This window comes from Actinomadura alba (assembly GCF_014323705.1).
Classification (GTDB): domain Bacteria; phylum Actinomycetota; class Actinomycetes; order Streptosporangiales; family Streptosporangiaceae; genus Actinomadura_C; species Actinomadura_C alba.
Window position 1 is genome coordinate 57484 of record NZ_JABVEC010000017.1, and the last position, 115343, is coordinate 172826.

A 115343-nucleotide genomic window follows, 5' to 3' on the forward strand; every position below is an offset into this window, starting at 1 on the left:
TTATCCACAGATCGCCTGAAGGGACTGATGTCACAGAACCGGCCGCGATTACCGTCCGGAATCGGATGCACACAGCCCCCCGAGGGAGGAGACTCCTCATGGCAACGACCGAAGACCGCGTGACGACCCTGGAGGGACGCATGAACGTGCTGGAGACCTGGGCCGGGCCCGGCCAGATCGAAGCGCTCGCCGCCGGGTTAACCGAGGTACGCGCCAATGTTCGCACCGTCATCAGAACCCAGGAGCGCCACACCCGCCAGCTCGCCGATCTCACCTCGGACGTCTCCGGGCTGAAGACCGACGTCGCCGAGCTCAAGACGGACATGGCCCAGGTCAAGGCCGACGTCGCCGAGCTGAAGGCCGACATGGCCCAGGTCAAGGCCGACGTCGCCGAACTGAAGGCCGACATGGCCCAGGTCAAGGCCGACGTCGCCGAGCTGAAGGCCGACATGGCCCAGGTCAAGGCCGATGTCGCCGACCTGACCACCACACTGAAGATGATCGTCGACCACCTCGGGATCACCGGGGCCCCGGTCGGCCAGACCGGGTAACCCGGTAAGCGGCCGCCGCCCGACCGGGAGGGCGGCGGCCGTCCCCGGCCTCAGGACCTCGCCGGGTCCACCTTGAAGATCTTGGCGAGGTCGTCGAGCACCGCGTCCGCGCCCTGCAGCCCGACGGCGGTCATCCACGTGAGGTCGTCGACCTCGTGCCGTTCGCCGTCGAGCCTGTCCCAGAGCGGGTTGGCCTCGAACTTGGCCTTGACCTCCGCCGAGGTGTTCTTCTCGTCCCGGTACGTCGCGACGAAGATGTGATCGGCGTCGAGATCGGCGATGCGCTCCTCACTGAGGTCGACGGCGATCTCCTCCGACGTGGGCTGGTCCTTGGGTCTGGGGAAACCGACGTCCGACAGGATGATCCCGGAGTAGGAGTTCGCCGTGTAGAGGCGCACGGTGGGCTCGTCGGTGAACCGGGCCACCGACACGGCCGGCAGCTCGCCGTCCTTCTCCTTGATTCCAGCACCGATCTTCTGGGCGCGGTCCTCGTACTCCTGGAGCCTCTGCTCGGCGAGCCGCTCCTTGCCGAGCGTCTTCCCGACGAGCCGCAGGTTGTCCTTCCACAGCGCGCCGGTGGTCTCGCTGAACACGGTGGGCGCGATCTGGGTGAGCTTGCCGTACAACGCCTCGTGCCGGACCTTGGCCGACAGGATGAGGTCGGGCTTGAGCGCCGCGACCTTCTCGAGGCTGGGCTCGGCCAGTGTGCCGACCGAGGTGGCCTCCTTCCCGTGCACCTTCGCCGCCTCGCCCAGATAGTCCGGGAGCTTCTCGTCGACCGACCGGTAGGTGGTGTAGCCCACCACGTCACCGTCCAGCGACAGGACGGCATCGACGAAGCTCTGGTCCAGGGCGACGATCCGCTTGGGTTCCTTGAGGATCTTCGTGCTGCCCATCGCGTGGGCGACGGTCCGCAGCGGCTTGTCCTCGCCGGCCGCCGCGTCCGAGCCGGAGCCGGAGCCGGAGCCGGAGCCGGAGCCACAGCCCACCAGGCCCATGACGGCCAGCGCGGCGACCGCGAACCCGGCGGCCGCCCGCCGCACTGAAGACGACGTCATCTAGCATTCCTCCGCAGTTAGGTAAAACTAACTTCAATTAGGTTAGGTATACCTAAGCACACGAATCGGTCAACACGGGCCCGAGGGGTGATCAATGGAAGAGGGCGGGACATGACGGCGGTGCCGCTCGGCGCACTGCGCCGGCACCGGCTGTTGATCCTCCTCGGGCTCGCGCTCCTGACGATGGGCGTGACCGTGGCGAGCATCTCGATCGGTGCGATGCGGATCCCGCTGCCCGGTGTCTGGAGCGCGCTCGTCCACCCGACCGGTACCGAGCAGGACGACGTGGTGCGCTCGCTGCGGCTGCCCCGGACCGCGTTCGGGCTGCTCGCCGGGACGGCGCTCGGGATGGCCGGGGCGCTCGTCCAGGGACACACCCGAAACCCGCTCGCCGATCCCGGCCTGCTGGGCGTCACCCAGGGTGCGGCGTTCGCCATGGTGCTCAGCATCTTCACGCTGGGCGTGACGGACCTGCGGGTGTACATCTGGTTCGGTTTCGCCGGGGCGCTGGTCGCGAGTGTGGCGGTCTTCACCCTCGGGTCGGTGGGCGGCGGCGGAGCCACTCCGATCACGCTCGCGCTCGCCGGGGCGGCCGTGAGCACGCTGCTGCACGGCCTGATCTCCGGCCTCGTCCTGCTCGACCAGCAGGCCCTGAACGTCTACCGGTTCTGGCAGGCGGGCGCCATCGCGGGCCGTGACGCGCGGCTGCTCCCGCAGGTGCTGCCGTTCGTACTGCTCGGCCTGTTCCTGGCGCTGGCCAACGCGCCCGGCCTCAACGTGCTGTCGCTGGGCGAGGACGTGGCCCGCTCACTGGGCCGGCGGGTGGGGCCGACCAGGGCGCTCGGCATCGCGTCGATCACCCTGCTGACCGGGTCGGCGGTGGCGGTCTGCGGTGCGCTGGCCTTCGTCGGCCTGATCGTCCCGCACGTCGCGCGGGCGTTGTCCGGTCCGGACCACCGGTGGCTGCTGCCGTACTCAGGTCTGCTGGGCGCGATCCTGCTGCTCGGCGCCGACATCGCCGGCCGCATCGTGGCCCGGCCCGGTGAACTGGAGGTGGGCATCATGCTGGCCCTGATCGGGGGTCCGTTCTTCATCGCGCTGGTGCGCCGCCGCAAGCCGGTGCGCCTGTGAGATCGCCCATACCGCGCACCGCGCCGGCCGGCTCCGTCCGTACGGGTGGCGTCTCGCTGACCGTACGGGTCGCACGCGTCTCGTTCCGGGTCCGGCCCCGCCCGATCACCGTGGCACTGGCCGGGCTCGGCCTGCTCGCGCTGCTGATGGCGCTCAGCGTGGGCCGCGGCGACTTCCCGATCGGGGTCGGCGACGTGTTCCGCACGCTGCTCGGCGGCGAGGAGAACCGGTTCGTCGTCATGGAGCTGCGGCTGCCCCGCGCTCTGACGGGTGCGCTGGTCGGCGCGGCGCTCGGCCTGTCGGGCGCGATCGCGCAGGCGGTCGCCCGCAATCCCCTGGCCAGCCCGGACGTCCTCGGCGTCACCTCGGGAGCGAGCGTGGCCGTGGTCCTGGTGATGATCACAGGCGGCGGGTACGGCGGGGTGAGCGGCCTGATCGCCACGCTCGGCGTGCCGTTCGCCGGGCTCGCCGGCGGCCTGGTCGCCGGCATCGGCGTCTATCTGCTGGCCTGGCGGCACGGGCTGGACGGCTACCGCCTCGTGCTCGTCGGCATCGGCGTGACGAGCATCGCCGCGAACGTGAAGTGGTGGCTGCTCACCATCGGGGACGTCGACCAGGCGTCCCGCGCCATGGTCTGGATCACCGGCAGCCTCAACGGGCGCGGCTGGGAGCACGTCCGCCCGGTGGCCCTCGCGCTGATGCTGCTGATCCCGCTGACCCTGCTCGGCGCCCACAAACTCGAGGCACTCCGGCTCGGTGACGACTCCGCGCGCGGACTCGGGCTGCGGGTCGACCTGGCCCGTTCCCTTCTCGTGCTCGCGGCCGTCGCGCTGGCCGCGGTGGCCACCGCCTCGGCGGGGCCGGTGGAGTTCGTCGCGCTGGCCGCCCCGCAGATCGCACTGCGGCTGTGCGGATCCACCCGGCCGCCGCTGGTCGGCTCCCTGGTGGTCGGCGCCGTTCTCACCGTCGGCGCGGATCTGATCGCCCGCACCGCCTTCGGCGGCGTGGAACTGCCGGTCGGCGTGGTCACGGCGGTCCTCGGCGCACCCTTCCTCATCTATCTGCTCGTCCGGTCCCGGCGGAAGGCGACCTAGTGGCTTCATTGACCGCGCGCGACCTGCGGCTCGGGTACGGCGACCGGATCGTCGTCGACGGGCTGTCCCTCGACCTCGGCGACGCCGGGGTCACGGCGATCATCGGGCCGAACGGCTGCGGCAAGTCGACGCTGCTGCGCGCCCTCGGACGGCTGCTCAAACCCCACGCAGGCCGGGTACTGCTGGACGGGGACGACATCGCGAAGGTGCCGACCCGCGAGGTGGCCAAGCGGCTGGCCATCCTGCCGCAGGCACCGCAGGCACCCGAGGGACTGACCGTCGCCGACCTCGTGACCCGTGGCCGTCACCCCCACCAGTCGTGGTACCGCCAGTGGTCGTCCTCCGACGAGGGCGCGGTGGCCGACGCGCTGGCCAAGACCGGGCTGCTCGAGCTGGCCGACCGGCCCCTCGACGAGCTGTCCGGCGGGCAGCGGCAGCGCGCCTGGATCTCCATGGCGCTCGCCCAGGACACCGGCCTGCTGCTGCTCGACGAGCCCACCACGTTCCTCGACCTGGCCCACCAGATCGAGGTGCTGGAGCTGATCCGCCGGCTGCATGCCGACCACGGCCGTACGGTCGTCATGGTGCTGCACGACCTCAACCTGGCGGCGCGCTACGCGGACCGGCTCGTCGCCATGCGCGACGGCCGGGTCGCCGCCTCAGGAGCACCCGCCGAGGTGCTCACCGTGGAACTGCTCGCCGAGGTGTTCGGCCTGGACGCCAAGATCATCACAGATCCGGTCTCGGGCGGCCCCCTGGTCGTCCCCCTCGGCGGCGCGCGGTCCGCGACGGCCCGGCCGCCGGACGGCTCCTAGCGCTCGGCCCGGTAGGCCTCCAGGCGGTCGGCGAGCTCGGCCGGGCGGGCGAGCATCGGCATGTGGCCGGTGGCGATCTCGTCGGGGATGATGCCCAGGCGTTCACGCACGACGCGGCGCATGAACTCGGCCGGGAAGAAGCGGTCGTCGCCGCAGAGCAGGAATCTCGTCGGCACATCGGGCCACGCCTTGAGCGGCCACGGCTTGACGAACGGCGTGCCGGACTGATCCCGCTCGGCCCGTGTCGCCTCGGCCACGAGGTCCGGCGGGACGTCGTGGTAGTAGACGTCTGACGGGTCGTCCGAAGCCGGACCGCCGTGTTCGGCCTGTTCGCGCTTCGCCTGCTCGTAGCCGGTGTTGGCCCACCAGTCACCCGGCGGCTCGCCCGGCGACGGGATCATCGCCTGCAACAGCACCAGCAGGTCGACCGGCATCCTGTCGCAGACCAGCGGACCGGTGAAACCGCCGAGCGAGTGGGCCACCAGGACGAGGTCGGTACGGTCGCCGATGGCGTCGACGACCGCGTCGGCGTACTCGGCCAGCCCGGCCGAGTCGTCCGCGCAGGGCAGATCCACCGCCACTACGTCATGGCCTCGCTCACGCAGCTCGGCGCTCAGGGGGCGCCAGTACTCCGGGCCGCTCGCGGCACCGGGAATCAGGACATATGTGGCCATCGTCAGACGACCTCCCTCTCACTCTCGTCCCTGTCACTGTCGCTTCCGGGACCGTCGTTTCCGTGACTTTCGTTCGGTGACCCGCCCCGGCCGCGCTGCTGGAACTCCTCGACGCCGACGCCTCCGGGCAGGCGGGTCTGGAAGTCGAGGACCCCCACCCAGGTCGGACGCACGGCGATGCGCGCCATCCTCGTGCCCGGGTGGTCGACCTCGGCGAGGTTGGCGGCACCCTGTTCGGGGCCGGCGTAACGATGCTGGGCCAGCGCGTACTCCGGCACGATCCCCTCCACATCGGTGACCGAGGCCCGGCCGCGGATGAGGAGCACCTCCGGCGGTGTGGTCGCCTTGTCGATGGTGATGGCGACATCGGGTTTGGCCCGCAGAGCGGCGATCTTACGTGCCCCCTCGAAGGTGGACAGGACGATCTCGGTGCCGGTCCAGTGGAACAACATCGGGAACACCCGTGGCGTGCCGTCCGCAGCGACGTACGCCACGCGCGCCAGCTCGGTCGAGGCGAGCAGACGGGTGGCCACGTCACTTTTCAGCAGGCCGATGTCACCTTGCCGCAGCGCCATCGGATCGCGGGGAACTTCAGTCTTCACCGGTCCACTCCTCATCATGAACTCCTAATGTAGGAGTGAGTACATCACATATGGGAGTCACCGGTGCGGGGATAAGAGTGATCGAATATGCTCTGGGCATGCCCGGCAGGCGAAGCTACAACGACCCGTGCGGCATCGCACGGGGCCTCAATCTGGTCGGTGAGCGCTGGGCCCTCCTGGTGGTGCGCGAGCTGCTGCTGGGCCCGAAGCGGTTCACCGACCTGCATCGCGGTCTGCCCACCGCGAGTCAGAACGTGCTGTCCCAGCGTCTGCGTGAACTGGAGCAGGACGGGGTGATACGGCGCCGCAAGCTCGGGCCGCCCGTCGGCACGTGGGTGTACGAGCTGACCGAGTGGGGTTACGACCTCGAACCCGTCCTGGCCCATCTCGGCCGGTGGGGCAGCCGTGCTCCGGTGACCTCCACCGCGGAGTCCAGCGCCGATTCGCTGATCCTGGCCATGAGGGATCTGTTCGTCTCGCACCTCGCCGAAGGCATGCGAGGGAGTTACGAGCTGCGGCTCGGCGACGACCGCTTCCGCGCCGAGGTCGCGGACGGCCGGATCGAGCTGATCCGCGGCAGCGCCGAGCGGCCCGACGCGGTGGTCGAGACCGACGTCGCCACGCTCTGGGGCCTGATCCTGGGTGAGCACCGGATCGACGACACACTGCGCTCAGGCCACGTCACGCTGGAGGGTGACCACCGAGCGGGGACGCGCTTCATCGACCTCTTCCGCGCGCCCCCAATGCACGGCCAGGCCGTGGACGATCCCGCGTGAGACGGTGACGGGTCGGAGCCTCGACTACGGGCGGCGGAACGGCGGGGACGGCCGGTCGGGGCTCTGGGAGATGACTACGGCGCTTAACTGCATGATCACGCCAGAGGTTTCCCCGCCGTGATCATGTAGTTGTTCGCGCTTTCGAGGCCCGACTTCGCGGGACTCGCTGGAGGCGCGCGTCGGCGCTCAGGCGGCTGTTGACGGTCCACACAGTGCCCGTCTCGACGCCGAGGGAGCGATCCGGGCCGCCAACGCCGTCCACAACAGGGCGGTCCGGGTCCCGCCGCCCGGCCGTCCCCGTTCCTGCGTCACCACATCAACGTCATCGGCAGGTACTCCTTCGCTCTCCCGACCTGCCTGGCCGCACCCGGGACCTGCGCGACCCCTCAACGTGTCCCGCGCCGCGCATCAGCACGACGGCTCGCGCCATGCCACTGACCGGGTGCGCATGGCGTGGTGCACTCGGGCGGCCGTGATCACGCGGCCGAGCTCCTCTGAAGTGTCCGCCTCGACCAGGCGTCCACCGACGAGAGCCCACCAGTTGCCGGTGGCGTGTCCCCACCACAGCGGTACGCCGGGGAATCGGCGCGTCAGTGCGCGCAGCTCGACAGCATGCTGGGACGCGGGGCGGGCATGACGTCCGGCCTGCATTCCGAGGTCCTCCCTGGTCCGTGTGCCATGTGGGCGACCAAGGCCTCGCGAACCGGCCGTACGCCGCCAGAGCCGAGATGGCGCGACGGTGCGGAACGCGGCCCGGGGGCCGGCCACGGTCTCCGCACCGTCGCGCCATCGTGGTGGGTCGTACGGCTCCGAGATCCTGCTCCGGCGGGAGCCGGGCCGTACGACATCGCCTGGGCCTTCCCCTGCCCGAGACGAAGCGGTGGGCACGCCGCCGCGCCGTGCCGGCGCGCCCACGTCGAGATGCCACATCACCCCCACGGCTCGCCGCCCCGGCCGCTGGGAGAGCCGGTCGGCAAACCGCACCGGCGCCGGTCCTGGTCGGCCTCGGCATCGGCGAGTCCGGCGGCTACGGCCTCGGGCGGCATGCCGTCGACCGTCTCGGCGAACAGGCCGTTGAGCCTGCCCCAGGAGTTCTGAGCGGGGAACTCCTCCCACACGACGGCGCCGCTCATGGGATCGAGCCGCCCGCGCGCCACGAGCGCCTCGTAGACGTAGCCGATCCTGGAGAAGCTCAACGTCACCCGATGAACCAGGCCCCGCGCCCCGTCGGAGGCGTCGCGTAAGCCGTCTGCGACGTACTTGCGAGCGCGTGCGCCGTCGTCGCTCACACCGGCCGCGCCCGTACCCGCGGAATTCTCGCCAGGCAGGGCGATGGTCCACGAGAAAAGAGTGGGCTGCGCGCAAGGTCGCCGTCCGTGCACCATTCCGCCCTTCCGGTACGCAGGTAGCGCTCGGCTCCTGGACCGTTGCCGACGGTTAGATGCTGGGGGCTCGACAGCCTCGGCGGTGACACAGTTTGTGTCACCGCATATGAGCTGGCCTCATACGGCTCGGGCCCACTCGGAGTAGCTGATCAATGCCTCCGACGGGCTGAGATGCAACCGCAGGAGAGTGATCAGGGCCTCTCGCACGTATGGGTGTTCACGAGTCTGCTGGGGTGCGATGTGCCGGGCGGTCTGCAAACAGCGGAAGGCCTCGTCTCGCTGTCCGAGCCACGACACGTGGGCGGTGTTCGCGAGCTCAGACTGAGACATACGACGGGCCGAGCGCGCAGCGGCGATTCGCCGACCGATCTGCTCATTTTGCCTGGATGACATATGCCGCTCCGGTATCGGTTACACCGAGCGTAACGACGGCCTCACTCTCGGGTGGGCGCATCAGAGGAAGCGGCGGCATTGGTCAGGAGATCAGGGAGTTCTGTCAGCGTGCCGATGCGCCAGTCGGCATCGCGCATCACGCGAGGATCGTCGAACCACAGGTGGCCCCAAGGACCTCGCCGGATCAATGCGGTCCGGAGTCCGGCAGCCTTGGCCGCGACGACGTCGTTGTCACGGTGGTCCCCCACATAAACGATCTCGTCCAGTTCACCCGGCGCCCATGCGCGGACCCTTGAGAAGAACTCGGCATCCGGCTTCGCGACGCCCCATTCCTCCGAGGTCGCCACATCGTCAAGGGGCAGGCCGAGCGCATGGAGCGATGTCGCGGCACGGGCGGTCTGATTGCCCGCCGCCCCCACCCAGACGCCACGTCCGCGCAGTTCGTTCAACGCATGCCGGACGTCAGGATAGAGATCTTCCTCGCCGAGTCGCTCGCCGTGGCCCGTCGCCTCTCGCGCGTGCCTTTCGGCGGCGATGTCCAGACCTGGTCTAACGAGGCGAAGAGCATCCGCGTTGTCCCGGCCCAGCGCGGTGACCGCGCCGACGAGTGCCGACATCGTGTGCGGTGGTACGCCGAGCCACTCCGCCCAGGCCCGCCATTCCCGCGTGTCGTCGACCAGGGTCTCGCCGATATCGAAGACGACCGCGCGGATCACCCGGCCACTCTATTTCCTACGGTCTGTCGCGACTGCCGCCGTGCTCGGGCGATCCGAGAGGGGCCATACGTACGGCAGGTCGTCGGGGACGCCGGGAAAGAGCGGTCCGTAGACGGCGAGGTCCTTACGCAGCAGGGCGGACTGGTGACTGCGGTGGAAGTCCGGGTCGCCGAGCCACGGCGGCAGGTCACCCGCCGCCGCGAGTTCGAGTTGGCCTCGGGCGACGGCGACGCCGGTGGTCACGGTCAGTTCGGCGCCCAGCTTGCCCGCGCAGGTGTCCCGGTGGCCGATGCCGCTCCACCGGTCGCAGACCTCCAGCCCATAGCGGACCAGCGCCTCGTCGTATCCTGCCCACATGCGCACGACCGGATGATGCCGCCAGCCGTACCCGGGCATCGTCAGCGCGCGCAGCACCTGAAGGACCTCGACCCGCTGCTTGCCCAGCCGCCGCGCGTCGAGTGCCTTCGCCGTGGCGGCGAAGTCCGCGTACGGCAGGAACGTCTGCATCGGCGGCACCCCCCGATCCGGCTCCGGCCGCGCGCACGGGATCACGGCGACCAGCCGTCACCGACTCCCCTACCCCGCGTCGGACCCGCGATCGCGGGCGATGAGCTGACGGGCGATGACGTTGCGCTGGATCTCGTTGGTGCCCTCGCCCACGATCATCAGCGGGGCGTCGCGGAAGTAGCGCTCAACGTCGAACTCGGTCGAGTAGCCGTAGCCGCCGTGGATGCGCAAGGCGTCCATCGCGACCTTCATGGCCGTCTCCGAGGCGAACAGCTTGGCCATGCCCGCCTCCATGTCGGCCCGCCGTCCCGACTGGAGCCGGTCGGCCGCGTCGAGGGTGAGCAACCGCGCCGCCCGCAGCGACGTCGCCATGTCGGCGAGGTAGTTCGAGATCGACTGATGCCGCCAGATCGGCACCCCGAAGCTCTCGCGCTGCTGGGCGTAGGCGAGCGCGTCGTCGAAGGCGGCCTGGCCGACCCCGAGCGCGCGGGCCGCGACCTGGATTCGGCCCACCTCCAGCCCGCGCATCATCTGCGCGAAGCCCGCGCCCTCGGCGCCGCCGAGCACGCCGGAGCGCGGCACCCGTACGGCGTCGAAGACGACCTCGCAGCTCTCCACGCCCTTGTAGCCGAGCTTGGGCAGGTCCTTGGAGACCTCGTGGCCCTCCTCGACCAGCAGCACCGAGACACCCTTGTGCGGGGGGTCGGCGGTGGGGTCGGTCTTGCACAGCAGGGCGATCAGCCCGGCGCGGCGGGCGTTGGAGATCCAGGTCTTCACGCCGTCGATGACGTAGGAGTCGCCGTCAGCGCGGGCGCGGGTGCGCATCGCCTGCAGGTCGGAACCGCCGCCCGGCTCGGTCAGCGCCATCGTGGCGCGCAACTCTCCGGTGGCCATCGCGGGCAGGTAGCGCCGCCGCTGCTCGTCGGTGCCGAACTCGCGGAGCAGGAACGCCACGACACTGTGCCCGCCCATCGCGCCCGCGAGGCTCATCCACCCCCGGGCCAGCTGCTCGGTGACGAGCGCGAAGCACGGCGCGGAGACGTCCGACCCGCCGTGCTCCTCCGGTACGAGCAGGCCGTACACCCCGAGCCGTTTCATCTGCCCGATCAGCGCCTCGGGGTAGGTGTCGGCGTGCTCGAGGTCGCGCACCACCGGCCTGACCTGTTCGTCGACGAACTCGGCGACGACGTCGACGATCGCCTGCTCCTCCGGCGCCAGCTCGAACACGTGCCCCCCATCGATCGTGGACGTCCGTGGACGCCGCTCAGTTCTGGACGACGGCGCCGCTGCCGAGCAGCTCGTCCACATCGGTGAAGCCGAGCTCGGTGAGCACCTCGCGGGTGTGCGCGCCGCTCGTCGCAGGCGGGCCGCCGATCGCCCCGGGCGTGCGCGAGAAGCGCGGCGCCGGTGCGGGCTGCGGCGTGCCGTCGGCGCCCGGTACGAACACCCCCCGCTCGGTGTTGTACGGGTGCTCGGTGGCCTCGCGCAGCGACAGTACGGGGGCCACACAGCCGTCGCCGGGCAGGAAGATCTCGGCCCACTCGTCCCGGGTCCTGGCCTTGAACGCGGTGGCGAACCGCTCGCGCAGCTCCGGCCAGCGGCCGGCCTCGTACTGCGCGGGCAGGTCCGGCTCGTCGGCGATGCCGAGCAGCCGGACGAACTCGGCGTAGAACTGCGGCTCTATCGCGCCCACCGCCATGTGCCGTCCGTCGGCGGTCTCGTACACGTCGTACCAGGGCGCCCCGGTGTCGAGCATGTTCACGCCGCGCCGGTCCTGCCAGGCGCCGGCGGCGAGGAAGGCGTGGATGAACGTGGACAGGTGGGAGGTGCCGTCGACGATCGCGGCGTCGACGACCTGCCCCCTGCCGCTGCTCTTGGCCTCCAGCAGCGCGGCGAGCACGCCCACGACGAGGTACATGCTGCCGCCGGCGAAGTCGCCGAGCAGGTTCATCGGCACCTGGGGCGGTCCGCCTGCGCGGCCGATGGCGTGGAGGGCACCCGTGACCGCGATGTAGCCGATGTCGTGCCCGGCGCTCTGGGCGAGGGGCCCCTGCTGCCCCCAGCCGGTCATCCGGCCGTAGACCAGCGCGGGGTTGCGGGCCAGGCAGTCGTCCGGCCCGAGGCCGAGCCGCTCGGTGACACCGGGGCGGAAGCCCTCGATGAGAGCGTCGGCCCGCTCGACCATCCGCAGCACGACGTCCCGGCCGCGGTCGTCCTTGAGGTCGACGGCCACAGAGCGCTTGCCCCGGTTGGTCAGGTCCTTGGCCGGATCCGGAAAGGCCGGGCGGCCGCCGGGCCGGTCCACCCGGATGACCTCGGCGCCGAGGTCGGCGAGCAGCATGGCGGCGAAGGGGGCCGGCCCGATGCCCGCCAGCTCGATGACGCGGACCCCGGACAGCGGCCCGGCCCCGCTGGACGCCTCGCCCATCAAGGATCCCTTCGTCGCATTCGTCGCATCGGCAGAATCTCATTCGGTTCCAGTTTGCACGATCACCATAAGTGTTCGCTGATCGACCCTCTCGAGACGATACGGGCACCGGCGCGACGGCGGTCAAGTGGCCGGCTCGACAAAGGCCCGCGACAGCGACCGCTGCGGGGTCGCCGCCACACCGAGCACTATTGAGCGATCGCTCAAACTTGTCTATGCTCCCGTTTTAAGCGATCGCTCAAGACGATGGGAGAGTGCCGCCGATGCCGAGGAAGCGTCGTGACCGGGGCATCTATGTCGAGACGCTGATCCGCACTGACCTCGCGGAGCTGTGGGACCGGACGCAGCTTCCCGCATCGCATCAGCGCTGGGATCTGCGGTTCCACGAGATCGTCTATGCGCCCTGCGCGGCCGACGGAGCGCAGCAGTTCCGCTACTCCGTCCGGCCGCTGCCCGGCCTCGTGATCGGCGGCTACGGCCGCACCATCGGTGAGCGTCACCGCCCGGACGGCACCCACACCTCCGCCCTCCGGTTCGGCTCGTCGCATCGGCTTGCGCTGATCGGTTCCGGCTCGGGTTACTGGCGTTACGTCCCCGGCAAGGCGGGGATCCGGTTCCTGACCGGCTACGACTACCAGCCCGGCTGGGGCCGTCTCGGCACGGCGGCCGATCTGTTCTTCCGTCCGCTCCTGGGCTGGGCCACGGCCTGGTCCTTCGACCGGCTCCGCCTCTGGCTGGAGACCGGCCGTACCCCTGAGCGGGCGCTCCGCCAGGCCGTCCTGGAACTGCTCGGCCGGATCGCCGTTCCCGGCGCGGCGCTGGTGTGTACCTCCCCTCCCAGCGTCACCGTGGCGGTCACCATCGCCGCGCTCCTGCTGCCCCCGCTGCCCGGCACCCCCGCGGCCCGCCGGTGCCTGCGCCGCCCACCCGGGGGCCGGGCGGCGCGGGCGCCGGCCACCCTCTCCCGATTGGAGTCCCCATGAACTCGATCTTCCAGCGCGCCCTTGGCCGCGACTTCGGCCGCCTCCACCCCGAGTTGCGGCGGCGCCTCGGCGTCGGCGTCGCAGGAGGACAGGCGTGCATCGGCAACGGCGTCATGGACCGCGTCTGGCACGGCGCCCCATTCACGCGCCCGTTTCTGGCCCTGGGCAGCCGCCGCAACATCCTCGTCCCCGAGACCGGCCGTGCAGTCCCCTTCGTCATCGAGAACTACCCCTATATCGACTCCCATGGCCGCGAGACGGTCACCTTCGTCCGCACGTTCCAGCTGCCGAGGCGGCCACGGCGCTTCGACGCCACGATGATCTACAATTCCGCTCGCGGCTGTGTGGTCGACTACCTGGGGACCCATCAGCACCTCGCGACCGACCTGTTGTTCGAGGTCGATGAGCGAGGTGGCCTCGTCATCCGCTCCGGTGAGTACCGGTTCCGCGAGGGGCCGCTCGCCTTCCGTGTGCCCGACCTCGTCACCGGGGCGGCCACCGTCCGCGAGTCCTTCGACGATGAGATCGGGCGGTTCCGGATCGACGTCCGCGTCGTCAACCACCGCTGCGGCCCGCTGTTCGGCTACCACGGCACCTTCACGACGCGATATGTCCCCGCGAGCGGCGTACCCACTACCGTGAAGCCGCGACGCGAACAGGCGCGCCGCTGAACGTCTGCGGAGGGACAGCGATGGCCGGCGACACCCGGGCCAAACTGCTCGAGGGAACCCTGGAGACGCTGCGGACGCAGGGCATCGCCGGAGCCTCGGCCCGCTCCATCGCCACGGCCGCAGGGGTGAACCAGGCGCTGGTCTTCTATCACTTCGGCAGCGTCGACGAACTGCTGGCGGCGGCGCTCCGGCACGGCGCCGAGGAGCGGGTCGCGCTCTACCGAGCGCGTTTCGGCTCCATCACCTCGCTACGTGAGCTGCTCGATCTCGGCCGATCGCTGCACACGGACGAGCGCGCGGCCGGCAACCTCACCGTGCTCGCCCAGATGCTGGCCGGCGGGCAGACCGACGCGCGGCTCGCCCCGGCCACCGCCGCCGGGCTCGGCCTGTGGATCGCGGAGATCGAAGCGGTACTCGACCGCGTCCTCCCCAGCACCCCGCTCGCCGGCTTCGTGGACGTCGGCGGACTCGCGCGGGCCGTCGCCGCTGCCTTTGTCGGCCTCGAACTCTACGAGGGTGTGGACCAGGACGGGGCGGCACGCGCGATGGACGCCCTGGAACAGCTCATCACCCTGGTATCGGTGCTCGAGGACATTGGGCCGGTGGCCCGCCGGACGATCAAAGGCCGCATCCGCAAGGCCACGAGGTCCGCCTAGGACGTTTTCTTCCCTGGCCGGGCGGTGAGGATCACGGGTTTCCCTGGCGGGTGCTCCGCACGGCTGCCCTTCATCACGAGGAGCCCGTCCTTGATCTTCGGCTTGCCGTCGGGTCCGACGGCGTGCGGGGTGAGTTCCCGGCTGGCCGCCGCCACGTAGTACCACCGCTTGTCGGAACGCCGCCAGGTACCGCTCACCGCCCCGTCGGGCTGGTGCCCGCAGTCGCCCGTCGCGTACTCCTTCGTACGTCCCGTCATGAGCGTGCCGTACGCGGTCGAACCGCCGTCCGGGAACGTGTAGCGGGTGCAGATCCAGTGACCGCGGGTGCCCCCGGGCAACTTTCCCGTCCAGAACTCCCAGGCCGTCGCCGACGCCGCGGGACGCGCGGGACGGGGAACGGCACAGGCCAGCCGCTCCCACAGCCGCACCCCCGGGGCGGCCGACCCGGCCGTGCCGGAGCGGGTCCGGTAAGCGATCTCGGTGAGGGCCGGTCCGCCGAGGTCCGCGACCGTCAGGGTGCCGCCCGGCTGCAGCAACCGCAGAAGCGGTCCGCGGCCGCAGGTGGCGTCGACCCGCACGGGCTCGGTCACCCCCTCGCGAACGGTCACCCGCTCGCTCGAGTCGGCGTGCGAGACGCGGGCGATCCACGGCGGAAGCAGATATCGGCCCGCCCCGAGCGCGAGGGGGCCGGCGGCGTCGCCGACCGAGGACACCTCGAGCACACCGTGAGCGTCGGTGTAGCGGCCGAGCCGGTCGCCGTCCCGGAGCAGCGCCACGTTCGTGCCACCCGCCCGTCCGGCGAACAGCAGCTGAGGATCGCGCCGGTCCCCCACCTGCCGCGTCCACGCGGCGAGCGCCCGGTCGACCAGTGCCGTGTCGCGCACCAGGTCGCCGCGCGCCGGCCACACCGCCAGGCCCCGGCTCCCCAGCGTCCAGTCGGCCGCACCGGCCGTCGTCACCCGCAGGCGGCGCGTCACGTCGGGCCGCGCCGGCGGGTCGGACCGAGTGATCATGAATCCGGTCACCAGGACGAGGGTCAGCGCGGTCGCGGCGGCGACCGGCAGACGGGACCGCCGGCGTACGGCCGGGCCGAGGATCGGGTCCAGGCTCGGCGGGGCCACGTCGGGCACCTCGTCGGCGGCCTCCAGCGCGGCGCGGGCGTCCCGTACCCCCGCCTCGACCAGCTGGTCGCGCACCGTGTGCCGGGGCAGCGACTCGACCCGCGTCAGCACATACGCGGCCCGGGCCGCCGGGTCCAGCCGCGCGAGCGCGACGGTGAGCGCGGGATCGGGCAGCCGGGCGGGAAGCGCGCGCAGCCACGGGCCCAGCATGAACCGCAGCCGCCACGAGGGCAGGATGGCGCGTCGCAGCACCCGGGTCCGCGCACGCGCGTAGGCCCGCCCGGGATTGCGGCCGGGCCGGCGCGGCAGGCTCTCGTCGACGATCCGCCGGGCGATCGCCAGCCGATAGATCCGCCTGCGCCGCCCGGGCAGCACCAGATACGCCAGCCGAACGAGCTCCCGGTAATGGCTGTCGACGTCTTCCGGCATGGCCGAACTCCTCTGCCCCACGGGTCTGCACCACGGATCTGCACACGGACTGCCTGCGCGCAGAGGCTAGGAAGCACCGGAGATCGCCCTCGCCGACTTGAACCAACCATTACGAGTCAGCGGCGGTCCGGCAGCGAAGCGCTGGACAGCCACGCCCGGATCGCCCCCGTATTACCCTGGATCCGCACGGGGCGCGGCAGGGAACCGTACAGGGCCGCCTTCCGTCCCACCCCCGAAGGCCCCGCCCGATCGAGAAGGACGACATGACCGAGGACGTCCCTGGTTACCGGGTGCTGAAGCGGGTCGGGGAGGGCGGATTCAGCGTCGTCTATCTCGCCTACCAGGAGCGACTGGACCGCCAGGTCGCGTTGAAGGTGCTGTCGGTCGATGCGATCGACCAGGCGTCGATGAACCGGTTCCAGCGGGAATGCAAGATCACCGGCCGGCTCACCGGCCACCCCAACGTCGTGACGGTCCTGGACAACGGCACGACCAGGTCCGGCCGCCCGTACATCGCGATGGAGTACTTCGAGCACGGCTCGCTCTCCGACCGGCTGGACCGGGAGGGGCCGCTGCCGGTCGCCGAGGTGCTGCGCATCGGGGTCAAGATGGCCGGCGCGCTCGCCGCGACCCATGAGACCGACGTCCTGCACCGCGACGTCAAACCGCAGAACATCCTGGTCTCGCGGTACGGCGAGCCTGCGCTGGCCGACTTCGGAGTGGCCCGGCTGGTCGACTCACTCGACTCCACGCACACCAACGCGTTCACGCCGCACCACGCCGCGCCCGAGATCCTCGAGGGCAGGGCGCCCGGGGTCGCCTCCGACATCTACTCGCTGGGCTCGAGCCTCTACCAGCTGCTCGCCGGGAAGCCCGCGTTCAAGGGGCCGCACGGCGAGGGCCTCGCCACGCTCATCGTGCGCATCCTCGGCGACCCACCCCCGCCCATCACCCGCGACGGCCTCCCGCAGCCGGTGTTCGACGTCATCGACACGGCCATGGCCAAGCTCCCGGAGAACCGGTTCCAGAGCGCGGTCGCCTTCGCCCAGCGGATCCAGCAGGTGCAGACCGAGCTCGGGCTGCCCGTCACCGAGCTGCCTTACGTCGGTGCACCCGCGGCGGCACCGGCCGCGACGCCCGCCGTCTCAGGCGTCCCCGCCGACGGGTTCTCGACGCCCACGCACGACCCGTGGATGCCCGCCCGGCCGGGGCACGAGGCCTTCGTCCCCTCCCCCGAGCCGGCCCGGCCACCGGCGGCCGCACCCGCGCCGACGCCCGCGGACGCCGACGCCACCGGGGCGACCTACCGGATCCCGGCCAACGGCACCCCGCACGGCACGACCGGACCCTCGTCCACGACGCCTCCGCCCCAGGCCCCCGCGGCCCAGGCGGCCGCACCCGTTCCGGCATCGGCGTGGGCGCCCGCCCCGCAGTACGGGTCCCATCCCGGCGGCGCCGACCTCTATCAGCAGATGCCCTCGGCGCCTCAGGCCCCGGCACAAAGTCACTCGCATGCCCTGTCACAGGCGCCCTCACCGGCACCCTCACCGGCCATGGCGCCGGTTCCGGCCCCGAGTCCCCCGGACGGGCCGAGCCGTGGCCTGTTGGTCGCTGGCGCGATCGCGCTCACCGGGGGCCTGGCCATCGGCGTCACCGGCATCGCGATCTACGCCGGAGGCTCCGGGGGAGATCCGCGGCCGACGTCCTCGACGGATTCGTCATCGTCCGCGCCCGTGAGCCCGCCCGACGGCGGAGGGCAGGTCCCGCCCCCGACGACCGCGCCGCGGCTCACCGCACAGCAGATCAGGGCGGCCGCCCCGCGCGGCCTGCAGATCGTGCCGGTCGGCAACTCGGCACGCCTCGCGTGGACCCTGCCGCCGAACGCCCGCAGGCTGCCCATCATCATCCAGCGGGCTCCGGCGGGGACACAGCCGGTGACCTCGGCGGGCACCGGTGCGATGACCGCCACCGTCACGGGACTGCAGGCGCGTACGCGCTACTGCTTCCGGGTCGGGGCGCTCCTGGTCCCCGGTACCCCGCCCACCATCGGGTGGTCGGCCTACCGCTGCGTCACGACCCGCTGAGAGTCCGGACCTCGAGCTCTACGCGCACTGCCAGAGGGGCAGCCCCGCGAACTCATACCAGGGGTCGCGTGGGGTGTCGACCAGGTAGCCGATCATGTAACCGCGCTTCCCGCCGTACTCGACATAGTCGTAGAGCGAGCCCGCCAAGCCCGGTACGCCGCGGTCGTAGTACTTGCCCATGATCTGGCAGTGCACGATCAGCGTCTTCCCGTTGTCGCGGACGGTACCGACGTCGCCGCTGTCCTTGTCCGGCCTGACGTACATGTAGGCGTCCGAATTGCCGTTCCTGACGGTGACGTACCGCTGAGCCGGGCCGACGAGGTTCGCGGAGGCCTGCGCCTGCCGTCCGGATCCGGCGCCGTTCGACGAGGTGACGGTGAAGGTGTACGTCCCGTTCTTTCCGATCTCGCCGAGTGTGACCGAGGCGCCGGTGAGCCCGCTTCGGCTGCCGGAGACCGGACCGGTCCACGCCACCTGGTAGCTGATGGGCGCACCGGCCCCGCCGGGCGGGGCCGCCCAGGTGACCTGCGCCCCGCCGGAGGTCGCGGTGGCGCCCACGTTGGTCGGCGCGCCGGGCGGAACACACGGCATCGCCGGGGCGCTCCGCCCGGACACCACCTCGGCGGTCCGCCGCGTGCTGTCCCGGTAGCGAACGGCCACGCGGAAGACGTACTCCGTTCCGCATCGGCCGCCCTGGACCTGGAAGCTCGGTGTACCGTTCGGCGCCACCTGGCGGGGCGTCACCGTCAGGCCGGCGGGGACGTCCTTGAGGACGTATCTGAGGGGGCGTCCGCCCGTCGACGGCTGGAACTCCACCGTCATGAAGCCGTCGCCGCCCGAGGTGCGGAGATTCGACGGCGCGGTCGGCGCCCCGGGGGGCGGCGGCGCCACCGGGGCACGCGGCAGGGGCGCCGCAGGGCCGTCACCGCCGCCGGGCCCTGCCACCCGGGTCGGCAGCGGCGAGCGCGGGCCACCGGGCGCCTTCGGCTCGTACTTGCTGATCCGCTTGACCGCGCCGCCGACGTTGAGCACGAGGGCCCGTTCGCCGTTGGGATCGTTGGCCCACAGGAGGCCGTTGGAGACGAACACCTCGAGCTCACCGGGGCGCCCGTTGACGGGGACCGGGGGCGGCCAGGAGTTCGTGGCGGAGTCGTAGACGGCCAGGGTTCCGGCGGTCTGGTCGGGAATGTAGATCTTCGACCCGAGGATCTGCGGCGGGCCGTACCGGTGGTCGGGCATCTGCAGCGACACGGTGGAGTGCCGCCCGCTGCCGGTGTCGAGCACCACCAGTGATCCGGTCCGCTTGGCCAGCAGCGGCACGAGTTGTCCCTCGGTCCGGGCCGGGAAGAGTACGCCGCCCCGCCCGGCTCCGCTGACCGTGGACGGCAGCGCCAGCGTGAGCCGGCGGCCCGAGGGCTCCAGCACCAGAGCGGTCGCGGCGGTGGAGTCGGTGATGACCGGCACGCCCGCGGCGATCGTGATCGCGAGGTCGTTCCCCGGCTTTCCGACCTTGACCGGCGCCGCGCGGGCACCCCCCTGGAAGGGCACCACCTCACCGGTGGCCGGTACGGGCACCCAGAGCGTTCCGCGCGCGTCGATGGCGGACTGGCCGAGCGGCGGGGTCAGCGTCGTCGCCGCCCCGGCGGGGGCGAGGCTGATCGGGTCGATCCGCTGCACGGTGCCCTTGGCCGGGTCGACCACGTACGCGACACCGGCCTCGGCGACGACCTGAAGCCCGGCCGCGGCGTACGTTCCGCTGCTCTTCACCACGCTGAGCTGGGCGGGATCGATGCGGCTGACCACGCCGGTCTGCTGGTCGACGATGAGGATGGTGCTGCCATCCTGAATGATCTTGATCTGGTGGCCGTGCATCATGGTCGGCATCTTGACCTTGCCGTCCACCTTGCCGGCCATGCCGTTGGCGTGCACGGCGAGGCCGTTGCGGTTCGAGCTGAGCCAGGCGCCGACGTCGGAGATCTGGTACTTGGCGCTGGCCATGCCGACGCCGAACACGACGGCGGCCACGCAGAGCGCGCCGACGAGCCCGACGGCCACCTGCGCGGTGAGCCGGTCCCTCCGGAACAGGGCAGCTACGACACCGGTCGCCCGCACAACCTCACCCCTCGACGTCTCCCCGACACCCCCGGCAGAGAAATGTCACCTTAGTGCGATAAAGCCCTTAAATCATGACGAATCGCGAGTCTCGGCATGGACACGCCGCCGAAGCGATCGCGGGTGCAGGCGCCGGCGCAGCCGGCGGGCCCGGCCGGCCCGCGCGGTGACCAGCCGCCCGACCTCGTCGGAGTGCAGCCACGCCGCCTCGGCCGACCGCTGGTCGGACGGTTCCCCGGCGAACCGCGCCCGGTCGACCAGGTCGGCCAGCGATCCGAGGTGCGCACGCGCGTCGTCGCCGACGCTGCGGCCGCCGAAGCGGGCGACCTCGTGCGCGGTCAGCGTCCGGACCGTGGTCAGGCCGACGTCGGCGAGGTGCTCGAGCGCCTGCTGCCATGCTCCCGCGATCCGCAGCGCGGGCGTCGCGGCGCGGCGGCGTCGTCGCCGGCGTACGACCGGTATGACGAGCACCGCGACCAGATAGGACGGCACCAGCACGACGGGTGACGCGGCCGCATAGACCCACCAGGGGCGCGACGCCTCCTCGGCGGCCTTCGCCGGTGCCCGCGGGGGCTCCGGTGGGCGGGTGGCCTTCCCGCCGCGGTTGCGGGACGCCGCGTTGCGCTTCGCCTGCTCGAGCTTCTGCAGGGTCTCGCCGGCCGCGACGTCGTCGTCCGCGCCGGACCGGCCCTGCCGCTTGGGCGTCGGGTCGAACGGCACCCAGCCGAGGCCCGCGAACCGGACCTCCGGCCACACGATGACGTCACCGGAGCGGACCTCCCGCAGGCCGTCGCCGGCCGTGCGGCCGGGCCGGAAGCCCACGACGACGCGCGTGGGCAGGCCGAGCGTCCGCGCCAGCACGGCGAAGGCCGTCGCGAAGTGCTCGGGGGTTCCGCGCCGGCTCTGCCCGAGGAAGAAATCGAGCTGACGGTAGTTGTGACCGGGCGAGACGGTCACGTCGTACCTCGCGTAGGTCCCCAGCCACTCCTCAAGCCATTGGGCCTGCTGCAACGGCCCGTCCGCGCCACGGGCGACCCGCTGGGCGAGGGCGCGGAACTCCGCGATCTGGGGCGGCGCCTTCTGCGCGCCGGGGCCGTCCGGCAGTTCCAGTGCCGCCCTGGCCTCGGCGTCGCCGGCCTGCCGCACCACCCCGGTGAAGTCCTTCTCGCTCCACTGCCGGACCGAGGAGGTGACGTGGTAGCTCTGCCCGGACCGCAGTGGCCGGGCGGCGGCGAGCGTGCCGTTGACCGGATCGACGACCACGCCGAGGCCCTCGACGCTGCGCGGCCGGTCCGCTGCCGGCACCCAGATGCCGGGCAGGTTCATGACGGTGACCCGCTGGCCGACGTCGCGCCGCTCGCCGTCCTCGCCGGCGGGAGGCACCCGGCTGCCGGTGGGCGCGAACCGCCCGTCCGACGTCCATGTCACGCCGTCGAACCGGTCGAGCACGGCCAGCCGCCAGTTCTGCGGCCGGTCCGCCCGCACGGTGAACAGGACCTCGTCCGGGCTGAGCAGCCAGCCCCCCACGCGGTCGAGGGGACTGACGCTGTCGCGCTGCTGAGGCGGCGGCGCCTGTACCTGGTCGCGCGGGTCGTACCGATCTCCGGAAACGGGGACGTACGGCCCGGCGAAGAGCACGAGGGCGCCCAGTGCGGCGGTCGCGGCCGCGCCCAGCGTGAGGCGGTGCGGCAGCCCGCCCGCGGAGCCCTCGGCACCCGACCGCACCAGCGCGAGCGCCACGATCAGCGCGGCGGCCGCCGCCACGAGCGGCGGATTCGATCCGGGGCCGCCGACGCCCATGGCCAGCGCGACCCCGAACGCCGCGAGCGCGGGAAGGCAGGGCGCCACGCGCAGCGAGGTGCGCAGCGCCGTCTCGGCCCCGGCGAGCGCGGCCAGCCAGACCAGCACGTGCATCAGGACGAGCAGTTCGGGCCGGGCGGGCGCAGGCAGCAGCGTGGTGAGGATCCCCTTCCACGAGTCGCGGAGCCCGATGCCGATCACTCGCGGCAGCGACCCGTCGGCGAGGTGCGCCCGGAAGAGCGTGAGCGACACCGCGCCGGCCCACGCGAGGACGGAGAGGACCAGAGAGATCCAGAGCGGCCATGGCCGGCCCGCCCTGGGCCCGGCCAGCAGCGCCGCAAGCACGGTGGGCACGACGGCGGCCACCGCGGCCACGGGGACGACGGCCGCCCACCCGAACACCCGGTGGAAGGCGAGTCCCGCGACGGCGGCCAGGCCCGCCGTGATCACCAGCGACAGGTGGCGCCGGACGAGTCCTCCAGGTGACCGCTCGGCGGCCGGTGCGGCGACGGGGGCCGTCGCGGGAACGGCGTCGGGAACGGCGGCGGGGGCGGGGGTGGTCACGAACCTCGCCTCGCCCGTTGCCAGGCCGCCTGGAGGTCGTCGAGGTCGGCGATGTCCATCAGGGTGACGCCGGGCAGAGAGGGCGCCGGCGCGTCGGGCCGTACGCGTACGCACACGACCCGGTCGAACCGGGCCCGCACCGCCGTGATCCGGCTCAGGTCCGCGCTCCCGGGCGTCAGCACGACCAGCGAGCCGCCGGCGCGGACCCGCCGGACGGCGTCCACGATGGTCCCGGGTCCCTCCGCGAGGGTCACCCGCGCCAGCCGGTCGAGCACGGCCTCGACGTCGTCGGGCCCGCCCCTCGTCTCGGCGACCGGCCCCGTCCCGGTCAGGACCCGCACCGGGAAGTTCGCGCGGCAGGCGCCGACCGCGACCGAGGCCGCCGCGTCGACGGCCAGCTCGAAGTCCTCCGGATCCCCGTAGGCGTCGCGCCTCGCCTCGATGACGACCGTGGTGGTCGGCAGGCTGGCGTCCACGAGCTGGCGCACCATGAGAGTGCCCGTGCGGGCGCTGGACTTCCAGTGAACGTGCCGCAGGTCGTCGCCCATGACGTACTCCCGCAGCGCGTGGAAGGTGACGGTGCCCGCGGGGGCCCGGTCGGTGGTCGGCCCCTCCAGGTGGTGCGCCCGGCCGGACGGCATCAGCGGCAGGGCGATGGTGCGGGGGTGGACGAGCAGGATCTGCGGCCGGCCGTACTCCCTGACCCGCCGGGACAGGCCCAGCGGATCGGCCCGGATCAGCCTCAGCGGGCCCACCGGGATCTCGCCGCGCCGGTCGGTCGGCAGCCGGTAGGTCACGGTGCGCCTGCCGCCGGACGGCAGCCGGGGAATGGAGACCTCGACCCTCGTCGCGCCCGCCGCGTCGGTCGCGAGCAGGCCGGCGCGGATGGCCCGGCCGGTGTTGGTGACCCGCAGCACCCCGGCCGCCGGCTCCCCGCGCGCGACCTTCAGCGGCGCGATCTCGCGGTCGACCTCCAGCGCCGGGCGCGGCACCGTCCACAGCACCGCGCCGGCGACCGCGGCGAGCCCGGCGACCGCCAGGGCCGCCGGCTCCGGGTAACCGAGCCACCAGCCGGCCGCGTACAGGAGGACCGAGGCGGCCGCGATCCCCCGGCCGAGCGGCGTCAGCATCGGCCGCTCCGGCGCCGGGACCGCGCGCCCACTCAGACCCCCGCGGCCTGCGGGACCGGGATGCCGGCGAGGACGTCCGCGACCACGTCGCCCGGCCCGCGCCCGCGCAGCTCGGCCTCCGGGGCAACGATCAGTCGGTGCGCGATGACCGGGGCGGCGAGCACCTTGATGTCCTCGGGCACCACGTACGCTCGGCCGGCGGCGGCCGCACGCACCCGTGCGGCGCGCAGCAGCGCCAGGCTGGCCCGCGGGCTCGCGCCGAGCCGCAGATCGGCGTGGCCCCGGGTGGCGGCGACCAGGCGGACGACGTAGTCGTAGATGGGCCCGGCCACGTGGACGCGGGCGGCGAACTGGATCATGCGCGCGACGTCGTCGCGGCTCGAGACCGGCGGCATCTTGTCGAGCGTCGCGCCGGTCGGCGCTCCCGCGAGCACGGCCACCTCGGACGCGTGGTCGGGATAGCCCATCGAGATGCGCATGAGGAACCGGTCGAGCTGTGCCTCGGGCAGCGGGTAGGTGCCGTCCATGTCGACCGGGTTCTGGGTCGCGATGACCATGAACGGCCGGGGCACTGGATGGCCGCGGCCGTCGACGGTGACTCTGCGCTCCTCCATGACCTCGAGCAGGGCCGACTGGGTCTTGGGCGAGCCGCGGTTGATCTCGTCGGCGACCACGATGTTGGCGAAGATCGGGCCGGGGTGGAATTCGAACGCGTTGCCGCCCTGGTTGAAGATCGAGACGCCTGTGACGTCGCTGGGCAGCAGGTCCGGGGTGAACTGGATGCGGTTCCACCGGGCCTCGACCGAGGCGGCGATGCTGCGGGCGAGGGTCGTCTTGCCCACGCCGGGCACGTCCTCGACGAGCAGGTGCCCCTCGCTGAACAGGCAGATCAGCGCCAGCTCGACCTTGTCCCTCTTGCCGCGGATGACCCGCTCGATGCTGGTGCCGAGGGCGTGGAACAGCTGCGCGAACCTCTTGGCCAGCGCGTCCGCGTCGGGCGCGGAATGATTCTCGGTCATGTGCGGCCCCCCGGCGCGCCGGACCGCCGTTCCCCGTTCAACCCCGTCACCCTCCAGCCGAACCGACCACGGCCGACGTAAATATGCGCATGAGCTACAGAAAATACCGACTTACGCTGACTTGCGATTGAGGAACCCTCAGACTTGGTGGTCGCCGGACGCGGTTCCCCCCGAGGTGCCACGGGGTCCGGATCACGTCCCGGTCCCGGGTGCCGAATGTACTGGCCGAATGTACTGAACGGACCGGCCGCGGATCGCGTCTTATTCCGCGACGGCCGACGGACCGGCCGTCGCATGGCACCCTGGTGATCCGAGCCGGCGTAACCCGAGGGCGGAAGTGGACACAGCGAACATCGGCGACCTGTGGGGTCGCGTGACAGGGACCCAGCCCGCCCCTCCCTGGTGGCTCGTGGTCGTCGCGGGCGTCCTCGCCCTCCTGGCGGTCGGTCATCCGCCCACCTGGCGGATCGCCAGGAACGTGGTCACGATCGCCCATGAGGGCGGCCACGCGCTGGTCGCCCTGATCTTCGGCCGCAAGCTGGACGGGATCCGGCTGCACTCCGACACCTCCGGGGTCACGGTCTCGCGCGGCAAGCCGAACGGGCCGGGGATGGTGTTCACCGCGATCGCCGGCTACACCACCCCGCCGCTGCTGGGGCTGGGGTTCGCGGTGCTGCTCAGCGCCGACCGCATCACCCTCATGCTGTGGGCCTCGCTTGCGCTGCTCGGCGCCATGCTCGTCATGATCCGCAACGCGTACGGCGTGTTCACGGTGGTCGGGACCGGAGCGGTCATCTTCGCGGTGTCGTGGCTCGGCGACGCCAACGTCCAGGCCGGTTTCGCCTACCTGGCGGCGTGGTTCCTCCTGCTCGCGGGCACCCGCCCCGTCATCGAGCTGCAGCGCATGCGCTCACGGCACCAGGCGCCCAGGTCCGACGCCGACCAGCTGGCCCACCTCACCGGGGTGCCCGGGCTGGCCTGGGTGGGCGTGTTCGCGCTGATCGCACTGGTGTCGCTCCTGGCCGGCGCCAGCCTGCTGTTCCCCGAGACGACGTCGCTGCCCCAGCTGTCCGACCTGCCCGGCATCTGAGAGTGCGCCGCCCCACCGGCCGGATCCGGTCAGGATCGTTCCCGAGGGCGGGCGCCCGGCGCACGATGGCGAGATGGCCGAGAAGAAGCTCGATCGCGGTAAGTACCACCGGAAGCGGCGGGCCAGGCTGCGCCGTCACCGCCGCCGCAGCCGCCCCACCGTCGGCACGGGCAAGGGCCGCTGACGAGGCTCCGGCGGGCTCCGGCGATGGCCGGAGAATGTCGGCGCGTCCCGATAGTTTCGGGTGTGTGAGCGAACGGTGGGGGCGCGATCAGGTGCTCGGGCTGGCTCCCGACGCCCCGTCGGTCAAGGCCTCAGGCACCCTGGCCAGACCGGCGCGATGGTCCGGTACGGGCTGTGACGAGGACGCCGTCTGGGGCACGTGCCAGGGCAGCGGAAAGAGCGCCTACCGCGCGAGCGTCGACCTGTCCGAGCCCGCCTTCCGCTGCTCGTGCCCGAGCCGCAAGTTCCCGTGCAAGCACGCCCTCGCGCTGCTGCTGCTGTGGAGCGACGGCCCGGTGCCCGAGGGCGCCCCGCCCGGCTGGGTGACCGAGTGGCTCACCGAGCGGCGGGCCCGGGCCGGGCGGCGCGTGGCGAGCGACACCGCGGCGGATGGCGCCAGGCCCGCCGGCACCCGGGATCCGAAGACCGCCGAGCGGCGGGAGCAGCGGGTCGCCGATGGCGTCGCCGAGCTCGACCAGTGGCTGCGCGACCAGGTCGCACACGGCCTGGCCCACGCCGAGCGGGCTCCTTACCACCTGTGGGACGACGTCGCCCGCCGGCTCGTCGACGCGCAGGCCGGCGCGCTCGCCGGCCAGGTGCGCCGGCTCGCGTCGATTCCGCGCCGTGGCGCCGACTGGCCGCAACGGCTGCTGGCGGAGTACGCGCTGCTGCGCCTGCTGACCACCGCCTTCCGCCGCAGGGCCGAGCTGCCCGGCCCGCTGGCCGCCACCGTGCGGGCGCGGATCGGCTTCACGCTGACCCACGAGGAGGTCCTCGCGGGCGAGCGCGTCCGCGACCTCTGGTACGTCGCGGGCTCCAGCGACGCCGAGCAGGACCGGCTCATCACCCGCCGGGTGCTGCTGCGCGGCCGCGATACCGGGCGGTCCGCCCTCGTCCTGTCCTTCGCCGCGCCCGGCCGAGCGCTCGACGCCTCGCTGGTGGTGGGCGACACCGTCGACGCCGAGCTCGCCTTCTACCCCGGCGCGCAGCCGCTGCGCGCGATCGTGGCCGCGCGGCACGCGCCTCCGGGGCGCCGGGCCCCCCGGGGCACGACGGTCGAGGAGCTGCTCCGCGAGCACGCCGCCGCGCTGAGCCGCGATCCGTGGCTGGACCGGTGGCCCGCCGTGCTGGCCGGGCTGCGGCTGGGCCGCGCCGGTGACGACGGCTGGCACGTGATCGACCCGGCCGGGCACGCGCTCCCGCTCCGTACGACCGATCCCTGGCGGCTGCTGGCGGTGTCCGGCGGCCGGCCGCTCACCGTGGCCGGCGAGTGGTCGGCGCGCGGGCTCGTGCCGTTGTCAGCCTGGCAGGAGGAGGACGGGCTGGTGATCCTGTGAACGCGTGGACCGAACACGTGTCCGCCGCGTTGCTCGGCACCCAGCGGCGGCCCCCTCCCTCGCTGCCCGAGGCCCCGGCGGGCACCGCCGACCCGGCCGGCCGGCTGCTCGACCAGGCCGCGCTGCTGACCGTGCGCCGGCGTGCCGGCCTGCTGCCCGGCACGGCCGAGCCGGTGGCCCCCGCCCCGGCAGAGACCGCTCCGGTCGTCCCGCCCGAGGCGGCCCGCCGGCTGGCGCAGATCCTCGCCGGTGAGCGGTTCCGGGTGCTGCCGGAGTGGCTGGAACGGGCGGCCGAGCGCGGCTACCGGGTGCCGCCGCGGCTGCTGCCCGACCTGCTGGAGAAGGGCCGCACCGACCGTGGGCTCCGCCCGCTCATCGCCCGCGCCGCGGGTCGGCGCGGCGTGTGGCTGGCCCTGCGCAACACCGACTGGGCCTACCTGGTCGCCGTGGGCGAAGACGACGCGGCCGCCGACCCGGGGGCATGGCAGACCGGCACCCGCGGCCGGCGCGTCGCGCACCTCGTGCGACTGCGGGCCACCGACCCCGCCGCCGCCCTGGCGACGCTGCGCGAGACCTGGGACAGGGAACCGGCACCCGATCGCACGGTCTTCCTGGCCACCTTCGAGCGTGGGCTGTCCGCGGCCGACGAGGAGTTCCTCGAGGCCGCCCTCGACGACCGCGGGCAGGACGTGCGGCGGATCGCCGCCGACCTGCTCGCCCGGCTGCCCGGCTCCGCGTACGGCCGGCGGATGACCGAGCGGGCGCGTGTCTGCCTGCGCGGCGAGCACCGGACCGTACGCCACCGGGCGCAGCGGTGGATCGTCGTCGAGCCGCCGGCCGGCCACGACGACGCGATGCAGCGCGACGGCATTCCCTTCCACGCCGCCGAGCGGATCGGCGACCGGGCCGGGTGGCTGCGCGAGGTCCTCGCCCGCACGCCACTGGCCACCTGGACCGAGTTGTTCGGGATGCGCCCGATGGAGGTCGTGTGCCTGCCCATCGCCGACGCCGTCGACCATGACGTGCACAGCGCCAAGGACGTTCACCTCGGCTGGGCGCGCGCGGCCGTCCGCCAGCGCGACGCCGGGTGGGCCCGGGCGCTCCTCAAGGGCGGCGTCGTCGTCGACGAGGTCGAGGCGCTGGCCGATCTGCTCGCCGTGCTGCCCGCCGGGGAGCGCGACGCCGCGGCCGCCGACCTCATCCGCTGGGTCGAGGGCCACGACGACCTCATTCGCACGCTCGACCGGATCCCCGGCCCGTGGACGGGAGAACTCGCCGACACCGTGGTGGCGACCCTGCTGACCGCCGCCCGCCGGCCCGACGCGGCCCGGTTCGTGAGCAGGCTGTGCCGGCTGGCCGACGAACGGCTGACACCGGGTGCCGTGTCTCGGCTCGACGAGATCACCCGTGACCACGCGAACTCCTGGCCGCTCACCGAGCTGACCGAGACCCTTCGCTTCCGCCACCACATGCTGGAGGAGTTGCGGTGACCCGAGGGTGCCGGGCGGCCGTCCTCACCCCGCGCCGCACCGCCCGCCTCCGCCCGTCCTCGTTCTAAGGAGCCTGCACCCCCATGACCGAAGCCGTGCTACGGCCGCACGCCGAGCAGCAGTACGCCGACGAGCTCGCCCTGCTCTCCGAGCACGACGAACGGCCGAGGCCGCCGGGCTGGCGGCTGTCGCCCTGGGCCGTCACGACCTATCTCCTCGGCGCGACGCTGCCCGACGGTTCGCGGATCAGCCCCAAGTACGTCGGGCCGCGCCGCCTCGTCGAGGTGGCCGTGGCCACCCTCGCCACCGACCGGGCGCTGCTGCTGCTCGGGGTGCCCGGCACCGCCAAGACCTGGGTCTCCGAGCACCTCGCGGCGGCGGTCAGCGGCGACTCCACGCTGCTGGTCCAGGGCACCGCTGGTACCTCCGAGGAGTCGGTCAGGTACGGCTGGAACTACGCGCGGCTGCTGGCCGAGGGGCCGTCCGAGCAGGCCCTCGTGCCGAGCCCGCTCATGCGCGCGATGCGGACCGGCGCCGTCGCCCGCATCGAGGAGCTCACCCGCATGCCGTCCGACGTGCAGGACACCCTCATCACGATCCTGTCGGAGAAGACCCTCCCGGTGCCCGAGCTCGGTACCGAGGTACAGGCGCGCAAGGGCTTCACGGTCATCGCGACCGCCAACGACAGGGACCGCGGCGTCAACGAGCTGTCCAGCGCGCTGCGCCGCCGCTTCAACACCGTGGTGCTCCCGCTGCCCGCGACCGCCGACGAGGAGGTCGACATCGTCGCGCGCCGGGTCCAGCAGATCGGCACGACCCTCGAGCTGCCCGACGCCACGGCCGGGCTCGACGAGATCCGCCGGGTCGTGACGATCTTCCGCGAGCTGCGGTCCGGCCGTACGGGCGACGGGCGTACCAAGCTGAAGTCGCCGAGCGGCACGCTCAGCACCGCCGAGGCCATCTCAGTGATCACCAACGGTCGTGCCCTCGCCACGCATTTCGGTGACGGCGTGCTGCGCGCCGCCGACGTCGCCGGGGGCATCGTCGGGGCGGTCGTGCAGGACCCGGTGTCCGACCGGGTGATCTGGCAGGAGTACCTCGAGACCGTGGTGCGGGAGCGCACCGAGTGGCGCGACTTCTACCGTGCGTGCCGCGAGGTCTCTTGACGTCCCCTCCCGCCTGAAGGCGGGAGATTCCAACCTCTCAGACAGGAGAAGCCAGTGGTTCGCGGTTCACGGCCCCGTCTGACGACTGGAGGGCTCCCCGCGCTGTCACGGCCCGCCCGGCCGCGAATCCGCTTGGTTATCGCGGAGTCACTCAAAGTAGCAGAAGGGAGGGAGCGGCGTTTGCTTTCCGGCCGGAGAACCGGAGTCTCCACGCCGCGATCTCGATGACCGTGGCCGTGGAGCCCGACGAGCGTGTGCGGATCTTCGGGATCCGGCATCACGGCCCGGGATCGGCACGGGCCCTCCGCAAGGCGCTGGAGGACTTCAAGCCCGAGGTCATCCTGATCGAGGGGCCACCGGAGGCGGACCCGATCGTCGCGCTCGCCGCCGACCCGGGCATGGTGCCGCCGGTGGCGCTGCTCGCCTATGTCTCCGCCGAGGGGGAGCACGGTGACCGGCGGGCGGCGTTCTGGCCGTTCGCCGAGTTCAGCCCGGAGTGGCAGGCGATCCGCCATGCCCTCGCCGCGGGGGTGCCCGTGCGCTTCTGCGATCTGCCCGCCGCCCACCAGCTCGCCGAGCCGCCGGACGATCATTCCGGCGGCGTTCCGGGCGCCGACCCGGGTCCGGCCGGCCCCGAGACCCCCGGGCGCGAGGACGCCGAGGCCTTGGAGCAGGTGCGGCTCGACCCGCTCGGCACGCTGGCCGAGGCGGCCGGCTACGACGACGCGGAGCGCTGGTGGGACGACGTCGTCGAGCATCGCGGCGACGGGCCGGCGCCGTTCGAGGCGATCGCCGAGGCCATGACCACGCTGCGAGAGCACGCGCCGCCCATGCCCGAGGGCCATGCCCTGCGCGAGGAGCGGCGCGAGGCGTACATGCGCAAGACGCTGCGCCGCGCGCTGAAGGACGGCTTCGAGCGCGTCGCGGTCGTCTGCGGGGCCTGGCACGTGCCCGCGATCGCCGCCGGTCTCGGCTCGGCGCGCGACCAGGGTGCCGTGACCGCGACCGGCGACGACCGGACGTTGCGCGGGCTGCCCAAGACCAGGGTGGCCCTCACCTGGGTGCCGTGGACGCACGGGCGGCTGGCCGGGCGCAGCGGCTACGGCGCGGGCGTGCGGTCACCTGGCTGGTATCACCATCTGTTCAGCGAGCCGGACCGGCCGATCGAACGCTGGCTGACCGAGGCGGCCCGGGTGCTCCGCGACGAGGACCTCCCGGTCTCGTCCGCGCACGTCATCGAGGCGGTACGGCTCGCGGACGCGCTCGCCGCCCTGCGCGGCAGGCCGCTGGCCGGGCTCGACGAGGTCACCGAGGCCACCCTCGCCGTCCTCTGCGAGGGCGCCGAACTGCCCGCACAGCTGATCCAGCGCCGCATGGTCGTCGGGGAGCGGCTCGGTGCCGTGCCCGACAGCACTCCGATGGTGCCGCTCCAGCACGACCTGCGGGCCGAGCAGCGGCGGCTGCGGCTGCGGCCGTCGGCGCTGGAGAAGGAGCACGACCTCGACCTGCGCAAGCCGACCGACCTCGACCGCAGCAGGCTGCTGCACCGGCTGCGGCTGCTGGAGGTGCCGTGGGGCGAGCCCGCCGAGTCGGGGCGCGGCAAGGGGACCTTCCGCGAGACGTGGACGCTGCTGTGGCGGCCGGTGTTCGACGTCGAGCTCATCGAGGCGAGCGCGTGGGGCACCACTGTGCGCGGCGCCGCCTCGGCGAAGGCGCGGTCCGCCGCGGCCGGTGCCGAGGCGCTGACCGACCTGACCTCGCTGGCCGAGCGGTGCCTGCTCGCCGATCTGGACGACGCGCTGCCGGACGTCATGCGCACCCTCGCCGACCGGGCCGCGGCCGACACCGCCGTCGCGCATCTCATGGCCGCGCTCCCCGCGCTGGTCCGCACGCTGCGCTACGGCGACGTGCGCGGCACCTCCACCGGGCCGCTGCGCACCGTGGTCGACGGGCTGGTGGTGCGCGTCTGCGTCGGGCTGCCGCCGGCCGCGTCCGGGATCGATGACGACGCCGCCCGCACACTGCTCGATCGCGTCGACGAGGTGCACGACGCGCTCGCCCTGCTCGACGACGCCGAGCACCTCGCGCGGTGGCGGGACACGCTCGCCGGCCTGATCGACCGGCCCGGCCTGCACGGGCTGATCGAGGGCCGGCTGACCCGCCTGCTGCTCGACGCCGGCCGGCTCGAGCGCGTGGCCGACCGGATGGCCCGCGCCGTGTCGGTCGGCGAGTCACCGGCCCGCGCGGCCGCCTGGATCGAGGGGTTCCTCGCGGGCGGCGGTCTCGTCCTGGTCCACGACGACGCGCTGCTGCGGCTGGTGGACGGCTGGATCGCGGGGCTGTCGCCGGAGTGGTTCACCGACGTGCTGCCGCTCCTGCGCCGGACCTTCGCGGAGTTCGAGGCCCCGGAGCGGCGCTCCATCGGCGAGCGCGTGCGCCACCTGGGCTCGGGTGACCGGGCCGGGCGCGCGCCCGAAGACCCCGGGGACGACGACTGGGCCGGCCTCGACGCCGCCCGCGTCGGCCCGGCCGGGCAGACCATCATGGAGATCCTCGGCTGGTCGCCCTCGTCCCCATGACGCGGCGGTGAGCGCGGACCACTCGAGATCACGACTGGAGTTGGGAGGGCCTGTGGACGCCGGCGAGAGGCTGAAGCGGTGGCGGCTGGTGCTCGGCGACGAGGCGGCCGACGGCACCGGCGTGGCCCTGGACGGTGCCGAGGCCGGGATGGACGCGGCCCTGGCGTCGCTCTACGGCTCCGGCCGGGGCGGTGGCCGGTCCGGCGGGGGGCGGAGCGGGGGCCTCGGCGCGTCGGCGCCCAAGGTGGCCCGCTGGCTCGGCGACATCCGCGCGTACTTCCCCTCGAGCGTCGTCCAGGTCATGCAGAAGGACGCCATCGACCGGCTGAACCTCACCCGGCTGCTGCTCGAACCGGAGATGCTCGAAGCTGTCGAGCCCGACGTCCATCTGGTCGGCACGCTGCTGTCGCTGAACCAGGTGATGCCCGAGCGGGCCAAGGAGTCGGCGCGCGCCGTCGTGCGCGCGGTGGTTCGGGAACTGGAGTCGCGGCTCGCGCAGCGCACCAGGTCGCTGATCAGCGGCGCCCTCGACAGGTCCGCGCGGGTGCAGCGGCCGCGGCGGCTCGCGGACGTCGACTGGGACCGGACGATCCGCCTCAACCTGCGGCACTACCTGCCCTCGCACGGCACCGTCGTGCCCGAGCGGCTGGTCGGGTACGGCCGTCGCCGGCAGGCGGTCCAGCGCGACGTCGTCCTCTGCATCGACCAGAGCGGCTCGATGGCGGCGTCGGTGGTCTACGCCGGGGTGTTCGGCGCCGTGCTGGCCTCGATGAGGTCGCTGCGCACGTCGCTGGTGGTCTTCGACACCTCGGTCGTCGATCTCACCGACCAGTTGCACGACCCGGTGGAGGTTCTGTTCGGTACCCAGCTGGGCGGCGGCACCGACATCAACCGGGCCATCGCCTACTGCCAGGGCGTCATCACCCGGCCCACCGAAACGATCTTTGTGTTGATCAGTGACCTCTACGAGGGCGGGGTCCGCACCGAGATGCTGAAACGGGTCGCGGCGATGACCGCAGCGGGCGTGCAGGTGCTGGCGCTGACCGCGCTCTCCGACGAGGGGGCGCCCGCCTACGACCACGAGAACGCCGCCGCGCTGGCCGCGCTGGGCGTGCCGGCATTCGCGTGCACGCCCGACGTGTTCCCCGACCTCATGGCCGCGGCGGTCGAGCGCCGCGACCTCACGGAGTGGGCGGAGCGCAATCAGCCGAGCGGGGACGGATAGATCGAATCGTCCTCCGGCTTCGACCTGGCGGACGACGCGGAAGTCGGCGCGCCCACCGGGCGCGCCCACCGGCCTGGCTGCCCTGCGGTTTCCCCCGCCGGGGCGTCGGGCACAGGGCTTCTCAGGGACGCGGATCCCGCCGTGCGGTCGCCCGCCGGCCGTCGATGCCCTAAATTTGCATGTATGAGCGTTGCTTCAGATAAGAAGCTGGACGAGTGCGCGGTCCGCGTCATCGACTCCGAGCGCGTCACGATGGTGGCGGGTGCCATGCCGAACGCCGAGGCGATCGAGGAACTCGCTCAGGTGTTCGGGCTGCTCGCCGACCCCGGCCGGCTCCGCGTGATCACGGCCCTGCTCGAGGGAGGTGAGATGTGCGTCTGCGACATCGCCGCGGCGTGCGGGCACACCGAGTCGGCGGTATCGCACGCGCTGCGCCTGCTGCGCGCCCACCGGGTCGTACGGGTCCGCCGGTCCGGCCGGATGGCCTACTACCGCCTGGACGACTCGCACGTTCGGATGCTCCTCGACCTCGCTCTCGTGCATCTGGGTCACAAGGGTGAGAGCGATGAGCCCCGACCCTGACCGTACGCACGGGCATGGGCACGGGCACGGGCACGCCGTGTCGGCGAACGCCGACCGCAGGTTCCTGTGGGCCGCGCTCTCGGTCCTGCTGGTCTTCATGGCCGGCGAGGTGGTCGTCGGGCTGGTGGCCCGTTCACTGGCGCTGATCTCCGACGCTGGGCACATGCTCACCGACGCCTTCTCGATCGGGCTGGCCCTGGTGGCGATGCGCGTGGCGGCGCGCCCGCCGATGGGCGGCTACACCTTCGGGCTGAAGCGAGCCGAGATCCTCTCGGCCCAGCTCAACGGGCTGACGCTGATCCTGCTGGCGGCCTACTTCATCTTCGAGGCCGTCCGGCGGCTGATCCAGCCGCCGGAGGTCGCCGGTCCCCTGGTGCTCGCGACGGCGCTCGTCGGGATCGCGATCAACGTGCTGGCCACCTGGCTGCTGAGCAGGGCCGATCGGGCGAACCTCAATGTGGAAGGGGCCTTCCAGCACGTCCTCAACGACCTCTACGCCTTCATCGCCACCGCGATCGCCGGCCTGGTGGTGTGGCAGACGGGGTTCGCCCGGGCCGACTCGATCGCCACGCTCGTGGTGGCCGGCCTGATGCTGAAGGCGGGTTACGGCCTGCTCCGCGACGCCGGGCGGATCCTGATGGAGGCCGCGCCCATGGGCATGGACCCGGGCGAGATCGGCGCCCGGATGGCCGCCCGGCCGTGCGTCGTGGAGGTGCACGATCTGCACGTGTGGGAGCTCACCTCCGGCTATGCCGCGATGTCGGCCCACGTACTGGTGGATCAGCGCGGCGACTGCCACGCCGTACGCCGGGATCTCGGCAGTGTGCTGCGCGACGCCTACGGGATCACGCACACGACGCTCGAGGTCGACCACGCGCCCGCGCAGCCCGCCGGCGACGCCCACCACTGCGAGGACGCGCACGGCCCACGCCACCGCTCCGAACCGGATGCCCCGCATCGGGGCGCGAGCGAGGATCAGGGCGGCGAGCGCACGGTTCCCGGAGCCTGAGCCGCTGCCGGGGCTGAGCCGCACTCGCCCGGCACGGGCCCGTCCCATCCCGGCCGCCCCTGTGCGGGACCATGGTACGAACAAGCGACGAATGGCACGGGGTCGGCGCCGCCCGCCGCCCGGAAGGGACAGACCACCCGACATGCGGAGCAAGCCGCAGCTCGAAGCCGCGATCAGGCACGGAGGACGAGCCGTCCTCATCGTCAACACGCGCTCACGCAGCGGCCGTCGCCACTTCGACGAGGCCCGCAGGCTGCTCGGCGAGGCGGGCCTGCGCTTCGCGGACGTGTTCCCGATCGCCGACCCGAGCCGCATGCCGGAGATCTTCCGGGAGGCGCTGGACTCCGACCCGGACCTGGTGATCGTCGGCGGCGGCGACGGCACCGTCAAGGAGGCCGTCAGCCATGTCGCGGAGCGCGACGTCGCGCTCGGGCTGCTGCCGCTCGGCACCACGAACAACTTCGCCCGCAGCCTGCGGCTGCCGCTGAACCTCGCCCGGGCGGTCGCGGTGCTGCGGGACGGAAAGGTCGCCGACGTCGATGTCGGCCGGGTGCGGTACGGCGCGGATCCGGCGGACTCGCCGGGCGACGTCTTCGCCAACATGATCAGCTTGGGGTTGTCGGTCGAGGTGGCCGGGCAGGTCCCGCACGGGCTCAAGCGGGTCGTCGGCCGGGCCGCCTACGCCCTCACCGCGCTGCGCCTGATGCCCGGGCACCGGCCGTTCGACGCGACGGTGCGGGTCGGCGACACCACGCGCCGGTTGACCACCCACCAGCTGAACGTCGCCAACGGCAGCCATCACGCCGGCCGTCCGATCGCCGCGGACGCCAGCGCCGACGACCGGCTGCTCGCCGTGTACCGGCTGGGCAACGGGGCCCGGCTGCGGCTCGCCGCCGAGACGGCGCGCCACGCGCTCATCGGGCACCGGCGCACCCTCGCCCAGACCGCGCTGCTCACCACCGACGACGTGTACCTCGAGACCGATCCGCCGCTGCCCGTCGACGTCGACGGCGAGGTCCGCGGCCGGACGCCCGTACGGGTCAGCCTGGTGCCGAACGCGCTGCGCGTGATGGTCGCCCAGAGCTTCCTGGACACCTGAGGCCGGGCGAGCCGGGCTGGACCGCGGCCTAACCGCCGCCGAACCAGCCCGGCACGTCGAGCTGGAACAGGTTGGACGGCGTCATCCTGCGCAGGTCCTCCTCCAGCGCGGTCAGCCGCTCGGCGCCCAGGGCGTCGGCCCAGCGCCCGCGCAGGTCGTCGAAGATGCGCGCCGACCGCTCCAGGCAGTCCGCGCCACGCGGTGTGAGCCGTACGACCTTGCGGCGCGCGTCGCGCGGGTCGGAGCCCCGGGCCAGGTAGCCGAGGCGCTCCAGGGCGTCGACCGTCTTGCCGGCGGCCTGCTTGGAGATGCCGAGCCGGCGGCCGAGTTCGGCTGCGGTCGTGCCGTGCGGGCCGATCGCCTGGAGGACGAACCCGTGCATCGGCCGCAGCCCGGCATGGCCCTGCCGGGCGAGCTCGGCGTGCAGGTCGTCGATCAGGACGCGGAAGCCGAGCAGGAGCCGCAGCGGCAGCTCGAAGCCCGGCGGCTCACTTGACACGATGGACAACCAGGTTCACTATTTCGACAACCATGTTGTCCATTGTAGGAGATCCGACGATGCCCGTCATCCGTACCGCCGAAGGTCGCAGTACCGAGACCCCCAACGCCGTGATGACCACCCTGGCCTCGCCCACGCTCGGAGGCACGGGGCAGTCCCTGTGGCGCGTCGACATGCGCCCCGGCGCGCAGGGCCCGCTGCACGTCTTCGACACCGAGCAGATCTGGTCGGTCGTCGGGGGCGCCGCGACCGTCGAACTCGACGGCGAGACGTTCGGCGTCGGGCCCGGCGACACGGTCGTGATGCCACCGGCGGTGCAGCGGCAGATCACCGCCGACCCGCTGGCCGGCTTCGCCGCCGTCGTGACCGCCGCCGGGAACGCGCGGGCCGGTCTTCCCGACGGCACCGACAGGGGCGTGCCCCCCTGGATCGCCTGACCCCGGCCCCCACCGGCTAGCGTGCGGGACATGGCTCGATCCGACGACGGCCGGCTGCCGCGCAAGCTGTACGAGAAGGAACTGCTCCGCCTGCAGGCCGAGCTGGTGAAGCTTCAGGAATGGGTGCGATCCGAGGGGGCCCGCGTCGTCGTGCTGTTCGAGGGCCGTGACGCGGCCGGCAAGGGCGGCACGATCAAGCGGATCACGGAGTACCTCAGCTCCCGTACGGTCCGCATCGCGGCGCTTCCGGTTCCGACGGAGCGGCAGCGGACGGAGTGGTACTTCCAGCGGTACGTCGAGCAGCTGCCCGCCGCCGGCGAGATCGTGCTGTTCGACCGCAGCTGGTACAACCGCGCGGGTGTGGAGCACGTGATGGGCTTCTGCACCAAGGAGGAGTACATGCGCTTCCTCCACCAGTGCCCCATCTTCGAGCGGCTCCTGGTGGAGGACGGCATCCTGCTGCGCAAGTACTGGCTCTCGGTGAGCGACGCCGAGCAGGAACGCCGGTTCCGGTCCCGGCTCGACGATCCGATGCGGCGGTGGAAGCTGTCGTCGATGGACCTCAAGTCGATCACCCACTGGGAGGACTACTCCCGCGCGAAGGACCAGATGTTCCTTTACACCGACACGCCTGAGGTGCCATGGTACGTCGTCGAGAGCGACGACAAGCGACGGGCGCGAATCAACACGATCGCCCACCTGCTGTCGACCATCCCGTACCAGAAGGTCGAGCGGGAGCCGCTCGAGATCCCGGCGCGACCTCCGTCGCGGGGGTACGAGCGCCCGCCCCGCGACATGCAGACCTACGTGCCCGACCACGCCGCCAAGCTGATGTCGGCGTGACCGAGTAGGCCGCCGTCGAACGGTTCAGTGCGGTTCAGAGCGGTTCAGCGAGGTCGGGACCCGCTGTCAGGCCGAGTACGCCGCCGGATCCTTGACGCTGCGGGTGAAGGTCCGCCAGGCGGCGGACCCGAAGCTCAGCACGGGGCCGTCCGGGTTCTTGGAGTCGCGTACGGCGACCCCGCCGGGCAGGCCCGCGATCTCGACGCAGTCGCCGCTGTCGCCGCCGCTGTGGCTGCTCTTGCGCCACCGGGCGGCCGAAAGATCCACCGTGTTCATGCGCTCTCCATCACCGCTGCGATCAGCTTCAGCGAGTCTCTTTCGGGCAGCGCCGCCGCCCGGATCAGATCGAAGCGTACTGCGAGCGCCGCGACCTCGTCCGCCTTTCTGATCAGGAGCCCGTGCCCTCCGGCGCCCTCGAGATAGGCCACGTCCGGGGCGCCGTCGAAGGACAGGATCGTGAACGAGCCCTCGAGGCCGGGATAGGAACCCGTGTCGCCCGGAATCACCTGGATCGTGATTTCGGGCCGCTCGGCGACGTCCATGAGCCGCTGGAGCTGGCCATGCATGATCGCTCGCTCGCCGATGCCGCGGCGGATGACCGTCTCATCGGTCAGCAGCCACAGCCGCGGCGGATCGTCCCGCTCCATGATCGCCTGGCGGTCCAGGCGCGAGGCGACCAGTTGATCCAGAGCGTCGAGCTTCTGCCCCGACCTCAGGACGTCCCGGGCGTACGCCTCCGTCTGCAGCAGCCCGGTGACCAACAGCGCCTCGAACTTGCGTACCGACGTCGCCTCGGCCTCGAGCCGGAGGAACGCCGGGAAGCCCGGCGGCAGCGCCAGGTGCCTGCCGGCGCGCCTGCTCTCCTCCCACATCCGGTGGAAGGTGCGCACGGGTGTCTTGAAATAAGTGTCGAGGTCGATCGAGAACGCCTCGGACGGCGACTTCTCCCCGCTCTCCACCTTGCCGATCCACTGGCCGGAGCAGCCGAGCGCATCGCCGAGCTGCGGTCGCGAGAGCCCCGCCGCTTCGCGGTGGGCGCGCAGCAGTGCGCCGAAGGCCCTGATGAGGGGATCGCGGGTGAGGTCGCCTGGCCCTTGCGGCATAGGGGGTCCCATGGTTCGTCACGTCCGGTGGTTTGCGTGGAAGCGGAACGGGGTGGGGCGCGGGTGTCACCGGCACGTCGCACAGCGTAACCGGAATGGGTGAGTGTGGGCGTGTCATTCCCCGGACACCTTGTGAGGCCTGTGATGGACACCCGCACTCCCCCTGAGGACCACGCTCTGGCCCGGCTCCGCGCCGATCATCCAGGGCATCGGATCTGGCGATCCGTCCGATCGGACGGCCTGCTCGGCGACTGGGTCGCGACACTCCATGATCCGGCGGCCGGGGTCGATGCGACGGTGATCTGCGACGGCCCCGAGGAACTGCGGGAGGCACTGGCCGTACAACGCACTCAGGCCGACCGGCTGAGACGGCCCCGATGAGGGCGAACGAGGTGGTCCGGGAGCGAGGGTGCCCATGGGAGGCCGTACGGGCGGCGGCCGTGTCGGGACTGCGGGAACGGTTCGGTGTGCCGGTGTGGTGGGGCGAGCACACCCGCATGTTCTGGGCGATGGTCACCGTCCAAGGCCGGCCGCGCCTCGTCGAGGCCATCACCCCGGAAGAGCTCGCCCGGGCCATCATGGGCGCCCGATCCTGGCCATGGCCGCCCGCCGAGCCGGTGACACCGCTTTGTCCGGATAAATAAGCATTCCGGAGCATCGCCGACAATTGCGCAATATGCATATCCCATCGGCCTGTGCAATCCAAAGAATGGGTTGTGAATCGCTCATGTGTTCGATAGATTTAATGAAGGCCGGCGAGCTTTGATCGGGGGTGCTCCAGATGACGATCCAGCAGGATCCCCCGTTGAGCTGGGAGGATCTTGCGGAGTTTCCTCCAGGCCCGCATCTGGCTTTCGCTCTCACCGGTGTGGATTTGGTGGGTTTGCCGGATGTGGAATTGGTCGCGGTGATGGTGGCCGCGCGGCGGCAGACGTCGTGGACGCAGTCGCTGGAGTTGGCGGCGGTGGCGGAGTTGTCACGACGCCGTCATGACCAGGAACGCGGCCTTGGCGCCCGCGGGATGGGCAACCTGCAGATCAATGACATCGTGGTCGATGAGGTCGCGTTGACGCTGACGCTCACCGGAACTGCGGCGGCGGGGTGGGTGTGCCGAGCAGCTGGCCGAGGACCTGCCCGCGACCGGGGCGGCGCTGGCGGCCGGGCGGATCGATCTGCCCCGCGCGCAGGTGATCGCCGACGCCCTACGAGGGGTGAAGCGGGCAGTGGCCACCAAGGTCGAGGCCGCCCTGTCCGGTGAGGCCCCGGAGCTGACGACCGGGAAGCTACGCCACCGCGTCAAAGCGCTGATCAAGGCGATCGATCCCAAGGCGTTCCAGGAACGACGACGCGCCGCGCGTGCTGAACGCCGGCTGGAGTTGTTCGACAACTCCACCGGCACGAGCGATCTGGCGCTGCGCAACATCACCACCGAAGACGCCCACGCCCTCAAAACCGACGGCGACCCCCGACCCATCGACCACATCCGCGCCGACATCACCGAGAACCTCCTGCGCGGAACCACCCTGCCCGACGCCATCCGCGAAGTCATCACCGGCGGCACGCACAACGCCGGCACCCCGGACGAGAAAGACCACGAAGCAGCCCACGTCGGCGGCGAGACCCCAGCCCATGAACCGGAACACACGGGCGGTGGCAGCACAGACCGCGAAGGCGCCCACGCCGGCGGCGACACCACAGAACACCAACCGGCCCACCATGGTGAAGGCCACGAACCCGCCCGCACAACTGGCACGACGAATCGTGAACCGGCCCACCATGGCGAAGACCGGGTACTGGGCCACACGGGCGACCGCACCACAGACCGTGAAGCCGCCCGCGAGGGCGGCGTAAGAGCGGACCTCGTGGCTGCGATGGATCGGCAGATCGCCCGGGCACTGGCCGGCCTCGCCGACGAGCACCTCACCACGATGCTGGCCCAAGCACGCCTCGACGGCAGGCTGGACGGACTCGCCCTGCTCACCGCCCAAGCAGCCCAGGCGATGGCCCAGGGCCTCAAAGAACTCCGCCACACGTGGTGCCAGAGCACCGGGGACAACACTCGCGAGCCCGCCAGTCGCGACACCGCCGACTCCGACGCCACCGGTCACGACACCGAGGTGCACGGGCACAACGGCTACCGGCCGCCCGCCGCCATGCGGCGGCTCATCAATCAGCGCCATCCCAGGTGTGTGTTCCCGACCTGCAACGCGCGCTCCAGCCGCTGCGACCTCGACCACACCCGCCCCTACCACAAAGGCGGAACGACCTGCCGCTGCAACCTCGCACCACTCTGTCGCCGACATCACAAACTTAAGCAACATCGCCGGTGGCGGCTCTTTCAGCTTTGGCCCGGGCTGCTCATCTGGATCACACCCACCGGAACCTGGCACATCATCACACCCAACCTGCGGGAATGAACGTGAATTCGCAGTGGCATATTCGGCCGAATGCCCAATGTCGAATCCCGAAGCCCCGCTAGGGGCACCCTGCCGGAGAGTTCTATGTATTAGAGCTTCGGGGACGGTGCCATCCGACTGGGCGAATTTGAGATTGTGTTGAACTGCGCAACATAATCCGTACGCGACGATGGGTGAACGCGATGCCTCTTGAGGGCGAGTACGAGCCGAGTCCGGCGCAGTGGGTGCGCGAACAGGTCGAGCTGTATGAGAGTTCGGGCGGCACGCAGGGGACGACGCTCTGGGACACGGGCCTGCCCGTCGTCATTCTCACGACGCGCGGCGTGAAGAGCGGCAAGATCCGCAAGATCCCACTGATGCGCGTGGAGCACGAGGGGCGGTACGCGGCCGTGGCCTCGAAGGGCGGCTTCCCGCGTCACCCGGTCTGGTACTTCAACGTCAAGTCCGACCCGAACGTGGAGCTCCAGGACGGGTCCGTACGCCAGGACATGACGGCCCGTGAGATCACCGGGGGCGAGAAGGCCGAGTGGTGGGAGCGCGCGGTCGCCGCGTATCCGCCGTACGCTGAATACCAGGAGAAAACCGACCGTGTGATCCCCGTCTTCGTGCTGGAGCCCGCGTCCGTGGCAGGGTCGGCGGACGCCCCACCATCGTCAACGAGGACCTGATCCGCGCAACCCGCGACATGCTGCGCAACCCGGCCAGTAGCGTGACCACCATCGCCAGATCCTCGGTGTCTCCGTGGGCCATCTTCCCGATCAGAGCGTGATCGAGTTCGTTCAGCGGAACCGTACGGCGGCGCCGTGTTCGGAAGTGCCTCCGGCTGGTGCGGGAACAAGGACCTAGACAATCGTCACGTCGGGCACTCTTGCGGGAGCGCGTCCGGGCCCGGATCGGCCGGTCGGTCAGGGGCGGCAGGAGATCTCGCCGTGCAGGATGGTGAACCAACCGTCCTCCGCCGCGCCCCAGGCACGCCACGCGTCGGAGAGGCGCTCAAGATCGTCCCGGGTGGCATGCCCCCCGCTCATCGCCCGCTCGGCGAAGGCGGATCGCACGACGCGTTCCGACCACGTCTCGCTCCACCAGGCACGGTCGTCGGGAGTCGAGAAGCACCAGACGGAACCAGTCGAGGTGATGTCCCGGAAACCGGCCTGCTGTGCCCAGGAGAGCAGGCGACGCCCCGCGTCGGGCTCGCCGCCGTTCGCCCGTGCGACGCGACGGTACAGCGACAGCCACTCGTCCAGACCCGGTGTGGCCGGGTACCAGGTCATGGCGGCGTAGTCGGCGTCACGCGCGGCCACGATCCCGTCCGCCGCGCAGACCCGCCGCATCTCCCGCAGTGCCCCGACCGGATCAGTGACGTGCTGCAGGACCTGATGGGCGTGGACGACGTCGAAGGTCTCATCGGGATAGGGCAGCGCGTGGACGTCCGCGACCGCGAATTCGACGTTGTCCAGCCCGCGCTCGGCCGCCAGTCGGCCGGCTTCCTCCAGCACGTCGGGAGCGGCGTCGACGGCGGTCACGACGCCGGGAGCCACGAGCGCCGCCAGATCCGCAGTGATCGTCGCCGGGCCGCAGCCGACGTCCAGCAACGAGACACCCGGCCGCAGCCGCTCGATCAGGTAGGCCGCCGAGTTCCCGGCGGTGCGCCATCGGTGCGACCGCAGCACCGACGCATGATGCCCGTGCGTGTAGACGGCGTTCTCTTCGGCCATGCGGGCTCCCTCCCGAGTACGGCTTGGGCCGGTGCCCGAACAATACTCGCTCATCTCATATAGCAAGAGATATGTCTTGCTATATGAGATCTCGGGCGTCGACGACGTTACCCGGTTGCGGCGGTGGCGGCGGACCGGCTGCCCGAGTTCGTCACCTGACCTTTATTCCGCGCCGACCATTTCGACGCCTCCGTCAACGAGCATTGCTCTCAGGCTGCGGCGATTCACCTGGACCGGCAATGGCAACCGGAGGTGCGTCAAGATGCGAACGGCGGCGAGGGCATGCATCGCCGGGTTGATGATGCTCCCGGTCATCGCGGGATGCTCGGAGCGGGACCCGACCGACGCGATCGACGACGAAGGCCGGAGGACCGTGGAAGACGTCATCGCGGAGATGCAGCGAGCGGGCTACGAGTTCTCCACGTCGGTGAACTTCGCCCGAGAGGTCGAGCAACGGCTCGAGATGCACCGGCCCGACACAGTGGATGTTCTCGAGACCGCCGGAGACCCGTTGAAGGACCGCGGCACCGTGACGGTGAGGATCTCGTTGACCGCGTCATACGGCCGCATGTTCGCCTCCACTCAGATAACCGCCGGCCGGTGTTACCGGTTCACGTTCGAGAGGTATCGCCACACCCTCGAATACCGCAAGGTCATCTGTTCCGGTGGGCCGGCGCTGGTGCTCCCGAAGCGCACGCCCGCTCCGGAGCTGCCGGACGACGCGGAGCGGAAGCTCGAAGCGGCCCTCGATCGGTTGCGGGGCGCCGATCGCCGCGACGCCGCGGCCGTGCGGGCGGCGGCCGAGCGCTCTGTCCGTGGCCCGGGCCTGATGCACGAGGTGGCCGTCGGGAACGGCTGGATCGGCGTGACCGTCAGCGCGGGACGTTACGAGTGCCTCATGGCCCGGGTGAGCGCGAAGGACGTCGAGGCCTGGCGCCCCCCGCGCGTGTATCTGCAAGAGGGCGAGATGGGCTGCTCCGTGGAGGCGGCGGCCGCCGGACTGGTCCAGCGGCCGCCGCACTGAACGGGCGCCTCGGGGGTGGTTCCGTCAGCCGGCCGCGGAACCCTGCGGGCCGAAGACGTCGGTCAATGACCGGATCAGCGCGTTCGCCTGCTGCGACAGCGTCTGCTGAGCGTTGTCGGAAATTTCGCTCGGGCGGTTCGTGGCGTCAAGGCGCTGCACGAAGATCCGCAGCTTCCGGACCGATTCGTCCACCCGCCCGTGCTCGAAGTGATGCTGGGCCTGCGCACTGGCGTTGCGAAGTTGCGCGTACGCCGGACCGCGAAGCTCGCCGGACGCGGCGTACCGTCCCATCGACTGGTCGATCGCCTCGAACGGCTCGGTCTTCGTACGTGCAAGGGACGCACGGGCCTTCCCGAGGAATTCCGAGATCTGGTCGTAGGGCGGCTCGGTCAGGCCCTTCGGATTGGTCGGCTCGTCCTTGGTCCAGAGCAGCTCCAGCGGGATGTAACCGCGGTAGGCACTGAGGCGCACGTCCGTGAAGAGCCGGTCCAGGTCCATGAGGACGTCGTTCTCGGCTCCGGCCGGCTTCTTCTTCACCTGGAAGTTGTTGCTGTACGGGAGCACCTTGGCGATGTCGCGGTACCAGTCGTAACCCAGGCCGGTGGTGCTGCGGAACGGGCGGAAGTATCCGGTGTCATCGATGATGCCGATGTTCGGGCTGTCGACCCAGCGCAGGATCTGGATCGTCTGGTCCGCGGTCGCGGTCATGTCGCCGTGGTTCTGCAGGCCGATCCGCACCCCGCGGGCGGCGCCGTAGTCGGCGAGTTCGCGCAGCGGCGGGACGATCCTGTTCCTCGCGATCGTCTCCCATCCCAGCTGGTCGATGTCGTTCGGCACGACGCCGGAGAAGACGCGCATGACGGGCGCGCCCATCTCGGCCGCGACATCGATCCAGAACTTCAGGCGTTCCACATCCAGCGCGCGCACGGCGTCGTCCGGGTCGGCGAAATCGTTCTGCGCCCCGGTGCCGCTGATCTCGAGCCCCAGCTCCCGGCACAGCTCCTTGATCTCCCGGGCGTACTGCATGATCTCGTCGCGCGGCTTGGTGGGCATCGTGTTGTTGTCATACCCCGGGATGTAGTACGCCGTGACGTCGACCGCGTCGAACCCGGCCTCCTTGGCGAATCGGATCGCCTGGAGCGTGTCGATGGGCGGTGCGCCCTTGCGGCCCTTCAACCACGCGTTCAGGTTGACGTTGAAGCTGTACAAGTTGAGGCTGACCTTGTAGTCGCCCTCGAAATACCGCGTTTCTGATTTCGCTGCGCTCACGGGAGCGGGCACCGTATCCGCGGTCGCGGTGCGAATGCCCGAGACCGCCACCAACGACGCCATCGCCGCGACCACCGCCAAGATCAAACGAAATCGCCGCTGTCTCATCCGGCACTCCTTGCTGCTTCGAGCCAGATCGCCGGTCGCCGTGCCGACCGCGCCGCTCTCGCGGCCCGTGTCACCGAGCCGCCAATATCGGTCGCGTCAGTCGTGTCACCGGGTTTCGATCCTTCGAGATCACCTGTTGCGCGCCGTCGTAGGCTAACCTCGGAAAACGCTTTCCACAAGGTCTGCTCAGATGTCCGCACTGCTCGTGTCCGCACTGCTCGGACATCCGGGCGACCCGCCGGTTCAGCCGCCGGCGAGCCGGACGAGCTTGACGAAGACCGTTCCGGGTCGGCGGTGAGGCTCGGCCACCTTCGTCGAGATCGCCGAGCCTCTCCGGCCGCCCTCCGGTCCGTGCTCAGCGGACGAACTCGGCGCGGACCCCCAGCAACCGCACCGGCCGCCGTTCGGTGAACCGGCCGAGGGCGGCGACGGCGGCCTGCTCGATCACGAAAGCCTCGGTGGCCGGTGCCGCGAGCGCGTGGCCATGAGTGCGGGTGATGAACGGCGCATAGCGCACCTTGACCACGACACGGCCGACCGGTCGCCCGTCGGCGGCGACGTCCTGCGCGACCCGCCGCGCCAAGAGCACCAGCTCTCGCCGTACCTCGTCCCAGTCCTCGAGGTCGAGCTGGAAGGTGGTCTCGCGGCTGCGCGAACGCGCGACGTACGGCGTGCCGACCACCGGCGAGTCGTCCTGGCCCCGCGCGAGCCGGACCAGCCACGGCCCTGTGGCGGGGCCGAGCCGGGTGGCGAGCTCGTGCGGGTCAGCGGCCGCGAGCTCGCGTACCGTGCCGATGCCCATTCCGGTGAGCCGCCTGGCGGTCTTGGGCCCGATGCCCCACAGCGCGTCGGTCGGCAGGTCGCCGAGTATCTCGAACCACGTCCGGCCGGTCAGCCGGAAGACTCCGGCGGGCTTGCCGAAGCCGGTCGCCAGCTTGGCCTGCAGCTTGTTGTGCCCGATGCCGACCGTGCAGTCGAGCTCGGTCGCTCCGCGCACGCGCGCCTGAATCCGGCGGGCCACCGCCTCGGGGTCGGGTGTGTCGACGCCGAGGAACGCCTCGTCCCAGCCGATCACCTCCACCACGGCGTCGAACTGCCGCAGCGTCGCCATCACCTCGGACGACGCCGCTTCGTAGGACTCCCGGTCGACGGGCAGGAACACCGCGTCGGGACATCGCCGCGCCGCCGTGCGCAAGGGGAGGCCGGAGTGCACGCCGAAGGCGCGGGCCTCGTAGGAGGCCGTGCTGACCACGCCGCGCTTGGAGGGATCGCCGTCACCGCCGACGACGACCGGCCGCCCGCGCAGCTCCGGGCGCCGGAGCACCTCGACCGCCGCGACGAACTGGTCGAGATCGACGTGCAGCACCCACCGGCTCACACTCCATTCTCGCCCCGCAGGCCCCCCGGCGACCGGATCAGCCGAGGGTGACGGGGCCGCTCGAACCCATGAGCACGGCGGTGAGCGACGGGTGCCGCGCGGCGCGTACGTCAAGGTCGGCTCCGAGCGCCTCCAGGCGCGCGCACAACGTGTCCGGGTCAGGATCTGCGGCCGTGAACGAGGCGAGAACGACGCCGGGAAGGCCCCGGTCACACGGGTGCGGCGTGCTCCCCCAGTCGATGAGAAAGGGGACGGGCCCGCCGCCGGTCGCCGTGAGCCGCCACCTCAGCAGCTCACCGTCCGCCGTGCGCCGTGACATCGGCTCGGCGTCGCCGGGGTCGTGACCCCTCGCACGCGAGCGCTCGACCCGATCCTCGATGTCCCGCGTCCGGACCGCCCACGTGACCAGCCGGGGCTCGATCAGGTCGTCGATGCCGAACCACCTCGGCCGGTCCGGGACGGGCTGATCGGGATCCGGCCCGATGATCTCCAGGTACCGTCGCCCGCCGAGCCCGAGCAGCCGGTTGCGGGTGCCGAGGCCCGGGTGCCGTCCGCCCTCGACCGGGCGCACGCCGGTCAGCCTCTCGACGTGGCGCACCGCCTCGTCGAGGTCGGGCGCCGCGTAGACCAGGTGGTCCAGCGACTCGTCGATGACGGACATGGGCCTCCCTCCGCTGATCAACCGCCGACGAGCTGGACGAGCTTGATGAAGACCAGCTCCGGGTCAGTGGTGAGGTCCACGACCTCGTCGAGGTCCTCTACCTGGCGGTCACCGGCGAGCAGAAAGAAGCCGTTGCTCAGGAAGGCCCGTTCGGCGATGTCGGCCTGGCGTTCCCAGTCGATCCGCCGGGCCTCGCGCATCCGATACCCGTTCAGCTCCGCCTCGGCGTCGTCGGGCCGGACAAGCCCGTTGAAGTGATGGGAAGGGCGCGCGTTGAACCGGGCGACCTCCTCCCGGACCCGCAGCCGGATCAGTTCGCGCACGGTCATGCTCTCGGGGAGATCGGGGATCTGGAACTCGTCGACGGGCCTGCCGGTCGCCGTCTCATCCCGGAAGGTCACTCTGGCCATCAGCCACCTCGCTTGATCTGCAACAGGATCGTCTCATCGGTGATCTCGGTGTCGTCGGCGAGCAGGAATGCCTTGCTGAGGATCAGGGCGAGGCGTTCGTCCTCGAACGGCAGGAAGACCTTGCCGGGGCTCGCGCCGCGGACCGGGACGATGCACAGGTAGGAGTCGTCCGGCTCCATCAGGATGTTCGCGCTGCCCAGATGGATCTTGTACGTGCGGAGCTCACCTCGGACGACCAGATGGCGGCCATCGATCGAGCACCTGTCCGCGATCTTCGTGCGGGGAATGATGCGCGCCAGGGCATCCCGCCGCACTTCAGCGCTCGCGGTGAGCTCGCCGAAGCTCTCTCTGCGCCAGTACGCGCGGAGGCGGTCCTCGCCGTGGTCGGCCCAGTCCGGATCGGCGGCGAGCGACGTGACTCCGACGAAGAGGTCGACGTCCCGCATCGCCTCGCTGAAGACGATGGCGGGTACGTCGGCGAGCGGCGCGTCCCGCCAGGTCCCGTCCTCCCGGCGGGCGAAGCGCACCTGGTCGGTGGCTGCCAGCTCGAGGTCCTCGGCCCAGTCGGCGTACTCGTGGTAGAAGCTCGCCCGCCACTCCCCCGCCGCGAGCGTCCGCTCCGCGTCGGCCTCACCGCCGCCGTCCCAGGGTCCCAGCATCGTGGTCGTCCAGCCGCGCCCTTTGAGCAGCGCGTACAGCCGCCGGTAATGCACAATGTGCGCCGCGAACCGGTTGGAATAGGACCGGGTCTCCAACTCCGCCGGCGTGAGGAGATAGATCTCCCGGAACGCCTGCTTGAACGGTTGCCGGATCCGCCGTTCGGTCAGCAGGTCCCGCCACGCCCGCACCTCACCGGGCTGAGCGCGGATGGGATGCCAGAGCCGGACCAGAGCGTCGTCTGCCGAACGAACCTGTCCGCCCGACGAGTCCTTGAGGACACTGCCGGCCTCGGCCGGGAGCACCGCCCGCCAGTCGCCGGGGGAGACCTCGATCTCCCAGATCAACCGGGAGACCATCGTCCCCGCGATCGGGTGCGCGGCCAGCTCGTCCCGCCACCGGCCGTACGGCTGGACGCCCTCGACGGTGAATCCTGCCTCCAGCGCCCGGCCGAGCGTGGTCAGGTGGGCGCGGACCCGCTTCACCAGGTCGCGCAGTTCCTTCACCGTTTCGCTGTGATCGCGCCGCACGGCCGAGGGCACTGAGCGCAGTGGCTTCCCACCCGGCCCGTGCCACGCGAGGTCGACCTCGTCGGTCACCGTGATGACGGCCTCATGGTCGCCCAGGGGCGTGCGCAGCATGCCGTCCCGATCGAAGCCGAGGTCGGGCAGCCGCAGCGCCACCTCGGTCCGGTCGGCCAGCGCGACCTCGATCTTCTTGAGCATCCGGTCGAGCTGCTTGGGCACCGCGGCGTGCCGGGCGATGCCGCGCACCGTGCGCAGCAGGGTCACCACCTCGGGGATGGGGAAGTCCTGCGCCGCGCGGGCGATCTCATACAGCAGCGCCTGCGAGGGCAGGGTCTTGGCCTTCGTGGGAGCGACCGCGATGCCGGGCAGCAGCCGCTCAAGCAGCTCCGGAAGCCACTTTTCGTCACGCAGCAGCACCACCCGGGCCGCGCGCCCCAGCACGTCCACCTCATCCCCGGTGAAGGCCTTGTCCGCCACGTACGGAATCTCGCCCGCCTGGATGGCGGCGGCCCGGGTGCCCGCCGCCTCGAGCGCCCGCCGCGCGAAGTCCGCATAGCCGACGGCGGCCAGCCGCTGCCAGGCGTCCGGCAGCATCGCGGGTGACTGGTACGAGCGGTCGGTCACCTCGGCCACCAGCGCCAGGTCGGGCACTTCCCACGCCAGGAACAGACTCAGCTCGTCCTGGGCGATCGTGCCTTCCCGGCCGAGCCGCCGCGCGGCCTTCCGCCGCAGGTCCTCACCAGCCAGCCCCGCGACCGCGAGCAGGGCCCACGGATGCTCGGTCCGCCCCTTATCGAGCATGAACTGCACCAATGTCCGCGCGGGCTCGGTGAGATCATCAGGCCAGGGGCCCGCGCAGCGCAGCAGGGCTCCCGCCGCCAGCGACAGGTCGGCCCACTTCCGGCGGGTCAGCCCGTCGACGAGGGCGGCGAACAGTCGCCGGCACGAATCGGGGCTGAACCGCACCTGCCGTTCCCGGGCGGCGTGCTCGACGAGAAATCTCGGCGAGGTGGTCGAACTCACGTAGGCGGCGGGCAGGAGCGCCCCGAGCTCCTCGTCGCTGATCTGGGAGAGATCGGGCCATCCTCCAGGGAAGTACTGTTCTCCCGGCGGATGATCAGTGAGTTCGGCGAGCACGGTCGCGGCCACGGGCGACAGCACGATGTCGGGGACGGCGGTGTCGCCGCTGTCAGCGGTCATCGAAGTTCCTTGATCTGACGAAGGATCGTCTCGTCGGTGATCTTCGTGTCATCGGCGAGCAGGAAGGCCTTGCTGAGGATCAGGGCGAGGCGCTCGTCCTCGAAGGGCAGGAACACCTTGTCGCCGCCTTTGCGCCGGGAGGGCACGATGCAAAGGTAGGAGTCGTCCGGTTCCATCAGGATGTTCGCACTGCCCAGATGGATCTTGTACGTCCGCATGTCTCCCCGGACCACGAGATAGCGGCCCGCGAAGGAACAGCGCTTCGCGATCTTGGTGCGCGGAATGATCCGCTCCAGGGCGTCCCTGCGTACTTCGGCGCTCGCCGTAAGATCCCCGAACGTGGTCTCCCGCCAGTACGCGCCGTAGCGCTCCTCGCCGCGATCGACCCAGTCGGCATCGGCCGCGATGGAGGTCACCCCGACGAACAGGTCAACATCCCGCATCGCCTCGCTGAACACGATGGGCGGCACCGTGTCGAGCGGTGTCTCTCGCCACTGTCGACCGTCCCGCCGCTGGAATCGGACCTGATCGGTGGCGGCGTAGTCGGGGTAGTCCGCGCCCTCGTCGGCGTTCTCGTGGTAGAAGCACGCGCGCCATGCCCCCTCGGCGAGAACGCCGATCGCCTCTCCCGAATAGCCCCCGTCGTAACTGCCGAGAAAGTTGGCCTGCCAGCCGCGTTCCTTGAACAGCGCGTACAGCCGGCGGTAATACACGATGTGCGCCGCGAACCGGTTGGAGTAGCCGCCGGTCTCCAGTTCGGCGGGCGTCAGCAGGTAGATCTCACGGAACGCCTGCTTGAACGGCTGGCGCATCTGGTTGACGGTGACGAACTCACGCCAGGTACGGATCTCCTGCGCGCTCGCACGGATCGGATGCCACACCCGTACGCGGGTTCCCTCGCCGGGCGTGGGCAACGGCCGTCCGCCGGCGGTGACGAGCCCGCCGTCGGCCGGTGTGGCCGCGGTCCACTCACCGTCCGGCCCCTCGAACTCCCAGATCAGCCCGCGGGCGACCACGCCGGTGACGGGGTGCTCGCGGTAATGGCGGTTCCATTCGCCGTACGGCCAGACGCGCTCGGCCGACATCAGCCCTTCGATCCGGGCCCGCTCCCCCGAGAGCGTCCCGCGCACCTCCTTGAGGAGCGCCTTCAACTCTTTGATCTCGTCGGCGTGGGACTCCTTGAGGGCCGTGGGCGCCGACCGCAGCGCGCGGCCATCGGCGGTGGCATAGATCAGCCGCACTGTCATCGGATCCACGATCACCACCGCGGCCTCGTGATCTCCCAGTTTCCGGACCAGTGAGCCGTCGGCCCCCAGCCCGTGCGCCGGGACACTACGCTCGATCAGCTGTCCGGGCGTGATGCCCTGCCGCGCGGCCGCCGCTCGCAACGCCGTGTCGAGTTGCTTGCGCAACCCGCGATGCTTGATCTTCGCCTGCAGTCGCCAGAGCGCCTCAAGCGCCGACGGGTCGTCGATGTCCCCCAGCGCGTTGATCGCCGCTCCGGCGAGTACGAGATCTTCGATGACATCGCTCTTGATGTCGACCGCCCGCTCGGTGAGCCTCGTCAGGGACCCCACCGCCGATGAACCTCCTGCGAGCGCGGCGGCCCAGACCAGACCGCGCGCAAGATCGGCGTGGTTCGGATGGGCCAGATAGTGGAGGTGCAGATCCGCGACCCATGCCGGGTACTCGTGCTTGGCGCTGCAGAAGGGGGCACCGGTGGCGAGCCCCCGCAGGCACTGCTCGACAAGGTCATGGGCGGACGCCGACTCCACGAGTTCCAGGCAACGCCGCCGCCATTTCTGCGACGGTCGCGGCCGGGCCAGGTCAGCGGCGTGCAACACCAGCTCGGTCAGGGCCGCCGGCGGGGCACTCTCCAGCCGCTCTCTCAGCGGTGCGGCCCAGGAGTCGTACGGCGGCAGCACGCCTTCCGGCAGCCTCGCATCGTCGGCCGTGGTGAGGAGTTTGCGGAGGCGGCCGAGCAGGGCCCGCCGCTCGCTCGCACCGATCCCCGAATCGCGCATGAGCGCCTGGCTCACGTGGTTCAGCGAGGGCACGACGGCCCGGATGTCGTCGGGTGTGAGGTCCTCCGCGGCGTTCAGCACCAGTGAGAGGGACTCGGCGAACCAGAACGACAGCTCATATTCGGTGACCCGTGCGAGCATCACCGCGACCTCGGTCGGCGTCCACCCCCGCGTCCCCGGCATGACCAGCCGCAGCTCGTCATAGTGGTCCCACAGGGTGTCGGTGAACTCCGCCGCCAGCATCAAGGTGAGGGCCGCCGCCCTCCGCTCGGCCTGGTCCCGGCAGTCCAGGAGTCGCTGGGTAAGCTCCACATGCGCCTCATGACCTGCTGCGGCGAGCTCCTCGTGCTCCCGGACACCACGGCTGCGCAAACGCGCCGTGAAGTTCTGGCGCAGCCGGTCGAGAAGATCCACCAGCCATGGGAGCGTGTCGGCCGCCTTCATGCGGACATCGTCGAGACCGTCGTCCACGCGGGCGCGTTCCATCAACCGGTCGTAAAGCATGCCGGGATCATGGCGTAGAGGTGTGACAGAAGACCGGGTCGCGGCAAGGCCATGGCCCTATCGCATAACGATCCGGTCGCGTACTCTCGCGGCTGGCCGCATGCTTAGAACGAGATTCGGGACAGCCTTATGAGCTCTCCGCACAGCGTTGTGATCATCGGGGCCGGGTTCGGCGGGATCGGCATGGCGATCCGGCTCAAGCAGGCGGGCGTGCACGACCTGGTGATCCTGGAGAAGGCCGACGAGCTCGGCGGCACCTGGCGGGACAACACCTACCCGGGCGCGGCCTGCGACATCCCCTCCCGGCTCTACTCCTTCTCCTTCGCCCCGAAGACCGGCTGGAGCCGCAAATTCCCGACCCAGCGGGAGATACTCGACTACCTGCGGGACTGCGCGGACACCTACGGCGTCACCCCGCACATCAGGTTCGGCACCGAGGTTCTCGGGGCCGCCTTCGACGAGGACTCCGCGGTGTGGCGGGTGCGCACCGAGGGCGGGGGGCTCACGGCACAGGTGCTGATCTCGGCCTGCGGCCAGCTGAGCCGCCCGGCCATGCCGAGGATCGAGGGCCTGGACACCTTCGCGGGGACGAGTTTCCACTCGGCCCGCTGGGACCACGGCTTCGACCTGACCGGCAAGCGCGTGGCGGTCATCGGCACCGGGGCCAGCGCGGTCCAGTTCGTGCCGCCCGTCGCCGAGCGGGTCGCCCGGCTGCACGTGTTCCAGCGGTCCGCGCCGTACATCTTGGACAAACCCGACCGGCCGTACGCCGCGTGGGAGCGGGCTCTTCTCGATCTCATCCCGCCGCTGCGGGCGCTGGGCCGGGCGAGGACCTACCTGGCGGTCGAGGCACGCGCGCCGGCCTTCGTGAAGTACCCGCGGCTGATGGCGCGCGCCGTCGAGGTCAGCCGGCGGCACCTGAGCGAGCATGTACGCGACCGCGATCTGCGGCGGGCGCTGACCCCCGACTACCCGATGGGCTGCAAGCGGATCCTCCTGTCGGACGACTACTACCGGGCGCTCACCCGGCCCGGCGTCGAGCTCGTCACCGACCCGATCGAGCGGATCACGCCCACCGGGGTGGTGACCCGCGACGGCACGGAGCGGACGGTGGACGCGATCATCTACGGCACCGGGTTCGAGGCCGGGGCCTTCCTCGCGCCGATGCGGATCACGGGGCGCGGCGGCCGGGAGCTCACGGACGCCTGGCGGGACGGCGCGCAGGCCTACCTCGGCATCACGGTGAGCGGCTTCCCCAACCTGTTCCTGCTGTACGGGCCCAACACCAACCTCGGCCACAACTCGATCATCTACATGCTGGAGTCGCAGATCCGCTACATCCTGGGCTGCGTCACGGCCATCCGCCGCCACGGGCTGGCCTGGATCGACGTGCGCCCCGAGGTCCAGCGCGCCTTCATCGAGGACGTGCGGGAACGCATGGGGGCGACCGTGTGGAGCCAGGGCTGCTCCAGCTGGTACCTCGACGAGCGGGGCCGGCCGGTGACCAACTGGCCGGGATTCACGATGGCCTACCGCCGCGCCACCAGACGCCCCGATCCGCGCGACTTCCAGGTGCGGACGGCATGATCGTGCATGGCGCGCGGGCCTAGACTCGGCTCCATGCCCACCGCCCTCATCACCGGCGCCACCGCCGGAATCGGCGCGGCCTTCGCCCGCCGCCTCGCCGCCGACGGTTTCGACCTGGTCCTGCTCGCCCGTGACGAGCCGCGGCTGGCCGGGGCGGCCGAGGAGCACCGCGCGAAGTACGGCGTGGCCGTCGAGGTCCTGGTCGCCGATCTCTCCACTGAGGACGGCCTGCGGGCGGCGGAGGGCCGGGCGGCCGCCGGGGTCGACCTGCTGGTGAACAACGCGGGCTTCGGCAACAAGGGCCGGTTCCTCGACGTGCCGCTGGCCGACGAGCTCACCATGCTGAAGGTCCACTGCGAGGCGGTCCTGCGCCTCACCCATGCCGCGCTGCCCGGCATGATCAAGCGCGGCCGCGGCGGGGTCATCAATGTCGCGTCGGTGGCGGCGTTCTTCTCCAGGGGAACGTACGGCGCCTCGAAGGCCTGGGTGGTCGGCTTCAGCGAGGGCGTCGGCAACGACATCGCCGGTACGGGCGTCAACGTCATGGCGCTGTGCCCGGGTTTCACGCACACCGAGTTCCACGACCGCGCCGAGATGGACATGTCCGGGCTACCGGGCTTCATGTGGCTCGACGCCGATGAGATGACCGACGCCGCCGTGCGCGACTTCCGGCGCGGGGTGCGGGTCAGTGTTCCCGGCGCGCAGTACAAGGCCATCGTGGGGCTGGGCAGGCTGGTGCCGCGCGGCCTCGCCGGCCGGTTGTCCTCGCGTACGGGGCGCAAGTACCGCTGACCGGCCCGTACAGGTGACCGGCCCCTAGGAAACGGCAGCGCTCACCGCGGGCCGGCGAGCGCGGGCAGCTTGACGCGCTCGGCGCCCGCGTAGATGTTGAAGCGCCGATTCCGCAGGAACCCGACGAGCGTCATGCCGAACTCCTCGGCGAGCGAGACCGCCAGGCTCGACGGGGCCGAGACGGCGCAGACGACGGGGATGCCGGCGGCGAGGGCCTTCTGCATGATCTCGTAGCTGGTCCGGCCGCTCACCATGAGCACGTGGTCGCTCAGCGGCAGCCGGCCGGACATCAGCGCCCAACCGATCAGCTTGTCGACCGCGTTGTGCCGGCCCACGTCCTCGCGCACGCAGACCAGGGAGCCGTCCGCACCGAACAGGCCCGCAGCGTGCAGGCCGCCGGTGGACTCGAACAGGCCCTGTGCCTTCCGGAGCGCGTCGGGCAGGCCGTACACCGTCTCGGCATCGACCGACGGGCCGGAGCCGAGCACCGGGCAGCCGCGGATCTTGAGGGCCTCGAGGCTCTCCTTGCCGCAGACGCCGCAGGCGCTCGTGGTCGCGAAGTGCCGGTCGAGGCCGGGCAGGTCCGGCAACTCGTCCAGCGTCACGTTGACGATGTTGTACTGCTGCTCGACGTCGACGTCGGTGCAGTAGGAGATCCGGCGGATGTCCTCGGGGCTCGCCACGACGCCCTCGCCATGCAGGAACCCTGCGGCGAGCTCGAAGTCGTGGCCCGGGGTGCGCATGGTGACGGCCAGCGTCCGGCGGTCACCGCCCGCCAGCAGCCGGAGCTCGAGCGGCTCCTCGGTCGCGAGGGTGTCCCGCCGCACCCGCTCCTGCCCGTCGTCGACCACGTGCACCTTGGCACGGACCGTGCTGCCCGGGCGGTCACGCATGGCCGGCGCTCTCGCCGTGCCGGTCTGGCCTCACGTCCATGGCAGCGGGTACCTCCGATCGCGCCGCCCCGGGTTCACCGCGGAACGCGACGTCACCGGCCCCCTGGGCTCCCAACACCGTGACACACCCGGTCAGCCTCGATCAAGCCCGCCCGGGCTCACCGCGCGAGCAGGTCCAGCGCCACCGCGGCCGACCATGACTGCGGCCGGCCCCCGAAGGGCTCACCGGTGAACGGGTGGTAGTACTCGGCGAACACGCCGTCGGCGAGCTGGTCCAGGGTGGCCTCCCGCATCCGGTACGCGGCGTCCGGTTCACCGCACCGCTCCAGCCCCCAGATCAGCAGCCAGTTCATCGGCGGCCACTGCGGTCCCCGCCAGTAACGCACGGGGTCGAACGCCGGCGCGGAGGGGCTCGTGCTCGGCGGGACGGCGTGGGCCAGTCCGGGATGCCCACACCACGCCGGCGAGGCCAGCAGTTCCAGCAGCCGCCGCTGCCGGGCGGGCTCCAGCCCGCCGCACAGGAGCGGCGCGAACCCGGCGATCGTGTCCATACGCAGGAACGCGTCACGCCGCAGGTCGAGGTCCGCGGCGAACCCGCGCTCGTCGGTGGTGCCGAGAACGCCACGGCGGAACCGGGCCGCGTGACCGAGCAGCTCATCGACGCCCTCGAGGCCGAGCTCGTCGCCGACCGTCGCGAGCTCCTCGCCCGCCGCCGCGAAGATCGCGCTCGCGAACACGTCGGCCACCAGGAAGTCGAGCGAGTTCTGGACGCGCGCGTCGTCGTACCCCGCCCGCCTGAGCTCCTCGACCAGCCACTGGTAGCGCCGGTAGTCCGCGTCCGTGGGGCGCTGCGCGGCGCTCCCCGCCGCCCCGCCGCCCGTGGCGGCGCCGGCGAGCGCGTGCACGTCGGAGCGGCGGAACGGCGTGAACTGCGGGCTCGGGATCACGCCGGCGTACGGTCCGTCCCAGCGGGGCGAGTTGTCCATCCCGCTCTCCCACCCGTGGTAGATGGTGAGCAGGCCACGGCCGTCGGGATCGCGACGCGCGACCAGATAGCGGTGCCAGGCGAGCAGCGCGGGCCAGAGCGCGCGGATCCGGCCGACGACGTCGCGCTGCTCCGCGGCGTCGGCGATGCGGACGGCGTCGAGGATCCGCCGTACCGCGAGCGCGTGCACCGGTGGTTGCAGGATCCCACTCGTCGCGGGGGCCGGCGGCGCGTCCGGGCAGACGTCCCGGCAGGCCCACCGGTCCGGGCCCGGTTCGTACGGCGGGGCATCCGGCGAGAAGACGATGTGCGGCACCATGCCGGTCCGCCACTGGGCGGCGAACAGCGTCTCCAGCTCGGCGAGCGCCCGGGAGGCCGACAGCCGGGCCAGTCCGATCGCGACGAACGCGGCGTCCCAGCTCCACATGTGCGGGTAGAGACGCGGCGCGGCCACCGTCAGGCCGCCCCGGTCGTTGCCGCGCAGCACGTACGCCGCACGGGCCGCCACCTCGGTGCGCGTTCGCAGACCGGCGCCCCCACGGCGTACGCCGCCGGACACGTCGCCGGACTCGGTCAGGTCACCGCTCATCGGTCGCTCCCCCTCATCGGTCGCTCCCCCTCATCCGTCGTTCCCCCTCATCGGTCGCTCACGAGCACCCGGCCGGTGTCCCGCTCGTAACAGCTCAGCCGGTCCGCGCGAAGGTCCAGCCAGAGATCGTCTCCGGCTCCCACCGGGAAGTCCGGCGGTACCTGGACCTTGATCCGCTGCTCCCCCAGCACGGCCGTCACGAGCGTCGTGCTGCCGAGTGGCTCGGCCACCTCGGTCACCGCCCGGAGCGCACCAGAACGTTCCGCCCGGTGCGCGGTGATGGTCTCGGCCCGGACGCCGATCCGCACCGGCCCTTCGGCGAAGGCGGCCCACGACCCGGGTGCGGCGGACCGCTGGCCGGCCACCTCGATGACCGCCTCTCCCCCGTCCCGCCGCAGCGTCGCGTCGAGGAAGTTCATCGGCGGGCTGCCGATGAACCCGCCGATGAACTCCGAGGCCGGCGAGTCGTACACCTCCATGGGCGGCCCGCACTGCACGATCTCACCGTCCTTCATGACCGCGACGCGCTCGCCGAGCGACAGCGCCTCGACCTGGTCGTGCGTGACGTAGACGCAGGTGGTGCCGAGATCGGTCAGGAGCTTCTTCAGCTCGGCGCGGAACTGCAGCCGCAGGAGGGCGTCCAGATTGGACAGCGGTTCGTCCATGAGCAGCACGTCCGGCTCCATCACGATCGCCCGGGCCACCGCCACGCGCTGCCGCTGGCCACCGGACAGCTGGGAGGGGTAGCGGTCTAGGTAGTCCTCGAGCTGGAGCAGGCCGGCCGCCCACGCGATCTTGTCCTGGATGACGGCCCGATCGGCCTTGCGCATCGCGAGCCCGAAGCCGATGTTGTCGGCGACCTTCTTGTGCGGGAACACCGCATAGCTCTGGAAGACCATCGACAGGTTGCGTTCGCGCGGTGCCCGGTAGGTGACGTCCCTGCCGCCGATGCGGACGCTGCCGCGGTCGGGCAGCTCCAGTCCCGCGATCATCCTCAGCAGGGTGGTCTTGCCGCAACCGGACGGGCCGAGCAGGACCATGAATTCACCGTCTGCCACCGTCAGCGACACATCGCGGGTCGCCGGCCGGCCGCCACCCGGATAGGTCTTGTGCAGCTGCGAGATCTCGACCTCGGCCATCGGTTCAGGTGTCCTTACCGGAGCGTCGTGCCCCACATGTTGAGCAGATATCTGCGCATGACGAAGATGAAGATCAGTGCCGGCACGAGCAGCGCGAATCCCCCGGCGAACCGGTAGGGCAGCGGGCTCCACTGCAGGGAGCCGAGCACCTGCGCGGGCAGCGTGCGGTTGGTGAGCGTGAGCACCGCGGCCCCGAGCACCTCGTTCCACGACAGCACGAACGTGAAGAGGGAGGCCGCCGCGATGCCCGGCAGGGCGAGTGGCGCGACCACCTGGCGGAACGCACTCGCGCGGGTGCAGCCGAACACCAGCGCGGCCTCCTCGAGGTCGCGCGGCACCGCGGTGAAGATGCTCGCGGTGATGAGGACGGTGGTCGGCAGGGCGAGGGCGGTGTGCAGCAGCGCGACGGCGAGAACGGTGTCCGACAGCCCGGCGGTGATGAAGAACCGGGCGAGCGGCACCGACAGCACCACGATCGGCAGAGCGCGGGTGAACAGCAGGAACAGCTGATAGGCGTCGCGTCCGGCGAAGACGTGCCTGGCCAGCGCGTAGCCCGCCGGTGTTCCGATCGCCACGGACAGCACCAGCGTGAGCAGCCCGACGACCAGGCTGTTGAGGAAACTCGGCACGACGCCGGTGGCGCCGAGGAACGACCGGAGGGTCTCGGTCGACACGTCGGCGGGCGCGAACGACTTGGGGAACGCGTTCAGCGACTCGCGGGTCGAGAACGCGGCGAGGGTGATGAGGTACATCGGCGCGGCCATGAACGCGGTGATGGCCAGGCACGCCACCTGGACGAGCATCCTGTTGCGGCGCCTGCGGGCCAGCGGCGCGCGGTCGACGCCGGCGTCCGGAGCGGCCGCCCGATCCGGCGCCGCGGTCCCGGCGGCGGTCATCGGGCGCCCCTGATGACGTCCGGCTGCCGGAGCGCGCGCAGGTACACCGTGGCGGTGAACATCGAGACACCGAGGATGATCATCGCGACCGCCGAGGCCGCGTAGGGGTTCTGCAGGTTGACGTACCACTCGTACGTCTCGCCGATCAGCAGCGGGAAGTTGCGGCCGGCGAGCGCCTGGGCGACCGCGAACGTCTGGAACGCGAGGATGGTCCGCAGGATCAGCGCCACCTGGATGCTCGGCCGCAGCAGCGGAAGCGTCACATGGCGGACCCGCTGCCACAGGGTGGCGCCGAAGACCTGGGCCGCCTCGTCGTACTCCTTCGGGATGACGCTGAGCCCGCCGACCAGGATGATGAACACCAGTGACGTGGCCCGCCACAGCTCGGCGACGACCACCGCCGCCAGCATCGTGCCCGGGTGCTCGTAGGACAGCCATTCGTAACCGGACTCGCTCAGCCCGAGCCCCGCGAGGGCGGAGTTGAGGTAACCCTGGTCCGCGAAGATCGCGAGCCATACGAGCCCGGCGGCGAGGTCGGAGATCGCCAGCGGCACCGCCCAGACGTAGAAGTACAGGCCGGACAGCCTCGGCCGCTCACGCAGCAGCAGCGCCATCGCGATGGCCAGCGCGAACTGCAGAGGGATCACGATGACGATGAGCAGCGCGGTGTTGCGTACCGCCGGCCAGAAGTGCGGCTCGGCCGTCATGCGCCGCACGTTCTCCCATCCGTACCCGCCACCGGGGGTCTGCACGGAGGCCAGCACGCCCTGGATCAGCGGCCAGCCGAACAGCGCGAGCATGAACAGCGCGGACGGGATGAGCAGCAGGTACGGCACGGGCGGCCGCCTCGCCCGGGCGGGTCGCGATGCGGCCTCGGTCATCAGGCCACCTTGCACTGCTGTCCCGCCACGGCGGCGTCGGGCCGCCAGCACGGCGCCTTGGCCTCGTCGAGCAGCCGCTGGAGCTCCTTGGCCTGGCGGTCGAGGGTCCGGCGGATGTCCTCGCCGTCCAGCACGATCCGGGTGAAGGCGTTCTTGAAGACCGTGTCGAGCTCACCGTCCCGCGCGCCCATCCCGACCGGCGCCAGCGACAGCAGAGCGTCGGAGGCGCCCTGCTGGGCGGTGACCGCGCCGGCCTCGAGCCGGATCCCCGGGGGCAGGTCGGCGGGGATGCTCGCCTTGACCGCGGGGAAGAAGGCGTTCTTGCGCAGCACGTCGACCTGGATGTCCGGCCGCGACAGGGCCTCGATCAGCTTCTTGGCCTCGTCCTGGCGGGGCGCGCCCTTGGGGATGGCGAGCCCGGCGACCACCGGCATGTAACCGCGCCCCTTGGGCCCGGAGGGCGCCGGGACCATGACGAAGCCGTCCGGCGTGTTCGTGGGCGCCTCGGTGAGCCGGGCGACGTGGTCCCAGGCGATCTGCACCTGTCCTGAGGCGAGCGGCTCCTGCATGAACTCGAAGTTGGTGCTCGCCCGGACCGTGACCGACCACAGCTCGCGGAGGTACTCCCACATCCGGACGGCGTCGTCACTCCGGAACGTCGTGATCTGGCCGCCGGTGAAGGACGGGTAGAGGTAGCCCTCAAGGAAGCGGTGCAGCAGTCCCTTCGGCCCCGCCGGAAGGCCGAAGACCGGCTTGCCGTTCGCCGACCTGGCGGCCTTGGCCCAGGCGAGGAGCTGGTCGTAGGTCAGCTTGTTCACGTCGGCACCGGAGGGCAGGTGCTCGAGCGCCTTCTTGCTCGCCGCCAGGATGAACGTGGCCTGCATCCAGGGGATGAAGTACGTGCGGTCGGTGCCGAACTTCGCCAGGTCGAGCACCTCGCGGTCGTAGCCGCGCCCGGACAGCCGGGCGGCGACGTCGGAGAGGTCCTCGAGCCGGCCGGGGGCGAAGGGCGCGAGCTGGCCGTAGAGCCCGCCGATGACGTTCACGGTCGGCTTTCCCGCCTGCAGCTCCGCGTTGAGCCGGGCGGCGAACGGTCCGGTGTCCATGGGGACGTACTGCGTGTCGACGCCCGCCTTCGTGAGGATCTCGCGGAATCGCTGGCCCTCTTCGATCGGGTTGAACTGGGTCGACAGGAAGACCAGCTTGCCGCTCCCTCCGCCGCTCGTGCCGAAGCCTCCGCAGGCCGACACCAGCGGGGCGAGCGCGCCTGCCACGCCCGCGGTCAGACCGCTACGCAGCAGGGAACGGCGGGACAGGGGTTGCCGAGCGGAGATCTGGGAGGTCACAACGGGTACGGTCACGTCGGCGCTCCTTCCTGCCGGCAGCCGCAGCGGGGGCGGCCACGGCAGAGACTTTGACCGTGGTGATGAACACTTTGTCCGCGATAACAGACATAGTTGCCTGATCGACACTCCCCCACAAGAGGTACCTACGTAACACACGCGCAACATTTCGGAAATCAACCCGTCATCGGGCGTCTTCCACCGGGCGCGGTCAGCGGGTCAGCGGCTCATCGGCGGCGTGACGCTCGCGATCCGCGCGTCCACGACCTCGGGCGAGAACACCCGGTCGGCGACCATCGACGCGGCGCCGACGACCCCCGCCCGCTCCCCCAGCCGACCCTCGGCGATGCGCAGCCCGCGGGTCGAGCGGTACTGCGCCGCCCGGTAGACGACCTCGCGGATCTCGCCGAGCAGGTGGTCGCCCGTGCGCGCGAGACTGCCCGAGATGATCAGCACCCCGGGGTTCACCACGCTCACCACCATGGCGAGCACCTCACCGAGGACCCGCCCCGCCTGCCGCGTCCGCCGTACGGCCTCCGGATGCCCGCTCGCGACGAGCCGTACGACGTCGGCGGCGTCGCGCACCGAGGGATCGATCGACGCGAGCTCCCGGCCCAGCGCCGCCCCGCTCGCCACGGCCGCCAGGCAGCCGAACGAACCGCACACGCACGCGACGTCGTCGTATCCGCGCAGCCGCACGTGCCCGATCTCGCCCGCCGCCCCGCCGACCCCGTGCAGCACACGGCCGCCCTCCACGATGCCCGCGCCGATGCCCGTGCCCACCTTGACCAGCACCAGCGCCGGGCAGTCCGGGTCGGCCACGGTGAACTCGCCGAGCGCCATCATGTTGGCGTCGTTGTCGACCAGCACCGGACCGGGGAAGCGCGCGCCGAGCGCGGACACGACGTCGTACTCCGGCCAGCCGGTCACGATCGGCGTGGGGATCACCCGGCCGGTCCGCTGGTCGACGGGGCAGGGCAGGCCGACCCCCACGCCGCACACCTCGCCCATCGACCGGCCGGCCTCGGCCAGCAGCGCCCCGAACCGGGCGGAGATCCAGTCGACCAGCGCCGCCGGGCCGTCTGCGATCCGCACGGGCCCGGCCGACTCAGCGAGCGTTCGGCCGGCGAGGTCGACCACTGCCACGCGCCCGTGGGTGGCGCCGATGTGCGCCGCGAGCACCACCGCGGACCCCTCGTCGATCTTCAGCATGTTGGGGCGGCGGCCGCCGGTGGAGACGTCGACGCCGCCTTCCCGCACGTACCCGGCGCTCACCAGCTGGTCCACGCGCTGCGCGATGGTCGAGCGGGCCAGGCCGGTGAGCTCCATCAGATCCCGGCGGGTCCGCGCCTGCCCCTGCCGGATGAACTGCAACAGATGTCCCGCCGAGGGAGCACTGACCTGCGGCATGCCGATACCGTCACCTTCCGCGGCGCCGCTTCACGGGCGGTCCCCCGCGTTCCACTGCGGGAACGCCTTGTGCAGGATTTTCGCACGGTCCGCGGGGACTTCTCGCTACCGGGAGGGCGTGGCCGCCACGGTCAACCGGAGGGTCACCTGCCCTTCGCACGGTCCCTCGACCAGCTTGACCGACCCGGTCTCGCGCCGGCCCCGGACGAAGAAGATGTCGGCCTCGATCCCCTCGTTCTCCTCGGCGACCACGTCGAACCCGCCGGCGGTGAGCACCGCGGGCAACGCGGCGTACGACTCGTCGATGGTCGACTCGGCGACCACCGTCGCGCCGACATGGCCGGCCCCGGACCCGACCTCGGTCACCGTCCCGGCCCGGCTGAGGTCCAGCGGCAGCGCGGCGAGCCGGCTCTTCGCGACCGGCACCGGTTCGGCGCACGCGCGCGGCGACCCCCCGGCCGGGTCGCCGCATCCGGCGAGCGCCGCGACGAGCGCCGCGGTCGCCGTCGCCGCGGCGGAGACGGCGACGGCGGCCGGGCGGAGCACGCTCAGCGGACCGGGATCCGGGTGCTGTACATGCCCCTGCCGAAGCTCGCGGCGTACAGCCGCCCGCCGGGCCGGTGCACCCGCAGCTCCATGACCGGGGTCTCCGGCAGCCCGGGGAGCGGCAGCCAGTGGGAGCCGCCGAGCGGGCTGACGAAGACTCCGACGTCGTTGGCGACGTACAACGTCCGGCCGACCTGCACGATGTCGTTGACGGGTGCGTTCGGCAGCGTGCCGCTGATGTTCTTCCAGGTGCTCCCGCCGTCGGTGCTGCGGAAGACGTGCGCCGCGTCACTGCCGGACCGGAAGCCGGACAGCGTCACGTACACCACGTCGGCGTCGGACGGGTCGACCCGCAACCTGGTCACCCAGCGATCCGGCAGACCCGCGTTGATCTTCGTCCAGCCGGCTCCGCCGTCCCTGGTCACCGCGACGGTGCCGTCGTCGGCACCGATGTAGATCCGCTTCGGGTCGCTCTTGGCCACGGCGACCGTGGTCAGCGTTCCAAAGCTGTACTGCGGGTCGGGGCCCTCGCCCTCGGTCAGGTCGGGGCTGATCGGCGTCCAGGTGACCCCGCCGTCGGCCGAGCGGTTCAGGATGTTGCCGCCGTAGTACATGATCGACGGATCGTTCGGGTCGAACTCGAGCGGTGCCTTCCAGTTCCGTCGGGTCGAGGTGGTGGCACCGGTGAAGTTCCGCCCGGTGTTCCCGCCGTCCGCGGAGCGGCTGCAGTTTCCGTACTGCGAGCAGTAGTACACGCGGTTCTGGTCGACCGGGTTGATCAGTGTCTCCAGGCCGTCACCGCACCCGAAGACATGCCAGCCCTCCGCCGAGCCGTACGAGCGGCTGCATCCGTTGTCCTGCGCGCCGCCCACCATACGGCTGGGGTCCTGCTCGCCGACGTCCAGCGTGTAGTACTGCGTGTACGGCTCCGACACGGCCTTGACCCACGTCGCGCCGTCGTCGTCGGTGCGATAGAACCCGCCGTCATTGCCGAGATAGATCGTCCCGGGCGTTCCGTTCTCCCACAGCATGGCGTGCTGGTCGGCGTGCACGTCGGCCGCCCCGTACCCGAAGGTCCGGCCGCCGTCGCGGGACCGGATCAGCGGCACGCCCGCCACCCACAGGTCGCTCGGGTCGCCGGGCGAGACCCAGAGCTTGCCGAACCACCAGCCGTAGCTGCTCTGTGACGAGCGCAGCAGGGGGTCGTCGGGCAGCCGGGTCCAGGTGGCGCCCGCGTCCGCCGACGTCCACAGCCCGTCGAAGTTGCCGAGCCGGTGCACCCGCAGGAGGTAGAGCCGGTTCGGATCGGACGGCGCGACCGTGATGGCCAGCCGACCGGTGTCCGGTCCGGCGGCGGGAAGCCCTCCGCCCAGTTCCCGCCAGGTCGTGCCGCCGTCGGTGGACTTGTAGGCCCGTGACCCGGGGCCGGCGTACTGGCGCAGGTCGGGGCGGCGCTGGTGGTCCCAGAAGGTGGCGTAGAGCGTTCTCGGCTGCTTCGGATCGATCGCGAGGTCGGCCGGGCCCGCCGTCGGGGTCGCTCCGGCGAGCACCTTCCGCCAGCTGCGGCCGCCGTTCTCGGACCGGTAAACACCGCGCTGACCGCCCGGTGCGAAGAGGTCTCCGGACGCGGCGACGTACATGCGCCTGGCGTTCTTCGGATCAACGAGAATCTCGGCGATCCGGTGCGAGTCGGTCAGGCCGGACTGCTTCCAGGTCTTCCCGCCGTCGGCCGAACGGTAGAGGCCGGTGCCGGCATAGGTCGTGCTTCCGCCGCCGGGGCTGGTCTCACCGGTGCCCGCCCACAGGACACCGTCGGGTCCCCGGGTGAGCGCGCCGATCGCCTGCGGGAACGAGTCGGGCCAGGAACGCTGGAAGGTCTTGCCGCCGTCGCCGCTCCGCCACACGCCACCGCTCGCCGCCGCGACCCAGAGCGTGCCCTTGCCGTCCGAGGCGATGTCCTTCAGCCGGCCGCCGATGCCGGTCGGTCCCTCGCTCCGCCAGGTGACGCCCGCTGTCTCGGCGCGGCCGGCGTTGTCGGTCCGCAGTTGCCGGAAGCGGTCGCGGGCACGTTCGTACGAATGGGCGTCGACGACGCTGTCGCCGGCCATCCGCTGCACGAGCATCGCATCACCGGGCTCCTGCCGTATCTGCGCGACCGGCCTGCGCTCCGCGCGGGCGGGCTCCGCGTCGGGATGGACGGCGGCGGCTCCGGCGGTCGCCGCCATGAGCCCCACGACGGCTGCCAGGGTGAGGGATCGCCGCGACATCAAGCCTCCAAATTCCGTTCGGTGCTTTCGCTGCGGAATATCCGGTTCCCGTGATTGTGCGGCACCAACGGCGCGCTGCCCAGCTCAAAACATGCAGTCAAACTTCGTCAATTTGTGCCATAAATATTGATATTAATGGCCAGGGCATTAGGAGCCGGGCGTCTCGCTACAGATTGCTCTAAAATCGCTCCGGATCGAGTGATCGGGAGGTGGAGTGGCGGGTCGATCGCGCTTGCCGGCGGCCCTCGCCCTCACCGGTCTCTTTCTCGCGCCGCTGGTCGTGATGGTGCTCGGCTCGCTGAGGACGCCCGGCCGCCCCCCGGACGGCTTCGCGCTGGTGCCCGACCAGGTGCGCACGGCCAACTACACGACGGCCGTCCGGATGGGAGATCTCGGCGGGCAGCTCGGCAACTCGCTACTGATCATCGCCGTGGCGGTACCGGTGACCGTCCTGGTCGCCTCGTGGGCCGGCTTCGCCCTCATGACCGCGCGCCGCGGCCGGCGGCCGTTGATGGTGGTGACGCTCGTCGCCCTCATGGTCCCCCCGGTCGCGCTGTGGGTGCCGCGGGTGGTGCTGCTCGAACGGCTGGGCCTGACCGACCGCACCCTCGTCGTCGCGCTGCCGGCGATCGCCGCGACCACACCCTTCTACGTCCTGGTGTTCGCCTTCGCCTACTCCCGGATTCCGCGCGGGCAGATCGAGGCGGCCGAGCTCGAGGGCCTGTCGGCCTGGCGGGCCTGGTCGCTCACGTTCCCGCAGGCCCGGCCGGCGGCGTTCGCGGTGGCGATGCTGGCGTTCGCGTCGTACTGGTCGACCGTGATGGACCCGCTGTTGCTGCTGCCCTCACCGGAGCGCCGGCCGGTCTCACTCGGGCTCTGGTCGCTGTCGTCCCTCGACCCGCCGATGTACCCGGTGTTCCTCGCCGGGGCGGTGCTGGCGACGCTTCCGCCGACTCTGGTGTTCCTGCTGGCTCAGCGGGCTTTCCTGTCCCGGACCCTGGGGGTGCGATGATCCGCGCGGTGACGGCGTGCATGCTCGCGACCACACTTTCGCTGTCGCTTGCGGCGTGCGGCGGCGGTGACTCAGGTCCCGGAGGCGACGGCTCGACCATCCGCCTTCAGGTCTCCGGCGAGCCGGAGGAGATCGCCGTCTACCGCGCGCTGGTCGGCGCCTACGAGAAGAGCCATCCCGGCAGGCGGGTCCGGCTCGACGCCGTGGCGAAGAAGTCCGACCACCTCGCCCGGCTGACGACCTCGTTCGCCGCCGGCGGCCCCCCGGATGTGTTCCTCGTCAACTACCGGGAGTACGCGCAGTTCGTCGCACGGCGCGCCCTCTCCCCCGTCGGGCCCGCACTCACCTCGCGCGGCGTCCGGATGGCCGACTACTTCCCCCAGCCGATCGAGGCGTTCACCTACCAGGGGGTTCTGCAGTGCATGCCGCAGAACATCTCCTCCCTGGTCGTCTACTACAACCGGGAGCTGCTGAGCCGCGCGGGCGTCCCGGCACCGAAGGCCACGTGGACGTGGGCCGACTTCGCTCGTACGGCGAAGACGCTCACCCGCGCGGGCGGTCACGGGGTCGGCATCGAGCCCTCCCTCGTACGGGCGGCGCCGTTCGTGTGGGGGGCGGGCGGCGAGGTCGTCGACGACACCAGGTCGCCGACCCGCCTCACCCTGGACACCCCGCAGGCCCGGCGTGCCCTGGACTTCCTGCTCGGGCTGGCCCCGGCCATGCCCGGCGAGAAGGAGGTCGCCGCGCAGGACCTGGAGACCCGCTTCACCACCGGCAAGCTGGCCATGCTGCTGTCGTCCCGGCGCGAGACGCCGACGTTCCGTGAAGTGCCCGGACTCGACTTCGACGTGGCGCCGTTGCCCACGGGACTCAAGCCGGCCGGCATCCTGCATTCCGACGGCTACTGCGTGGCCGCGAAGTCCCGGCGGCGGGAGGCCGCCGCCCAGTTCATCGCCTACGCCGTGGGAAGCCAGGGGCAGACCCTCACCGCGCTCGGCGGCCGTACCGTCCCCTCGCTGGTCTCGGTGGCGAGATCGGGCGCCTTCCTCGATCCCACCCGCCCGCCGAAGAGCTCCCAGGTCTTCCTGGACGGCATCCCCTCGATCCGGCGTACTCCGGTGCACCCACGCTGGCCCGAGGTGGAGGACGTCGTGGCGGCGGAGCTCACCCGCGTCTTCCACGACGGCGCGCCGCTCGACCAGGCGCTGACCCGCATCGACGAGCGCACCCGCCCGTTGCTGGCGGGCGGGGCATGAGCATCGTCATCCAGGGTGTCGCCAAGACCTTCACCGGCCGCCGCGGCACCGCCCCGGTGGCCGCCCTGCATCCCGTGGACCTCGAGGTCGCGGAGACGGAACTGGTCGTCGTCGTGGGACCGTCCGGCTCGGGAAAGAGCACCCTGCTACGGGTGATCGCGGGCCTGGAGGCACCCGAGAGGGGTACCGTGCGGATCGGTGCCCGCGACGTGACGGCCATGCCCCCGGGGGCCCGCGACGTCGCGCTGGTGTCCCAGGAGCCCGCGCTGTTCCCACATCTGCGGATCGCCGACAACATCGGGTTCGGCGAGCGGGCCCGCGGCACGTCCCGCGACGAGGTGCGCAGGAAGGTCACGGACGCGGCCGACGCGCTGGGCATCGGTGCCGCGCTCGAGCGGCGCCCGCACGAGCTGTCCGGGGGCGAGCGGCAACGGGTCGCCCTGGCACGCGCGCTCGTCCGTGAACCCGCCGCCTTTCTGATGGACGAGCCGCTCAGCGCGCTCGACGCCGAGTTGCGACTGCGGATGCGCATCGAGATCAAGGACCTGCAGCGCCGGCTCGGCGTCTCCCTGCTGTACGTCACCCACGACCAGCACGAGGCACTGGCCCTGGGCGACCGGGTCGCCGTGCTCGACGCGGGGCACCTGCTGCAGATCGCGCCGCCGAGGGAACTGTACGAACGGCCCGGCTCGGCGTTCGTGGCCAGGTTCATCGGGGCGCTGCCGATGAACCTGCTGCCGTCGGGTGACGCGGGTGACCAGGTCCTCGGGGTACGGCCCGAGCGGGTCCGCACGGCGCCCGCGGACCGGGGCCGGGTGACCGGCCGCGTGCTCACCGTCGAGCCGGCGGGCGAGGGATGCCTGGCCCACATCGCGGTGCCCGGCGCGAAGGAGCGGGTGCTCGCCCGGCTGCCCTGGCCCGAGGCGCCGGAGGTCGGTGCCGAGACCGGGCTCGACTGGGACGACGGCGATGTGCACCGCTTCAGCGGCGCGGACGGCCGGCGTACCGGGTGAAGGGCGGGCTGCGCTCCGCACGGCGGGCCGGAACCGGCGTCCTCGCGACGCCGTACCTCATCGGCACCGCCCTCGTGGTCGGGCTGCCCCTCGCCGGCACCGCGGGCCTCGCGCTGACCGAGTACCACGGGTTCGGCGCTCCGGTGTTCACCGGGACGGCCAACCTGCGGCGGATGGGCGGCGACGAGCTGCTGTGGACCTCGCTCCGCAACTCCGTGATCCTCGCGGCGATCGTGGTGCCGCTGCGGCTGGTGCTATCGGCGGGATGCGCGCTGCTGCTCACGCCGCCGACGCGGACGGTGCGCGCCGCCCGCGCGGCCGTCTACCTGCCGACGGTCGTGCCGGACGCCGCCTGGGCACTGCTGTGGCTCTGGCTGCTCAATCCGCTGTACGGTCCGCTGCCGCTCGCCCTGGAGGGGCTCGGCCTGCCCTCGCCCGGCTGGCTGACCTCGCCCTGGGGCGCCCGCGCCGGCGTCGGGCTGATGGTCGGCCTGCAGATCGGCGAGTCGTTCGTGGTCGCCCTCGCCGCCCGGCAGCTGATCCCGGCACGGTTGTACGAGGCCGCGGCGATGGAGGGCGCCGCCCCCGGGCATGTCCTTCGCCGCGTCACTCTTCCGCTGCTGAGCCCGGTGCTCGCGCTGCTCGCCCTGCGCGACCTGGTGATGGTGCTGCAGATCACCATCGTGCCGGTCCTGCTCGTCACCGAGGGCGGCCCCTACTACGCCACGCTCACCACGCCGCTCTACCTCTACCGGCGGGCGTTCGACTACGGCGAACTCGGTTACGCGAGCGGGCTGGCCATGATGCTGATCGTCGTCACCGCCGGCGCCGTGGCCGCGCAGATCCTCGTCCTGCGGCGCCTGCGCCTGCTCTGATCGGCCGATCACCGCGTCACCGCGTACCCTGCGAGGGCCGCGGTGACGCGGTGACTCCGTGCCGCGCCTGCTCAGGCGACAGTGCAGGCGGTGCCGTTGAGGGTGAACGACGAGGGCCTGCCGGTGTTGCCGGTGTGGGTGGCCTGGAAGCCGACCCCGACCGAGCCGCCCGGGTTGATGGTGGCGTTGAACCCGACGTTACGCGCCGTCACCTGCCCGCTGGTGGGCGAGTAGCTCGCGTTCCAGCCAGAGGTGATCGTCTGGCCGCTCGGCAGCGTGAACACCAGCGACCAGCCGTTGATCGCCGAGCTTCCGCCGTTGGTGATCGTTATGTTGGTCGTGAAGCCGTTGTTCCACGTGTTCATCACATAGCCGACCCGGCACCCGCCGGCCGGCGGAGGCGTCGGGGTGGTCGGGGGTGGATCGGTCGGGTCGCCTGTGGCGCCGAAGCCCTCGAGCACCGCGTTGTAGGCCGGCTTCTTGGCGTAGTTGTTGTCGAAGAGCAGCGCGGCACCCTGGCCGGGGAAGGTGTCGGGCACCCAGGAGTACCGGTCGGTGATGCCCCAGACGGTGATGCTGGTGCAGCGCGCCACGGCGACGCACGCCTGGACGACCTTGCGGTAGTCGTTCGCCTGCGTCTGCAGGTTTCCGCTGCTGGCCGGCGTGGGCATTCTGATGTCCAGCTCGGTGATGTTGACGTCGACGCCGAGGCCGGCGAACCGCTGGAGGTTCTGCTGGTAGCTGGACGGCACCTGGCCGACGATCAGATGGGACTGGAATCCGACGCAGTCGATCGGCACGCCGCGGGCCTGGAAGTCCCTGACCATGTTGTAGACGGCGTCGCTCTTCGCGTTGACGGCGTCGGTGTTGTAGTCGTTGTAACAGAGCTTGGCACCGGGGTCGGCCGCCCGCGCGGCGCGGAAGGCCTCCTCGATGTAGCTGTTGCCGATCCGCTGCTGGAACACCGAGTTGCGGCGCGTGCCGTTGTCCTCGAAGGCCTCGTTGACGACGTCCCAGTAGACGAGCTTGCCCTGGTAGTGGCCGGCGACATTGGAGATGTGGTTCCGCATCGCCTGGAGCAGGTCGCTGCCGGACGAGATGCCCGAGACCCAGCCCGGCAGCTGGCTGTGCCAGACCAGCGTGTGGCCGCGTACCTTCTGGCCACGGCTCTGCGCGCGGTTCACGATCGCGTCGGCGCTGCCGTAGCTGAACGAGCCGCGGGACGGCTCGGTGGCGTCCCACTTCATCTCGTTCTCCGGCGTGACACCCGTGAATTCGGTGTCGAGCGTGGTGGCGTACTGGGATTCGCCGAGACGGCCGTTGGCGACGGCCGCGCCGAAGGTCTTGCCCTTGCCCGCGGCGGCCGCGCCGAGGGTGGTCGCGGCGGTCGAGGACGGGGCGGTGGCCACCACGGCGGCGAGGCCGGTCGCGGTGAGCGCCGTGAGCACCGAGACCGTGAGCGCGGTGAAGGCACGCCGCCTTCTGTGGGGACGGGGGGCGCTTGTCACATCTCCTCCTCCGGAGAGCGGGCAGAGGGGCCGGCGTCCCGGCTCGGGCCGGGATCACCTTCGTGGGAGCGCTCCCAATACTTGGTCCGGTCAGAACCGGAGTCAATATGTTTCGGAAATGTTTCGATAATGGCATCCGACGTGTTTCGAACCGCCGCTCGGTCGTGTTTCAAAACGCGGACCGGCCGGGTCCCGGCATTTCACCGCGTCCCCCGGCCGGTCCGGCGACGTCACCCTCGCGCCGCCTTCGACCAGCGGTCGAACAGGCGACCCGCCGAGCCGCCGATCGGGCCGATCGCGTCCGCCAACGTCTCGGGCCCCGGGAGCCGTGCCTTGTCCACCGCCGACACCGCGAGCGCGGCGTCGTCGATGGTGGACGAACAGACCGCCAACAGGTAGTCCGGCACCGTGAGCTCGGGGTCGACGCAGCCCACGAGTGGTGTGCCCACGGCGGCGATCAGGGGGAACACCGTTCCCGGAATCCCGATCGCCGCCTCAGCACGTGCCGATGCCTCCAGCGACGGGACCTCGCTGATCTCGTAGCGATCCCACAACGCGGGGTCCTCCCTCGGGTGCAGACCGACGAGGATCCGTCTGCCGGCCGCCTCCAGCCGCTCGGCGGCCGCCAGGAGAAGCTCGGTGCCGGGCGCCGCTCCCCCGGTGTCATCGGCATGGGTCACGCTCGTGAGCACCAGCACGAGCCCCGGCTCCGGCACCCGCCGCGGCAGATCATCGGTCTGCGGTGAACCGACCACCCGCACCGAGCGCCGCGTACCGAGATAGCCGGCGAACGCGCGGGCCGCCGCCGGCGAGGCGGCTGTGATCACACGCAGTCGCGGGTGCAACCGTCTGGCGAGAGCGGCCTCTTGCGGCCCCAGATAGGCGAGTCCGCTGGCGGCCAAGGGCAGCCTGCGAAAACGGTCGGCACACTCGACCGGCCAGTCCCCGGCCCCGGCGACCACGAGCAGATCGGCGGCCGCGGCGGTTTCCGGTGTCGCGGTCGGCACCGGGTCGCCCGGCTTGATCTGGGAGAGATCGGGCACCAGCTGAGTGAGCCGCCAGCCGCGCCGCCGGGCCTCGGCGAGCAGCGGGCTGACGTGATAGGTGCCCCACGGCTCGTTCGTCGCCACCAGTACCCGGAGCCGCTTGCCGCCCGGCGAGGCCGCCGCGGTACCGCCCAGTGCGACGCCCGCGGTCGCAGCGAGGGCGCCGCCGAGCACCGCGCGACGTGACAGCACACCCGATATTCGTTGATCGTTTTCCATACCGCGTCAACGTAGGGTGTCGAGTCGGCCGGGAACTGAACGCCACCGGAACGCATCCAGATCTTCGGCAATCCGGTTGAGCAGTAACATTTCAGGATGGCCGAGGCGAAGTTCGAGGTACAGATGCTGCACGACCGGGTGATGGTCCGGGTCGAGCAGGAGTCCGGCGAACGCCGCAGCAGCGGCGGCATCGTGATTCCGGCGACGGTGCAGCAGGCGAATCGCCTCGTATGGGCCGAGGTCTGCGGCGTGGGCCACCATGTCCGCACGGTGAAGGTCGGCGACCGGGCGCTCTTCCATCCCGATGACCAGTTCGAGGTCGAGATCCAGGGTCAGGACTTCCTCGTCATGCGTGAGCGCGACCTGCACGCCGTCGCCAACGAGCGCCCGGAGCACGGCACCGGCCTCTACCTCTGAGCCGGCCCCCGACCGGCCGCCGCCTCACCGGCGTTTCATCGGCGTTCGAGTGCCACTCGCGGCAGCCTGCGGGCCACCGGCGCGGGCAGCCACCACGCCCGCGCGCCCAGCAGCCGCATGACCGATGGCACGATCAGGCAGCGGATGACGACGGCGTCGATGAGGATCGCGGCGGCGAGCCCGAGGCCGAACTGCTGCAACATCCGCGTGGGGCTGAAGACGAAGGCGCTGAACACGACGATCATGATCGCCGCGGCGGCGGTGATGATGCTGCCGGTCGTCGCCAGGCCCTCGCGTACGGCCCGGGCGGCGTCAGCGCCCCGCTCCCACTCCTCGTGGATCCGGGAGAGCAGGAACACCTCGTAGTCCATGGACAGGCCGAAGACGATCGCGAAGATCATCACTGGCAGATAGGCCTCGATCGGTCCGGGCTGCGCGCCGAGCAGGCCCCGCTGGAAGACCAGCGTGATGACGCCCATCGCCGCGGCGATGCTCAGCAGGTTCAGCAGGGCGGCCTTCAGCGGGATCAGCAGTGAACGGAACACGACGAGCAGCAGCAGTGACGACAGCCCGACGACCACCGCCACGAACAGCGGCAGCCGGTCGGCGACCGTGTCGGCGAAGTCCTGCGCCGCGGCCGTGCCGCCGCCCACCAGGAACGTCGCGCCGGTGCTTCGCTCCAGCGGGGGGAGCACCTCGGTGCGGAGCCGGTTCACCAGCCGGTCGGTGGCCTCGTCCTGCGGCGCCGATGTGGGAAAGGCGATCACCGTGCTGACCCGGGGGTCCCGTGCCGGGATCGGCTCGGTCGCCGCCGCGACGCCCGGCGTGCCGGCGAGCGTGCGCCGCAGCTCACCGGCCGCCCGGCCGTCACCCTGCGCCACCACGAGCAGCGGCCCGTTGAAGCCGGGTCCGAAGCCCTCGGCGAGCAGGTCGTACGCCTGGCGGCTCGTCTTCGATTCCGGGTCGCTGCCGGCGTCGGCGAAGCCGAGCCGCATCCCGAGCGCGGGGGCGGCGATGGCGAGGAGTGCCACGGTGGCCACCACGAGCGACTGCCACGGCCGGCGCTGCACGAACACCGCCCACCGCCGCCACCGGGTGCCGTCCGGCCGCCGGGCGCGAGCGGCCCGGCGCCGGACGCCGCGTTCGATGCGGCGGCCGAACACCGCCAGCAGGGCGGGCAGCAGGGTGAGCGCGGCCAGCATCGTCATGAGCACGGTCAGCGCGACCGCGAGCGCCACGCCCCGCAGGGAGCCCAGGCCGAGGACCACGAGCCCGAGCAGCGCAATGATGACCGTACAGCCCGCGAAGAACACGGTGCGCCCGGCCGTGTCCAGGGCGGTGCGCACGGCCTGGGCGGGCTCGGCTCCGCCGAGCAGCTCACCGCGGTACCGGGAGAAGATCAGCAGGGCGTAGTCGATGCCGACCCCGAGCCCGACCAGCATCATGATCGGGGGCGTGAAGTCGGCCACCACGGCGACCTGCGAGGCGATGACGATCAGCCCCAGCGTGGTGCCGACCGCGAAGATCGCGGTGATCAGCGGCAGGCTGGCCGCGACCAGTGATCCGAACAGCAGCACGAGGATGACCAGGGCACCGAGCAGGCCGGCGCCCTCGGCGGCGCCACCCTCGCCCTCTTCCGCCCCCCGGACGGCGTCGCCGCCGAGCTCCACCCGCAGCCCGGCCCCTTCGGCCGCCTGAGCCGTCTCGATGATCTTGCGAACGTCTTCCGCGGGCACGGCCTCCGCCCGCCCGTCCAGGCTGACGGTCGCGTAGCCGATCGTGCCGTCCCGGGCGATCGATCCGGCATCCTCGTACGGGGTCCGGACACCGGTCACCCGGGGCAGGCCGCCGACCTCCCGGAGCATCGCCTCGACGCGCGGGCGGGTCCGCGGTGCGCCGACCCCCTGCGGGTCGTGCACCACGATCTGCACGCTGTCGCCCGCCTGTGGCGCACCGTGCCTGGTCAGAGCGTCCATGGCCCGTTGTGAGTCGGTGCCGGGCAGGGTGAAGTCGTTGCGGTAGTCGCCGCCCACCATCGCCGACGCGCCGGAGACGCCGATCAGTATCGCCGCCCAGAGCGCGAGCGCACCCCAGCGGTGACGGTAGGACCACGCCGCGAGCCGCTCGAACAGGCCGGCGCGGCCCGGCGGCCCCGTGGTGGCGGAGGACATGGTGGCGGAGGACGTCGCGGAGGACGTGGTCGTGGATTTCTGCGGACGCATGCCAACAAGGATCTGCGCGAGATGCCCTCTGATCGTCCTGCGCGGGAATGGAACCGCCGTACGCCGGGAGTCGCCGGCGGAGCCGCCGCTCTACCGCTGCGGTTGCGTGACGCGGCGGGAGGCTACCCCAGCGGTTGTCAGGAGAGCCAGCCAGGAGTGATCAGCCCGGACTCGTAGGCCAGCACGACCAGCTGAGCGCGGTGCCGTACGTCCAGCTTGGTCATGATGCGGCTGACGTGCGTCTTCGCGGTCGCCGGGCTCAGCACGAGCCGCTCGGCGATCTCGTCGTTGGACAACCCCGCCGCCACCAGCGTCATGACCTCGCGTTCCCGCCCGGTGAGCACGTCCAGGCGCGAACCCGGAACCGGCCGATCGATCCGCCCGGCGAACTCTGCGATCAGGCGGCGGGTGACCGAGGGCGAGATCAGCGCGTCGCCGCGGGCCACGACCCGCACTCCGTGGATCAGTTCCATCGGCTCGGTGTCCTTGACCAGGAACCCGCTCGCTCCGGCCCGCAGAGCGCTGTACACGTAGTCGTCGAGGTCGAAGGTGGTCAAGATGATCACCTTGACGTCGGCGAGGTCGGCGTCGTCGGCGATGCGCCGAGTGGCCTCGAGCCCGTCCAGCTCGGGCATCCGGATGTCCATGAGCACGACATCGGGCCTCAGGACGCCGGCGAGGCGCAGGGCCTCCGCGCCGTCCGAGGCCTCGGCCACCACGGTGATGTCGTCCTCGTCGTCGAGGATGGAGCGGAAGCCGGCCCGCACGAGGCGCTGGTCGTCGGCCAGCAGCACCCGGATCAACGGACACCGCCGAGCGGCAGCCTGGCGCGTACGTGGAAGCCACCGGCCGATCCGCCTTCGGCCGTGAGCTCGCCGCCCAGCGCCCGCGCCCGCTCGCCCATTCCGCGGATGCCGTTGCCCGTGTCCGGGTCGCCGCCCCGCCCGTCATCATCGATCTCCAGGCGCACGTCGTCGCGGCCGTAGCGGACCCGCACGACGGCCACGGTGGCACGGGCGTGCCGCGTCACGTTGGTGAGCGCCTCCTGGACGATCCGGTACGCCGCCAGGTCGACCTCGGGGGGTACGGGGCGCCGCTCGCCTTCGATCTCGGTCCGCACGGCGAGCCCGGCGGTCTCGGCACCCGCGACGAGGTCGTCCATGCCGGCCAGGCCGGGCGCCGGCTCGGTGGGTGCCGCCTCGTCGGGCTGCCGGAGCGCTCCGAGCGTGGCCCGCAGCTCCCTGAGGGCCTCCCGGCTCGTCTCCTTGATGGCGGCGAGCGCCCGTTCGGCCTGCTCGGGATCGCGCTCGATGCGGTGCAGCGCGGCCCCCGCCTGCACGTTGATGAGGGAGATGTTGTGTCCGATCACGTCGTGCAGCTCACGCGCGATGCGGAGCCGCTCCTCGGTGGCCCGCCGCCTGGCCTCCTCCTCGCGGCCGCGCTCCGCGTCGACGGCCCGCTGTTCGACCTCGTGCAGGTAGGCCTGGCGGTTACGGGCGACGGCGCCCAGCGCGATCGCCGCGATCATCCAGCCCGTGACCAGCGACAGTGCGGCGTTCTCCATGTGCCGCGTGTCGCTGGCCATCTCGCCGTAGCCGGTGGCCAGCAGCGCGAGAACGCTCAGGCTCACCGCGGCCTTGAGGTGCCCCTCGGCGGCGGCGGTGTAGAGACCGACGATGAGGGTCACCAGCAGCGGGCCGTCCGGCTCACCGAGCGGGTAGTACAGGCCACAGGCGAGCAGGGTGAGCGCGGCCATGGCGACCGGCCGGCGGCGGCGGAAGTACACCGCGACGAGGGCGATGACGGTCAGCGCCCAGCTCAGCAGATCGGCGGAGTCGAACGGGCGCTCCTCGCGCAACGCCAGGAGTGCGCCCACGACGACCACGACGGCGACCGCGGCGGCCACCGCGGCGTCGGCGGCACGGCCGCGCAACGGCCACGGCGGCGCGCCTCGGGTCAGTGCCATGCACCGCAGCATAAGGCCGCCGCCGAGACCGCCGCCGGGGCCTCAGCTCCTGACGTCGACCCAGACCAGGCGGTGGTCGGAGCTCGGGAACGGGTAGACGCCGGTGAGCCGGGACAGCGGGTCGGCCTTGACCGGCCAGAACACCCCGCCGTCGACGACCCGCAGCGACTTGGCGGGCAGCACGTGGTCGACCCGCAGGTTGCCCGGCGCGCCGTCGGCGAAGTCGGCCGTGTCGGCCGCCGGGTCGCCCCGGTGGTTCGCGTTGGCACCGCCCTGCAGCACGCTCGCCTCGACGGCCCCCTCGCTGGTGGGCACGTACTTGGCGTTGACCCGCGGGTTGCGCAACAGCTGGTCGATGGCGCTGCCGACGCTGTCACCGTCGAGGGGGTCGGCGTTCTGGTCGCCGGCGATCACGAAGTCCGCGCCGGGCCGCAGCCCGCCGCGCCGGCCGCGATCGTCGTAGACGTAGTTCGCCGAGCGGACGTAGTCGGCCCAGAAACGGATCTCGTCGTGGTTGCGCAGGCCGTTGCGGTCCTCGGCGCCGTCGAAGGTGGGCGGCGTGGGGTGGCTGACGAGGAAGTGCACGGTACGCCGCCCGATCCGGACGGGTACGTCCCAGTGGCTCTTGGACGACAGGCGCAGCTTCTCGAGCTCGTCGGGCGAGTACCAGTCACCTGGCCGTGCGGTCGCGGGGTCGTCCGGCAGCAGGGCCCCCGGCATGTCCGCCCACTTGAACTTCTGGAAGGTCCGGATCGAACCGAAGTCGATCGGGTACCGCGAGTAGACGGCCATTCCGTACTGGCCGGGGAACATTCCGTAGCCGTACGCGTCCTGGCCGTAGGCGTCCGTCCCCGGTTCGGTGACGACCTTGCCGTCGTTGTTCAGGTCGAGACCGGAGGCGATGCCGGTGTTGCTCGGAGCGATGTACCGGTAGCGGTACTCGATCGGGCGGGCGCCGTTCTGTGCCACTGACAGGTAGTTCTTCTGGAAGAGGCCGGGCGCCTCGGGGTCGTGGTCGAACTCGTTGATGAGCAGCACGTCGGGCCTGGACCGCTGAATGATCTCGGCGATCGTCCGCGCCTGCGCGTTGCCGGGCGTCGACAGATCCGTGACCAGGGCACCCTCGGCGCCTCGGTTGAGCGAGGCGTTGAACGTCGCGAACCGTACGCGTTCGTGATCGGACGCCGTCGCCGGCACCATGGTGCTCGCGGTCAGGGCCACGGCTCCGGCGGCCACGATCGCGGAACGGGCACGAATTCGCATCATCAGACACTCTCCTCAGAACATGGCGATTCGGGTGATCGTGGCACGACTACACCGCCGGTTGAACGTCTCCAGGGCAACGGTGCGGCAACGGCTCCATGAGCACCTGGATCCGGAACATGTCACCGCGGTGGTCGGGCCACGTCAGCGCCGTGGTCAGACGGAGATGACGGCGGTCGATCCAGTGCGCCCCTTGCGGACCCGGAGCCGGGCGGGGATACGGGAGCGCAGCTCGGCGACATGGCTGACGATGCCGACCGCCCGGCCGCCGTCGCGCAGCCCGTCGAGCACGTCCATCACCTCGTCGAGGGTCTCCTCGTCGAGGGTGCCGAAGCCCTCGTCGACGAACAGGGTGCCGATCTCGGTGCCGCCCGCCTCGGCCGTCACGACGTCGGCGAGCCCGAGCGCCAGGGCCAGGGAGGTGATGAACGACTCGCCGCCCGACAGGGTCACCGGGTCGCGGTCCTGACCGGTCCACGCATCGGCGACGCGCAGGCCCAGCCCGCCGCTGCCGCCCCGGCGGTCGCCCGCCGCCTTGTCGAGCGTGTGCACGAGCGCGTAGCGGCCGGCCGACATGCGGGAGAGCCGCTCGTTGGCCGCCGCGACGACCTGCTCGAGACGGGCCGCGAGCACGTAGGCCGACAGGCGCATGCTGAGGAGGTTCACGCCGGGCTGCCCCGACGTCAGGCCCGCGAGCCGGGTCGCGACGCGGTGCCGCTCGGCCGCCGGGCGCCAGGCCGCGACCCGGCCCGCCAGAGTCACGCGCAGTTCGCCGAGGCGGTCGTGGCGCCGCCGGGCGCGGTCGCGGGCGGACACGACCGCGGTGTGGGCGGCCTCGGCCGCCGCCAGGGCGGCCTCCAGCGCCGGCGGGTCCGGCGCGGGAAGCGCCGCCGCCGCGGTGAGCTCCGGGTCGTCGAGGAGGGCGCGTACGGCGGCCTCTTCGGCGTCGAAGTCCCTGATCCGCGCGTTGAGCCGGGATCGCGTGTCCGCCGGCAGCGCGGCGCTCGCGGCGTCGTCGACCGAGCCGAACCCCTCGGCCGAGGCAGCGGTCGAGGCCGCCGATCGCGCGGCGGTGAGTTCCTCCTCGGCGGTGCGGGCCCGCCGCGTCGCCTCGGCGGCGGCCCGCAGCAGCTCGGCGTCGCCGGTGAGCCGGTCGATCCGCGCCTCGATCGTCGGGTCGTCGCCGCGCGCCTCGTCGAGGCGCGTGGTCAGCCGGGCCGTCTCGGCGGTGAGCTCCTCGTGCCGGGTGCGGTTCTCGGCCAGCGTCTGCAGCACCGTCTCGCGTCGGTCCCTGGCCCGGGCCAGCTCGGCCTCGGCGTGGAGAAGCCGTTCTTCGAGCCGCTCGGTCCGGGCGGCGTCGGCGTCGACGGCAGCGAGCGCCTCCTCGGCGGCGGCGAGCTCGTCGGCCAGGACGTCGATGGACTCCTCGGTGACCTCGAGCAGGGCGTCGAGCTCGGCGCGGAGTTCGGCGAGCCGGGCGGCGCCGGCCTCGCGGCGGCTCTGCGCCTCGTCGTAGGCGGCCTGGGCGAGCTCCTCGTCGCCGTCGGCGGGCGCCCCGTCGAGCGCGACGGCCGGGTCGGGGTGTTCGGCCGAACCGCACACGCGGCAGGGCTCCCCCGCGACGAGCCCCTCGGCGAGGACGGCCGCCATGCCGTCCAGGCGGGCCTGCCGGATCTCCTGCAGGCGGTCGCGCAGCTCCTGCGCGGTGTCGACCGCGGCCTGGTGGCCGGCCTCGGCCTCGGCGAGGGTGACCCGGACGAGGTCTCTGCGCCGCGCCGACTCGATCCGCCGTACGGCGTCGTGCGTCACGGCCTGCGCGGCCGGCCGGCCCGCCGCGCGCAACCGGGCGGCGTCGAGCTCGGCCCGGCCCTCGGCCACGAGATCGGGCAGCTCGGCGAGCAGGGCGGAGATCTCGGCCTCCTCGGTCTCGAGCCCCGCGAGGCGGCCGGCCACGTCGGCGATCTCACCGCTCATGCCACGCAGCCGTACGGCGTCGTCGCGCAACCGCTCGAGCCCGGCCGCCTCATCGCGGCGGTCGCGCTCGGCCTTGTGCAGTACGTCGTCGGGAGCGGAGCTCGGCACGAGCTCCGGCAGTGCCGCGCGAGCGGTGGCGGCGGTGTCGCGCGTGCGCTCGGCCTCGCGGGTCCGCGTGACCACGGCGTTGATCAACGGCAGTACCCGGTCGGCGCGGGCGGCGTCGGCCTCGCATCCGGCGAGCTCGGCGCGCTCACCGGCCCTGGCGTCGATCTCCGTACGGCGGCGGACGGCGGCGGCGTGACGGCGCTGCCGGTCGGCGAGGGCGCGGCCCCGCTCGGCCGCCTCGCGGGCCGCCGCGAGCACGGTCTCGGACTCGGTCAGGAGCGAATCGGTCTCGGCGAGGATCGCGGCGAGCTGCCCCGCGAGCTCGGTGGCCCAGGGAGCCAGCAGCTCGTGCGCGCCGTCACCCGGAGCCTGCTCGCGCCGGGGCGCGGGGACCATGCCGCGGCCCACCGGCGGGCCGCCGCCGGGCCGTTCGGCGCCGGCCGTCTCGGCGATCCGGTCGGCGGTCGACTCGGCCTCGGCGCGCAGTTCCTCGGCGCGCCTGCCGCTCGCCGCCCTGCGCTCGGCCAGCCACTTCTCGACGTGGGTGAACACCTCGGTGGCGAACAGCCGTTCCAGTACCTTGCGGCGCTCGTCGGCACCGGCGCGCAGGAACGCCGCGAACTCGCCCTGCGGCAGCATCGCGACCTGCGCGAACTGGTCGGCCGTCATGCCGAGCAGCCCGTTGATGAAATGCCCTGCCTCGTCGATCCGGGTGGCCCGGCCGATCCACGAGCCGCCGTCGTACTCCTCGACGATCACCCTGGCCTGCTCGAGCGTGGTGCCGGTGCCGCGTCTCTTCGGCCGGTCCCACGACGGCGAGCGGGTGATGCGCAACCGGCGGCCGCGAACCGTCAGCTCCAGCAGGACCCTCGGCGCGGCCTCGGGTGCGGCGTGGTCGCTGCGCAGCCTTTTGACGGCGTTGCGGGCGCCTGGCACCTGCCCGTACAGCGCGAAGCAGAGGGCGTCGAGGACGCTGGTCTTGCCCGCGCCCGTCTGGCCGTGGATGAGGAACAGCCCGGCGCCGGACAGCGCGTCGAAGTCGATGCTCTCGGTGCCCGCGAAGGGCCCGAACGCGGTCACTTCGAGCCGGTGCAGCCTCATGGCTCGCACCCCCCGCCGGCGGCGCCGCTCACGCCGCGGACTCCTTGGCGCGGCAGGCTTCGAAGGCCTCGTGCAGCAGGGCCCGCTCGGCCTCGGCCGCGGGCTCGCCGCTCACCTCGGCGACGAAGTCGCGGGCGATGTCGAGCTCGGACCGCTCCCTGATCCGCTCGGACCAGGAACGGCCGCCGTCGCCGTCGGCGCCCTCGGGGTCAAAGCCGAGCGCCAGCGCGTGCGGAAAGCGCGCACGCAGCCGCTCCATCGCCGCCGGCGGCCGGTGCGGATCGGTCAGCACGACCTGGAGCCAGTGGTCCTCGTACCGCGTGTGGGCGGGCGACGTGAGCAGGTCGTCGATCCGGCCGCGCAGCCGCGCGAGCCGGCGCGGCACCGGCGCCTCGACGAACTCGGCGGACACCCGGCCGCCCGACGGGTCGAGGTCGACCAGCCACGAGCCCTTGAGATGGTGCTCTTCGGAGAACGAGTAGGCCAGCGGCGACCCCGAGTAGCGCACGGTCTCGGTCATGGCCTGGCGGCCGTGCAGGTGCCCGAGCGCCACGTAGTCGACACCGTCGAACACACCGACCGGGACGTGGGCGACCCCGCCCACGGAGATGTCGCGCTCGCTGTCACTGGCCTCGCCGCCGGTGACGAACGCGTGCGCGAGCACGACCGTGCGGACGTCACCGCGCCCCTCATGGTCGGCGCGCACCCGGCGCATCGCCTCGGTCATCGCGGCGGTGTGGCCGCGCGCGGCGAGGCTCCACGGCACGCGGAGCAGCTCGGGCTCGAGATAGGGGATGCCGTAGACGGCGACCGTCCCGCCGCCCGCCGTCACCAGCACCGGCTCGCCCACGGAGCTCGGATCGGCGCGCACGTGCACCCCGGCGGAGTCCATGAGGCCGGCGCCGAAGCCGAGCCGCTGCGCCGAGTCGTGGTTGCCCGCGATGAGCACGACCCGGGTGAGCCCGGCCAACCGCCGGAGCGCCTCGTCGCACAGCCGTACGGCGTCGACGGACGGCAGCGCCCGGTCGTAGACGTCTCCCGAGACCAGCACGCAGTCGACCCGCTCGGCGCGGACCGTCTCGACCAGGTGGTCGACGAAGTCGGCCTGGGCGCCCAGCAGATCCTCCCGGTGGAAGGAGCGACCGAGATGCCAGTCGGAGGTATGGAGGAGGCGCATCGCACCGAACCCTAGGCGGCACCTCCGACACTTCCGCCTCAGAAACGCCGGGGAACCCCAAACGATCACAATTGCCCGGTGCTGGGTGCTGGGTGCTGGTGCAGGGTGCGGGGTGCAGGGTGCTCGGTGCGGGGTGCTCGGTGCGGGGTGCTCGGTGCTCGGTGCTCGGTGCTCGGTGCTCGGTGCAGGGTGCAGGGTGCAGGGTGCTCGGTGCGGGGTGCCGTACCGCCCCGGCCACCGCCGTGGGAGGCCGTGGAGGAACAACTGCATGATCACGGCGGGGGTCTCTCTGCGGTGATCATGCACTTGTGCGCACCCGCGCGGGTCCCGCCGCGGACGAGCGCGTCCGGCCGGTGTCACTTGGTGCGACTCGTCGTAACATCATGTGGTGAGTGACCGTCCGTACGTTCTGTTGAGTTGTGCGATGTCGGTGGACGGCTACATCGACGACGCGAGCCCGCGGCGGCTGCGCCTGTCCAACACCGCCGACTTCGACCGGGTCGACTCGGTGCGCGCGGGCTGCGACGCGATCCTGGTCGGGGCGGGCACGATCCGCACCGACGATCCGCGGCTGCTCGTGCGGTCGCCGGCCCGCCGCGCTGCCCGCGTGGCCCGCGGAGTGCCGGCCGAGCCGGCGAAGGTCACGTTCACGAACGGCGGCGGCCTCGATCCGCAGGCGAACTTCTTCACCACCGGTACGGGTCCGAAGCTGGTCTACGGCACCTCGCCGGTCGTTCCCGAGCTCACCGAGCGGCTGGCGGGCCGCGCCGAGGTCGTCGACGCGGGCGATCCGCTGAGTCTCACCACCGCGCTCGCCGACCTGAGCCGGCGCGGCGTCCGGCGGCTCATGGTCGAGGGGGGCGGCAGCGTCCACTCCCAGTTCCTCACCCAGGGGCTCGCCGACGAGCTGCAACTGGTGGTCGCCCCGTTCTTCGTCGGCGACCCGTGCGCGCCGCGCTTCGTGCAGCCCGGGATCTTTCCGCAGAGTCCCAAGCACCCGATGCGGCTGGCCGAGACCACCCGGATCGGCGACGTGGTGCTGCTGCGCTACCTGATGGGGCCCTTCCGTGGATGACCGGCGCTGGCTGGAACTCGCCTGCGACCTGGCGCGGCTGTGCCCGCCCTCCGCCACCGCGTTCTCAGTCGGCGCCGTGGTCGTCGGCGCGGACGGCCGGGAGATCGCGCGCGGCCATTCCCGCGAGACCGGTCCGCACGTGCACGCCGAAGAGGTCGCCCTGGCCAAGGCGGCGCCGGCGCGGGACGAACCCGTTCCCGCCCTGCGCGCGCCCGGCACGACGGTCTACACCTCGCTGGAGCCGTGCAGCCGGCGCAGGTCCCGGCCGCTGACCTGTACCGACCTCATCCTCGCCGCCGGCGTGCCACGGGTCGTGTTCGCCTGGCGGGAACCCTCGGTGTTCGTCGAGGGCAAGGGCGCCGAACTGCTCCTGGCCAGGGGCGTCGAGGTCGTGGAGATGCCCGAGCTGGCGCTCCGCGCCCGCGAGCCCAACCGGCATCTGCTCGGCTAGCCGGGCCCGGGGCCGCGTCCCCTGGCCCTCAGAGGACGACGCGGTAGTGGGTGGTGAGCCGCAGGTCGTCGTCGAGGACATGGAAGGCGACGGCGGGCGGGAGGTCGTGGTCGACGACGTCGCCGAAACACGATCATTAAGACCCCCTCATGGCCCGTCTCATCGGTCCGTCTCGTGGACCGTCGGAACGGCCATGAGTCTGGCCGGTGCCGGGCCTTGTCAGCCACCCCCGCCCGCATGCGATGCTGACCCCAAGCAAGCACTCGGTCAACAACCTCCGGTCCCACCACCTCCCGGGAGGCACACGTCATGCGCGAGCACGATCGGCTGTACATCGGCGGTGACTGGGCCGCGCCGGCCGGCACCGGAACCATCGAGGTCATCTCCCCGCACACCGAGGAGGTCGTGGGCCGGGTGCCCGACGGCACCCCCGCGGACATCGACCGCGCGGTCGCCGCCGCCCGCGAGGCCTTCGACCACGGCCCCTGGCCGCGGATGACCCCGGCCGAGCGTGCTGACGTCATCGCCCGGCTCGCCGCGCTGTACGCCGACCGCCTCGGCGACTTCGCCGAGGTCATCACCGCCGAGATGGGCTCGCCGATCCTGTTCTCCCACCTCGCCCAGGCGCCCATGCCGCAGCTGATGCTGGCCTACTTCGCCGACCTGGCACGCACGTACGCCTGGGAGGAGGAGCGGCAGGGCATGCTCGGACCGGTGACCGTGCGGCGGGAGCCCGTCGGCGTGGTCGCCGCCATCGTCCCGTGGAACGTCCCGCAGTTCGTCACCATGACCAAGCTCGCCCCGGCCCTGGTGGCGGGCTGTTCCGTCGTCCTCAAGCCGGCCCCGGAGACTCCGCTGGACGCCTATCTGCTGGCCGAGCTCGTCCAGGAGGCGGGCGTCCCGCCGGGCGTGGTGAACATCGTCGCCGCCGGGCGCGAGACCGGTGAGCACCTCGTGTCGCATCCCGGCGTCGACAAGGTGGCGTTCACCGGTTCCACCGCAGCCGGGCGGCGCATCGCCTCGATCTGCGGTGAGCGGCTGAAGCGGTGCAGCCTGGAGCTCGGCGGCAAGTCGGCCGCGGTCATCTGCGACGACGCCGATCTCGCGGCGACCATGGAGGGCCTCAAGATGGCCGCACTGATGAACAACGGCCAGGCGTGCGCGGCGCAGACCCGGATCCTCGCGCCGCGCGGCCGCTACGACGAGGTCGCCGACGCCCTCAGCGCGATGGTCTCGGGTCTCGCCGTCGGCGACCCCTCCGACATGGGCACCGAGATCGGGCCGCTCGTCGCCGCCCGGCAGCGTGACCGGGTCGAGGGCTACATCCGCCTCGGCCAGGAGGAGGGCGCGAAGGTGCTCACCGGCGGGCTCGACCGGCCCCACGACCGCGGCTGGTACGTCGCACCCACCGTCTTCGGCGACGTCGGCAACGACATGCGGATCGCCCGGGAGGAGATCTTCGGCCCGGTGCTCGTGCTCATCCCGTACGAGGACGACGCCGACGCGGTGCGCATCGCCAACGACAGCGAGTACGGGCTGGGCGGCTCGGTGTGGACCACCGACGTCGAGCGGGGCGCTGGCATCGCGCGGCGGATCCGCACCGGCTCCTGTGGCATCAATCACTACATCATCGACGTGAACACGCCGTTCGGCGGCTACAAGTCCAGCGGCATCGGGCGCGAGCTCGGCCCGGAGGGCCTGGCCGCCTATCTCGAGCACAAGGCGATCGCCCGTCTCGCCCCTCCCCCGCAGTGATGTCCCGGATGTCCGCGGCCCGTTCATAGTTCGGACCGCGCTGATGTCACGTTTCCCGTCGCGGGGCCGTACGGTGGTTCGCCGTGTCCGCTGCCTCCGAACCGGCGAGTCCCTCACCGGGTGCCGCGAGCCTTGACGACGTCCTGGTCGGCGAGGCGATCCTCGGCGTCTACCGGCAGATGTTCGCCGCCCTCGCCCGCGACAGCGGCGCGGTGGTCGACGACCCCGAGATGGTCGACGTCGCCGAGACGCTGCTCGCCGCGTTCGCCGACGCCGGCGAGGACGGGCTCGGCCACGAGCAGATGCGCCATGTCTGCCGCCGGTACCCGGCCGAGGTGTTCGAGAACCGGCTGAGGGTGCTCAAGGGCCTCGGCGCCATCCGCGAGGTGTTCCCCAAGCCGGGCCAGCTGCGCTACCGCGCCTCGTTCACCAGCGTCGTCGGCCTGATGTTCGTCCGCCGGATGATGCTCGACGGCGGCCAGTCGGAGATGCACCGGCTGCTCGCGCTCGAACAGCTCAACGTGACCGATCCGCGGATGACCGGCGAGCAGGCGGCCGGCGGCGCCGAGGGGCTCGCCCGCGCGTTCCGGCTGTGGAGCGTCGAGCTGGTGACCCTGACCAACGCGACCATCGAGGAGCTGCGTGAGCAGGCACCGAAGCTCTGGGGCAGCGAGGAGATCATCCAGCGGGCCGAGCGCCTGCACGGAGCCATCCTGCGGCGGTGGCCGGAGCTCGACCGCACCTGCACGGAGCTGCGCGCCGCGATCTACGCCTACGGTGACGCGTCGCGGCGGGCGGCGGCCCGACTGACCGACTCGGCGGGCACGACCCGCAACCTCACGCTCCTGCCGCCCGAGACCTGGCGCACGTTCGCCCGTACGGCGTCGCGCGAGCGGCTCGCCGCCGTGCTCGACGGTTTCGTGTTCGACGCCGCGGCACCCTGGCACGAGCCCGCGGCCATCGTCACCGCCGTCGAGGAGGGTCCCCGGACCACGGCGCCGCGCCCCGCCCCGCCCCGGCGGTCGCTGCCCGACGGCGGCCTGTCCCAGGACGTCTCGGCCGCCGACGCCGGCGCGGTCGAGCGCCTGCGCGCCGTGGCCGAGCAGGTGCTGCGCGGAGGTGACCGGGTGGCCGTGCACGACCTGCTGTCCGAGACCGGCGACTGGCCGGCGTCACGGCGGCTGTTCGCCGACCTGTCCTCGGCCCACCTGCACCCCGAGCTGCCGTACCGCCTGGCCTGGTCGGCGGAGCTGCGGCCGCGGCCCGGCGACGCGCCCTCCTGGCTGTCGCACGGCCACTTCGAACGGATCCCGGGATGAGCGTGGATCCCGGCGTGCTGGCGAGGGCCCGGGTGCGGGTGCTGGGACCGGTGCCGATCGGGCCGGCCGACCCGGCGCCGGCCGGGCTGACCCGTGCCGTCGAGCCGTCCGGCCGGGTGTGGCTGCTGCCGGCCTGGCCGGACGGCGCGACCCCGGCGCTGCTGGAGGAGTACCAGACCGCCCCGCCGTCGATGGACCGGCCCGGGCAGGCCCGCCGGGTGTTCGCCGCGGCACTGCGCTGCTGCTGGACCGACCTCGACACCGCCCCCTGGCCCGGGCGCACGGCCGCGATCGCCGCCGCGCTCGAGGTCTACACCTGCATGGGCCGGGGCGACGCCGATCTGATGCGCCGCTGGGGGCTCGGCGACCTGCGCCGGCTCGCCGACTCGGGCTGGCTGCTGCTCGACGAGACCGCCGGCACCGTACGGCTGGGCCCGCGCACCGCGGCCTGGCCGGCGGACGCCCTCTCGTCACTGCGCGACCTGCTGCGCCGCCTCCCGCAGCCGCCGGAGCAGGCCGGGGCGGCGCGATGACCGAACTCTTCGAGCCGTTGCTGCGCCCCTACGACGAGAAGCGGCGGGCCGAGCTGGTCGCGGCGTTCATGGCGGTGGAACAGGCGGCCGAGCCGGTGCCGGAACCGACGTTCGCGGCGCTCCGGGAACCCTCGCAACGGCGGGTGGTCGAGGAGATGCTGGCACTCGTGGGCCGGACGCTGATCCGGTCCCGGGACCGCTGGATCTCCGGTTACCGCGACGAGGTCGCCGCCGAGCTGGCGCGCGACCCGGCGTGCGGGCAGCGGGAGGAGGACCGCGCCGTCCTGGTGCTGGTGCTCATCCATTCGGTGGCGATCCCGCGCGCCGAGGGGCTGCTCACCGAGGACTCGTGGATGTCGCCGGTCCCGACCTCGGTCGAGGAGCTCCGCAAGCGGTCGCAACTGCCGATCGGCGAGCTGGAGTCGGCCCTGCGCCGGTTGCGCGCGGCCGGGCTGGTCGGCCAGGTGAAGGCCGGTGACGACACGGCCGGTGGTTTCGTGCCCGGCCCGCAGTTCCACCGGCTCACCGCCGCGGCCCGCAGGCGGCTGCAGGAGGAGCTCATCCTCGCCGCGGGGCCCGACTCACCGCTGGCGGGGGCCGTACGAGCGCGGCGGCGGGACCGGAGTGGGCGACAAGGGGGAGAAGCGTGACGGTCACTTCGGCAGGCACCGGCAAGGACGCGGGAGGGGCCGCGGCGGCACGGGCGGGTGACGACGTCGACGTCGTCGGGGACCGTACGCTCGTCGCCTTCCAGGCGATCAACATCTCCCGGCTCTCCACGCACCCGGTGCCCACCGTGCCCGGCACGTTGATCGTCGTGGCCGGCCAGGGCCCGAAGGACTCCAACGGTGCCGGGAAGTCGTCGTTCATCGCCGCGATCACAGCGCTGCTCGGCGACGAGCAGTGGCGGTTCGCGTCGGGTGCCCGGGCCGTCGGAGAGCTGCTGTTCAACGCCGAGCTCGCCGCCCAGGGCGAGAGCCAGTGGGCCAGCGCCGATCACGGTTACATCATCGGCGTCTTCGCCGATCCGCGGCAGCCGGAGGACACCGCGCTGACGGTGTGGCTGCGGGTGAACGCGGACGCCCCGCATCTGGAGATCCGCTGGCATGAGGGCGTCCGGCTGGCCTCGGCGCCGTCCGAGGCCGAGCGGGTCGGCATGGCCGACCGCGTGTGGAGCGAGCTCCCCCGCTCGGCGGGACGGCGGGACCTCGTCGCCAAGGACCTGAGCCGGGTGCTGTACGGCGGCCGGGTCCGCTGCGTGTCGTTCCTGTCCACCTCCGTACGCACCAAGGTGGCCACCAACCTGCTCTCCCAGCCGCTCAACGAGATCACCCCGGAGCGGATCTTCAGCGCCATCGCGGCGCTCACCGGGCTCGACCGGGAGCTGGAGGCCGAGCGGAAGGCCCGTTCGGAGGAGCATCGGGAGCTCGCCAAGGCCGCCGAGGCCGCCGAGCGGCTGGCCGAGTGGGAGGCCGAGGCGCGGTCGCTGCTGACGACGTTCGACCGGCGGGACCGGGCCCGTGAGCAGGCCGCCGCCGCGGAGCGGTGCTGGCGCGCCCGGCAGGCCCGCCTGGTGGCCGACGCGGTCGAGCGGGACGGCGCCTACGCCGCCGAGCAGGAGCGGCTGCGTCGGGAGAACGCCGAGACCGCCGACGCCGTCAAGGCGGTGGATCGCGAGATCGAGCAGCTCACCGGCGGGGCCCTGGAGGACCGGCTGGCCGAGGCGACCGGTGTCCTGGCCGAGCTCAAGGGCCAGGCGGAGCAGATCGGCGAGGACAAGGCGGTCGCCCGCAACCGGCTGGAGGAGCTGCGCCGCCAGGCGTCCGGGCTCGAGGACCGTCAGCGCGAGGCCGATGGGCGGGACGTGCCCGCCGCCGAGAAGGAGCGGCACGCCGCCGAGGGCCGGCGCGACGAGGCCCAGCAGGACCTCGGCCTGGCCAAGGGCCGGCTGGCCCAGGCCGAGCGCGACCTGGCGGCCGCCGAGGCCGGGGAGAGCACCGCCGGCGACCAGATCCACGCCCTCACCGCCGCCGGCGTTCCCGCGGTGGGCCTGCTCGACGCCGTGGAGCTGGACGAGGCGGTGCGCGACCGGTGGGAGAGGGCGCTGTGGCCCTACCGCGAGGCCGTCGTGGTCGCGTCGGGCGACGTCGACGCGGCGGTCGGCGCGCTCGGCGGACTGCCCGGCTCGATGATCGTGCCCGCGGAGGGCGACCTGCCACGGGACCAGGACGAGCCGTGCGCTGAGCTGCCCGAGGGGGTGCGGTGCCGGCTCGCGCTGCGGCGGTTCTTCACCGTGCTGGACGGCGACCGGGGCGACGGTGGTGACGGCGACGGCGGCGGCGGGCACCATGCCGGCGCCGTCGTGGTCGTCGGCGGCTTCCCGGAACCGGTGACCGGCCGCGCGGCGCGGGTGCAGGCGGCGCGCGCCGCGCTCGACGGCGCGCGGGACGCCCTGGACGACACGCGGCGGCGCGCCTCCGACGCCGCGGCGGAGGTGGCCCTGGCCGCCCGGCGGCTCGAGGCGGCGCGTGCCGCCGAACGGCTGCTGGAAGTGCGCGACCGGATGACCGGCCTGCGCGAGCAGCTCGAGGCGCTGGCCACGAGCGAGGCGCGGCTCGGCCCCAAGCTGGGCGCCGCCGAGCAGAGCGTGCGGCGGCTGCAGGCCAGGGCCGACACCATGGCGCTCGAGCTCGACCGGTTGCGCGGCCGCCGGGACGCCCATGAGCGCACCCGTGACAAGGCGCGGGAGCTGGTCGCCGAGCTCACCGCCAAGCGCGCCGGCCTCGACCTGGACCACCTGCTGGAGGACTGGGGCGGCTCGCCGGACGGCGCGGCGGAATGGCTGCTCGGGCTCGCCGCCGACGAGCGGCCGTGGACGCCCGAGGAGTGGTGGCACTCGGCCGACCGGCACCTCGCGGACGGGCTCCGGCACGTCTTCCCCGGCGGCACCGACGACGAGGACATGCCGGAGGAGATCCGCTTCCTGCTGAACGACCGGGCCGACGGTGCCGGCCGGCGGAGCGAGCGCGAGCAGGCCACGTTCCCCCGCCTGATGCGCGGGCTGATCGCGTACCTGCGCCGGCAGGAGGACTACGAAAGGCACCAGCGCCGCCAGATCGAGATGCAGCAGACGTCGCGGCGCACCGACCTGGAGAAGGCCCAGAAGGGGGCGTCCGAGGCGGCGGAGGCGGGGGCCGCCCACCGCGCGACGCTGGTCTCGGCGATCCGGTCCAGGCTGCAGCGCGTCTCCGAGGAGTTCGAGCGGCTCGATCTGGCCTACGGAGGGTACGGCGCGACGCTGGAGTTCCCCACCCCCGAGCCGCCGGGCGACCCAGAGCAGGAGTGGCGCTGGCGAGTCGTGCCGAAGTGGCGCCGTTCGGAGGGCCAGCGGTACGTCCCGTACAACCGGCGGGCCAACACCGCCCTCATGGACGAGAAGGCGGTCAAGCTGGTCTGCGCGGCGGCGCTGGCGAGCTCGACGGGCCGGCCGGGCGAGAGCGCCAGGACCCAGCTCGTCCTCGTGCTCGACGAGCTCGGGCGCAACCTCGGCAAGGAGCACCGCCGCGAGGCCGTCGCGCTGTTCCGCCAGATCGGCGAGACGCACGGCATCACCGTCATCGGCGCGCTGCAGGACGACATGGAGCCGTACGCGATCGACGCCTGCGGGCAGTACGTCAAGCTGCGCCGCTCGTCGGACGCCATGCCCTACAACGAGCCGCCCGTGGTCATCGGCCACGACGAGCACACCGGCCGGGTCCGCATGCTGGCCGAGTGGATCAGCGCCACCCGCCCGTCCACAGATACACGGAACTAACTTTCAGGTCGGTTACGTACGGTGATACACCCTTGCTGACCGTTGCCCCGGGACCAGCAGAGGCCCAGCGGTCATAGAACACGGCCCAAGGTGGCCCCGATGGACTTCGACTCCGTGATGGACCGAGCGATACTCACCGTCGACGAAGAGCGCTATCTGATCGTCACGGTCAAGGAGTTATCCGATTGGCGATCCGTCGCGATCTTCGACTTCGAGACAGGTCGCATCGCGGCTGAAGTCGAGCGTCACGGACCAAAGGGAAGACCGCACCACGTCCTCATGCCCCTAGATGATCTCGCGGTGTACATCGGGAACGACATCGAAGAGGCGATCATCCAGCTGACCGAGACCGAATGACCCGCACCCCGAACCACTCCCTCCGGCTACCCTCTCCACGGGAGGCGCACCACGATGAAGATTCCGCAAGCCGTGCTTCAATCGCTCGTGTGGAGTGGCCTTCAGGCCGCTTCTGATGGAACGCCCGCGATCATCACTAGGAAGGGCAGTCGCATCGACCTCACCGAGAACGGCGCCGAGTTCACCGCGACCGTGCACAAGTACACCGGTGAGGTCCTCGCCCGGTCATGGCCGCTCGACGGCAGCCGTGACAGCGCGATGCTCGCCCGCGGTGTCCGGATGTTCTTCGGCAAGGTGCGCGCCTGACCACCCGCAGGAGTCTCCCTGATCCGGTGGTCGCGGACGGATCGTAGGCCCGCCGCGACCACCGGATCAGCTCGCTGAGCACGGGTCCGGGTCGATCCAGATCAACCGCACCTCACCGCGTCGGCGGAGCATCCGCATACTCGACTCCGCCGACACGAACGTGCCTGCGGGGCGCCCGTCCAGCTTGCAGAGCACCGCGCGTCCGGGGAAGGCGAGACCCCAGGCCAGGACGGCTCCGTCCTCGGCCTCGACGTCGAGCGCGCAGACCGAGTACCGGCGCGGCGCCGTCTCGGCCGCCAGCTCGGCGGCCTCCGCGAGCAGCGCCGCCGCGGCGGAAGCGTACGCGAGATCGGCTTCGGCATTCTCATGAGGCCCGATGCCCATCAGTGGTTTCCTTCCTCCCGGAGCAGTTTCTGCTGCCACACCCATAGGTCAGAGCAAATTTGCGGGTAGCCTGGCGGAGCTTCGCACAATACGCTTAGTGATCGCAATGCTTCGGAGGGTATACGCCGATGGTCTCCACCCGTCAGCCCACTGTGGTGGGTCGCGGACTCGGCAGTGAGCTGCGAGCCCTGCGCAAAGCGCGCCGGATGACCCTGAAGACCGTGGCCGAACGGCTCGGCTGGCCGCTGTCGAAGGTCTCCCGCATCGAGACCGGAAAGCAGGGCATCCGCCCCACCGACGTCGCCTCGCTGCTCGTGGTGTACGCGGTCACCGGCGCCGAGCACAAACGGCTCCTCGCCATGGCCGAACGCTCCGGCGAGCGCGGCTGGTGGGAGATCATCGGCGGGCTGTCCAAGGAGTCACGAACACTGATCCAATTGGAGAGCGAGGCAACCTCGATCTTCGACTTCGAGCCGCTGCTCATCCCGGGATTACTCCAGACACCTGACTACACACGCGCCGTCATGCACGCATGCGGGGTCCCGGAGCCGGACCTGGAGGGGCGGGTCGCCGCGCGGATGGGACGCCAGGCGATCCTGAGCCGTAGCGACCCGCCAACGTTCCATGCGATCGTCGACGAGCCCGCACTGCGCCGTGTCCTTGGAAGCAGTACCACCATGGCACGTCAGCTCCGTCGCCTTTCGGAGCTGGCCGAGTACCCGAACGTCGTCATCCAGGTCCTGCCGTTCGAACTTGGCGGACACACTGGATTGGATGGCGCCTTCGTGGTCCTCGATTTCCGACACAACCGACCGGTCGTGCATCTGGAACAGAAGATCTCAGGAGCGTTTCTCGAAGAACCAGACCAGGTCACCTATTTCCGGCGCGAAATAGATAGACTGCTTGACATCGCATTAAGTCCTGGAAAATCGGAAGATCTGATTGCCCGAGTAGCGAGGCAGCACGAGCGAGAGTGAGGACCGAGATGAGGAGGCCGCATCCGTCCGACCTCGTCGGCCTGACCTGGCGAAAGTCGAGCCGCAGCGGCTCCAACTCGAACTGTGTCGAGATCGGGTCACTGAGCACGGCCGTCGCCGTCCGCGACTCCAAGGATCCCGATGGCCCCTGCCTGATCGTCGACCGACCCGACTGGCTCGCCTTCATTGATGCCGTCAAGCACCGCGAGTTCGATCTCTCATGGTGAAGGGGTCACCTTGAAGGGTTCATCGGCAGGGTCACCCGCCATCGCCTGACCACTGGCAGGGCTTCACCGGCGGTCTTCGGATCGTGAGGGTTTCGATGGTCGCCTCCAGCTCTCGCATCGGCGCCGAGTCACCGGTGAATGCTTTAAACCGTGAGCAACTCCCGCAGACCGCCAGGTGAGTCCAGGCACGTCCGCAGGATTGCATGGGTGTCCATGTTGGCCGCATCTTGTCGTGGAATCCGCCCCGCCACGTCACATGGAACTGTCGCTCGGGAGATTCCTGACCCACGCCGTGGTGCTGGTCTCCTTGACCATAACCTCGATCGGCGTGTACTCACCGGGCTCGAGACCTTCACCATCTCGGATCACGGTCTCGTACATTTCGGCCGAAACGATAAGGCCGACAATGGCGTGGGAGGCGTTGAACATTTCCTTGAACCGCTGCGCATAAAGCAGGCGGAACGTGTGGTTAACCGCAGTGCCGACGATGCCGTGGGCATCGACCACCACCTCGCCGATGTGCATGGACGCTCGTAGCCGGATCTTCGCGAACTCACTCGCCATCGCATTGTGCCGTCGCAGCTCGCCGCTCAACCGATCGACCAGGAGATGAACCAGGATGGCGGGGTCGGTGCCCGAAGGTGGCACGATGATGACGCCGTCGCCGCGGTCCTCGACGTGGCAGTTGTCGAGAGGCACACCGGACGCGTCGAAACAACGCCGGAGGTTCTCGTGCAGAACGGCGCTCAGGTACTCCTGGATGTCCCGCTGGAAGCGGGCGAACGAGACGATCTCGCATGCGAAGATCGCACAGCGACCGGCCGGTGCCGCATCTCGCCGGGGTGGTGAGGTCAGGACCCGCAAGAGTGAGTCGGCCGGGACAAGGTGGGCACCCGCCTGCTGCACCCTGTCGGTGAGTTCGCGGTCCGAGGATACGACCACGACAGGGCGGTCGATTTCGGCCTGCGCGAGCCGCCCGATGAGCCCGAGGGCTCCCTCTTCGCCCGGGAGGAGCACCCGCACGCCACGGGGCGACGGCGACGGGAGCGACTCCCTCAGCACCACTGTCTCGAAGACACACGTAATCTCGGCGCCGGTCCGGACGGCGATCTCGCCGAGACCGGACACCAGCCAGTTTCGGCGATCGACCACCAGCCGGTCTCGCCTATCGGTGTCGAACGGGAGGCCCTGCCAGGCCACGTTCTCACCATCAACGATGAGGTGGGTTCCCGGTGTCGCGAGCAGGTTCTCCAGTGCCGCCGGATCGTCGTCCCGCCGGTCGACCCCGGATTTCCGAGAGACAAGACGCAGTTCGTCGCCGTCCCTCAACCCGGCGTCGTGCAATGTCTCCAGCCGATCGAGGCGGCGCCGGCGTCCGCCTTCGTCTACTCGCTCGATATCAATGTGGGTCAGGTCGTCCGGCCCTTCGAAATCGGAAGAGGCAGCCGCCACATGCTCGGCGATCTCAAAGACGCGCATCATCGCGAGCGGGCCCGTCAGCTCATGTCGCCGCCCTTCCAGATCCACGACCGTGAGCGTTAGTAGACGACCGGGACCCGGCACCAGCAGCCACCCGGAGGCCGATCCGTGCTCGGTGCTCACGTCGACGGGTTCGAGGAGCGACGCCCAGGACCCGAAGTCGTCCGGGTCGAGGCCCTCGGCGACGATGACCGCGAAGTCGCTCTCCGGTCTGTCCGCAAGAGCCGCCTGCGACTCCGGCGAGTCGAGAAGCCGTGCCACCGTCAGCAGCGCCGTTCCCAGCCGGCCGTTGGGGCCGGTGCCCACCACTCCCGCCGCGAGCGCAACACGCAACCGAACCCGGGCCGGTCCCTCCCCCGCGACGTCGCGATTCACCTCCTGGAGCCCATCACGCAGTCCGCTGATCAGCTCCGGTAGGACCTCCGCCTCGTCCAGGCCGGGGGGCAGGACGAGCAACAGCCCATTCCCACTGGCCTGGGTTTCGTACGTTTCCCGCTCGATGCCCGCCGCCTCGCACATCCGCGCGACGACCGTCCACATCGCGCGCTTGATGTCGGTACGACTTACGAACGCCGCAACGTCGACCAACAGGCAGAGCCGTCGCACGGGAGCATCCGCTTCGGGAGTACTCGCCGCAGCCTCGGCCGACTCGGAGTCCTCCTCTGGTTCGGCCGGCGGCTCCGCGACTGACGGCTCGTGGTCGGTGTCGTCCCAGAGCAGGGTGATGTGCGAGCCGAGGTGCCGATCCGGAGCGGCGACGGAGGCGGCCTCCTGCCGCAGCCGCAGAACCAGGTACGGCAGTTCGCTCACCGGCTCGCCGGGCAGCAGGCTCGCCAGCCGGGCCGCGAACTCCTCGGCGAACCGCGGAGTTCGGCACCAGACGGCGGCGGGCACCCCGGCGGACCGCAGCGCGTGCAGACCGGGATAGGGGTCCCGCTCGAAGACGGCGCACACGTAGTCGGCCTGGAGCAGGCTCGCGTACAGCGAGCGGGCGTCGGGCATCTCCCGGGGCACCCAGAAGATCCGCCCTTGTTCGCCCCGGTTCTCCTGGCTGCGCAGGATGCGGCTGCGGCGCTGCCACCTGGCCCGCTGGCCCAGATTGAGCGCCGCGCTCCTGCCCCTGACGACGACCGGGAGGACAGCGCCCACGGGGACGGGTGCGGAACCGGACCGCTCGAGAGGCCACTGATCGACGGGCAGGCCGAGGAGTTCGTCGGGCAGCACGAACTCGACCCACAGATCGTGGTCATGCGGATCATCGGCCAGTTGCGCGAGCGCGAACCCCGACCGGACCGCAAGTTCATCGACGGAGACCGGACCGCTCCGGTCGACCGCCGAGCCCGCGAAGGCCCCGTCGGGCCGGATCTTCAGCACTCTCAGCAGATAGCGGTCGCCGGGGCCGTGCGCCACCGGTTCCACGTCCACGATCAGCCGGGTGACCGCACGTGACGCCGGTGGGGCCGGCCGCTGGGCGGGCACCGCCGTACGGACCGGGCGTGTGGTCGTGGGCCGCGCGTCCCCGGGGTCGTCCCCGACGTCCACCGGCAGTTCGATCCTGCGGACGTCGACGCCGCGCTCGGTGAGGATGGTGAGCCAGAGGGAGCGGCTGCCGGGCTCGGCGTGCGGGGTGACGATGAACTCGGCGGGCCCGTACGAGCCGCCGAACCGGTGCAGGACGACGCTCGCGTCGTGAACCGCCTCGACGGTGAAGGCGGCCGGGCCCTCCAGCACGCAGGTGAAGGAGAGCTCCTCGGTGTCGTACGGCCAGTCGCCCGCCGCCTCGGCGAGCCGCAGGTCGACGGTCACCAGGTAGGGGCGTCCCGGTGTCATCTCGCGCGGCCAGCCGACCACCGGCTCCAGCAGCAACGTGCCCGCGGACGCCATCACACCCCCTTGCCCGTGGCGAGGGAGACCGCCGTACGCGGGCTCCCATAGAAGACGTACATGAATCGGTACAGCAGCGGAAGCAGCCGCCGGTTCCCCTCTGGCCCGTCCACGTCGAGCAGGTCGTCGGGGGTCATCCGGGCCATCTCGGCGCGCAGGTCGCGCACGGCCTGCGCGACCGACCGGCCGGGATGGTCGCGCAGGTGGCGGAACAACTGGTCGGCCATCTCATGGGCCTGGCGGTCGCCCACCCGGCCGCTGGTCGCCAGTACGCCCGCCGCACCGGACCGCAGGAACACCTCGGCGAACCCGCGCAGCGCGCGGTCCCTGAACCGGCCGGCGTCGTCGACCAGCGAACCGGAGTGGCAGGCGTTGAGGAACACGAACGTGGCGGCCGGTCCGAGCCGGTCGAATCTCCTCGGATCGAAGCGGTCCAGGGGCACGCCGCCGAGCACGCAGTCGGACAGGCGTGCTCCGTAGGTCCCATGACAGGCCACGTAGACCATGGCGAGGGGGTCGCCCTCCTCGAGTGCCTTGGCCAGCGTGTGCAGGCTGTCGCTGTTCTCGAGGTGGTAGGCGCCGAACAGGGAGACGTCGTGCTCCATCTCGGCGGCGACGTAGGCGGCGACCGGCCCTGCACAGGTGTGCTCGGACCGGTAGTCGCGGACCACCTCGCCCCAGGCGGTCTCGATGGACAGCCAGCGGGTCACGGTCACCAGGCCACCGAGCCAGCCTTCGCTGCGCCCCGATCCCGGTGCGCGCTCGAGCCAGAAGAGCTCCCAGGGGATGCCGTACCCGGTCTGGTCCCAGATCACGAGCTGCAGGTCGTCACCGTGCGCCGCACGCCGCGCGTCGAGCCAGCGGATGAGCCCCTTCTTCGTCCGCGACCACGTCCGCATCGAACTCAGCACGTCCACGGGCAGCAGGCCGTCGGCCGCCACCAGGGAGCCGAGCGCGAGATCGGGCCGGCCGTACACGTCGCCGAACTCCACCAGCGAGGCGCAGCAGCACACCGCCCGGAGCCGGAAGCCCGGAGTGCCGCCCTGCTCCACCGGGATTACCACGAGCAGGGCCATACCAGTAGGCAGTCCCGCACCGAGGTCGGCGGTGAAGGCGTCGAAGACCACGGGCTCACCCGTCTCGAGGCCGGTCTCGGGCTCGGGTGCCGACGGCGCTGCGGGCGGCGCGGGTGGCCTGCGCGGTACGAGCGGCGCGTGCGGCGTGCGGAGGGACCGTCGCGACCGCGCGCCGCGGAACACCGCGTCGGCGAACCGGCGGCGGTCAGTCATCGCCCGGCCCGCCTGACACGACCGAGCCGCCGAGTGCCTGGGCGAGGTCGGTGGTGAGATGGGCGTACGGACGGGGGCCCGGGTCCACGACGAGGCTGCGGACACGGTGCAGCCGGCCGATCTCGGCGGCGACGTCGAGGGCGTCCTGGACGCCTTCGCGGCCGACCCGGCCCGGGGCCTGCCCCGTCCGGCTGGCCCGGAGCGGCACGTTGCCGCGCCCATCGGTGACGACGAGCAGCAGGGCCTCGTCGACGGCCGCGTCCCCGTGCTGGGTGTCGTGCCGCAGCGACCGCACGGCGAGGCTGAGCCCATGCGCGAGCGGCGTCGCCCGCCCGGCGGGGCGGTCCAGCGCCTCGCGCACGCGCGGGTCGAGCAGGCTGCGCGCCGAGAACCGCTGGGCGCACAGCTCGTCCGGTGCGTCCGCCGCACCGACCTCGATCACGCCGACGGCCGCCCGGAGAGCGTAGGCCCACTGCAGATAGGGGGCGAGGTCGCCGTACCAGTCCCATCCCCGCCGGCACGTGTGGTCGAGGAGCAGCACGAGCAGATGGCCCGGTCGGGGCGCCCGCCGGTGGCTGCGCAGGTCCGCCGCGCGCACGTGCAGCGGATGCGCGACCGAGCCGCGGAAGTGGTCCGGGCAGCGCAGGGTCTGGAACTTCGCGGACTCGAGCAGCGTCGCGGTCAGCGCGATGTCGCGTACCTCACGGGCGGCCTGCGCGCCGATCGGGTGACCGCGCGGAGGTCCGCCGGCGGCGCCGCGCCGCCAGGGTGACCGCAGGGGCTCGGCCTCGCGCTCGGGCTCTGTGCGGTCTTCGGGGTACGGGTCGCCGGACATCCCGGGCGCGGGCAGCGCGGCAGTCGGCAACGCCTCGGGTTCCGCAGGTGGCGCGCCAACCTCCCGGACGGCGGGTTCGGTCGCGATGGGAGGTGCCGCTCGCGTCGAAGGCCCGATCTCGGTGGCCCGGGGCCCGGGGACCAGGTCCTCCGGAGCGGACGTGGACAGCCCGACGAGGCGCGCGGCCTCGTCGACGTGCGCGGCCTCCGCGACGGACGCGCCGCCGAGCGCCGCCAGCGCGCGGGCGATGCGAGCGAGCGCGAGATCCCGGCGGGCGCCCGCGCCCACCGCCGGGACGAGCTCGATGACCCGGTCCGCCGCCCCGATGGACAGGCCCGGCAGCAGGCCGGCACGGACCGCACGGCGCCAGGACGGCGGGGGTTCGGGGAGTGGATTCCCCGGGCCCGGACGCAGGCCCGCGGCGTCGATCCGTACGGCAAAGCGGTCGAGCAGGTGCGGTGACACCCGGCCGATTTCGTCGCGACGGCAGGTGGCGAGCCAACGGTCCCTCGGCGCCCAGGTCAGCCGCCACCCCGTGCGTTCCAGATGCGCCACGTCGGCGCCGATCGTGGTGACGGCGGCGCGGGTGGCGGCGAGCCCCAGCCTCGCGAGGTCGGGTACCAGGATCACGCCGGGCGGCCGGTCCGCACCGACCAGCGGTCCGAGCTCACCGCGAAAGCCCGCACGGCCGCCGGGCCACGGGCGCACCCGGGTCCACAGGTCGTCCTCACTCGTGGTGGCGCCCACGACGACGACCTGGTCCGGCGCCGCGAGCAGTTCGGCGAGCCGGCGGGCGAGCGAGGGGGCCAGCGCCGGATCGAGATCGAAGAGCAGGACCCCCGACAGGCCCGGATCCAGCGCCGCGCACGCCAGCGCGGTCGACACCCGCTCGCCTACCCGCACCGCTCACCCCTCCGTTCACCCCTCAGCAAGGAGCCGGCCGAGCCGTTCGTCGTCCTTGTCGGTCCACTCGATGCCCTCGCCGTACGCGGCCTCGGGTCGCCGGTGCATGATCGCGTGCGGGGCCACCGCGCGCACGTCGTCCGGTGCGATCTCCGAGCGGCCGTCCAGGGCGGCACGGGCCCGGGTGGCCTGTGCCATCACGATCTCGCCACGGTGGCCCGCCACCTCGAACTCCGCGGCGATCCTCGCGCACAGCGACGCGATGTCCTCGGTGAGGCGGACGTCGGCGACGGCCGCCCGAGCCGTCTCGATCACCTCGCGGCGCTCACGGTCGAGGTCCGCGCCGCGCTCCAGCCACGCCGAGTCCGGCCGGGTCCGCTCCTCATCGAACCGGAGCGCCGTCATCAGGATGTCGCGCCGCACCCGCAGGTCGAGTTCGGCGCGCACCGGCACCAGAAGCCCGAACCTGTCCAGCAACTGCGGCCGCAGCCCGCCCTCTTCGGGGTTCATGGTGCCGACGAGGGTGAACGAGACGGGAACCTCGGGCCGGTCCAGCCCGTCCCGCTGGACGACCAGCAGCCCGGTCGAGACGACGTCGAGGATGATGTTGACGACGTGGTCGTCGAGCAGGTTGACCTCGTCGATGTAGAGCAGCCGGCCGTTCGCGCTCTCGAGAAGGCCCGGCTGCGGACGGGACTCCCCCCGCATCAGGGCGTCGATCTGCCAGCCGCCGAGCACCCGGTCATCGGTGGCGTTGATCGGCAACGTCACCGGCAGGTCGCCGTACATCATCCGGGCGAACGCCCGTACGGTCGTCGACTTGGCCGTTCCACGCTCACCGCTGACCAGCACCCCGCCGACCGCGGGCAGCACGTGGGCGATTTCGAGCGCGCGGCGCAGCGCGTCCTGACCGACCACGTAGCTGTACGGCAGCAGCGGAAACGCGTGCGTCTCGCTCACCCCCGGCTCGTTCAGTCCTTGGCCGTCCATCGGAGCACCACCTGGAGCTGGGCCCCGCTGGTCGACTCCACGATGGCCGCGCCGAGCTTGGCGTCCAGCTTGACCGCGAACTGCAGCTCGAACTCGTCCGGGCGGATCGCGTCCGTCATCGCATCGAGCCGCTGTCTCACCTCCGTGGCGCACGAATCGACGAGGTCGAGCGCCTCCGAGAAGAGCGGGCGGGCGAGCCGCATCACTTTCTCCCGCACAGCGCGGGTCTCCTCGCCGCCATAGACGTCCGCCATGTCGGCGGACGGCACCTCCGTGACCTCGATCTGGATGGGGGCGCCCCCCGCCCGACCCTCAACCTCAACAACGACCACTGATGGCCCCTCTTGGTCTCGCCGATCCGACAATGCCGCCTCAGTCTGCCCGAGAATCTCCGCGCCGATCCGACAACCGTGTCATTAGCCGCACACGGTGCGGGTTCACCGTACGGTTCCGGCGGGACCTCGTCGACGGTCGCGAAACGGTCCACCAGGTCGACTGACCGCCCGCGACACGGCTCGGCCTACCGCGCGTCCGGAGGCCGGGTACCTGGTCGGTCGCCGCCGGGCTCGCCGGCGGAGATGTGTACCGGGATGGCCACGGTGTAGTGGAGGCGGCCGAAGCAGCCGATCCTGGCCATGGCCCACCAGTGCGCGCCCCTCCGTGCGCCGGCGCAGGCCCGGACGACGAAGCGCAGGTCGGCGGTGGCTCCCGGTGCGACGGCGAAGCCCTGTGTCCAGGGCGTGACGAGTGTGTCCGAGCCGGGGCCCCACGTGCCGACCGGGCTGAGGAGCTGGGCCTCGCCGCGCACTTCGCTTCCGGTCAGGTTGCTCAGCCTCGCGATGATCTCGCTCTCGCCGCCAGGGGGCAGCAGCAGCCCCTCGGGCTCGAAGGCGACCGAGATCGGCGTCTGCGCCTGTGCCGCTCCGACGACCACCGTGGTGGCATCCTCGAGGACCTGGCCGAGCTCATCGTCGATCCGGGCGGCCAGGAAGTACGTGCCCGTCTCCTCGGCGCGGACCGTCAGGGTGAACTCGGCGTGCTCACCGGCCCCGAGGTCGTACTCCAGGGGTGCGTGGTCGACGGAGAGTCCCAGCGGCACGGCGAGCTCGACGCGGCCGTCGGCGGGACGGGTGGACGTGCTGACGGTCGCCCGTACGGTCGCGCTGTCGCCGGTGCCGCTCAGTGACGTCGTGGCCGGGCCGATGTTCACGCTGACGGGCAGGTTGCCGACCGGGGCCGGCCCCTTGTTGTGCAGCCAGTAGCGGGTGAAGACCGGTTGCGCGGGCTCGGTCCGGGGGCCGAGACGTCCCTGACCCGAAACCGCGCCGGGATCGTTCGCCATGGCGGGGCGGGCGCTCAGCGTCACGATGCCGGAGGCACCGAGCCGCGCGGTCACCGTGCCGCCCGTCTCGGTGCCGCCCGTCTCGGTGCCGCCCGTCTCGGTGCCGCCCGTCTCGGTGCCGCCCGTCTCGGTGCCGACGTCGACCTGGCCGTGAACCTCCGCTGGGACCTCCTCCAGAACGTTGACGACCCGGGCGTCGGTGAGTCCGCCGAGGAGCCGGATCCGCGCCTCGGCGGGCCGGCCGGACGACTCGTACGCCCGTACGATCATGCCTTCGGAGACGTCGGCGTCCCCCGCGTCTCCAGAGGCCAGGGGGTTGCCTTTGGGCTTGAGCGCCGTGAGCACGACGCGGGCGGGCTCCACCGAGGCGAGGCTCGCGGCCGTGGGCAGCACGCCACCGCCCGGCCGGGCAGGGCGGGAGAGCACGGCGTGGTTGTACTCCTGTCCGGCCCGGACGAATCCGGCCTCCCGCCAGTCGCCCGGACCGGCGACGAGGGAGTAGCAGAACGTGTGGCTCCAGTGCTGCCAGGCGAAGCTGGAGCCGTCGGGGGCGGTGCGCCGCTCTCCGTCGATCCAGACGCCGCACGGCCATGCGCTGCAGGACCGCATCAGGTTGAGGTACAGGGTGCCGTCCGTGCCGGTGACGAACCCGGGTGTCCCCTGGTTGAGCAGACCGACCGAGTAGCCGTCGAGGGGGGCGGGTGTCCCGTCCAGGTCCGAGGGCCTGGAGACCTCGATGACCGAGTCGGCCACGTCGGTGCTCAACCGAGCGATCTCGACGCCGAGATCGTCGCCCGCCACGATCAGCACCGGGAGGTCCCGCGGCCCGCGCAGGTCGGCGGTCGGAGTCCAGACGTCCTCGAGCGGGCGGGCGGCGGGCACGAAGACCCGGCCGTGCCGCTCGAGCGCGGTCGAGTAGGCGGCACCGGCGTCGGCCAGCACCGCCGCGGCGAAGGCGTTGTCGCCGGGACCGCCGAGGATGATCCGTACGTCCGGCAGGTTGGAGTCGACGTCGAGGGAGCCGTAGCGGGAGCCGTCCGGCCGTGAGCACGTGGCGGTGACGCCCTGACCGGCGAGCCCCGCGACGAGGGCCCGGACCTCATCGGGGAATCTCGCACCATCGGGTTCGATCGCGTCGGGTTCGATCACCTCTGCGACGCCGATCGCATGCTCGTGCCGCGAGCCGTCCTCGCCGGTCAGCGCGATGCGCGCGGCCGAGCTGAGCGCCACCCAGTTGTGCGCCGGGTTGTCGAGCGTCCACAGTGACTCGGCCGCGTCGGCGTCGGGGAAGCCGAACGGCCGTCCGACGGCGGCGAAACCGGTCTCGGACACCGGCCGGGCACCGGGGACGTCGACGGGGAATCGTACGCGCAGCAGCCGGTCGTGCCCGATGGACCCGTCGACGTGGCTACGGAAGTCGACGCGGTCCACACCGTCCCAGAGCAGGGTCTCCTGAGTGATGCGCAGTTCGCCGGCCGTCGTCTCGGAGACGACGCGGCGGCCGATGGGGCACTGCTCGACGCGCACGTGCGCCTTGTGCTCGCCGACGCCGCGCCCGGGCCCCTTGGGCAGCAGATGCCATGGCCCCTCACCCCAGACCGGATGGGTGGCGTGCTCCTCGTACACGACGAGCTCGCCGCCGACCCGGCCGCTGCGCAGCAGCTCACGGCCGGTCCGCAGGTCGCGGATCGAGGACAGCGCGCCTCCTCGCGCGGGGTCGGCCTCCACGCGGAACGCGGCGTTGGCGGCCACGAGGCCGCCCGTGGCCGTCCATCCCGCGGGCACGTCGGCGGCCTCGACCGCCCGGTACACGCGATAACCGAGCGCGGGCACGTCCTTGGCGAGGAACGTCAGCGTGACCTCGGCCAGGGTGCCGTCGCCATGCCGCCGCAGCGCCTCGGTCACGGCCGCCACCGGTCCGCCCACCTCATCCCGCAGCTCGACGCCGCCGTGACCGGGCTCGGGGAAGGCGATCCGAACGGTCGTGATCCCGTCGCGCGGCCACGACAGCGTGTTCACGACGAGGACGGGGCGGCCCTCACCCGAGGTGTCGGCATGCGCGGCGATGTGGTCGATGGCGGCCGTGCGCACCTCGTCGCCGAGTTCGTACGCCTCGCGCCAGCCGCCGAGCAGGTCGAGATAGACCTGGTCGGACTCGCTGCCGGTGATGGCGTCGTGGTGGGCGCCGAAGGCGAGCTGCCGCCATGCCTTGTCGAGGGCCTCGGCCGGGTAGCGGACCCCGCCGAGCAACGTGGCGAGGGTGGCCAGCCGCTCGCCGTCGAGAACCGCGATCTCGGCGGCCCGCTGGGCCTGCTTGGTGTCGATGTACGAGACGTCCTTGCCGGTGTAGACCGGGTTCATGTCGCGGGACTGCGGGCTGAACCGCGCCCGGCGCTCGCCCGTCTCGTCCCGTACGGCCCCGAAGAAGTCGCGGGGCAGCCCGACCACGAACCTCGGCCACACGTAGCGCTTGGCCCACTCGCGGTGCACCTCGGTGCACCAGCGGGACGGCACCACGTGGTCGGCGCCGACCGGCAGCAGTACGTTGCGGGTGGCGGCCACCGGCCGCAGCAGCCGGAACTGCCGGACGGCCTCCTCGATGGCGTCCTCGACGTTGTCGTGCCGCTCCATCTCCCAGCCGGCGCCGTAGTGGTTGGCCATGTACGAGGTGAGCAGGCCGCGCCCGTTCGGCGAGATCCACTCGAACTCGCTCGCGAACTGCATGCGCTCGTTGTCGCCGACGTGCCGGTTCGGCCCCCACATGTGGAAGGGTCCACGCGCCCACGAGCTCGAGGTCAGGCCGGCGTCGGCCATCAGCCCGGGGAAGGCGGGATCGTGCCCGAACACGTCCAGCATCCACGCCGACGCCGGATCCCCGCCGACGACGTCCCGCTGGTAGCCGACCCCGTAAACCGCGTTGCGGATCGTCGACTCGGGGTGGGTGAGGTTGGTGTTCGGCTCGTTGTAGGTTCCGCCGACCAGCTCGACGCGGCCCTCGCTCAGGAAGCGCCGCAGGTCGGCGCGGTCCTCGGGGAAGCTGTCCCAGTACGGCTTGAGATAGTCGACCTCGGCGAGCACGAACTTGTAGTCGGGGTCGAGCCGGGCCGCCTCAAGGTGCGCCCGGCAGAGGTCGAAGGCGGTCTTCACCTCGGCGGGCCGGACGCTCTCGGCGGCCGGCAGGTCGTACCAGACCTCGGTGAAGGCGGCCTGCGTGTTCCACCACACCGGGTCGTAGTGGAAGTGCGAGACCATCCACATCGTCCAGCCGGTGTCCGCGGCGACGACCTCGCCCGCGGCGGTGCGGCGGACGTTCCCCGTGTCCGCGATCGCGGTCACCCGGCGCACGGTGCCGGGGTTCACCGGTTCCGAGAGCCGCACCCCGACCTCGACCTCCCGCTCCTCACCGGCCGCCAGCCCCGTGACGAGCACGGGTTCGGGAGTCGTGACGCCGGGCCCCTCGACCATGACCCGCACCAGATCGGACGGCTCGGCGGCTCCGGAGCCGGCGTTGGCCAGCCCGACCCGCACGACCTGCCGGGGGGCGACCTCGGGCCCGATGAACAGATCGGTGGAGCTGACCTGGGAAATCCGCATTGATCTGTGCTCTTTTCTGTGTGCGGGTTCCTGCTGTCCGGCGTGCCGTTCGGCGTGCCGTCCGGTGGGCTCAGCCCTTGACCGCTCCCTGCATGGCGAAGGCGCCGCCCAACGTGCGCTGGACGAGGGCGTAGAGGGCGACGACCGGGGCGGTGTAGAGGATCGAGTAGGCGGCGAGCAGGCCGTAGGCGACCTCGCCCTGCTGCCCGAAGAACTGGTAGATGGTGACGGCGGCGGGCTGCTTCTCCGGGGCGAGCAGCAGCACGAACGGGACGAAGAAGTTCCCCCAGGTCGTCATGAACGTGAAGACGAACACCACGGTGACGCCGGGGAGCATCAGCGGCAGCACGACCCGCACCAGGGCCTTCCACGCGGACGCGCCGTCGACCCAGGCCGCCTCCTCGAGGGACACGGGTACGCCGTCCATGAAGTTCTTCATCATCCAGATCGCGAACGGCAGCCCGGTGGCGGTGAGGAAGAGCGTCGTCGCCGGGACCGAGTCGACCAGCTCCAGCTGCACGAACATCCCGTACACCGGCACCATGATCGCGGTGATCGGCAGACCGGTGGAGAACAGCAGCGCGTACAGCACGGGACGGCCGAACCGCAGGTTGTAGCGGGACAGCGGATAAGCGGCCGGGGTGGCGACGAGCAGCGTCAGCAGCGCGGCCCCGCCGGACAGCACGAAGCTGTTGCCGAACGCCCGCAGGTTGTCGGGGTTGAGCACCTCGGCGAAGTTGCGGAGCGTGAACTCCGCAGGCGGCTCGGTGGTGAGGCCGGCCTCGGCGTTGAGCGAGGCGAGGAACAGCCAGCCGAACGGTACGAGGAACAGCACGGCGACGACCGCGAGCACCCCGTACGCGGCCGCGGCGGAGACGGCCCTGCGCGGTGCCGTGGTGGAGCCGACGGAGACGGGCGCCATGGGAGCTCAGACCTCATTCCGCAGCAGCCGGAGGTAGATCGCCGAGAACACGGCACCGATCGTGAGCATCACGATCGCCACCGCGGTGCCGTAGCCCAGCTGGGAGAACTTGAACGCCTCCTGGTACATGTACAGCGGCAGCGTCTGGCTCTTGATACCCGGGCCGCCGCCGGTCATGACGAAGATCAGCGTGAAGACCGAGAGCGTCTGCAGCGTGATGGTCATCAGGTTGGTCATCGCCGCACGCTTGATCAGCGGCAGTGTGATGTGGCGCAGCCGCTGGACCGCCGAGGCCCCGTCGACGGCCGCCGCCTCGTGCAGGTCATCGGGGACCTCCGACAGCGCCGCCGAGTAGACCAGCATCGAGAACGCCGTGCCCCGCCACACGTTCGCGATGATCACCGAGAGCAGCGGAAGCTCGTAGAGCCACTCGTTCGCGGGAAGCCCGACGGCCGTCAGCGCCGAGTTGAGGGTGCCCTCGTCGGCGAGGAAGGCGTACCACATGAACCCGGCGACGATCTCCGGGACCACCCAGGCGCTCACCACGATCCCGCCGACGACCGTCCGGACCACCGCTTTGCGGCTGCGCATCAGCATCGCGAGGATCAGCCCGAGACAGTTCTGCCCGATGATCGCCGACCCCGCGACGAAGGCAACGGTGAGCATCGCCGCCGAGTAGAAGTCGCCGTCGGCGAACATCTCCCGGAAGTTCGCCAGCCCCACCATCTCGGGGTCGCTGGCGCTCGCCCCGGTCAGCGCCAGGTTCGTGAACGCCGCCCAGAAGCACCACAGGATCGGCCCCACGAAGAACAGCGCCAGGAGGCCGGCCGCCGGTGCCATCGGGATCGCCCAGCCGAGCGCCGATCCCCGGCGGCCCCGCGCGGGGCGGGCCGCCGGGCGCGGGGACGCGGCGGACGCCGAGGCCGCCATCAGCCGGCTGCCTCGACCTTCTCGGCACCGACGATCTTCTGGATCGACTCGGTGAGCCGCTTGGTGGCCTCCTCCGGGCTCTCCTGCCCGGTCATCACAGACTCCATCTCCTTCTGGATCTGGTTGGAGATCTCCGGGTACTCGGCATAGGCCGGCCGGTAATGGGTGGCCGACACGAGGTCGGTCCAGAACTTGTTCGTCGGGTTGGCGTTGAGGTAGGCGGGATCCTTACCGACGTCGTCGCGCACCGCGATCTGGCCGGCGGTGGTGGCGTAGTTCAGGGAGTTCTCACGGTTGAGGGCCAGGGCGACGAACTTCCAGGCGGCGCCGGGATTCTTGCTCTTGGCGCCGATGGCCAGCGTCCAGCCGCCGGACATGCTGGTCTTACCGGGAGCCTGCCCGTTCTGCGTGGGCATCGGCGCGACGTCGATCGTGTCCTGCCATTCGGGCCACGGCGCCTCACCGGCCTTCTGCCATGTGCTGCTCAGCCAGGAGCCGTCGAGAGCGATGCCGAGCTTGTTCTTCGGGAACAGCTGGGTGGTGACGATCGTGTTGAGGTTCTTGTCCAGCGCCACCGCAGGCTTCGGCGCGAGCCCCTCGGAGAACACCGTCTTGATGAACCGGAACGAATCGGTCATGCCCTTGCTCGGCGCGACCCATTTCGCGCTCTGCGAGTTGTAGAGCTCATGGTCGGTGCCGTAGAGCAGCATCTCGTAGCCCTGCATCGAGGACGCCTCGCCGGCCGGCTTGCCCGAGTACATGTTGAACGGCGTCGCGTCCGGCACCCGGGCCTTGATCTGCCGGGCCGTGGCCAGGACGTCGTCCCAGGTCTTCGGCCGCCATGGCAGGGTCACGCCGGCCTTCTTCAGGATCGTCTTGTTGTACCAGAGGCCCCGGGTGTCGGTGCCCATCGGCACTCCGTAGATCTTGCCGTCGAGCGCTTTGACGCCCTGCTTCACCGAGTCGGGGAACTGCCCCCAGTCCGGCCAGGTGTTCAGATACTCGTCGAGCGGCCGGAGGTAGCCCGCCTTGACGTCGGAGTTGATGACGTAGGTGTCCTCGTAGACGACGTCGGGAGCGCTGGAGGCCGACCGTCGCATGAGGTTGACCTTGGAGAAGTAGTCGGCGTCGTTCGCGGTGACCGGGATGAGTTTCAGCTTCACCCCGGGGTTCTGCTGCTCGAACACCGGCTTGAGCCGCCGCAGCATGACGTCGAGATGGATGTACGTCCCGAACTTCTGGTAGACGATCTTGAGTTCGTTGGAGCCGCTCTCGGACCCTCCTCCGCAGCCGGCCATCGTGACCGCCAGACCCGCGGCCATCGCCAGCCCGATGAATCGACGCATGGTGCTCCCTTCGGGCGGTGCTCCCCCGACGGGACCATGCGCTGGTCCACGCACCAACGGTCGCGCTGATTTGCCATCAGGCGATGACAAATTCGAGACAAATCTGCGCTTAACACGACCGAAATGTCAAGGGCTCCTCAGCGCCCCGCCACCGGCAGCCCGGTGATCGCGCTGATCAGGTCGGCCGCGCGTGCCACGGCCGCGGCGGGACTCCGCCGCCTCGTGATCACGTCCTCCGTCATGGCCTGGAGCTGCGCCGACACGAGCGCGTACACGGGCGACGACGGCCGTACGACCATGTGGTCGAGCATCGCCGCGGTGTGCGCGTGGAACGGCGACGCGGCGGCGATGGCGGTCAGCGCCGAGCGGCGCGGCGGCAGCTGGCCGGTGCGCGTGCACAGCCGGATCAGCGCGTCCGGCTCGACCGCCGCCCGCAGCACCCGCATCGCCAGGCCGGGCCGCTTCGCCTGCCGGGGAACGCAGTAGACCATGCCGCCGGACAGGACGCCCGAGCCGCCGTGCGGGCCGGGCGGCATCGGGGCGAACACGAACCGCTCGTACACCTCGTCCATACCGATACCGGCCTCGGCCGCGATCTCCTCGGCGTCGTAGCTGCCGCCCAGGCAGATCCCGGCCGCGCCCTTCGCGAGCAGCCGGGCCGCGTGGTGCTTGTCGTAGCCGGTCACCTCGGGCGGCAGCGCGCCGTCGTCCACGAGCCGCCGCAGGAAGCGCATCGCCTCGACCGCGGCCGGGCCGTCCAGGGTGACCGCGTCCGGCGCCAGCACGGTGGCGCCGTTGGACGCGAGCAGTGCGGTCAGGCAGTACGTCGTCGTCTCGGCGGCGGCCGGCCCGCCGGACATGACCAGCGGCCGGAAGTCCCGCGCCCGCCCGGTCGTGAGCCGGCGGGCCAGGGTCCGCAGCCCCCGCCAGTCCGCCGGGGGCTCGGAGCCCTCGAGGAGATCGCGCCGGAACCACAGACCGGCGGCATCGGCGTGGGCGTGGACGGCGAGGGTGCGCCCGCCGAACCGATACGCCTCCGCGAAGGGCGGGAGGAAGTCCGTGTCGTGCTCACGGGCGATCCAATCCGCGTCGAGGTCGTCGAGGGGCATGAGGAACCCCGACCTCGCGAACTCGGCGAGGTGCACCGAGTCGACCACGGCCAGGTCGGGACCGTTCCCCTCGGCGATCGCGCGGAGCAGCACGTCGTGTACGTGGGGCAGCTCGACCGCGGTGATCGACAGGGTGGCGTCGTGGCCCGCCGCCTCACGCAGGTGATCCGGCCAGGCGCCACCGGGAGCGACGAGGCGGAGCTCGGGCGCCTGCGCACGGCCCCGGCGCAGCCAGCCGGGATTGACGAATGTGCCGCGGCGGCGCCGGCGCAGCACGACCCCCTCGTGGGCGAGCTCGGACAGCGCCCTCGTCACGGGCGTGCGGCTCAACCCGTACCGCTCGCACAGCTCGTGCTCGGTCGGCAGCCGGCCGTCGGTGCCGTAGGTCCCGCTGCGGATCTCCTCCAGCAGACGCATCTTGAGCTGGTAGTACAGCGGGGTCGGCTGGCTCTCCATCCGCCTCCTCGTGCCTTCGCTGTCTCGGGCGCTGTCTCGGGCTCTGTCTCGGGCGCCGTCTCGGGCGGCGTCGCCACGCGGGAGCTTGCGCTCGCTGCGCCGGTGCCGACTGAGCCTTTACCGTCACCTATTTTGTCTTTATTGTCACTGCAGAGTGTCGTTGGTCGGTCGTTGTCGAACGTCGCTGTCACCCGTCGCCGCGGGAAGGATGAATGCGATGAGACGGTTGCTCGCTCGTCTGCGCTGGATCGTGGCCTTCACAAGTGTCCTACTCGGCGGCGCGATCGGTGCGGGAGGAGTCCCCCCGGCGGCCGCGGACCTGGCCGATGTCCCGGGCGGACAGCGGGCGGCGGCCCGTGCCGAGGCCTCCTATCGGGCGATGCGGCGCTTCCTCGAGACCGATCGGGGGCTGTACCTCGAAACGAGTCCGCGTGCGGAGGGCGGCAACCCGTACTCCTATGTCTGGCCGTACTCGCAGGCGATGGCCGGCGCGCTCACGATGGCCGGGCTGCGCGACGGGAGGCGGTACGCCGGCGACGTGGCCGATCGGCTGCGTGCTCTGGAGCTCTACTGGAACCCGGAGACCGACCCGCCGGGCTACGACTCGTACGTGCGGCCGCCGCTCGGACAGGGCGGGGACAAGTTCTACGACGATAACGAGTGGATCGGCCTGGCGCTCGTCCAGCACCACAAGCGGACCGGCGACGCGGCCGCACTGGCGCGCGCCGAGCGGATCTTCGACCTGGTGGTCCACGGCTGGGACACCGATCCCTCGAACCCGTGTCCGGGCGGCGTCTTCTGGACCCAGGCGCCGTGGAGCCAGGACCGCAACACGGTGTCGAACGGACCGGGCGCGGAACTGGGCCTGCACCTCTACCTGCTGACGAAGCGGCCCGAGTACCTCGCGTGGGCGAAGCGGATGTTCGACTGGACGAACGCCTGCATGCTCGCGCCGAACGGCCTGTACTGGGACCACATCGACCTCGCCGGCCGGATCGACACGACCCAGTGGTCGTACAACCAGGGCGTAATGCTCGGCTCGGCGGCCCTTTTGTACAAGGCCACCGGCGATCACCGGTACCTCGATCGGGCGCGTGACATCGCCACCGCCGCGATCGCCTTCTACAGCGAGGACGACCGCTGGTTCACCCAGCCGGCCCGGTTCAACGCGATCTTCTTCAAGAATCTGCTGATCCTCGACGGCGTGGCGCCCGGCCCGTCGCACCGCCGCGTCATGAAGGAGTACGCGGACCGGGTCTGGACCGAGGTCCGCGACCCACGGACCGGCATCTTCCCGGTACGGGATCTGGAAAGTGGTCTGTTCGACTTCTCGGGCGGCGGCGATCAGGTGACCCTGCTGGAACAGGCCGCGATGGTGCAGATCTATGGCCTGCTGGGATGGTCGCCGCGGGACTATCCGCTGCTCGCCTGAGCACCTCCGAAGAGGACCGGCTCGGTGGCCCGGCCGCGGGCGCGGACAGTACCGCCGACGTCACCGCGGACCCGCCGGCCGGCGGCTGAGGAGGTCCGCGGTGCCGGGCGGTCTTCTCACGCGTCGGTGAGGCCGAGCCGCTTGACCTCGGCCGAGAGCTCCTCCGCCGCGCCGCTCTCGATGCCTTCGAGCTCGTGGGCGAGTTGCTCGAGCTCCGCTCCACCGGCCATCAGCGCGGTCAGTTCCTCGCGGGTGACCTCGTCCTTGCGGTGGTAGCCGATACCGCGCCCGCGCTTGAGGAGCAGGAAGCGGTCCCCCACCGGGTAGGCGTGGTGCGGGTTGTGGGTGATGAAGATGACGCCGAGACCGCGCTCGCGGGCCCGCACGATGTAGCGCAGCACCACGCCCGCCTGCTTGACGCCGAGCGCCGCGGTCGGCTCGTCCAGGATCAGCACCTTGGCACCGAAGTGCACGGCGCGGGCGATCGCCACGCACTGCCGCTCACCGCCGGACAGGGTGCCGATGGGCTGGTCGACGTCGCGCAGGTCGATGCCCATCTCCAGTAGCTCCGACTTGGTGGTACGCCGCATGAAGTCGATGTCGAGCCGGCCGATGCCCCTGCGCCGCTCGGACCCGAGGAAGAAGTTCCGCCAGACCGGCATGAGCGGGACGACCGCGAGGTCCTGGTAGACGGTGGCGATGCCGCGGTCGAGGGCGTCGCGCGGCGAGCCGAACCGGACCTCCTCTCCCGACACCTCGTAGGTACCGGAGTCGTGGCGGTGCAGGCCCGAAACGATCTTGATGAGCGTGGACTTGCCGGCGCCGTTGTCGCCGAGCACGCACACGACCTCGCCCGCGGACACCTCGAGTGAGACGTCCTGCAGGGCGATGATGTTGCCGTAGTGCTTGCCGACCCCGGCCAGCCGGACCAGCGGTGCTCGCGTCTCACTCATTCCGACACCTCCGCGCGGCGCCGGACCACCAGGTTGACCACCGTGGCGATCAAGAGCATCGCGCCCAGGAAGAACTTGAACCAGTCCGGGTTCCACTCGGCGTAGACGATGCCCTTGTTGGTCATCCCGAAGATGAAGGCGCCGATGGCGGCCCCGATCGCGGAGCCGTACCCACCGGTCAGCAGGCAGCCGCCGATGACCGCGCAGATGATGTAGAAGAACTCGTTGCCGACGCCTTCACCGGACTGTACGGAGTCGAAGGCGAAGAGCAGGTGCATGCCGGAGAACCAGGCCGTGAAGGCGACGCCCATGAACAACGCGATCTTCGTCTTGGCCACGGGCACGCCGACCGCCCGGGCGCTCGGGGCCGATCCGCCCACCGCGAAGACCCAGTTGCCGGCCCGGGTGCGCAGCAGCAGCCAGGTCGCCACCGCCACCATGGCCAGCCACCACAGAACGGTGATCTTGACCTGGATGCCGAAGAGCGTGAGGTCGGAGGCGAACACCTGCTTGGCGGCCGAGAAGCCGGACATGTCGGAGATCGAGGGGGTCGCCACGTTGTCGCTGATCGCCTTCGTGACGCCGAGGTTCGCGCCGGCCAGCATGAAGAAGGTGCCGAGGGTGACGATGAAGCTCGGCAGCCCGGTCTTCACGTACAGCAGTCCGTTGACGAATCCGAGGGCCAGCGTGACCGCCAGCGAGACGGCGACGCCGACCCAGATGTTCAGGCTGAACTGGTAGCTGAACATCGACGCGACGAGGGCCGAGGTCGTCACCATGACGCCGGCCGACAGGTCGAACTCACCACCGATCATGAGCAGCGAGACCGACACCGCCATGATCCCGAACGTCGAGCTGGCGTACAGGATGGTGGAGAAGGCGTTCGCCGTCAGAAACGTGTCGGCGGTGAGGCCGAAGAAGA

The 115343-nt window shown here is 71.7% G+C and carries 99 protein-coding genes (1 of these 99 running past the window's edge); 44 read left to right on the forward strand and 55 right to left on the reverse strand.

Features of this window, described 5'->3' with window-relative positions; genetic code table 11:
• Positions 1-98: 98 nt before the first annotated feature.
• Positions 99-551: a coiled-coil domain-containing protein gene (locus tag HKK74_RS22080; RefSeq protein WP_187245177.1), complete on the forward strand. Its 453-nt coding sequence runs from the start codon at positions 99-101 to the stop codon at positions 549-551.
• A gap of 50 nt (positions 552-601) precedes the next feature.
• Here HKK74_RS22080 and HKK74_RS22085 read toward each other — a convergent pair whose 3' ends face one another.
• Positions 602-1609, reverse strand: coding sequence for an ABC transporter substrate-binding protein (locus HKK74_RS22085; protein ID WP_187245178.1), 1008 nt, complete (start codon positions 1607-1609; stop codon positions 602-604).
• 111 nt (positions 1610-1720) lie between these two features.
• Here HKK74_RS22085 and HKK74_RS22090 point away from each other — a divergent pair, with 111 nt between their 5' ends.
• From HKK74_RS22090 to HKK74_RS22100, 3 genes are read left to right on the forward strand one after another with little or no spacing between them, the layout of a single operon-like run.
• The gene (locus HKK74_RS22090; protein WP_187245179.1) at positions 1721-2740 is read left to right on the forward strand and encodes a FecCD family ABC transporter permease; all 1020 of its coding nucleotides are present in this window, start codon (positions 1721-1723) and stop codon (positions 2738-2740) included.
• Positions 2737-3834, forward strand: coding sequence for a FecCD family ABC transporter permease (locus HKK74_RS22095; protein WP_312881670.1), 1098 nt, complete (start codon positions 2737-2739; stop codon positions 3832-3834). Before HKK74_RS22090 ends, HKK74_RS22095 begins: the two co-directional genes overlap by 4 nt.
• On the forward strand, positions 3834-4649 hold the full coding sequence (locus HKK74_RS22100; RefSeq protein ID WP_312881671.1) for an ABC transporter ATP-binding protein: 816 nt from the start codon (positions 3834-3836) through the stop codon (positions 4647-4649). Before HKK74_RS22095 ends, HKK74_RS22100 begins: the two co-directional genes overlap by 1 nt.
• Here the strand turns inward: HKK74_RS22100 and HKK74_RS22105 are convergent.
• The gene (locus tag HKK74_RS22105) at positions 4646-5323 is read right to left on the reverse strand and encodes an alpha/beta fold hydrolase (RefSeq protein ID WP_187245180.1); all 678 of its coding nucleotides are present in this window, start codon (positions 5321-5323) and stop codon (positions 4646-4648) included. The two genes, HKK74_RS22100 and HKK74_RS22105, sit on opposite strands and share 4 nt — an antisense overlap.
• Positions 5324-5325: 2 nt before the next feature.
• Positions 5326-5925, reverse strand: coding sequence for a pyridoxamine 5'-phosphate oxidase family protein (locus tag HKK74_RS22110; RefSeq protein ID WP_312881672.1), 600 nt, complete (start codon positions 5923-5925; stop codon positions 5326-5328).
• A 98-nt stretch (positions 5926-6023) separates the two neighbouring features.
• Between HKK74_RS22110 and HKK74_RS22115 the strand changes: the two genes are divergently transcribed.
• The gene (locus HKK74_RS22115) at positions 6024-6701 is read left to right on the forward strand and encodes a winged helix-turn-helix transcriptional regulator (RefSeq protein WP_187245181.1); all 678 of its coding nucleotides are present in this window, start codon (positions 6024-6026) and stop codon (positions 6699-6701) included.
• 408 nt (positions 6702-7109) lie between these two features.
• Here HKK74_RS22115 and HKK74_RS22120 read toward each other — a convergent pair whose 3' ends face one another.
• The 6 genes from HKK74_RS22120 to HKK74_RS22145 form a co-directional block, all read right to left on the reverse strand.
• Complete coding sequence (locus HKK74_RS22120; RefSeq protein ID WP_187245182.1) at positions 7110-7352, reverse strand: hypothetical protein; 243 nt, start codon at positions 7350-7352, stop codon at positions 7110-7112.
• 278 nt (positions 7353-7630) lie between these two features.
• On the reverse strand, positions 7631-7990 hold the full coding sequence (locus tag HKK74_RS22125; protein WP_222722592.1) for a hypothetical protein: 360 nt from the start codon (positions 7988-7990) through the stop codon (positions 7631-7633).
• A 530-nt stretch (positions 7991-8520) separates the two neighbouring features.
• The gene (locus tag HKK74_RS22130) at positions 8521-9195 is read right to left on the reverse strand and encodes an HAD family hydrolase (RefSeq protein WP_187245184.1); all 675 of its coding nucleotides are present in this window, start codon (positions 9193-9195) and stop codon (positions 8521-8523) included.
• A 9-nt stretch (positions 9196-9204) separates the two neighbouring features.
• Complete coding sequence (locus HKK74_RS22135) at positions 9205-9702, reverse strand: MSMEG_6728 family protein (RefSeq protein ID WP_187245185.1); 498 nt, start codon at positions 9700-9702, stop codon at positions 9205-9207.
• Positions 9703-9771: 69 nt separating this feature from the next.
• Entirely contained in the window at positions 9772-10929 is a 1158-nt protein-coding gene (locus HKK74_RS22140) for an acyl-CoA dehydrogenase family protein (protein WP_312881673.1), read from the reverse strand.
• Between the two features lie 37 nt (positions 10930-10966).
• On the reverse strand, positions 10967-12130 hold the full coding sequence (locus tag HKK74_RS22145) for a CaiB/BaiF CoA transferase family protein (protein WP_187245187.1): 1164 nt from the start codon (positions 12128-12130) through the stop codon (positions 10967-10969).
• A gap of 263 nt (positions 12131-12393) precedes the next feature.
• Here HKK74_RS22145 and HKK74_RS22150 point away from each other — a divergent pair, with 263 nt between their 5' ends.
• Genes HKK74_RS22150 through HKK74_RS22160 form a run of 3 tightly spaced genes read left to right on the forward strand, consistent with a single transcriptional unit; the run spans position 12394 to position 14440 of the window.
• Positions 12394-13113, forward strand: a complete 720-nt coding sequence (locus tag HKK74_RS22150; protein WP_187245188.1) for a hypothetical protein — start codon at positions 12394-12396, stop codon at positions 13111-13113.
• A complete protein-coding gene (locus HKK74_RS22155; RefSeq protein ID WP_187245189.1) occupies positions 13110-13784 on the forward strand; it encodes a DUF4166 domain-containing protein in 675 nt (224 codons plus the stop codon). Before HKK74_RS22150 ends, HKK74_RS22155 begins: the two co-directional genes overlap by 4 nt.
• Before the next feature lie 20 nt (positions 13785-13804).
• Positions 13805-14440 carry a TetR/AcrR family transcriptional regulator gene (locus HKK74_RS22160; protein ID WP_187245190.1) on the forward strand — a complete coding sequence of 212 codons (636 nt, stop codon included), beginning with the start codon at positions 13805-13807 and terminating at the stop codon, positions 14438-14440.
• On the opposite strand, the gene HKK74_RS22165 is transcribed toward HKK74_RS22160, so the two are convergent.
• Positions 14437-15990: a serine/threonine-protein kinase gene (locus HKK74_RS22165; protein ID WP_187245191.1), complete on the reverse strand. Its 1554-nt coding sequence runs from the start codon at positions 15988-15990 to the stop codon at positions 14437-14439. The genes HKK74_RS22160 and HKK74_RS22165 overlap by 4 nt on opposite strands.
• 263 nt (positions 15991-16253) lie before the next feature.
• On the opposite strand from HKK74_RS22165, the gene HKK74_RS22170 reads away from it, so the two are divergent.
• The gene (locus HKK74_RS22170) at positions 16254-18074 is read left to right on the forward strand and encodes a serine/threonine-protein kinase (RefSeq protein WP_187245192.1); all 1821 of its coding nucleotides are present in this window, start codon (positions 16254-16256) and stop codon (positions 18072-18074) included.
• 18 nt (positions 18075-18092) lie between these two features.
• Here the strand turns inward: HKK74_RS22170 and HKK74_RS22175 are convergent, their stop codons facing one another.
• From HKK74_RS22175 to HKK74_RS22190, 4 genes are all read right to left on the reverse strand, one after another.
• A complete protein-coding gene (locus tag HKK74_RS22175; protein WP_187245193.1) occupies positions 18093-20186 on the reverse strand; it encodes a fibronectin type III domain-containing protein in 2094 nt (697 codons plus the stop codon).
• Between the two features lie 72 nt (positions 20187-20258).
• Entirely contained in the window at positions 20259-22550 is a 2292-nt protein-coding gene (locus HKK74_RS22180; protein WP_187245194.1) for a transglutaminase TgpA family protein, read from the reverse strand.
• Positions 22547-23680: a DUF58 domain-containing protein gene (locus HKK74_RS22185; RefSeq protein WP_187245195.1), complete on the reverse strand. Its 1134-nt coding sequence runs from the start codon at positions 23678-23680 to the stop codon at positions 22547-22549. The genes HKK74_RS22180 and HKK74_RS22185 overlap by 4 nt, the downstream gene beginning before the upstream one ends.
• A 32-nt stretch (positions 23681-23712) precedes the next feature.
• On the reverse strand, positions 23713-24699 hold the full coding sequence (locus HKK74_RS22190; protein ID WP_187245196.1) for an AAA family ATPase: 987 nt from the start codon (positions 24697-24699) through the stop codon (positions 23713-23715).
• Positions 24700-25072: 373 nt separating this feature from the next.
• Between HKK74_RS22190 and HKK74_RS22195 the strand changes: the two genes are divergently transcribed.
• From HKK74_RS22195 to HKK74_RS22235, 9 genes are all read left to right on the forward strand, one after another.
• Complete coding sequence (locus HKK74_RS22195; protein ID WP_312881674.1) at positions 25073-25789, forward strand: M50 family metallopeptidase; 717 nt, start codon at positions 25073-25075, stop codon at positions 25787-25789.
• Between the two features lie 248 nt (positions 25790-26037).
• A complete protein-coding gene (locus HKK74_RS22200; RefSeq protein WP_312881675.1) occupies positions 26038-27348 on the forward strand; it encodes an SWIM zinc finger family protein in 1311 nt (436 codons plus the stop codon).
• On the forward strand, positions 27345-28838 hold the full coding sequence (locus HKK74_RS22205) for a DUF5691 domain-containing protein (RefSeq protein WP_187245199.1): 1494 nt from the start codon (positions 27345-27347) through the stop codon (positions 28836-28838). The genes HKK74_RS22200 and HKK74_RS22205 overlap by 4 nt, the downstream gene beginning before the upstream one ends.
• A gap of 83 nt (positions 28839-28921) precedes the next feature.
• Positions 28922-30004, forward strand: a complete 1083-nt coding sequence (locus HKK74_RS22210; RefSeq protein WP_187245200.1) for an ATP-binding protein — start codon at positions 28922-28924, stop codon at positions 30002-30004.
• 224 nt (positions 30005-30228) lie between these two features.
• Complete coding sequence (locus HKK74_RS22215) at positions 30229-32583, forward strand: DUF5682 family protein (RefSeq protein WP_187245201.1); 2355 nt, start codon at positions 30229-30231, stop codon at positions 32581-32583.
• A gap of 52 nt (positions 32584-32635) precedes the next feature.
• Positions 32636-33808, forward strand: a complete 1173-nt coding sequence (locus tag HKK74_RS22220; protein WP_187245202.1) for a VWA domain-containing protein — start codon at positions 32636-32638, stop codon at positions 33806-33808.
• Between the two features lie 183 nt (positions 33809-33991).
• On the forward strand, positions 33992-34390 hold the full coding sequence (locus tag HKK74_RS22225) for an ArsR/SmtB family transcription factor (RefSeq protein ID WP_187245203.1): 399 nt from the start codon (positions 33992-33994) through the stop codon (positions 34388-34390).
• A complete protein-coding gene (locus tag HKK74_RS22230; protein ID WP_187245204.1) occupies positions 34374-35399 on the forward strand; it encodes a cation diffusion facilitator family transporter in 1026 nt (341 codons plus the stop codon). The genes HKK74_RS22225 and HKK74_RS22230 overlap by 17 nt, the downstream gene beginning before the upstream one ends.
• A 142-nt stretch (positions 35400-35541) precedes the next feature.
• Positions 35542-36498, forward strand: coding sequence for a diacylglycerol/lipid kinase family protein (locus tag HKK74_RS22235; protein WP_187245205.1), 957 nt, complete (start codon positions 35542-35544; stop codon positions 36496-36498).
• Positions 36499-36526: 28 nt separating this feature from the next.
• Here HKK74_RS22235 and HKK74_RS22240 read toward each other — a convergent pair whose 3' ends face one another.
• Positions 36527-36997 (reverse strand): MarR family winged helix-turn-helix transcriptional regulator, encoded by a 471-nt coding sequence (locus tag HKK74_RS22240; protein ID WP_187245206.1) that lies wholly within the window; start codon positions 36995-36997, stop codon positions 36527-36529.
• A 59-nt stretch (positions 36998-37056) separates the two neighbouring features.
• On the opposite strand from HKK74_RS22240, the gene HKK74_RS22245 reads away from it, so the two are divergent.
• Both HKK74_RS22245 and ppk2 read left to right on the forward strand, forming a co-directional pair.
• A complete protein-coding gene (locus tag HKK74_RS22245; protein ID WP_187245207.1) occupies positions 37057-37434 on the forward strand; it encodes a cupin domain-containing protein in 378 nt (125 codons plus the stop codon).
• Between the two features lie 30 nt (positions 37435-37464).
• Positions 37465-38277 (forward strand): polyphosphate kinase 2, encoded by an 813-nt coding sequence (ppk2, locus tag HKK74_RS22250; protein ID WP_187245208.1) that lies wholly within the window; start codon positions 37465-37467, stop codon positions 38275-38277.
• A gap of 66 nt (positions 38278-38343) precedes the next feature.
• Here ppk2 and HKK74_RS22255 read toward each other — a convergent pair whose 3' ends face one another.
• Positions 38344-38553, reverse strand: a complete 210-nt coding sequence (locus HKK74_RS22255) for a DUF397 domain-containing protein (RefSeq protein WP_222722594.1) — start codon at positions 38551-38553, stop codon at positions 38344-38346.
• The gene (locus tag HKK74_RS22260) at positions 38550-39380 is read right to left on the reverse strand and encodes a helix-turn-helix domain-containing protein (protein ID WP_187245209.1); all 831 of its coding nucleotides are present in this window, start codon (positions 39378-39380) and stop codon (positions 38550-38552) included. The genes HKK74_RS22255 and HKK74_RS22260 overlap by 4 nt, the downstream gene beginning before the upstream one ends.
• Before the next feature lie 144 nt (positions 39381-39524).
• Between HKK74_RS22260 and HKK74_RS22265 the strand changes: the two genes are divergently transcribed.
• The 4 genes from HKK74_RS22265 (at position 39525) to HKK74_RS22280 (ending at position 42465) form a co-directional block, all read left to right on the forward strand.
• Positions 39525-39761, forward strand: a complete 237-nt coding sequence (locus HKK74_RS22265) for a hypothetical protein (protein ID WP_187245210.1) — start codon at positions 39525-39527, stop codon at positions 39759-39761.
• Positions 39758-40024, forward strand: a complete 267-nt coding sequence (locus HKK74_RS22270; RefSeq protein ID WP_187245211.1) for a hypothetical protein — start codon at positions 39758-39760, stop codon at positions 40022-40024. The genes HKK74_RS22265 and HKK74_RS22270 overlap by 4 nt, the downstream gene beginning before the upstream one ends.
• Positions 40025-40468: 444 nt before the next feature.
• Positions 40469-41797, forward strand: a complete 1329-nt coding sequence (locus tag HKK74_RS22275; protein ID WP_187245288.1) for an HNH endonuclease signature motif containing protein — start codon at positions 40469-40471, stop codon at positions 41795-41797.
• Between the two features lie 182 nt (positions 41798-41979).
• The gene (locus HKK74_RS22280) at positions 41980-42465 is read left to right on the forward strand and encodes a nitroreductase family deazaflavin-dependent oxidoreductase (protein ID WP_187245212.1); all 486 of its coding nucleotides are present in this window, start codon (positions 41980-41982) and stop codon (positions 42463-42465) included.
• A gap of 237 nt (positions 42466-42702) precedes the next feature.
• Here HKK74_RS22280 and HKK74_RS22285 read toward each other — a convergent pair whose 3' ends face one another.
• Positions 42703-43512, reverse strand: a complete 810-nt coding sequence (locus tag HKK74_RS22285; RefSeq protein WP_187245213.1) for a class I SAM-dependent methyltransferase — start codon at positions 43510-43512, stop codon at positions 42703-42705.
• A gap of 262 nt (positions 43513-43774) precedes the next feature.
• Between HKK74_RS22285 and HKK74_RS22290 the strand changes: the two genes are divergently transcribed.
• A complete protein-coding gene (locus tag HKK74_RS22290; RefSeq protein WP_187245214.1) occupies positions 43775-44536 on the forward strand; it encodes a hypothetical protein in 762 nt (253 codons plus the stop codon).
• A gap of 24 nt (positions 44537-44560) precedes the next feature.
• Here HKK74_RS22290 and HKK74_RS22295 read toward each other — a convergent pair whose 3' ends face one another.
• The 6 genes from HKK74_RS22295 to HKK74_RS22320 form a co-directional block, all read right to left on the reverse strand.
• Positions 44561-45913, reverse strand: coding sequence for a sugar phosphate isomerase/epimerase family protein (locus HKK74_RS22295; RefSeq protein WP_222722595.1), 1353 nt, complete (start codon positions 45911-45913; stop codon positions 44561-44563).
• Positions 45914-46268: 355 nt separating this feature from the next.
• On the reverse strand, positions 46269-47291 hold the full coding sequence (locus HKK74_RS22300) for a DNA polymerase IV (RefSeq protein WP_187245215.1): 1023 nt from the start codon (positions 47289-47291) through the stop codon (positions 46269-46271).
• 37 nt (positions 47292-47328) lie between these two features.
• On the reverse strand, positions 47329-47952 hold the full coding sequence (locus HKK74_RS22305; RefSeq protein WP_187245216.1) for a VOC family protein: 624 nt from the start codon (positions 47950-47952) through the stop codon (positions 47329-47331).
• Between the two features lie 17 nt (positions 47953-47969).
• Positions 47970-48362 (reverse strand): hypothetical protein, encoded by a 393-nt coding sequence (locus tag HKK74_RS22310; protein WP_187245217.1) that lies wholly within the window; start codon positions 48360-48362, stop codon positions 47970-47972.
• Positions 48362-50746 (reverse strand): DUF4132 domain-containing protein, encoded by a 2385-nt coding sequence (locus tag HKK74_RS22315; protein WP_187245218.1) that lies wholly within the window; start codon positions 50744-50746, stop codon positions 48362-48364. Before HKK74_RS22315 ends, HKK74_RS22310 begins: the two co-directional genes overlap by 1 nt.
• On the reverse strand, positions 50743-53274 hold the full coding sequence (locus tag HKK74_RS22320; protein ID WP_187245219.1) for a DUF4132 domain-containing protein: 2532 nt from the start codon (positions 53272-53274) through the stop codon (positions 50743-50745). The genes HKK74_RS22315 and HKK74_RS22320 overlap by 4 nt, the downstream gene beginning before the upstream one ends.
• A gap of 129 nt (positions 53275-53403) precedes the next feature.
• On the opposite strand from HKK74_RS22320, the gene HKK74_RS22325 reads away from it, so the two are divergent.
• Entirely contained in the window at positions 53404-54861 is a 1458-nt protein-coding gene (locus HKK74_RS22325; RefSeq protein ID WP_187245220.1) for a flavin-containing monooxygenase, read from the forward strand.
• A 33-nt stretch (positions 54862-54894) separates the two neighbouring features.
• Positions 54895-55653, forward strand: a complete 759-nt coding sequence (locus tag HKK74_RS22330) for an SDR family NAD(P)-dependent oxidoreductase (protein ID WP_187245221.1) — start codon at positions 54895-54897, stop codon at positions 55651-55653.
• Between the two features lie 41 nt (positions 55654-55694).
• On the opposite strand, the gene fdhD is transcribed toward HKK74_RS22330, so the two are convergent.
• The 9 genes from fdhD to HKK74_RS22375 form a co-directional block, all read right to left on the reverse strand.
• Entirely contained in the window at positions 55695-56546 is an 852-nt protein-coding gene (gene fdhD / locus HKK74_RS22335) for a formate dehydrogenase accessory sulfurtransferase FdhD (protein WP_187245222.1), read from the reverse strand.
• 158 nt (positions 56547-56704) lie between these two features.
• Positions 56705-58120, reverse strand: a complete 1416-nt coding sequence (ggh, locus tag HKK74_RS22340) for a glucosylglycerate hydrolase (protein WP_246491863.1) — start codon at positions 58118-58120, stop codon at positions 56705-56707.
• A 47-nt stretch (positions 58121-58167) separates the two neighbouring features.
• Positions 58168-59259, reverse strand: a complete 1092-nt coding sequence (locus HKK74_RS22345; RefSeq protein ID WP_187245223.1) for an ABC transporter ATP-binding protein — start codon at positions 59257-59259, stop codon at positions 58168-58170.
• A gap of 14 nt (positions 59260-59273) precedes the next feature.
• Positions 59274-60155, reverse strand: a complete 882-nt coding sequence (locus HKK74_RS22350) for a carbohydrate ABC transporter permease (protein ID WP_187245224.1) — start codon at positions 60153-60155, stop codon at positions 59274-59276.
• Entirely contained in the window at positions 60152-61036 is an 885-nt protein-coding gene (locus HKK74_RS22355; RefSeq protein WP_187245225.1) for a carbohydrate ABC transporter permease, read from the reverse strand. Before HKK74_RS22355 ends, HKK74_RS22350 begins: the two co-directional genes overlap by 4 nt.
• Entirely contained in the window at positions 61036-62397 is a 1362-nt protein-coding gene (locus tag HKK74_RS22360; RefSeq protein WP_222722596.1) for an ABC transporter substrate-binding protein, read from the reverse strand. Before HKK74_RS22360 ends, HKK74_RS22355 begins: the two co-directional genes overlap by 1 nt.
• A 201-nt stretch (positions 62398-62598) precedes the next feature.
• Positions 62599-63789 carry an ROK family transcriptional regulator gene (locus tag HKK74_RS22365; protein WP_187245227.1) on the reverse strand — a complete coding sequence of 397 codons (1191 nt, stop codon included), beginning with the start codon at positions 63787-63789 and terminating at the stop codon, positions 62599-62601.
• A gap of 105 nt (positions 63790-63894) precedes the next feature.
• Complete coding sequence (locus HKK74_RS22370) at positions 63895-64335, reverse strand: hypothetical protein (RefSeq protein WP_187245228.1); 441 nt, start codon at positions 64333-64335, stop codon at positions 63895-63897.
• A 2-nt stretch (positions 64336-64337) separates the two neighbouring features.
• Positions 64338-66602 (reverse strand): WD40/YVTN/BNR-like repeat-containing protein, encoded by a 2265-nt coding sequence (locus HKK74_RS22375; protein WP_187245229.1) that lies wholly within the window; start codon positions 66600-66602, stop codon positions 64338-64340.
• 214 nt (positions 66603-66816) lie between these two features.
• Here HKK74_RS22375 and HKK74_RS40140 point away from each other — a divergent pair, with 214 nt between their 5' ends.
• The 4 genes from HKK74_RS40140 to HKK74_RS22395 are packed head-to-tail and all read left to right on the forward strand — an operon-like array spanning position 66817 to position 70758.
• Positions 66817-67614 carry a carbohydrate ABC transporter permease gene (locus HKK74_RS40140; protein ID WP_222722597.1) on the forward strand — a complete coding sequence of 266 codons (798 nt, stop codon included), beginning with the start codon at positions 66817-66819 and terminating at the stop codon, positions 67612-67614.
• 20 nt (positions 67615-67634) lie between these two features.
• Positions 67635-68870 (forward strand): ABC transporter substrate-binding protein, encoded by a 1236-nt coding sequence (locus HKK74_RS22385; RefSeq protein WP_187245230.1) that lies wholly within the window; start codon positions 67635-67637, stop codon positions 68868-68870.
• The gene (locus HKK74_RS22390; RefSeq protein WP_187245231.1) at positions 68867-69883 is read left to right on the forward strand and encodes an ABC transporter ATP-binding protein; all 1017 of its coding nucleotides are present in this window, start codon (positions 68867-68869) and stop codon (positions 69881-69883) included. Before HKK74_RS22385 ends, HKK74_RS22390 begins: the two co-directional genes overlap by 4 nt.
• Positions 69880-70758 carry a carbohydrate ABC transporter permease gene (locus HKK74_RS22395; RefSeq protein WP_187245232.1) on the forward strand — a complete coding sequence of 293 codons (879 nt, stop codon included), beginning with the start codon at positions 69880-69882 and terminating at the stop codon, positions 70756-70758. The genes HKK74_RS22390 and HKK74_RS22395 overlap by 4 nt, the downstream gene beginning before the upstream one ends.
• A 71-nt stretch (positions 70759-70829) precedes the next feature.
• On the opposite strand, the gene HKK74_RS40995 is transcribed toward HKK74_RS22395, so the two are convergent.
• Both HKK74_RS40995 and HKK74_RS22405 read right to left on the reverse strand, forming a co-directional pair.
• A complete protein-coding gene (locus HKK74_RS40995; RefSeq protein ID WP_187245233.1) occupies positions 70830-72266 on the reverse strand; it encodes a glycoside hydrolase family 10 protein in 1437 nt (478 codons plus the stop codon).
• Positions 72267-72496: 230 nt separating this feature from the next.
• Positions 72497-73531, reverse strand: coding sequence for a hypothetical protein (locus tag HKK74_RS22405; protein WP_222722598.1), 1035 nt, complete (start codon positions 73529-73531; stop codon positions 72497-72499).
• A 96-nt stretch (positions 73532-73627) separates the two neighbouring features.
• On the opposite strand from HKK74_RS22405, the gene HKK74_RS22410 reads away from it, so the two are divergent.
• Positions 73628-73948, forward strand: coding sequence for a GroES family chaperonin (locus HKK74_RS22410; RefSeq protein ID WP_187245234.1), 321 nt, complete (start codon positions 73628-73630; stop codon positions 73946-73948).
• 35 nt (positions 73949-73983) lie between these two features.
• Here the strand turns inward: HKK74_RS22410 and HKK74_RS22415 are convergent, their stop codons facing one another.
• The 6 genes from HKK74_RS22415 to HKK74_RS22440 form a co-directional block, all read right to left on the reverse strand.
• Complete coding sequence (locus HKK74_RS22415) at positions 73984-76170, reverse strand: MMPL family transporter (protein ID WP_246491864.1); 2187 nt, start codon at positions 76168-76170, stop codon at positions 73984-73986.
• A 137-nt stretch (positions 76171-76307) separates the two neighbouring features.
• Positions 76308-76973: a response regulator gene (locus HKK74_RS22420; protein ID WP_187245235.1), complete on the reverse strand. Its 666-nt coding sequence runs from the start codon at positions 76971-76973 to the stop codon at positions 76308-76310.
• Positions 76970-78136, reverse strand: a complete 1167-nt coding sequence (locus HKK74_RS22425) for a sensor histidine kinase (RefSeq protein ID WP_187245236.1) — start codon at positions 78134-78136, stop codon at positions 76970-76972. Before HKK74_RS22425 ends, HKK74_RS22420 begins: the two co-directional genes overlap by 4 nt.
• A 42-nt stretch (positions 78137-78178) precedes the next feature.
• Entirely contained in the window at positions 78179-79402 is a 1224-nt protein-coding gene (locus HKK74_RS22430; protein WP_376771547.1) for an endonuclease/exonuclease/phosphatase family protein, read from the reverse strand.
• Positions 79403-79555: 153 nt separating this feature from the next.
• Positions 79556-82582 carry an AAA family ATPase gene (locus HKK74_RS22435; RefSeq protein WP_187245237.1) on the reverse strand — a complete coding sequence of 1009 codons (3027 nt, stop codon included), beginning with the start codon at positions 82580-82582 and terminating at the stop codon, positions 79556-79558.
• Between the two features lie 28 nt (positions 82583-82610).
• Positions 82611-83759, reverse strand: a complete 1149-nt coding sequence (locus tag HKK74_RS22440) for an exonuclease SbcCD subunit D (protein ID WP_187245238.1) — start codon at positions 83757-83759, stop codon at positions 82611-82613.
• 388 nt (positions 83760-84147) lie between these two features.
• Here HKK74_RS22440 and HKK74_RS22445 point away from each other — a divergent pair, with 388 nt between their 5' ends.
• The 9 genes from HKK74_RS22445 to HKK74_RS22485 all read left to right on the forward strand — a co-directional run bounded on the left by HKK74_RS22445 (position 84148) and on the right by HKK74_RS22485 (position 93369).
• Positions 84148-84834, forward strand: coding sequence for a RibD family protein (locus HKK74_RS22445; protein ID WP_312881676.1), 687 nt, complete (start codon positions 84148-84150; stop codon positions 84832-84834).
• Entirely contained in the window at positions 84827-85285 is a 459-nt protein-coding gene (locus HKK74_RS22450; protein WP_187245239.1) for a cytidine/deoxycytidylate deaminase family protein, read from the forward strand. The genes HKK74_RS22445 and HKK74_RS22450 overlap by 8 nt, the downstream gene beginning before the upstream one ends.
• 309 nt (positions 85286-85594) lie before the next feature.
• Positions 85595-87040, forward strand: coding sequence for an aldehyde dehydrogenase (locus tag HKK74_RS22455; protein ID WP_187245240.1), 1446 nt, complete (start codon positions 85595-85597; stop codon positions 87038-87040).
• Between the two features lie 83 nt (positions 87041-87123).
• Positions 87124-88359: a hypothetical protein gene (locus HKK74_RS22460; protein WP_187245241.1), complete on the forward strand. Its 1236-nt coding sequence runs from the start codon at positions 87124-87126 to the stop codon at positions 88357-88359.
• Positions 88356-88892, forward strand: a complete 537-nt coding sequence (locus HKK74_RS22465; RefSeq protein ID WP_187245242.1) for a hypothetical protein — start codon at positions 88356-88358, stop codon at positions 88890-88892. The genes HKK74_RS22460 and HKK74_RS22465 overlap by 4 nt, the downstream gene beginning before the upstream one ends.
• A complete protein-coding gene (locus HKK74_RS22470) occupies positions 88889-89542 on the forward strand; it encodes a hypothetical protein (RefSeq protein WP_187245243.1) in 654 nt (217 codons plus the stop codon). The genes HKK74_RS22465 and HKK74_RS22470 overlap by 4 nt, the downstream gene beginning before the upstream one ends.
• Positions 89539-92706, forward strand: a complete 3168-nt coding sequence (locus HKK74_RS22475; RefSeq protein ID WP_222722599.1) for a coiled-coil domain-containing protein — start codon at positions 89539-89541, stop codon at positions 92704-92706. Before HKK74_RS22470 ends, HKK74_RS22475 begins: the two co-directional genes overlap by 4 nt.
• 99 nt (positions 92707-92805) lie before the next feature.
• Positions 92806-93063 (forward strand): hypothetical protein, encoded by a 258-nt coding sequence (locus HKK74_RS22480; protein ID WP_187245244.1) that lies wholly within the window; start codon positions 92806-92808, stop codon positions 93061-93063.
• A 54-nt stretch (positions 93064-93117) separates the two neighbouring features.
• Complete coding sequence (locus tag HKK74_RS22485) at positions 93118-93369, forward strand: hypothetical protein (RefSeq protein ID WP_187245245.1); 252 nt, start codon at positions 93118-93120, stop codon at positions 93367-93369.
• A gap of 66 nt (positions 93370-93435) precedes the next feature.
• On the opposite strand, the gene HKK74_RS22490 is transcribed toward HKK74_RS22485, so the two are convergent.
• Positions 93436-93753, reverse strand: a complete 318-nt coding sequence (locus tag HKK74_RS22490) for a hypothetical protein (RefSeq protein ID WP_187245246.1) — start codon at positions 93751-93753, stop codon at positions 93436-93438.
• Between the two features lie 128 nt (positions 93754-93881).
• Between HKK74_RS22490 and HKK74_RS22495 the strand changes: the two genes are divergently transcribed.
• Together HKK74_RS22495 and HKK74_RS22500 are read left to right on the forward strand one after the other, a co-directional pair.
• Positions 93882-94730, forward strand: a complete 849-nt coding sequence (locus HKK74_RS22495; RefSeq protein ID WP_187245247.1) for a helix-turn-helix domain-containing protein — start codon at positions 93882-93884, stop codon at positions 94728-94730.
• 8 nt (positions 94731-94738) lie between these two features.
• Positions 94739-94957, forward strand: a complete 219-nt coding sequence (locus tag HKK74_RS22500) for a DUF397 domain-containing protein (protein ID WP_187245248.1) — start codon at positions 94739-94741, stop codon at positions 94955-94957.
• Positions 94958-95100: 143 nt separating this feature from the next.
• Here the strand turns inward: HKK74_RS22500 and HKK74_RS41970 are convergent, their stop codons facing one another.
• The 11 genes from HKK74_RS41970 to HKK74_RS22550 all read right to left on the reverse strand — a co-directional run bounded on the left by HKK74_RS41970 (position 95101) and on the right by HKK74_RS22550 (position 112036).
• The gene (locus tag HKK74_RS41970; protein ID WP_376771548.1) at positions 95101-95313 is read right to left on the reverse strand and encodes an effector-associated domain 2-containing protein; all 213 of its coding nucleotides are present in this window, start codon (positions 95311-95313) and stop codon (positions 95101-95103) included.
• Positions 95210-98320, reverse strand: coding sequence for an NYN domain-containing protein (locus HKK74_RS22505; RefSeq protein WP_187245249.1), 3111 nt, complete (start codon positions 98318-98320; stop codon positions 95210-95212). The genes HKK74_RS41970 and HKK74_RS22505 overlap by 104 nt, the downstream gene beginning before the upstream one ends.
• Positions 98320-99609 (reverse strand): CHAT domain-containing protein, encoded by a 1290-nt coding sequence (locus HKK74_RS22510; protein ID WP_187245250.1) that lies wholly within the window; start codon positions 99607-99609, stop codon positions 98320-98322. Before HKK74_RS22510 ends, HKK74_RS22505 begins: the two co-directional genes overlap by 1 nt.
• The gene (locus HKK74_RS22515; protein ID WP_187245251.1) at positions 99602-101347 is read right to left on the reverse strand and encodes a hypothetical protein; all 1746 of its coding nucleotides are present in this window, start codon (positions 101345-101347) and stop codon (positions 99602-99604) included. The genes HKK74_RS22510 and HKK74_RS22515 overlap by 8 nt, the downstream gene beginning before the upstream one ends.
• A 15-nt stretch (positions 101348-101362) precedes the next feature.
• The gene (locus HKK74_RS22520; RefSeq protein ID WP_187245252.1) at positions 101363-102337 is read right to left on the reverse strand and encodes a magnesium chelatase ATPase subunit I; all 975 of its coding nucleotides are present in this window, start codon (positions 102335-102337) and stop codon (positions 101363-101365) included.
• Positions 102319-102669, reverse strand: a complete 351-nt coding sequence (locus tag HKK74_RS22525; protein WP_187245253.1) for a CU044_2847 family protein — start codon at positions 102667-102669, stop codon at positions 102319-102321. The genes HKK74_RS22520 and HKK74_RS22525 overlap by 19 nt, the downstream gene beginning before the upstream one ends.
• Before the next feature lie 188 nt (positions 102670-102857).
• Positions 102858-107273 carry a glycoside hydrolase family 38 N-terminal domain-containing protein gene (locus tag HKK74_RS22530; protein WP_187245254.1) on the reverse strand — a complete coding sequence of 1472 codons (4416 nt, stop codon included), beginning with the start codon at positions 107271-107273 and terminating at the stop codon, positions 102858-102860.
• Positions 107274-107343: 70 nt separating this feature from the next.
• Entirely contained in the window at positions 107344-108195 is an 852-nt protein-coding gene (locus HKK74_RS22535; protein WP_187245255.1) for a carbohydrate ABC transporter permease, read from the reverse strand.
• Positions 108196-108201: 6 nt separating this feature from the next.
• On the reverse strand, positions 108202-109125 hold the full coding sequence (locus HKK74_RS22540) for a carbohydrate ABC transporter permease (RefSeq protein ID WP_187245256.1): 924 nt from the start codon (positions 109123-109125) through the stop codon (positions 108202-108204).
• The gene (locus HKK74_RS22545; protein WP_187245257.1) at positions 109125-110471 is read right to left on the reverse strand and encodes an extracellular solute-binding protein; all 1347 of its coding nucleotides are present in this window, start codon (positions 110469-110471) and stop codon (positions 109125-109127) included. The genes HKK74_RS22540 and HKK74_RS22545 overlap by 1 nt, the downstream gene beginning before the upstream one ends.
• Positions 110472-110608: 137 nt before the next feature.
• The gene (locus HKK74_RS22550) at positions 110609-112036 is read right to left on the reverse strand and encodes an extracellular solute-binding protein (RefSeq protein WP_187245258.1); all 1428 of its coding nucleotides are present in this window, start codon (positions 112034-112036) and stop codon (positions 110609-110611) included.
• Positions 112037-112253: 217 nt separating this feature from the next.
• Here HKK74_RS22550 and HKK74_RS22555 point away from each other — a divergent pair, with 217 nt between their 5' ends.
• Positions 112254-113468: a glycoside hydrolase family 76 protein gene (locus HKK74_RS22555; protein WP_187245259.1), complete on the forward strand. Its 1215-nt coding sequence runs from the start codon at positions 112254-112256 to the stop codon at positions 113466-113468.
• Between the two features lie 116 nt (positions 113469-113584).
• Here the strand turns inward: HKK74_RS22555 and HKK74_RS22560 are convergent, their stop codons facing one another.
• Positions 113585-114421: an ATP-binding cassette domain-containing protein gene (locus HKK74_RS22560; protein ID WP_187245260.1), complete on the reverse strand. Its 837-nt coding sequence runs from the start codon at positions 114419-114421 to the stop codon at positions 113585-113587.
• Positions 114418-115343 carry the 3' portion of an ABC transporter permease gene (locus HKK74_RS22565; RefSeq protein ID WP_187245261.1) on the reverse strand. 130 nt of this gene lie beyond the right edge of the window, so the window shows 926 of its 1056 coding nt (coding positions 131-1056); its start codon lies off the right edge, out of view; its stop codon occupies positions 114418-114420. Before HKK74_RS22565 ends, HKK74_RS22560 begins: the two co-directional genes overlap by 4 nt.

Coding starts and splice junctions, on each gene's coding strand:
- HKK74_RS22080 (WP_187245177.1), top strand. CDS start 99: ATGGCAACGACCGAAGACCGCGTGACGACCCTGGAGGGACGCATGAAC.
- HKK74_RS22085 (WP_187245178.1), bottom strand. CDS start 1,609: ATGACGTCGTCTTCAGTGCGGCGGGCGGCCGCCGGGTTCGCGGTCGCC.
- HKK74_RS22090 (WP_187245179.1), top strand. CDS start 1,721: ATGACGGCGGTGCCGCTCGGCGCACTGCGCCGGCACCGGCTGTTGATC.
- HKK74_RS22105 (WP_187245180.1), bottom strand. CDS start 5,323: ATGGCCACATATGTCCTGATTCCCGGTGCCGCGAGCGGCCCGGAGTAC.
- HKK74_RS22115 (WP_187245181.1), top strand. CDS start 6,024: ATGCCCGGCAGGCGAAGCTACAACGACCCGTGCGGCATCGCACGGGGC.
- HKK74_RS22120 (WP_187245182.1), bottom strand. CDS start 7,352: ATGCAGGCCGGACGTCATGCCCGCCCCGCGTCCCAGCATGCTGTCGAG.
- HKK74_RS22135 (WP_187245185.1), bottom strand. CDS start 9,702: ATGCAGACGTTCCTGCCGTACGCGGACTTCGCCGCCACGGCGAAGGCA.
- HKK74_RS22145 (WP_187245187.1), bottom strand. CDS start 12,130: ATGGGCGAGGCGTCCAGCGGGGCCGGGCCGCTGTCCGGGGTCCGCGTC.
- HKK74_RS22150 (WP_187245188.1), top strand. CDS start 12,394: ATGCCGAGGAAGCGTCGTGACCGGGGCATCTATGTCGAGACGCTGATC.
- HKK74_RS22155 (WP_187245189.1), top strand. CDS start 13,110: ATGAACTCGATCTTCCAGCGCGCCCTTGGCCGCGACTTCGGCCGCCTC.
- HKK74_RS22160 (WP_187245190.1), top strand. CDS start 13,805: ATGGCCGGCGACACCCGGGCCAAACTGCTCGAGGGAACCCTGGAGACG.
- HKK74_RS22165 (WP_187245191.1), bottom strand. CDS start 15,990: ATGCCGGAAGACGTCGACAGCCATTACCGGGAGCTCGTTCGGCTGGCG.
- HKK74_RS22170 (WP_187245192.1), top strand. CDS start 16,254: ATGACCGAGGACGTCCCTGGTTACCGGGTGCTGAAGCGGGTCGGGGAG.
- HKK74_RS22185 (WP_187245195.1), bottom strand. CDS start 23,680: ATGCTGACGCCGCTCGGCCGGGGGATCGCGGCCGCCTCGGTCCTCCTG.
- HKK74_RS22190 (WP_187245196.1), bottom strand. CDS start 24,699: ATGACCGAGAATCATTCCGCGCCCGACGCGGACGCGCTGGCCAAGAGG.
- HKK74_RS22210 (WP_187245200.1), top strand. CDS start 28,922: ATGACCGAAGCCGTGCTACGGCCGCACGCCGAGCAGCAGTACGCCGAC.
- HKK74_RS22215 (WP_187245201.1), top strand. CDS start 30,229: ATGACCGTGGCCGTGGAGCCCGACGAGCGTGTGCGGATCTTCGGGATC.
- HKK74_RS22225 (WP_187245203.1), top strand. CDS start 33,992: ATGAGCGTTGCTTCAGATAAGAAGCTGGACGAGTGCGCGGTCCGCGTC.
- HKK74_RS22230 (WP_187245204.1), top strand. CDS start 34,374: ATGAGCCCCGACCCTGACCGTACGCACGGGCATGGGCACGGGCACGGG.
- HKK74_RS22235 (WP_187245205.1), top strand. CDS start 35,542: ATGCGGAGCAAGCCGCAGCTCGAAGCCGCGATCAGGCACGGAGGACGA.
- HKK74_RS22245 (WP_187245207.1), top strand. CDS start 37,057: ATGCCCGTCATCCGTACCGCCGAAGGTCGCAGTACCGAGACCCCCAAC.
- ppk2 (WP_187245208.1), top strand. CDS start 37,465: ATGGCTCGATCCGACGACGGCCGGCTGCCGCGCAAGCTGTACGAGAAG.
- HKK74_RS22255 (WP_222722594.1), bottom strand. CDS start 38,553: ATGAACACGGTGGATCTTTCGGCCGCCCGGTGGCGCAAGAGCAGCCAC.
- HKK74_RS22260 (WP_187245209.1), bottom strand. CDS start 39,380: ATGCCGCAAGGGCCAGGCGACCTCACCCGCGATCCCCTCATCAGGGCC.
- HKK74_RS22265 (WP_187245210.1), top strand. CDS start 39,525: ATGGACACCCGCACTCCCCCTGAGGACCACGCTCTGGCCCGGCTCCGC.
- HKK74_RS22270 (WP_187245211.1), top strand. CDS start 39,758: ATGAGGGCGAACGAGGTGGTCCGGGAGCGAGGGTGCCCATGGGAGGCC.
- HKK74_RS22280 (WP_187245212.1), top strand. CDS start 41,980: ATGCCTCTTGAGGGCGAGTACGAGCCGAGTCCGGCGCAGTGGGTGCGC.
- HKK74_RS22285 (WP_187245213.1), bottom strand. CDS start 43,512: ATGGCCGAAGAGAACGCCGTCTACACGCACGGGCATCATGCGTCGGTG.
- HKK74_RS22290 (WP_187245214.1), top strand. CDS start 43,775: ATGCGAACGGCGGCGAGGGCATGCATCGCCGGGTTGATGATGCTCCCG.
- HKK74_RS22295 (WP_222722595.1), bottom strand. CDS start 45,913: ATGAGACAGCGGCGATTTCGTTTGATCTTGGCGGTGGTCGCGGCGATG.
- HKK74_RS22305 (WP_187245216.1), bottom strand. CDS start 47,952: ATGTCCGTCATCGACGAGTCGCTGGACCACCTGGTCTACGCGGCGCCC.
- HKK74_RS22310 (WP_187245217.1), bottom strand. CDS start 48,362: ATGGCCAGAGTGACCTTCCGGGATGAGACGGCGACCGGCAGGCCCGTC.
- HKK74_RS22315 (WP_187245218.1), bottom strand. CDS start 50,746: ATGACCGCTGACAGCGGCGACACCGCCGTCCCCGACATCGTGCTGTCG.
- HKK74_RS22320 (WP_187245219.1), bottom strand. CDS start 53,274: ATGCTTTACGACCGGTTGATGGAACGCGCCCGCGTGGACGACGGTCTC.
- HKK74_RS22325 (WP_187245220.1), top strand. CDS start 53,404: ATGAGCTCTCCGCACAGCGTTGTGATCATCGGGGCCGGGTTCGGCGGG.
- HKK74_RS22330 (WP_187245221.1), top strand. CDS start 54,895: ATGCCCACCGCCCTCATCACCGGCGCCACCGCCGGAATCGGCGCGGCC.
- fdhD (WP_187245222.1), bottom strand. CDS start 56,546: ATGCGTGACCGCCCGGGCAGCACGGTCCGTGCCAAGGTGCACGTGGTC.
- ggh (WP_246491863.1), bottom strand. CDS start 58,120: ATGAGCGGTGACCTGACCGAGTCCGGCGACGTGTCCGGCGGCGTACGC.
- HKK74_RS22345 (WP_187245223.1), bottom strand. CDS start 59,259: ATGGCCGAGGTCGAGATCTCGCAGCTGCACAAGACCTATCCGGGTGGC.
- HKK74_RS22350 (WP_187245224.1), bottom strand. CDS start 60,155: ATGACCGCCGCCGGGACCGCGGCGCCGGATCGGGCGGCCGCTCCGGAC.
- HKK74_RS22355 (WP_187245225.1), bottom strand. CDS start 61,036: ATGACCGAGGCCGCATCGCGACCCGCCCGGGCGAGGCGGCCGCCCGTG.
- HKK74_RS22365 (WP_187245227.1), bottom strand. CDS start 63,789: ATGCCGCAGGTCAGTGCTCCCTCGGCGGGACATCTGTTGCAGTTCATC.
- HKK74_RS22375 (WP_187245229.1), bottom strand. CDS start 66,602: ATGTCGCGGCGATCCCTCACCCTGGCAGCCGTCGTGGGGCTCATGGCG.
- HKK74_RS22385 (WP_187245230.1), top strand. CDS start 67,635: ATGCTCGCGACCACACTTTCGCTGTCGCTTGCGGCGTGCGGCGGCGGT.
- HKK74_RS22390 (WP_187245231.1), top strand. CDS start 68,867: ATGAGCATCGTCATCCAGGGTGTCGCCAAGACCTTCACCGGCCGCCGC.
- HKK74_RS22405 (WP_222722598.1), bottom strand. CDS start 73,531: ATGGAAAACGATCAACGAATATCGGGTGTGCTGTCACGTCGCGCGGTG.
- HKK74_RS22410 (WP_187245234.1), top strand. CDS start 73,628: ATGGCCGAGGCGAAGTTCGAGGTACAGATGCTGCACGACCGGGTGATG.
- HKK74_RS22415 (WP_246491864.1), bottom strand. CDS start 76,170: ATGCGTCCGCAGAAATCCACGACCACGTCCTCCGCGACGTCCTCCGCC.
- HKK74_RS22425 (WP_187245236.1), bottom strand. CDS start 78,136: ATGGCACTGACCCGAGGCGCGCCGCCGTGGCCGTTGCGCGGCCGTGCC.
- HKK74_RS22430 (WP_376771547.1), bottom strand. CDS start 79,402: ATGATGCGAATTCGTGCCCGTTCCGCGATCGTGGCCGCCGGAGCCGTG.
- HKK74_RS22435 (WP_187245237.1), bottom strand. CDS start 82,582: ATGAGGCTGCACCGGCTCGAAGTGACCGCGTTCGGGCCCTTCGCGGGC.
- HKK74_RS22440 (WP_187245238.1), bottom strand. CDS start 83,759: ATGCGCCTCCTCCATACCTCCGACTGGCATCTCGGTCGCTCCTTCCAC.
- HKK74_RS22455 (WP_187245240.1), top strand. CDS start 85,595: ATGCGCGAGCACGATCGGCTGTACATCGGCGGTGACTGGGCCGCGCCG.
- HKK74_RS22465 (WP_187245242.1), top strand. CDS start 88,356: ATGAGCGTGGATCCCGGCGTGCTGGCGAGGGCCCGGGTGCGGGTGCTG.
- HKK74_RS22470 (WP_187245243.1), top strand. CDS start 88,889: ATGACCGAACTCTTCGAGCCGTTGCTGCGCCCCTACGACGAGAAGCGG.
- HKK74_RS22480 (WP_187245244.1), top strand. CDS start 92,806: ATGGACTTCGACTCCGTGATGGACCGAGCGATACTCACCGTCGACGAA.
- HKK74_RS22485 (WP_187245245.1), top strand. CDS start 93,118: ATGAAGATTCCGCAAGCCGTGCTTCAATCGCTCGTGTGGAGTGGCCTT.
- HKK74_RS22490 (WP_187245246.1), bottom strand. CDS start 93,753: ATGGGCATCGGGCCTCATGAGAATGCCGAAGCCGATCTCGCGTACGCT.
- HKK74_RS22495 (WP_187245247.1), top strand. CDS start 93,882: ATGGTCTCCACCCGTCAGCCCACTGTGGTGGGTCGCGGACTCGGCAGT.
- HKK74_RS22500 (WP_187245248.1), top strand. CDS start 94,739: ATGAGGAGGCCGCATCCGTCCGACCTCGTCGGCCTGACCTGGCGAAAG.
- HKK74_RS22505 (WP_187245249.1), bottom strand. CDS start 98,320: ATGGCGTCCGCGGGCACGTTGCTGCTGGAGCCGGTGGTCGGCTGGCCG.
- HKK74_RS22510 (WP_187245250.1), bottom strand. CDS start 99,609: ATGACTGACCGCCGCCGGTTCGCCGACGCGGTGTTCCGCGGCGCGCGG.
- HKK74_RS22520 (WP_187245252.1), bottom strand. CDS start 102,337: ATGGACGGCCAAGGACTGAACGAGCCGGGGGTGAGCGAGACGCACGCG.
- HKK74_RS22530 (WP_187245254.1), bottom strand. CDS start 107,273: ATGCGGATTTCCCAGGTCAGCTCCACCGATCTGTTCATCGGGCCCGAG.
- HKK74_RS22535 (WP_187245255.1), bottom strand. CDS start 108,195: ATGGCGCCCGTCTCCGTCGGCTCCACCACGGCACCGCGCAGGGCCGTC.
- HKK74_RS22540 (WP_187245256.1), bottom strand. CDS start 109,125: ATGGCGGCCTCGGCGTCCGCCGCGTCCCCGCGCCCGGCGGCCCGCCCC.
- HKK74_RS22545 (WP_187245257.1), bottom strand. CDS start 110,471: ATGCGTCGATTCATCGGGCTGGCGATGGCCGCGGGTCTGGCGGTCACG.
- HKK74_RS22550 (WP_187245258.1), bottom strand. CDS start 112,036: ATGGAGAGCCAGCCGACCCCGCTGTACTACCAGCTCAAGATGCGTCTG.
- HKK74_RS22555 (WP_187245259.1), top strand. CDS start 112,254: ATGAGACGGTTGCTCGCTCGTCTGCGCTGGATCGTGGCCTTCACAAGT.
- HKK74_RS22560 (WP_187245260.1), bottom strand. CDS start 114,421: ATGAGTGAGACGCGAGCACCGCTGGTCCGGCTGGCCGGGGTCGGCAAG.